The 115,343-nt window shown below is 60.1% G+C and carries 68 protein-coding genes and 1 pseudogene (1 of these 69 running past the window's edge); 54 read left to right on the top strand and 15 right to left on the bottom strand.

Going from position 1 to position 115,343, the window contains the following annotated elements:
* The 15 genes from pheT to ACFPN2_RS28300 all read left to right on the top strand — a co-directional run.
* Positions 1–1,838 carry the 3' portion of a phenylalanine--tRNA ligase subunit beta gene (gene pheT, locus ACFPN2_RS28370; RefSeq protein WP_380602999.1) on the top strand. It extends 544 nt beyond the left edge of the window, so only the last 1,838 of its 2,382 coding nucleotides appear in the window; its start codon lies beyond the left edge, outside the window; the stop codon is at positions 1,836–1,838.
* A 15-nt stretch (positions 1,839–1,853) separates the two neighbouring features.
* Entirely contained in the window at positions 1,854–2,153 is a 300-nt protein-coding gene (gene ihfA, locus ACFPN2_RS28365; protein ID WP_066919939.1) for an integration host factor subunit alpha, read from the top strand.
* Positions 2,134–2,490, top strand: a complete 357-nt coding sequence (locus ACFPN2_RS28360) for a MerR family transcriptional regulator (RefSeq protein ID WP_129777477.1) — start codon at positions 2,134–2,136, stop codon at positions 2,488–2,490. Before ihfA ends, ACFPN2_RS28360 begins: the two co-directional genes overlap by 20 nt.
* Positions 2,491–2,787: 297 nt before the next feature.
* Positions 2,788–3,333: an RNA polymerase sigma factor gene (locus tag ACFPN2_RS28355; protein WP_380602996.1), complete on the top strand. Its 546-nt coding sequence runs from the start codon at positions 2,788–2,790 to the stop codon at positions 3,331–3,333.
* A gap of 436 nt (positions 3,334–3,769) precedes the next feature.
* Entirely contained in the window at positions 3,770–4,258 is a 489-nt protein-coding gene (locus tag ACFPN2_RS28350; RefSeq protein ID WP_380602994.1) for a hypothetical protein, read from the top strand.
* A gap of 857 nt (positions 4,259–5,115) precedes the next feature.
* Complete coding sequence (locus ACFPN2_RS28345; RefSeq protein ID WP_380602993.1) at positions 5,116–8,031, top strand: DUF6531 domain-containing protein; 2,916 nt, start codon at positions 5,116–5,118, stop codon at positions 8,029–8,031.
* Positions 8,015–9,706: an RHS repeat-associated core domain-containing protein gene (locus ACFPN2_RS28340; protein WP_380602991.1), complete on the top strand. Its 1,692-nt coding sequence runs from the start codon at positions 8,015–8,017 to the stop codon at positions 9,704–9,706. Before ACFPN2_RS28345 ends, ACFPN2_RS28340 begins: the two co-directional genes overlap by 17 nt.
* Positions 9,693–10,094: a type II secretion system protein GspG gene (locus tag ACFPN2_RS28335; protein WP_380602989.1), complete on the top strand. Its 402-nt coding sequence runs from the start codon at positions 9,693–9,695 to the stop codon at positions 10,092–10,094. The genes ACFPN2_RS28340 and ACFPN2_RS28335 overlap by 14 nt, the downstream gene beginning before the upstream one ends.
* Before the next feature lie 49 nt (positions 10,095–10,143).
* A complete protein-coding gene (locus tag ACFPN2_RS28330; RefSeq protein WP_380602987.1) occupies positions 10,144–10,644 on the top strand; it encodes a hypothetical protein in 501 nt (166 codons plus the stop codon).
* A gap of 1,271 nt (positions 10,645–11,915) precedes the next feature.
* Positions 11,916–12,203 carry a hypothetical protein gene (locus ACFPN2_RS28325; protein ID WP_380602985.1) on the top strand — a complete coding sequence of 96 codons (288 nt, stop codon included), beginning with the start codon at positions 11,916–11,918 and terminating at the stop codon, positions 12,201–12,203.
* Between the two features lie 372 nt (positions 12,204–12,575).
* Positions 12,576–12,983 (top strand): hypothetical protein, encoded by a 408-nt coding sequence (locus ACFPN2_RS28320; RefSeq protein ID WP_380602983.1) that lies wholly within the window; start codon positions 12,576–12,578, stop codon positions 12,981–12,983.
* 477 nt (positions 12,984–13,460) lie between these two features.
* The gene (locus tag ACFPN2_RS28315) at positions 13,461–14,933 is read left to right on the top strand and encodes a DUF3375 domain-containing protein (RefSeq protein WP_380602981.1); all 1,473 of its coding nucleotides are present in this window, start codon (positions 13,461–13,463) and stop codon (positions 14,931–14,933) included.
* Positions 14,926–15,510, top strand: a complete 585-nt coding sequence (locus ACFPN2_RS28310; RefSeq protein WP_380602980.1) for a DUF4194 domain-containing protein — start codon at positions 14,926–14,928, stop codon at positions 15,508–15,510. Before ACFPN2_RS28315 ends, ACFPN2_RS28310 begins: the two co-directional genes overlap by 8 nt.
* Positions 15,485–18,877, top strand: coding sequence for an ATP-binding protein (locus tag ACFPN2_RS28305; protein WP_380602978.1), 3,393 nt, complete (start codon positions 15,485–15,487; stop codon positions 18,875–18,877). The genes ACFPN2_RS28310 and ACFPN2_RS28305 overlap by 26 nt, the downstream gene beginning before the upstream one ends.
* 16 nt (positions 18,878–18,893) lie before the next feature.
* A complete protein-coding gene (locus tag ACFPN2_RS28300; protein WP_380602976.1) occupies positions 18,894–20,210 on the top strand; it encodes a Wadjet anti-phage system protein JetD domain-containing protein in 1,317 nt (438 codons plus the stop codon).
* A gap of 114 nt (positions 20,211–20,324) precedes the next feature.
* Here the strand turns inward: ACFPN2_RS28300 and ACFPN2_RS28295 are convergent, their stop codons facing one another.
* Together ACFPN2_RS28295 and ACFPN2_RS28290 are read right to left on the bottom strand one after the other, a co-directional pair.
* Positions 20,325–21,545, bottom strand: coding sequence for a hypothetical protein (locus tag ACFPN2_RS28295; protein ID WP_380602974.1), 1,221 nt, complete (start codon positions 21,543–21,545; stop codon positions 20,325–20,327).
* A 94-nt stretch (positions 21,546–21,639) separates the two neighbouring features.
* Positions 21,640–21,963: a Pepco domain-containing protein gene (locus ACFPN2_RS28290; protein ID WP_380602973.1), complete on the bottom strand. Its 324-nt coding sequence runs from the start codon at positions 21,961–21,963 to the stop codon at positions 21,640–21,642.
* Positions 21,964–22,225: 262 nt separating this feature from the next.
* Here ACFPN2_RS28290 and ACFPN2_RS28285 point away from each other — a divergent pair, with 262 nt between their 5' ends.
* The 11 genes from ACFPN2_RS28285 to ACFPN2_RS28235 all read left to right on the top strand — a co-directional run bounded on the left by ACFPN2_RS28285 (position 22,226) and on the right by ACFPN2_RS28235 (position 46,591).
* The gene (locus ACFPN2_RS28285; RefSeq protein WP_380602971.1) at positions 22,226–22,774 is read left to right on the top strand and encodes a DUF4365 domain-containing protein; all 549 of its coding nucleotides are present in this window, start codon (positions 22,226–22,228) and stop codon (positions 22,772–22,774) included.
* Positions 22,771–23,913, top strand: a complete 1,143-nt coding sequence (locus tag ACFPN2_RS28280; protein ID WP_380602969.1) for a hypothetical protein — start codon at positions 22,771–22,773, stop codon at positions 23,911–23,913. The genes ACFPN2_RS28285 and ACFPN2_RS28280 overlap by 4 nt, the downstream gene beginning before the upstream one ends.
* A gap of 926 nt (positions 23,914–24,839) precedes the next feature.
* Entirely contained in the window at positions 24,840–25,541 is a 702-nt protein-coding gene (locus tag ACFPN2_RS28275; RefSeq protein ID WP_380602967.1) for a hypothetical protein, read from the top strand.
* Positions 25,542–29,813, top strand: a complete 4,272-nt coding sequence (locus ACFPN2_RS28270) for a protein kinase domain-containing protein (RefSeq protein WP_380602965.1) — start codon at positions 25,542–25,544, stop codon at positions 29,811–29,813.
* Between the two features lie 2 nt (positions 29,814–29,815).
* Positions 29,816–33,640, top strand: coding sequence for a BREX-2 system adenine-specific DNA-methyltransferase PglX (gene pglX, locus ACFPN2_RS28265; protein WP_380602963.1), 3,825 nt, complete (start codon positions 29,816–29,818; stop codon positions 33,638–33,640).
* Positions 33,641–33,645: 5 nt separating this feature from the next.
* Positions 33,646–35,862, top strand: coding sequence for an AAA family ATPase (locus ACFPN2_RS28260; RefSeq protein WP_380602961.1), 2,217 nt, complete (start codon positions 33,646–33,648; stop codon positions 35,860–35,862).
* The gene (locus tag ACFPN2_RS28255) at positions 35,862–36,704 is read left to right on the top strand and encodes a DUF3226 domain-containing protein (protein WP_380602959.1); all 843 of its coding nucleotides are present in this window, start codon (positions 35,862–35,864) and stop codon (positions 36,702–36,704) included. The genes ACFPN2_RS28260 and ACFPN2_RS28255 overlap by 1 nt, the downstream gene beginning before the upstream one ends.
* Positions 36,701–40,381, top strand: a complete 3,681-nt coding sequence (locus ACFPN2_RS28250) for a BREX-2 system ATPase PglY family protein (protein ID WP_380602957.1) — start codon at positions 36,701–36,703, stop codon at positions 40,379–40,381. The genes ACFPN2_RS28255 and ACFPN2_RS28250 overlap by 4 nt, the downstream gene beginning before the upstream one ends.
* Entirely contained in the window at positions 40,378–43,152 is a 2,775-nt protein-coding gene (gene pglZ / locus ACFPN2_RS28245) for a BREX-2 system phosphatase PglZ (protein ID WP_380602955.1), read from the top strand. Before ACFPN2_RS28250 ends, pglZ begins: the two co-directional genes overlap by 4 nt.
* Positions 43,149–44,462 (top strand): BREX system ATP-binding protein BrxD, encoded by a 1,314-nt coding sequence (gene brxD / locus ACFPN2_RS28240; protein WP_380602953.1) that lies wholly within the window; start codon positions 43,149–43,151, stop codon positions 44,460–44,462. Before pglZ ends, brxD begins: the two co-directional genes overlap by 4 nt.
* Positions 44,462–46,591 (top strand): DEAD/DEAH box helicase, encoded by a 2,130-nt coding sequence (locus ACFPN2_RS28235; RefSeq protein ID WP_380606660.1) that lies wholly within the window; start codon positions 44,462–44,464, stop codon positions 46,589–46,591. Before brxD ends, ACFPN2_RS28235 begins: the two co-directional genes overlap by 1 nt.
* Positions 46,592–46,760: 169 nt before the next feature.
* Here the strand turns inward: ACFPN2_RS28235 and ACFPN2_RS28230 are convergent, their stop codons facing one another.
* The 3 genes from ACFPN2_RS28230 to ACFPN2_RS28220 all read right to left on the bottom strand — a co-directional run bounded on the left by ACFPN2_RS28230 (position 46,761) and on the right by ACFPN2_RS28220 (position 50,760).
* Complete coding sequence (locus ACFPN2_RS28230; RefSeq protein ID WP_380602951.1) at positions 46,761–47,627, bottom strand: hypothetical protein; 867 nt, start codon at positions 47,625–47,627, stop codon at positions 46,761–46,763.
* Between the two features lie 587 nt (positions 47,628–48,214).
* Positions 48,215–49,399: an AAA family ATPase gene (locus ACFPN2_RS28225; protein WP_380602949.1), complete on the bottom strand. Its 1,185-nt coding sequence runs from the start codon at positions 49,397–49,399 to the stop codon at positions 48,215–48,217.
* 2 nt (positions 49,400–49,401) lie between these two features.
* Positions 49,402–50,760, bottom strand: coding sequence for a serine/threonine protein kinase (locus tag ACFPN2_RS28220; RefSeq protein ID WP_380602947.1), 1,359 nt, complete (start codon positions 50,758–50,760; stop codon positions 49,402–49,404).
* Positions 50,761–51,217: 457 nt separating this feature from the next.
* Between ACFPN2_RS28220 and ACFPN2_RS28215 the strand changes: the two genes are divergently transcribed.
* From ACFPN2_RS28215 to ACFPN2_RS28185, 7 genes are all read left to right on the top strand, one after another.
* Positions 51,218–51,427, top strand: coding sequence for a ribbon-helix-helix domain-containing protein (locus ACFPN2_RS28215; protein WP_380602945.1), 210 nt, complete (start codon positions 51,218–51,220; stop codon positions 51,425–51,427).
* Positions 51,428–51,531: 104 nt separating this feature from the next.
* Complete coding sequence (locus ACFPN2_RS28210; protein WP_380606658.1) at positions 51,532–52,749, top strand: DNA cytosine methyltransferase; 1,218 nt, start codon at positions 51,532–51,534, stop codon at positions 52,747–52,749.
* A gap of 84 nt (positions 52,750–52,833) precedes the next feature.
* Positions 52,834–53,232: a very short patch repair endonuclease gene (locus ACFPN2_RS28205; protein ID WP_380602943.1), complete on the top strand. Its 399-nt coding sequence runs from the start codon at positions 52,834–52,836 to the stop codon at positions 53,230–53,232.
* 218 nt (positions 53,233–53,450) lie between these two features.
* Positions 53,451–54,770 (top strand): McrB family protein, encoded by a 1,320-nt coding sequence (locus tag ACFPN2_RS28200; protein ID WP_380602941.1) that lies wholly within the window; start codon positions 53,451–53,453, stop codon positions 54,768–54,770.
* Positions 54,767–55,960, top strand: coding sequence for an McrC family protein (locus ACFPN2_RS28195; RefSeq protein ID WP_380602939.1), 1,194 nt, complete (start codon positions 54,767–54,769; stop codon positions 55,958–55,960). Before ACFPN2_RS28200 ends, ACFPN2_RS28195 begins: the two co-directional genes overlap by 4 nt.
* Before the next feature lie 170 nt (positions 55,961–56,130).
* Positions 56,131–56,583, top strand: a complete 453-nt coding sequence (locus tag ACFPN2_RS28190) for a hypothetical protein (protein WP_380602937.1) — start codon at positions 56,131–56,133, stop codon at positions 56,581–56,583.
* Positions 56,584–57,169: 586 nt separating this feature from the next.
* Entirely contained in the window at positions 57,170–59,335 is a 2,166-nt protein-coding gene (locus tag ACFPN2_RS28185) for a Z1 domain-containing protein (protein ID WP_380602935.1), read from the top strand.
* 4 nt (positions 59,336–59,339) lie between these two features.
* On the opposite strand, the gene ACFPN2_RS28180 is transcribed toward ACFPN2_RS28185, so the two are convergent.
* Together ACFPN2_RS28180 and ACFPN2_RS28175 are read right to left on the bottom strand one after the other, a co-directional pair.
* Entirely contained in the window at positions 59,340–59,522 is a 183-nt protein-coding gene (locus ACFPN2_RS28180) for a hypothetical protein (RefSeq protein ID WP_380602934.1), read from the bottom strand.
* Positions 59,519–59,839, bottom strand: coding sequence for a hypothetical protein (locus ACFPN2_RS28175; RefSeq protein WP_380602932.1), 321 nt, complete (start codon positions 59,837–59,839; stop codon positions 59,519–59,521). The genes ACFPN2_RS28180 and ACFPN2_RS28175 overlap by 4 nt, the downstream gene beginning before the upstream one ends.
* A 959-nt stretch (positions 59,840–60,798) precedes the next feature.
* Between ACFPN2_RS28175 and ACFPN2_RS28170 the strand changes: the two genes are divergently transcribed.
* Positions 60,799–61,554: an RNA polymerase sigma factor gene (locus tag ACFPN2_RS28170; protein WP_380602930.1), complete on the top strand. Its 756-nt coding sequence runs from the start codon at positions 60,799–60,801 to the stop codon at positions 61,552–61,554.
* Positions 61,551–62,084, top strand: coding sequence for a hypothetical protein (locus ACFPN2_RS28165; protein ID WP_380602928.1), 534 nt, complete (start codon positions 61,551–61,553; stop codon positions 62,082–62,084). The genes ACFPN2_RS28170 and ACFPN2_RS28165 overlap by 4 nt, the downstream gene beginning before the upstream one ends.
* A gap of 563 nt (positions 62,085–62,647) precedes the next feature.
* Here ACFPN2_RS28165 and ACFPN2_RS28160 read toward each other — a convergent pair.
* Positions 62,648–63,826, bottom strand: a complete 1,179-nt coding sequence (locus tag ACFPN2_RS28160) for a FecR domain-containing protein (protein WP_380602926.1) — start codon at positions 63,824–63,826, stop codon at positions 62,648–62,650.
* A 203-nt stretch (positions 63,827–64,029) separates the two neighbouring features.
* Here ACFPN2_RS28160 and ACFPN2_RS28155 point away from each other — a divergent pair, with 203 nt between their 5' ends.
* The 5 genes from ACFPN2_RS28155 to ACFPN2_RS28135 all read left to right on the top strand — a co-directional run bounded on the left by ACFPN2_RS28155 (position 64,030) and on the right by ACFPN2_RS28135 (position 73,175).
* Positions 64,030–66,672 (top strand): outer membrane protein assembly factor BamB family protein, encoded by a 2,643-nt coding sequence (locus ACFPN2_RS28155; RefSeq protein WP_380602924.1) that lies wholly within the window; start codon positions 64,030–64,032, stop codon positions 66,670–66,672.
* 198 nt (positions 66,673–66,870) lie between these two features.
* Positions 66,871–67,944 (top strand): aldo/keto reductase, encoded by a 1,074-nt coding sequence (locus ACFPN2_RS28150; protein ID WP_380602922.1) that lies wholly within the window; start codon positions 66,871–66,873, stop codon positions 67,942–67,944.
* Between the two features lie 336 nt (positions 67,945–68,280).
* On the top strand, positions 68,281–69,924 hold the full coding sequence (locus tag ACFPN2_RS28145) for an LVIVD repeat-containing protein (RefSeq protein WP_380602920.1): 1,644 nt from the start codon (positions 68,281–68,283) through the stop codon (positions 69,922–69,924).
* Positions 69,925–71,098: 1,174 nt separating this feature from the next.
* A complete protein-coding gene (locus ACFPN2_RS28140) occupies positions 71,099–71,338 on the top strand; it encodes a hypothetical protein (RefSeq protein ID WP_380602918.1) in 240 nt (79 codons plus the stop codon).
* Positions 71,339–71,846: 508 nt separating this feature from the next.
* Positions 71,847–73,175 (top strand): hypothetical protein, encoded by a 1,329-nt coding sequence (locus ACFPN2_RS28135; protein ID WP_380602916.1) that lies wholly within the window; start codon positions 71,847–71,849, stop codon positions 73,173–73,175.
* A gap of 164 nt (positions 73,176–73,339) precedes the next feature.
* Here ACFPN2_RS28135 and ACFPN2_RS28130 read toward each other — a convergent pair whose 3' ends face one another.
* The 3 genes and pseudogenes from ACFPN2_RS28130 to ACFPN2_RS28120 form a co-directional block, all read right to left on the bottom strand.
* Complete coding sequence (locus tag ACFPN2_RS28130; protein ID WP_380602914.1) at positions 73,340–73,546, bottom strand: transposase; 207 nt, start codon at positions 73,544–73,546, stop codon at positions 73,340–73,342.
* Between the two features lie 2,478 nt (positions 73,547–76,024).
* Positions 76,025–77,115, bottom strand: a pseudogene (locus ACFPN2_RS28125) (IS3 family transposase).
* Between the two features lie 149 nt (positions 77,116–77,264).
* Complete coding sequence (locus ACFPN2_RS28120) at positions 77,265–78,626, bottom strand: NAD(P)/FAD-dependent oxidoreductase (RefSeq protein WP_380602912.1); 1,362 nt, start codon at positions 78,624–78,626, stop codon at positions 77,265–77,267.
* Positions 78,627–79,271: 645 nt separating this feature from the next.
* On the opposite strand from ACFPN2_RS28120, the gene ACFPN2_RS28115 reads away from it, so the two are divergent.
* From ACFPN2_RS28115 to ACFPN2_RS28070, 10 genes are all read left to right on the top strand, one after another.
* Positions 79,272–80,534, top strand: coding sequence for a DUF6786 family protein (locus ACFPN2_RS28115; RefSeq protein WP_380602910.1), 1,263 nt, complete (start codon positions 79,272–79,274; stop codon positions 80,532–80,534).
* Between the two features lie 238 nt (positions 80,535–80,772).
* Entirely contained in the window at positions 80,773–81,966 is a 1,194-nt protein-coding gene (locus tag ACFPN2_RS28110) for a glycosyltransferase (protein ID WP_380602908.1), read from the top strand.
* A 376-nt stretch (positions 81,967–82,342) separates the two neighbouring features.
* Positions 82,343–82,597, top strand: coding sequence for a DMT family transporter (locus ACFPN2_RS28105; protein ID WP_380602907.1), 255 nt, complete (start codon positions 82,343–82,345; stop codon positions 82,595–82,597).
* Between the two features lie 1,190 nt (positions 82,598–83,787).
* On the top strand, positions 83,788–84,909 hold the full coding sequence (locus tag ACFPN2_RS28100; protein ID WP_380602905.1) for an SDR family oxidoreductase: 1,122 nt from the start codon (positions 83,788–83,790) through the stop codon (positions 84,907–84,909).
* Between the two features lie 274 nt (positions 84,910–85,183).
* On the top strand, positions 85,184–87,247 hold the full coding sequence (locus ACFPN2_RS28095) for a hypothetical protein (protein ID WP_380602903.1): 2,064 nt from the start codon (positions 85,184–85,186) through the stop codon (positions 87,245–87,247).
* Between the two features lie 227 nt (positions 87,248–87,474).
* On the top strand, positions 87,475–88,416 hold the full coding sequence (locus tag ACFPN2_RS28090; RefSeq protein WP_380602901.1) for an SDR family oxidoreductase: 942 nt from the start codon (positions 87,475–87,477) through the stop codon (positions 88,414–88,416).
* A gap of 71 nt (positions 88,417–88,487) precedes the next feature.
* Positions 88,488–90,866: a membrane-bound PQQ-dependent dehydrogenase, glucose/quinate/shikimate family gene (locus ACFPN2_RS28085; protein WP_380602900.1), complete on the top strand. Its 2,379-nt coding sequence runs from the start codon at positions 88,488–88,490 to the stop codon at positions 90,864–90,866.
* A 70-nt stretch (positions 90,867–90,936) separates the two neighbouring features.
* Positions 90,937–91,500, top strand: a complete 564-nt coding sequence (locus ACFPN2_RS28080) for a VOC family protein (protein ID WP_380602898.1) — start codon at positions 90,937–90,939, stop codon at positions 91,498–91,500.
* A gap of 833 nt (positions 91,501–92,333) precedes the next feature.
* Complete coding sequence (locus ACFPN2_RS28075; protein ID WP_380602896.1) at positions 92,334–94,859, top strand: outer membrane protein assembly factor BamB family protein; 2,526 nt, start codon at positions 92,334–92,336, stop codon at positions 94,857–94,859.
* A 1,009-nt stretch (positions 94,860–95,868) separates the two neighbouring features.
* Complete coding sequence (locus tag ACFPN2_RS28070; RefSeq protein WP_380602894.1) at positions 95,869–96,975, top strand: hypothetical protein; 1,107 nt, start codon at positions 95,869–95,871, stop codon at positions 96,973–96,975.
* Between the two features lie 351 nt (positions 96,976–97,326).
* Here the strand turns inward: ACFPN2_RS28070 and ACFPN2_RS28065 are convergent, their stop codons facing one another.
* Complete coding sequence (locus ACFPN2_RS28065; RefSeq protein ID WP_380602892.1) at positions 97,327–99,489, bottom strand: outer membrane protein assembly factor BamB family protein; 2,163 nt, start codon at positions 99,487–99,489, stop codon at positions 97,327–97,329.
* A 549-nt stretch (positions 99,490–100,038) separates the two neighbouring features.
* On the opposite strand from ACFPN2_RS28065, the gene ACFPN2_RS28060 reads away from it, so the two are divergent.
* Positions 100,039–101,316 (top strand): Gfo/Idh/MocA family protein, encoded by a 1,278-nt coding sequence (locus tag ACFPN2_RS28060; protein ID WP_380602890.1) that lies wholly within the window; start codon positions 100,039–100,041, stop codon positions 101,314–101,316.
* A gap of 1,434 nt (positions 101,317–102,750) precedes the next feature.
* Positions 102,751–105,114: an outer membrane protein assembly factor BamB family protein gene (locus ACFPN2_RS28055; RefSeq protein WP_380602888.1), complete on the top strand. Its 2,364-nt coding sequence runs from the start codon at positions 102,751–102,753 to the stop codon at positions 105,112–105,114.
* A gap of 130 nt (positions 105,115–105,244) precedes the next feature.
* Here the strand turns inward: ACFPN2_RS28055 and ACFPN2_RS28050 are convergent, their stop codons facing one another.
* A complete protein-coding gene (locus ACFPN2_RS28050; protein ID WP_380602886.1) occupies positions 105,245–106,297 on the bottom strand; it encodes an aldo/keto reductase in 1,053 nt (350 codons plus the stop codon).
* A gap of 549 nt (positions 106,298–106,846) precedes the next feature.
* Entirely contained in the window at positions 106,847–109,159 is a 2,313-nt protein-coding gene (locus ACFPN2_RS28045) for a pyrroloquinoline quinone-dependent dehydrogenase (RefSeq protein ID WP_380602884.1), read from the bottom strand.
* Positions 109,160–109,693: 534 nt separating this feature from the next.
* Here ACFPN2_RS28045 and ACFPN2_RS28040 point away from each other — a divergent pair.
* Positions 109,694–110,647 carry an SDR family oxidoreductase gene (locus ACFPN2_RS28040; RefSeq protein WP_380606656.1) on the top strand — a complete coding sequence of 318 codons (954 nt, stop codon included), beginning with the start codon at positions 109,694–109,696 and terminating at the stop codon, positions 110,645–110,647.
* Between the two features lie 561 nt (positions 110,648–111,208).
* Positions 111,209–112,465 carry a glycosyltransferase family 4 protein gene (locus ACFPN2_RS28035; RefSeq protein WP_380602882.1) on the top strand — a complete coding sequence of 419 codons (1,257 nt, stop codon included), beginning with the start codon at positions 111,209–111,211 and terminating at the stop codon, positions 112,463–112,465.
* Between the two features lie 77 nt (positions 112,466–112,542).
* On the opposite strand, the gene ACFPN2_RS28030 is transcribed toward ACFPN2_RS28035, so the two are convergent.
* Complete coding sequence (locus ACFPN2_RS28030) at positions 112,543–114,795, bottom strand: hypothetical protein (RefSeq protein WP_380602881.1); 2,253 nt, start codon at positions 114,793–114,795, stop codon at positions 112,543–112,545.
* Positions 114,796–115,343: the final 548 nt, after the last annotated feature.

The following is a 115,343-nucleotide window of genomic DNA, read 5'->3' as shown; positions in this document are numbered from 1 at the left end:
GTGGCAAGCCATTGCATGTGCCTGCGATCGAGCCGGTGCCGGCCACGATCACCGATACGTTTCCGGTTCGCATCGAGACCGGCACCACGGCGGATGCGCCGATCGGTTGTTACAAATTTGTCGGTCGTGTCGTTCGCGGCATCGTTGCGAACACGCCATCGCCGTTCTGGATGCAGGAGCGTCTGCGTCGCGCGGGCTTGCGTCCGATCAGTGCCGTCGTCGATATCACCAATTACGTGATGCTCGAGCTCGGTGCGCCGATGCATGCCTACGATCTTGGCAAATTGAGCGGCGGTATTACTGTTCGCTTCGCGAAGGCGAACGAGAAATTGAAGCTCCTCGACGGCCGCGAGATCGTGCTCACGCCCGATGTGCTCGTGATTGCCGATGAGCGCTCCATCCTCGGCATGGCGGGCGTCATGGGCGGTGAGGATTCCGGCATCGCGGAGGGCACCGTCGATGTGCTCTTTGAGTGTGCGTTCTTCGATCCCAATGACGTGGCTGGTCGCGGTCGTCGCTATGGATTGATCACGGATGCGTCCCAGCGCTTCGAGCGCGGTGTCGATCCCGAACTGCAAGAGCGTGCCGTCGAGCGCGCGACGCAGCTGCTGCTCGATGCCGCTGGCGGCAAGGCCGGTCCGCTCGTTGTTACGCGCGCCTCGCGCAACTACCCGGCGCCCGCGCTGATTCGCTTGCGTCATGCTCGCGTCGAGCAGGTGCTCGGCGCCAAGATCGACGCGTCCATCGTGAAGTCCTTGCTCGAACGGCTCGGCATGATCGTGAGCGGCAGTGGTGCGGAGTGGCAGGTCACACCGCCGACTTGGCGCTTCGACGTTCGCATCGAAGAGGACCTGATCGAAGAAGTCGCGCGTCTGCACGGCTTTGAGAACATTCCTGAAAGCCCCGAGATCGGCACGCACGAACCTGCGCCCTGGACCGAAGCGCACGTGCGTAACGAGCGTGCGAGCGATCTGCTCGTCGATCGTGGCTATCAGGAAGCCATCAATTACGCGTTCACCGACCAGGCATATCAGGCCTCGCTGTGTCCGGAAGCACCGGTCGCGTTGAGCAACGCGATCTCCGCGGAGCTCGCGGTGATGCGCGTGTCGTTGTGGCCTGGCCTGCTCCAAGGGCTCGGCAGCAATCAACGCCGCCAACAGCCGCGCGTTCGGCTGTTCGAAGTCGGGCGTCGCTACGCGGCGGATCGCGAGACCGAAGTGATCGCGGGTGTCGCGACCGGCTCCGTGCTCCCCGAGCAGTGGGGCGCGGAGGCGCGCAAGGTCGACTTCTTCGATGTGAAGGCGGATGTCGAAGCACTGATTGCGTTGACTGGGGCCTCGGAGGAATTTCGCTTCGAGGCGGAAGTGCATCCCGCGCTGCATCCCGGGCAATCCGCGCGAATTTACCGCGGCGACCGCGCGGTCGGCTGGTTAGGCTGTGTCCATCCTGAGCACTCGCGCCGGCTGGATTTGACATATCCAGTGTTCGTCTTTGAGCTCGAGACCGCGGCAGGGCTTGCGGCCGTGATCCCCGAGTTCGAGGAGATCTCCCGATACCCCGCCATCCGCCGCGATATTGCGTCGATCGTCGACGAAGGCCTCCCCGTTGAGGCGGTTCGGGCGGTGGTGCAGCAAAGTGCCGGGGCTCTACTCAAGCGCCTGACCGTGCTCTCGGTCTATCAGGGGCAGCAGTTGCAGAAAGGCAAGAAAAGCATAGCCTTAGGCCTGCATTTACAGGATACTTCCCGGACGTTGACGGACAACGAAGCCGACGCCCTCGTGGCGCAGGTCGTCGAACAACTGGGCCGTCAGCTGAACGCCACCCTCCGGGACCAATGAGCGGGACACCACAGCATGGCACTAACCAAAGCGGAGATCGCAGAAGCATTGTTCGACCAGCTCGGTCTCAACAAGCGCGAGGCTCGCGAGCTGGTGGACCTGTTTTTCGAGGAGCTGCGCGCCTCGCTCTCAACCGGCGAGCAGGTGAAACTCTCCGGATTCGGTAACTTCGATTTGCGTGATAAAAACCAGCGCCCCGGACGCAACCCCAAGACCGGCGAGGAGATCCCCATCAGCGCCCGTCGCGTGGTGACGTTCCGCCCCGGCCAGAAACTGAAAGCCCGAGTCGAAGCGTATGCTGGAAGCAGGCAATAACAGCGAACTGCCGGCGATTCCCGGCAAACGCTACTTCACCATTGGCGAGGTGAGCGAGCTGTGCGGCGTGAAGCCGCACGTGCTGCGCTATTGGGAGCAGGAGTTTCCCCAGCTCAAGCCGGTGAAGCGGCGCGGCAATCGGCGCTATTACCAGCGTCAAGATGTGCTCGTCATTCGACAAATCCGCTCTCTTTTATATGAGCAGGGCTTCACGATCGGCGGTGCCCGCAATCGCCTGGGCGGCGATGAGGCGCGTGATGATCTGACGCAGGCCCAGCAGATCGTGCGCCAGATCCGCGTCGAGCTCGAAGAAGTCCTGCGGATTCTGCGACGCTGATTTCTCCTCGCTGCGCCACGGTTTTCGTGGCGCCCGACGCTTGCCTTTCTGGCCCGTCGGCGACATTTCATTCGTGATGCTTCTCTGCAATGTGGTCTTGGCGCCAGCGCGCCAGACTCTTCATTCCTACCTTGGATTGGCTCTTAGACGCAGTCGTATTGCGTCTTCCGTGGGCGGCTCGCCACACGACCGTGTGGGCGTCAAAAGCGGCCTCCTTTCATTTGACTAACGTTCACTCAGAGGGGTATATAACTGAATAAAGTTCATTTAGCGGCGATGCGGTGGGGGTGAGCTGCAATGAAGTTAGGCCTCGTGAGGGTGCGCGAACCGGTCGTTGTCGCCCAGCCATCGAAGTGGTCGTCCAACTGGGAGATCGCACTTCGTCGCTGGCTGTCGCGCCATGCGCCAGCGCAGCCCACTGAACTCGAAGACGTTGCCGAAGAAGTGTTCGTTCGTTTGTCGCGTTATGACGAAGCCACCTTGGTGAAATCGCCGCAGCGATTCGTGCTGCTGGTCGCGGCGAACGTGGTGGATGAAGTGCGTGGGGATTTGCAGAGTGAGGGACCGGATCGGGAGGCGTTGATCGAGTTTGGGGAGGAGGGTGACAAGGAATGTTCGGTCAGTACGAAATTAGTGAAGCAGGTGAGGGCGGCGGTGGAGAAGTTGCCGGAGCGGCAGAAACGGATGCTCTTGATGCATGTGAATGAGGGGATGAGTTATCACGAGATTGCGAGGGCGTATCGGATGACGCCGAGATTGGTGCAGCGGGATTTGGCGCGGGCGTATGCGAATTTGCGGGCGCAGGTGGATTCTTTGGCGCTGGACGCGATTACAAGCCGATGAGGAGGCGCCTGACTTCCATACATTGAGCCACGCATGCTTGCCTCGTAAGCCGAGCATGACGAAGAAGACCACAAAGTGACCCATTGGCGGCCGCTCGGCTATCCTGCTTTCGTTTGCTCCTTTCGTTTGCTCCTTTCCTTTGCTCCTTTGTTCAGGGGAGGCTACGCCCGAGGTCATGCTCGGTGCAGTCGATTCTTCACGGGATTGGTTTCTATTCACATCCGGTCGGAAGATATAACGGACACCGCTACGTGCTTTTTTGCCTGCGGAGGTCTATAGCTTGGGACGGTGACCCTTGCGACGCACCGAGAGTGGTATATAGGTGTCGCTCACGATCGGCCGTTCAATGTGAACGACCCGGTGTCGTGTGGAGCGTTGTTCGGCATTCCCCTCGAGGTAGGATCGGACGATGAGTAGAGTTGTGAGAAGAGCGCCCTTGGATTGGGTGCATCCCAAAGATGCGCGCGGGCGCTATATCCCGCTACTCGACGGTGCTGACTATCTGGGGCATGTGCGCCGCTGGGAGGAGGAGGCCGCGAAGTGGCAAGAAGGACTGGAGCACGATCTGGGATCGGATGAATGGCGTCCCATCCCTGAGGAGCTTCGCGCCCTGACCTATGCGGAATATGTGGGAGAACGGCCGGACCCGCAGAACTACATGCCGCGGTGGTCTGAAACCGAGTGTTTGGGCTATCAGATGTACGAAGAGGTGACTGACGGTACACCCTTGTCGCCGGTGTGCCGTTCGCCAGAGGAGTTGGCTCGCTGGCTCGTCGATCACGGTGCCAACGCGTTCGCAGGAACGACGGCGAACTATGACGAATGGCTCTATGTGGCACGCGGAGGGCGAGCAGGGTCTGCCGCGGTGAGCTCGGGGGAGGTCGTCGCGGACTTTCGGGTGCACGCATCTTCCGGTTCCCCATGACCCAGGCAGGTGCCCTTGAACTCCGTTCCACTGAGTAAACGACTGGCTGCCTTCCAGGCGGCGTCATCGGGCTCGTCGGATACTGCCAATAGACTTATCACGTCGCGAAAGTGCGTTTGCCACTCACCATACGCTCGCTGCATCTCGGGCTGACCGCTCCCTTGCAAGAGCAATGGGTCCACCAATGGAGCGCTGTCGACGTTATCGTGGGGTCGAATGCACCGCGGTGTCGGAGGACCGCGGGGTCTATGGCGAAGTGCTCGGAGAATCGCCGAGGGGCTTTGATCCTTGCCATTGCCATTTGATTGTCTTCAGTACGAAGCCAACTTCATTCTAACGCCGGACAACCCCGCATCGATCCGAATGCTCGTATTCGACGGCTCAAGTCGTCAGAAGTTGCCTGAGCCGGCCGGCCTCGCTCCGAGAGCAATCGGCACGCATCGTTCTCAACCATCGCAGGAATGCGGGCGCGGGAAGGTCCTGGTCGGAAACGATGAGTCACGGGATCATGGCACGTCACTGTGAGCTGTCCGAAACCCTCTCACCGTCGTGCCGGCGCGAGATACGGACCGAGGGGATCGCCGTATCGCCGAGAGCCCTCGCGACGTCACTTTCCGTCGATGAGTGGCTGCGTCTGCCACGAGTCATAAATGTGCAACCATCACCAGTAAATATATCTATCGTTCGAACGAGCGCACGGAGATGAGCACCGGTGCGTGCGCTGATCGTAGACCGGAGATGGCACTCACTGCGGACGAGGGTGTCCGCGTCGACGAGGATCCGGCGACAAGGCTGCGGCGTGCGCCGTTGTCGATGCTCGTAGTGACGATTCAAATGGATTGACGATTGGTTTGATCATGAAGAACAACAGAATTGGCGCGATGGTCCTGGGGATGATCGCGGTCCACGGGATGCTCACGAGCCTTCCATCCGCAGCCACGCCATACGCCGGCGCGCAGAAGAGCGAGTACAAATATTACTACTGGCTCGAAGCCTCTCAGCAAGAATACTGCTACAGCTCGTATGAGGACGCCGCGAGAGGGTGGATGGCTGCGAGGGATCAGACGCCTGAATGTCCGGACCGCTACGACGGCCAGGTGCCCTTGCCTGGCAGTAGCACTCAAATCTGGTCCGGCGGCAACGGCGAAGATGTGAACACCTACGCCGACTATCCCGGCACGACCGGTGGCGTGCGCGAGAAGAAGAAATTTTGTCCACAAGGAATCGAGGGCGAGTGGTATCGCAACACGCGAACCGCCGGGTTCCAGCTTTGGGGGGCGTACTTGAATACGATGACAGGCATGTGCGAGCTGGCGCCGTTCGGTCCGGCCGCGCCAATTCACAATGTCATCTATCGGAACAACTATTGGACGTGCTCGGGGGGATATCGGCTTCAGGTACCTTTGCCCACCGGCCAGGTGCCGTACTGCGTGCGTGAGCCGAACACGGTGCAGACCGAGCGAAACCTGGGGGACCATGAATGCAATCTCATGACGGGAAACCCCATCAACACTGCGACGGGGAACAAATATCAGCGAGAGACGGACTACCTCGGTCAAGGACCGTTTCCACTGGTGTTCGAAAGGCATTACAACAGTCGAGGCAAGGGCAGTGGGATCCTCGGGCCGCGATGGACCAGCACGTTCGACCGACGACTGGTGGTAACGACGGGCGGCGGCGTGCGAATGGTTCGCCTCACCCGGGCCGATGGGGCGGTCCTGAATTTTGAGAACAGCTCGGGTGCTTGGAGAGCGGACGGCGATGTGGCCGTATCCTTGGTTGAAGTGAGCGGCGGCTGGCGAGTCGTCAATGAAGACGATTCGGCGGAGCTGTATGACGCAAGCGGCGCTCTGACTTCGCTCCAGACCCGATCCGGAATGAGCCAAAGTCTCTCCTACGGTACGGACGGTCGTCTGGTCGCGGTGATCGATGCTTTCGGTCGAGGACTGAACTTCGCTTACGATACGCAGGGCCGACTGATCGAGTTGCACGACCCCGCCGGCACGGTGATCGCCTACGGCTACGATGGATCAGGTCGTCTTTCCACCGTGAGCCATCCCGGCACGGGCGTGCGCACGTATGTGTATGACGAGCCGGGACACCTCTTCGGCGCGCAAGCCACGTCGCTTCTGACCGGCATCCTGGATGAGAGTGGGACGAGATTCGCGACATTCGAGTACGACAGCGCCTCGCGCGCGTTCGTCTCGGAGCATGCCAATGGTGCCGATCGGATCGAGCTCTCGTACCTTGCGAACGGATCCACGCTCGAAACCGATGCCGCGGGAACGCAGCGAACGCACGGCTTCACGTTGATCGATGGTGTCTACAAGGCCGCCTCCATCACGGGCGCGCCCTGTGCCACGTGCGGTCCCACCGCGGCGTTCGCTCGCGACACCAACGGTGATGTGCTGAGCAAGACGGATTTCCGCGGGTTTGTGACGAGCTTTTCGCTCAACGCTCGCCATTTGGAAACCAGTCGCACCGAGGCCTCCGGCACCGCGCGGGCACGTTCCATCACGACGATCTGGCATCCAAGTTTCCGCCTACCCGCGCAGATCGACGAGCCCGGCAAGCGCACCACCTTCGTTTATGATGCACACGGAAACCTACTGAGCCGTACTGAGCTCGACACCGCGAGCAACGTCTCGCGTAGCTGGAACTACAGCTACAACAGTCTGGGCCAAGTCCTCACCATGGATGGTCCACGCACCGACGTGCAGGACATCACGACCTTTCTCTACCACGACTGCACGAGTGGATATCGATGCGGCCGGGTGCGCAAGATCACGAACGCTGCCGGTCATGCGACGACGTACTACACCTACGATGCCCACGGTCAGCCGCTCACGTTCAGGGATGCCAACGGCGTGCTGACGACGCTCGCGTATGATCTGCGGCAGCGGCTCATCTCCCGACTGGTGGGTACGGAGCAGACGAGCTTTGAATACTGGCCGACGGGCCTGTTGAAAAAGGTGACGCGGCCCGACGGAAGCTACGTGCAGTATGTGCATGACTCGGCTCACCGGCTCGCCCGGATCAGCGACGCTGAGGGCAATCGCATCGAATACACGCTCGATGAGAAAGGAAACAGGATCGAGGAGGCGGCCTTTGATGCCTCGAACGTGCGAACCCGTCATCGCACGCGAGCGTTCGATGCGTCGAACCGGCTACACCAGCTGATGGGCGCTGCGGGAACCCCGAATGTCACGACCACGTATGGCTATGACGACAACGGCAATCGGACCACGGCGCTCGCGCCGCTCGGGCGCGACGTCGCCTGGGGCTACGATGAACTGAATCGATTGATCTCGGTCACCGATCCCCTCGCAGGCGTCACGGCGTACGCCTATGACGAGTTGGATCAACTGTTGTCGGTCACGGATCCGAAAGGGTTGGTCACCGCCTATTCCAACAACGCACTGGGCGATCTGCTGGAGGAGGTGAGTCCCGACACGGGCATCACCACGAACACCTATGATGAGACGGGCAACCTTGCGACCCGAACGGATGCCCGCGGCGCAGCCGTGGGTCGGGGTGTTTTTAGTTACGACGCGTTGAATCGCGTGACCCAGATCGTGTATCTGGATCACACGGTCACGTATCAGTACGACGGCTGCATGAACGGGATCGGGCGGCTGTGCGCGATGAGCGATACCGGCGGGTTGACTGAATACGACTATGACGTGCACGGGCGCGTCGTGATGAAAGCGCAAACCACCCCCCCATGGCGCCGGTGGCCTCACGCAACGCCGGGAGGTGCACTATATCTATGAGAACGGCCGGCTGATCCGCCGCCAAGTTCGTCCGGGGGGCATCGACGTTTACTACGATCATGATGCCGCCGGGCGGATCTCAGCGATGCGCGTGCGCATCGAGGATCCGCACTATCCCAATGAAGTGACCGTGCTCACCAACGTGCTCTATGGCGCCGACGGGCGGGTACTGGGTTGGACGTGGGGCAATGGCACGCTTGCGGTTCGGGAGTACGATGAAGATGGTCGCGTCGTGCTGATCGATAGCAACGGGCAATCCACGTACACCTACGACGATGCGAGTCGCATCACGGCGATCACCACGGACGGGAGCGTTCCCTACAACATGGCGCCCTCGTGGACCTATGGCTACGACGACCTGGACCGCTTGACCGGGGCGTCACGCGCCTTTCTGGGCGCGAGTCGCACGTACGCGTATGACGCCAATGGGAATCGCACCCAGCAAGGGGGCACGAACGCGGTCGCGTACACGTACGATAATCCGCTGACGAGCAATCAGTTGACCTCGATCACGGGAAGTCACAGTCGCAGCTATGCCTACGATGCGGCTGGCAACCTGACGAGCGATGGGTTGATCGACTTTACCTACGATGGCGCGGGTCGGATGATCGCGAGCAGCATGGGAGCGACGACCTATGGCTACAACGGCCGTGGCCAACGCACGACCAAGCGCATGAATGGGGAGTTGACCGGAGGTCACTACGTGTACGATGAGGAGGGCCACCTGATCGAGAAATGCCTCCGCGACGCCGCCGCAAGCGACGTCTGCGACCGATACACGCATCAGCAGATCCTCTGGTTGGAGGACATTCCGGTCGCGACGGCGCTGTACACGTTGCTGTTTGATCCGGAAGGCTACGTGGAGTGGAGCTTCACGGAGCTCTTCAACGTCCATACCGACCATCTAAACACGCCGCGCCGCCTGACACGCGCGGATCCATGGAGTGGCAACCAGATGACGTGGGCGTGGCGCGCCGAACCCTTCGGCGTCGACTCCGTGTCCTCGTATTTCCCGGGATATTTGCACGGACTCACGTTCGATCTGCGGTTTCCGGGGCAGCTCTTCGATGCGGAGACGGGCCTCAACTACAACAACTATCGTGACTATGATCCGAGCCTCGGACGCTACGTGCAGAGCGATCCGCTCGGGCTGGGTGGGGGCATCAACACCTACGGCTATGTCTCGCAGAATCCCGTGTCGCGATTCGATCCGTGGGGGCTCACCGAAGAGGACGTGAACATCATCAGTGACTATATCGACCTTCATTTCCCAGACATCGATCGTCGTGGTGGCTACTCGTTCGATGATCCGAATCCGGGCGCTCGAGCATCGACCGACAAGTGGACGGGGGTCACGTCGCTGTCGAAGGACTTGCGTTGCAAGATTCTGGATTTCCACCAGTTCAATGACCTGGTGCAAACGATGTTTCATGAATCCATGCACAGTACCGATTCATGGTGGCAGGGAGTGAAGGATGGAGCCTGGGATGCCTTCGGGCTGCTCAGTGCCAATCACAGCAGCATCTACAACCGGGTTCAGTATGAGTTCGTAGCGCGCCACAGATACCCAACGGGGCCCACGTGGGGCACGCCGAGCGATCATGTTCCAGATATCGAACTGCTCTATTGGGACTCACGACACGCTGGCAATCGGGTGCCCTGTGATTGCAAATAAACCTGGATATCACGGTGTTGGATGGGCGCACGGGATCGCCGCCACCTTGCTGCTGAGCTCGGGAGTGGCCTGCGGGCGGTTGAATCATCCGCCCGAAGAGCAGACGCAGAAGGATCTCGAGTTGCTACGAACCGCGCTGCTGATCTATCGGAAGGACCGGGGTCATCTTCCCTCTGATCCGGAGGGGTTGAGTGCGCTGGTCGGGCCTTACCTGGATGATGAATACGCATTGAACGATGCTTGGGAGCATCGAGCGGTGTATCGGCGCATCGAGGCGACGGCGAAGACGGCGGAGGCCTTCATCGTCTATTCCATCGGCAAGAACGGGATCGATGAGGGCGGCCGCGGCGATGATATCGTCGTTCGCAGCGATTCGGTGCCGCGATGACATTGCCTGCCATCAATCTCATCGAATGACCAAAACTACAGGAACTGGTATGAGTGCAGCGACGAGCGGGTGGATCATGGTGGCGGGGCTCTTGGCTGCATCGATGCTGGCAGCCGCGGAGCCGCAGGCTCGCCCGACGATGGAGCCGGTCGCGAAGCTCGCCACGGTCACGGCGCGCGATGGCACGGGGCGCCCGCACGCGTTCGAGGACGCGGGCAACCGCGAGTTCGCGGTGACCTACGACGCGTGGCAGCGCGTGCGTTCGATCGAAGCCACCCAGGGGCCACACATCAATGACATCGTTGGCGTCGACTATACGGCGAGCGGCGCATTGATCAGCGTGAGGTTTCGTACGGGTTACGCTGTGTTCTTCGATCATCGGCCGAACGGCACCCAAGTCGTTCGTGACTCCGAAGGCGGCGCCTTGATGCGCGCCGGCGGCACGAGCCAATCGATCGACGGCTCGATGACGGAATCGTCATTGAAGCTTGCTCGGACGCTCGCACAGTTCGAGACGTTGCTGGCCGCCTTGGGACAGTCGACCCGATAGGATTTCTCCGCGACGCAATCGTCCATCGAAGAAGAAACAAATCCGTGCGGCTCGGACGCAGAGCGCGCGAGCCGCATGCGCTACCGCGCAGATCGGGTGGCGTTCGATTCGACACATCGCCTCATCGAGGGTTCCGGCGCACGTACCTACCGTCGCATCGCCCAGTGAATCGCTGTCCTGTCTGTCTCGATCGATCCCCTCGCCCTCGCCACGAAGCGTTCATGTGAGCCTACGGTACGAGGGCGGATCTGCGTTTCGCGCAGAGAGTGTCGCCGCACATGGTCAGCCGTCTCGCATACGCGCCGCTCATTGCGTCGATCGGCCGCGGACGTGCCCGCACTGCGCGCAGGTGCCTGATCATGAAGTCCTCGAAGCGGCAGGGCAGAGGATTCCGCGACGTTCTCGAGACGCCTCCAGGCGAAGGTGTGATCGAGCCTCGCGTGTGCGGCGAGCATGTTAGCTCTTTTGCGGTCTAGCGTTGCTGGTCGGGCCCGTCTGTCTCGTGCCGGTGGACATCGTTCTCTGGGTGGGCGCCGCGGCGCGCGAGCGAGAGGGTCGAGTGTCGAACGTTTTGCATGGAAACGTTCGCTTGCGAGCGCGGCGCGCCTGCTCCAATGTCACAACTTGGCGGGGGATTGCGCGGACGGGTTCGCGCCGTCGCGCTCGAGACCCGTCTTCGCGAGGGTGTACCGGATCGCGATGGACGAGCACCTCATGATGGGCGTAACGTCGTCGACGCTTCATATATTTCCTTCCGAGGCGGGTTGTTTCGTGTTCTCGCGACAGGAAACATCCATGAGGGTCCGACGACGGCGGTGCGATCAGACTCAGTGAGGTGGGCGTGAACCTCGGAAACGCGAGGTGCTCGCGGGACGAACTGCAAAGATAGTTTCGCCAGCGACACGGCATGACACAGGGCTCGAAGAAGCTCAGGGCAAGGGAGGCGTCGTGCGATTCCAATCAACCATCATGGCGTGCGTCGATCCCAAGGAAGATCTGCGTTACCCCAATACGGAGGCAAGGTGGTCTGTCGGTGATCGGCATGCCGGGCGAACGCACGAAGGTGTCCACGTTCGATCATCCGATCCAAAACGTCGGGTGTGACGGGTTCACCGCGCTGCCCGACCCTCCGCTCGACGAAGCTCGAGGCCACCGTCTTTCGAAAACGACGACGAAGATTCTCTCGTTTTTTTGCTACCATTCTGTTGGACTCGACAGAGGAATGCGTCGGACCGTCCATCCCCGCGCGCCGATCCGTAAGGAATCTCGAGATGACGACCATCAGCGACATCCGTGCGATCTACCCAAACCTCAAAGAGGAGAGTACCGGCGGCAACTGCGCGGCGCTCGTGTATCGCCTCGATGACGGCGGTCACCTCTTACTTACGGTCGGGGAAGGGGACGTACCCCAGGATGGCGATGCCTTCATCGACTGCGGTGTCTATGACGCCGAGAGCAATTTGATCGGAGAAGCGGTCTCTGTGTCCATCGACGAGGTTCAGGCGTGGATTGCCTCCGCGCTGGCCGCGCGCCAGCCGGGCCTCCTGAGCGATCGCTAGAGGAGCGTTCATGGCGGAGGCTGCACATCGATCTGGCTGGACGCGAAAGGATTGGAGTTTTTCATCGGCCCGCGGATGTTCTTCCTCGGAAGAGCGGCGTGTGGGGGCCGCGCTCTTAGCCCAACAGCTGAACCGCAAGGGCGTCGAGGGAGTTCACTTGCATCGAATGGCTCGAGGCGTAGCGGAGAGAGGGCAGGCTCTGAGAGTCAGGCCGGTGCGGATTCATTCGGGCGAGCGCGGGACGGCGCGTCGGGCGGACCCCAGAAGTATGTGCTCACGCGGCGCGACCGATGATCCCACAGCGCGATGAGTTCGCGGTCGAGAGCGAATCTTGGATAGTATTTCGTCTTCGTTGCTCGGAGGAATTTAGCTGTGGAACAGACGTGGGTGCGTGTTTGGTGTCGCCGTGAAGACCAAGCGGCGATTGAAAGCGGGACTGACCTGAGCATCGATGATGAGGGGGATGATGGAGCTTCCTCTTGGGTCATCCTTTCTACGGAGACCAGCCGTCCGTGGGTTGTAAAGGATGACATGGTGGCTTCAGGTAAGCCCTTTTTTTTGGCGCACGGCCGGGGCGCAAACGAGGTTGAGGAATATGACGCTCTGGAAGTGGCAAGTGACGGCAACGTCGTCAGCGAGCGCAAATGTAGCGTCAACGAAGGCTATTTGATTTCCTATGAGAATCGAGTCAACGACCTCAGGGCTCTAGAGAAGCACGTCGCGATGAAGCAGCAGGTGCTTGGATTGATTGGGATGGATCCTCACGACTTGGCGAAATGACGAAAGCTCGCCCGCCGCGTATTCGCCGATGCGGAATACCGGTGGATGCGATTGCCGGATTTGGGAGATCCCGACCGGCAAGATCCTCATCGAAGCTGCACAGATGGTGTGATTCGGTGAGTTTCAGTTGCCGATCCCCTCACGGCTTGCCACTGAGGGCTACCAGATTTCTTCACCTGCCCGGTGATGTCGCGGTCCGGATGCGCATACTCAGCTCGAACGCATGAGCATAAAAACTCGTATGTGATCGGAGCGTAGCTGTGGGAGCGTTAGCCGGTTGAGCAAATGAAGCGGTCTCCGGAACGTTTTCTGAGGTGTCTATCCACCTGAGGCGAGCGGACACCGACGTTGAATGCGCGACTGCGTCGCCCACTGTTGGCGCGGGCACGCTGGCGCCTTGACCTGCCGGCTTTCCTCGACCCGGTGTGCGCCGTTAGCGGGTTGCCTGGAGTTGTTGGCATCAAGATACAATGAGGCATGGATCACGACACGCTCGATCGAATGCGTCAATCCCATCCGGCATGGCGCGTGCTCGTGGCCGACAATGCACCACTGATCCTCGGCTTTTTCATCATCAGCTTCATTCGCCCGAACCGGCGCGCGATTTCGGCACCCGAGATCACCGCGCAGCTCAGCAGCTATTTGGATCACCTGCGAGAGGTGTATCCGGAGCGCTATCCACGCTCCGCGCGTGAGTACCTGGAGGAGTGGGCGGCGCCCAATCGAGCGTATGTGCGCAAGTATTATCCGAAATCCGGGGCCGAGGCCGAATTCGATCTGACGCCGGCGACCGAACGAGCCATCGAATGGTTGCAAACATTGTCGCCTCAGCCATTCATCGGCACCGAATCGCGCCTACTGACGCTGTTTCAACTGCTTCGAGAGCTCGCCGTGGGCGCAGAGCCCGATCCGGCGGCGCGGGTTCGCGACTTGGAAAAGCGGCGCGATGAGATCGAGCAGGAAATCGAACACGTGCGTCAGGGACGAACGGGGCCGCTCGATCCCACGCAAATCAAGGAACGCCATGCGCAGCTCGCGGAGACTGCGCGACGCCTGCTGGCCGACTTCCGCCAGATCGAGGAGAACTTCCGCGTGCTGGATGCGCAAATGCGCGAGCGCATCGCGGTCAGCACCCAGCCCAAGGGTGCGCTGCTCGATGACATCTTCGGTGAGGCCGATCACATCCAGCGCTCGGATCAGGGTAAGAGCTTCACGGCGTTCTGGGAGTTTCTGATGTCGCCGGTGCGACAGGATGAACTCAGGCAGTGGCTACGAGCGGTGCAGGGCCTCTCGACGTTGCAAAAGGAGGCTCGTGAGGACGATTTCGTGCACAACATCCCCTCCTTGCTGCTCGATGCTGGTGAGAAGGTGCACGGGACGGTGGCGCAACTCGTCGATCAGTTGCGACGGTTCGTGGATGACCAGGTGCACTTGGAAAACCGGCGTATCCTGGATCTCATTCATGAGATCGAGACGCATGCCATCGCCCTCAAGGCGGCGCCACCTCTGGCGCCAGACGTCGCGCACATGGAGGGGTTTGCGCCGGAATGGAACCTGTCCCTGTGCCGCTCGCTATTCCGGCCGCCGCGCAACCCGGTATTGGATCTGGAAGCGATCGAGACGGGTGTGGCAGAGCTCGACTTTGGCGCGCTGTTTCGTCAGACCACCGTGGATGAAGGCGTACTGCGATCCCAGATCGCGACGTTGCTCGAGTCGCGATCGCAGGTCACACTCGCTGAGGTCGCGCGGGCCTATCCGCCGCAACAGGGCATCGCCGAGATCGTGACTTATCTCAGGATTGCCGCGCAGGAGGGCGCCGCCGTCGATGAGACGGTCGAGGACACGCTCATCGTGTCCTCTGGGGCCTCTCGAGGCGGCGGGGACGAGCGGCGAGAATTGAAGCAGGTTAGCCTGCGCCGGGTGATCTTCATTCGCGAGCGTCATGGATAGTCATCGAGCGGGCAACGAACTCTCGGATGTCCTGGTCGGCCTCTTGAAAGGGGTCGTCTATGGTGATGTCGACGCGCCATTGTGGCGGGAGGTGCTGAAGCTGCAGGGCGCGGCGCGCGATCACTTGCGCCTGCTCGGTCTGGATCTGGTCATCGACGAAGCTGAAGGGTATGCCTACGTTCGCCAGACCGAGGAGTTGGCCGATGAGGCGGGCGCCCCGCGCAGGCTCATTCCTCGTCGGCCGTTGAGTTACCCCGTGAGTGTGCTGCTGGTGCTGTTGCGCAAACGCTTGGCACAGCACGATGCGCACGGTGGTGAGACCAAACTGGTGCTGACCCGTGAACAGATCATCGAGATGCTGCGCGTGTTTCTTCCCGTCGGGACGAACGAAGCGAAGCTCCAGGATCAGATCGATCGGCACGTGGCGCGCGTCGTCGAGTTGGGTTTTTTGCGTTCGATCGAGGAAGGGGACGCGGTGTTGTTCGAAGTACGCCGGATTCTGCGTGCGTTCGTCAACGCCGATTGGTTGGCGGATCTCGAGTCGACTTACCGTGACTACGCGCAGCGCAGCTCATAGCGGCCCGCCGTCGCGGGCCGGCTTTCGCCTGGCACGGTTCGAGGTGTTGAACTGGGGCACCTTCCATGGCCGGATCTGGCGGATCGAGCCGGGTGGTGAGAATGCGCTGCTGACGGGCGACATTGGCTCCGGCAAATCGACCCTCGTCGATGCCATGACCACGCTGCTCGTTCCGCCACGCAAGATCACCTACAACCGTGCCGCCGGTGCCGAAGCGCGCGAACGTTCGTTGTACTCCTATGTTCGCGGAGAGTATCGCACGGTCTCGAACGAGCACACCGGCAGCGCGCAGGCGCAAGCGCTGCGAGATGAGAACTGCTACAGCGTCATTCTCGCGGTGTTTGCGGACGCGGCTGCCAACCGCGAGGTGACGCTCGCGCTCGTGCTGTGGACGAGACCCGGTGAGCGGACCCCGGAGCGCTTTTATGTCGTCGCCGCCGGCGCACTCAGCATCGCCGATGACTTCACGGAGTTCGGTGCCGACCTCGCGGTCTTGAAGAAACGCTTGCGCGCGGACGAGCGCGTGAAGAGGCCGTTCGAGAGTTTCGAGGAGTACGCAACGCAACTGCGCCGCGAGCTCGGGATCCCTCACGCGCAGGCGCTCGAGCTCTTCTATCAGACCGTTTCGATGAAGTCGGTCGGCAATCTGACCGAGTTCGTGCGACATCACATGTTGGAGCCGGACGATACCGATGATCGCATCCGGGCGCTCATCGGCAATTTCGAGAACCTGAGCCGCGCACACGATGCAGTGGTGCGTGCACGCAGCCAAATCGAGATGCTCGAGCCGTTGGTCGCCGATGGCGACAAACTGCAGGCGGTGGAATCCGAGGTGACGAGCAAGCGACGAGCGCGCGAGGTGCTCGCGGCGTGGTTCGCCGGTCATCGCATCGTGCTCCTCGGTGCATACCTCGAGAATCTCAGCTTCGAGCGCGACAAAACGGAGCAGCGACTCGCAGCATGCAAAGCTCGGGTCGATGCGCTCGCGCGAGATCGTGCCGATCTCCAAGTCGCGATCGCGCGCCAAGGCGGCGATCGACTCACTGAGTTGGAGCGTGAGATCCGGCTGAGGCAAACCGAGCGCGACCGTCAGCGCGCTGACGATGAGTACTACCGCCGAACCTGCGCGCAGCTCGAGCTTCGCCCCGGACACACGCTCGAGACCTTTCTCGGCACGACGCGGGCAGCCGAGCAGCGACGCGGGCAGATCGAGGCGCAACGACAGAGCCTCGATCGAGCGGCGGTCGACAAGGGCGTGGAGTTCGTGACTGCGAGCGAGCGAGACAAACAGCTCACCGAGGAGACACGATCGCTCGAGGGGCGCGCGAACAACCTGCCGATCACCAGCATTCGCATTCGCGACAGCTTGGCTGCAGCCCTGGGCGTCGATGCCGAGGAATTGCCGTTCGTCGGTGAGCATCTTCAGGTTCGCGATACCAGTCGGGACTGGGAGGGCGCCATCGAGCGGCTGCTGCATGGCTTTGCGCTCAGTCTGCTGGTGCCGGAGTCCCTCCATGCCCAAGTGAGTCACTATGTCGATCGCACGCATCTGCAGGGCCGCCTCGTCTATCTGCGCATCCGAGCCTCATCGGTGCGCCCGTCCGCGCGCTCGATCTCGACGCAATCGGTGGTGAGAAAGATCGAGATCAAACCCGACAGTGCCTTCCATGAATTCCTCGCCCGCGAACTCGCCGAGAGTTTCGACTATGCCTGTTGCGAGAGCCTCGAGGAGTTCAATCGCCTGCCTCGTGCGCTCAGGGCGAGCGGCCAGATCAAATCGAACGAACGCCGCCACGAAAAGGATGACCGGCATGGGATCGGCGATCGCACCCGATATGTGCTCGGATGGGACAATCAGGCCAAGCTCGAGCTGCTGCGTGCCGAACGGGCGCAGGTGCGGCGCCGGCTCGTTGCGATCAACGAGGAGCGCTCGCGCATCAAGGCTCAGAGGGAGGAGCAGGATCGCAAGCTGCGCGTGGCGGAGGCCCTGCGCGAACTCACCGATTTCGCTCGCATCGACTGGCGAGGCACCGCATCGCTCATTGCACGTCTGGAAGATGAGAAACGATCGCTCGAAACCTCCGATGACCTGCTGCGCACGCTGCGCGAGCGCCGCGATGCGCTCGATGAAGAGTACAGACGTGCCGACGATGAGCGCGGGGAGGCGGATCGCAAGCTCGGGGGCATTGCCGATCGGATGGACGACGCCCGCGCCGAGCGCGAGGCGGCGCTCGCGGAGCGCGCCACGATTGCGCAGGAGGAGTTTGTCGCGAATGATGCGCTGCTGGCGCAGTGGTGCGCGCAGGTGCTGGGCGAGCAGCCGCTCGAGCTGCGCTTGCTTCCCACCCAGCAGAAAGCCCTGCGCGAGGCGCTGCAGGCACGGATCGATGCCGAGGAGAGGACGGCGAGTCGGCTGCGGGAGAAAATCGTCGAACAGATGCAGCGCTACAAGGCGGCGTATCCCGCAGAAACCACCGAGATGGATGCGAGCACCGCCGCGCTCACCGAGTATCGCCGGCAGCTCGCATCGCTGCGCGAGGACGATCTGCCGCGTTTCCGAGCGCGCTTCAAGGAGCTCCTGAACAAGGAAACGATCAACGGCATGGCCGCGTTTCAGGCGCATCTACAGCGCCGGCGCGATGACATCGAACGGCGCATCCGCACCATCAACGTCTCGCTCACGAGCATCGAGTACGACCGCATCCACGGCACCTACATCGAACTCGTGAGTCTGCCCGCGCCCGACGTGGACGTTCGCAATTTTCAGACCGATCTGCGCGAATGCATCAGTGGCGGCGGCGATCAGGCGGAACTCTACAGCGAGCAGAAGTTTTTGCAGGTCAAGGCGCTAGTGGAGCGCTTGAACGGTCGGGAGGGGCAGGCGGATCTCGATGCGCGCTGGCGGGCGAAGGTTGCGGACGTGCGAAACTGGTTCGAGTTTGGCGCGAAGGAACGTTGGCGCGCCGATGACGCCGAGCGCGAGTTTTATCGCGACTCCTCGGGCAAGTCCGGCGGGCAGAAGGAGAAGCTCGCCTATACGATTCTCGCCGCCGCGCTCGCCTATCAGTTTGGGCTCGCCGACAGCGAGGCGCGGCAGCGGCATTTCCGCTTCGTCGTCATCGATGAGGCGTTCGGGCGGGGCTCCGATGACAGCACGCGCTATGGGCTCGAGTTGTTTGCCGGGCTCGACTTGCAGCTGTTGATCGTGACGCCCTTGCAGAAGATCGCAGTGATCGAAGATTACATCGCTGCGGTCCATTTCGTTCACAACGAAGGCGGCTCGAACTCCCAGGTGCAGACGCTGACGATCGAGCAGTATCGAGAGCGCAAAGAGCAGTTCTCGTCGCAGGCCGCATCGGTGGGCTAGCCATGCGAAGGATCTCGTGATCTCACCGCAAGACATTCGTGAGCGTGCACGACGGTTGTGGAGCAGTGGTGGGCCACTGCGCGCGGCGCTCATCGCTTCGGAGGCGGCCTCCGGTGGGGCAGGGGCGATGGGGCCGCCGCCGGTGAAAACCTCGAGGGAGGCGGCTGTCGCCGAGGACGCCGAGGCATTCGCCCCGGAGGCAGGCTCGTTCTTTCCGTGCCCGATCCCCTTCCGCAAGCCCACGGCGCAGGAGTGGCTGGATCGGTTCGCCTCGTTGCGCGAGGCGGTGGCGAGGCTCCATGCCGAGAGCAAAGCGGTGTGCGGGGCCGGCTATGCGATCCGCTATCGCGAGGTGGCGCATCAGAAACTCGGCCGACTGACGATACCCGAGCGCATCGAGTTCGAATCGATCGAGGATCTGGCCGAATGCGCCAATGAAACCGAGGCGTTGCATCGATTCATCGAGATGGCGCGGCGCGTGCGGACGCAGGCGCCGCGCATGCTGAACTGGATGGCCGAACGACCGCTTGCGGCCCTCGCCTCGGCGGACCTGCTGCCCCAGCTGCTGGGCATCGCCGCGTACTTTCAAACCCATCCGCGCCCCAATCGCTTCGCGCGCGAGCTCGGCATTGCCGGGGTCGATAGCAAATTCATGGAGAACCATCGAGCCGTCGTTTCGATGTGGCTCGATTGTCTACTCCCCGCGCAGGCCATCGATGAGGCCGTTCGTGGGCTTGCGAGTCATGGCTTCGAGCGGCGCTATGGTCTGCGCTTCGAGGAGCCCTCGATTCGGGTTCGATGGCTCGATCCTGCTCGGCGCCTCGCGGGTTTCAGCGATGTCGTGGTCCCGGTGTCTGAGCTCGCCGCGCATGCGCCCGAGTGCGATCGATTCATCGTCACCGAAAACAAAGTCAATTTTCTATCGCTGCCGGCGAGTGCGCACACGCTTGCAATCTTCGGCGGGGGCTATGGCATCGAGCTGCTTCGGGCATTGCCTTGGCTTGCGACTCGGCCGCTGTACTACTGGGGCGACATCGATACGCACGGCTTTGGGATCCTGAGCCGACTGCGGCAGCACGTTGCGCACGCACGTTCGTTTCTAATGGATCGCGAGACGCTCATGAGTCATCGCGAGCTCTGGACCGAAGAGCTGAGTGTGACCCGTGTGGTGGAGGATCTCGCTGGTCTGGATCCCGACGAGCGATCGTTGTATGACGACCTACGGCACAATCGACTCGGGGACCGCGTGCGTTTGGAACAGGAACGCGTGAGCTACCCGCTCGTTGAGCAAACCATCGCAGTGTTGAGTGCTTCGGTGCGCTCGAACGTGTGATGAGGACGGCGGAGCCATCGTGTTTGGGCACGTCTGCGCATTCTGGTGGATCGGCCACAGCCTGCAGCGCCCGTGGCCGCGGTGATCGTCCCAGCATCAATCCTGCCGTCCCCGTTAGCGGTGCTCCAGATGCGAAAATGCTCTGCCGAAGAGCGATCGTGCTGGCTCCGGAAGGCGGCTCACGAAGCCATACAATAGCTTCAACTTGCGAAACGTGCGTTCGAGCTGCAAAGGGTTTGAGGCGTGAGACGCGAGGGGCTCGGAGGCGATGTGCAGGGCCTCGGCATGGGCCATGACGATCTCGACGATCTGCTCACTGAACTTGTGTGAGTAGCCTTGGCCGAACAGTCGAGACGCTTCGGTATAAAACGTCGCGTAATCCGGTCCATCGAAACTGCAGCGCTCGAGCAATGTCTGGAAGTCTGTCGCCAGACGCTCGGCCTCTCGTGAGAAGAACTGCGTGTGTTCACCGGGATCCTGGATGATCGCGACCATCTGCGTCAGTAGTGCATCGAAAGCGCGTGCGATGGAGGAGAGTGCGACCCAATCCTCCTCGGTCTGGCATTTGCCTCGCATGAGGGCGCGAATATGTGCCAAGCGCTCGGCGGCAGGAGGGTGAACGGACGCGCCCAATAGGCCCGGAAATTGCTCCAGCGCGCGATAGATTTGCAGCACGAGTTCGGCGCCCGCATAGGCAAACAGGCGCCGCTCGACAGACATGCGCGGCTGACTCGCCCCCATTCCCAACACGAGGTGGAGCGCGAAAACGTCTGCCGCATGCTCTTCTTCCCGCGCAGATCCACGGACCGTACCGAGTTTGGCTTCGAGCTCGCCATCGCTGCCGTGAAACATCACGTGGCCAATTTCGTGAGCGAGAAGAAACAGACCCGATTCGATGGTCAATAACCCCGCAATCTTGATCTGTTCCGTGCTAATCGGATATTCAGGACCGAACACGCGAGCGGGTTGCGTTTCTCGGAGCCACCAGAAGACTTCCGCGAGCCTGCGGGCGGTGTCTCGAAGATCGGGCACGGAGCGGGCCGGCTTCGCGGAGCCGCTGTGTGTGTGAGTCGCAATGAGCCGCGTCACGCGATAGAGAAGGTCGCGCATACCCGTGTGCAGCACGATCGCAAAACCGCCCTCCTCGACGGGCGTGACATAGGCGTTGGGCGTCGGATGGTGGAGGCCACCGACCGCAAGCAAGTCCTCATCGAACAGTGAAATGATGGGGGCCGGCAGTCGGGGGCGCAGTACACTGAGCAGGTAGTCCCCGTAGTCGGTCTCATTGACGATGCGAGCGATGTCGGCGAGAGACTGTCTCGTCTGCTTGGCCATCTTCCTCGCTGATGGCGGCAGATGCTCAGGCAGCACGCTGATGCCTGGGTGTCGCGCTTGGAGCGCGGCGATGAACTCTCGGGGTGTCACCGACTCACTTTCCGATGGTCAGTCTGGATCGCTTGAGCGTCACTTTGATGCTTGCCTCCATGCCGGCCTCGAGCTTGCCGATGAGCGCCACCGCGCCGCTCGCGCTGATCCCGAAATGAAGCTCGATGCTCTCGATCTCGAAGCCACCGGTTGACGGTGCATCTTGCACGAGTGGGTCGAACGCCGCGATGGCGCGTTTTAGGCTGGAGGTGACGAGCTTCGGATCGACCTCGGTGATCTGAAGGGGCGAGCGACCGATCTGTGGCAGGGCATGCTTGCCTTCGGCTTCGGCGGGGTAGGTCCAGATGGGGAGTTTCGAATCTGACATGGCACTCCAGAAGTGATCTCTAGGGCGAGTCGAACACGGAAGGCGGGCAGACTACGGCGTACCGTGGTCGTGCAGGCATTGGGTATTTTACCCGTCCGCTCGCGAGCGCGGGCGTCGGTACCCAGGTTGGGGGACGGCGCCCAAGCGGCGGGATCGCCAACTCCGGCGAATCCCTGGTGGGCGCCGGCGCCGTCTCGGTCGTCTACCGCGAACTTCGCGCCGTTTCGAGGCAAGCGGTGCGCTTGCCCATTGTGGCGTTCGGGTGACATCACGGACAATTGAGCGGGCAAGGCTGGACATCGGGGGATGGGGAATGGACCCACAAAAACAAAAGGAAGAATTCAGCAACGCCTTCATTCAGGCGGCCGCGGCGGTCGCGGGATTTTCGATGTCGAAGCCCGTGCCGGACGATGACAGCATCGATTGGTGTCTGCATGACCGTGGCGGGCGTGGCACCATTCGTTCGCCTCGTCTGGAGTTGCAGCTCAAGTGCACCGGCTCGCCTGATTTCAGCGAAGAGGCCCTTCGATTTCCCCTCGAAGTGAACAATTACCACGACTTGATTCCGACCAATGTCATGGTGCCGAGAATTTTGGTGGTCGTGGCCGTGCCCAATGTCATCGATGAATGGCTGCTGATGGAGGAGAGGGGACTGCTCCTGCGCAGCTGCGCCTACTGGGTTTCATTGAGAGGTTGGCCGCCTTCGAACAGTGACTACAGTGTGACCGTGCACCTCCCTCGGTCGCAGCGTTTTGATGGTGCGGGCTTGGGTGCGATCATGGATCGCGTTCGAAACTCGGAGCTGCCATGAAAGCCGATGTCCGAGATCGCGCACTGTTGGCTGCGCTGCGTCCCAGTGAGCTTGCGGCCTATCTGCGCTCGCAGGGTTGGCAAGAGGCCGACACCATTCACGCAGACTCCTGGGCGCTATTTACCTGTGAGGATGCTGAGATCGCCTTGCCTCTCACGGATCGGTTCCGAGACTACCCCCAACGCGTCGCGGACGTGCTTCGGACTCTGGAGATCGTGGAGGGACGCGATCAACTGCAGATCCTTGCGGATCTCTCGATGACTTCGACCGATGTGGTGCGTGTTCGAATCTTGGATCCAGAGGCGCAAGACGGCACCTTGCCATTGGACCGTGCCATGGATGTCGTGACTCACACGCATCACTTGATGCTGGCGGCAGCGTGTTCCACGGCGGAGCCCAAGATGTTTTATCCGGCTCGCAAGCCCGCTCGCGCCATCGACTACATGAAGCGCGTTCGAATGGGGCAAACCGAGCGTGGCAGTTTTGTCGTGACGGTGCTCTCGCGCGTACCGCCTGATTTGATCTCGCCCGCGCAGGCGGAAGATTTCGGGTTACCTGAACCTTTCGAGCGGCAGGTTCCCGTGAAGCTTTCGACCGCGATAGACGCGGTCACTCGCGCCGCAGGTCATGCGATCGCAACCGGAAGCTTGGATCAATTTGAGGCGGCGGTGCCCCGTGGTGTGAGCTCAAATCTCTGTACCGCGATGTCGGGCCTCGGGACGGCGGACTATGGACCCCGAGCCGTCACGATCGATATGACCTGGGCGCGCAGTCGGCGCGTGCCACCGCCACCACGAGCTGCGACCTTTGTGATGCCTGATTTCGCGCCCGTGCTGAAGGAAGCGGCATTGCTGCTAAAGACCAAGGCACCCCGAGAGGAATTTGAGATGCGGGGATTCGTATTCCGGCTGCGCGCGGACCCACCGGGAACCCACGTCGGGGAGGTGACGGTGCAGGCGGAGGTCGATGGTGAACCGAGAAACATCTGGCTCGATTTGCAGCACGCAGACTACGCGCTCGCGGCTCGCGCACACACGGAACGTCGGCTGTTTTCAGCCACTGGCGTACTCAAGAAGGAAGGTCGCAGCTATCGGCTGTTCTATCCGAGGAATGTGCGCATCATCGAGGTCATCGATTGACGAACGGCCAGTTCGTCGCGATCCGAGGATGAGATCTCGAGTCGAGACGATCTACTAGGAAGATGGTCGTGACGGGTCGGCGGGGTTCGACATGATGGGAGCACCACGCTCATCGAGCGAGGTGCGTTGACTGAGCTCGGATCGATGCACGGAAGCTGCTAGGGAGCCTTCGCTCGTCGATGGCCAGCCCGTGAGCGGCTCGCCGCAGGGTCGATGCAGGTCTCGGGCGCGGGATTGAATCGACATCGAGGTGTCTGGCCGAGCGACACGTCGGATGCGCATCGGATGCTCCCGGTACGATCGTTGCTGCGCGAGCTGACCCGGGCGGGCGAGCCGAATGGCGACCCCCGCCGAAGCGGCCATAAACCCTGCCCATCCCGGCCAAATCCGGTTAAAATCTATCTACTCACGCTGGGTCATCGGGCGCGGAGCGCTGTGGGTTTGGGCGCAGACGAGTCCGAGGAAGATGCCGGCCGCGAGTTTCCCCGACGCTGGAAGTTCAGGCGCATGAGAGGGGATGATGGATTCGAGCCGCGGCGGCGGGCTCCTCCTGCTCAGCGGTTCGAGATCCGGGAGGGATGAGGATGGCTAGGGGAAAGCATCGATCGACGCCGCGACGTACGAGTCATTGAACGAGAACCTGCAAGACGCCATGACGAAGCCGCCTTCGCGTGCGGTGTGATCGGGCCAGCGCCCGTCGGATCCTATCGCCGCGCGTACCGGAGCTTCGTTTGATGACGGATCGAATCCTCGCGCTGTCTGAAGTCACACAACTACTGAAGATTGCGGAGCAGAATCGTCGATACGATGGATGAACAAAGGGATTCACCCGCCTCGAAGGGGCGACCGTGGTGCGTACACGCCGCGAACTCAGCGGCCCGCATCGACCCGAAGCGCCAGCGCGCAGCGACTGAGGGGCTGCGTCGGTGACGGGCCCGCTGAGCCTCGAACAGCGCTCGGCGTTCTATCGCGCGGCCGTGCTCGGGCTGCATGCGCTGGACGCCCGCGAGAGTACGGCGCGCCGTTTCGGCCCCGATGCGCAGACTCGCTGGACGCAATTTGCCGGTGCGCTCGGCGCGGCTGACCGGCTCGACATCTTGCTGCGTGACGCCGCTGGCACCTGGGGCGCCGCCTTCTCGCCCGCCGTGTGTTTCGACTTCTTCGGCCTCGCCGAGGATGAGCCATTCGGACCGGACTGGGAGGGGATAGATGCTGTCACGGCGAAGCGCCTGCTCACCGAGAAGAATGATGCGAGCCTCGAGCAGGTCGTGAGCGTTCTCGGCGTGAAACCCGAGCGAGTCGCCGTGCCACCACTCACGCCCTCGACCAAGCTCGTCATCGCAGGCGGCGCCGCCATCGTTGCGGTGGCCGAGGCCTTTGCGGCGGACCGTGCCCTGTCGTGGACGGACCAGGTTCTCGTCGTTGCCGCCACGCCTGCCTTCCGTCAGCTCGCGGGGCTCGCGGCCGTGCTGCTGGGCGCGCGCGCTCGAACGGTGCTCGTTCGTCCATCCGGGAGTGCTGCCGACCTGGCGCGACCGGCTGGGTTCGCTCACCTCGATGCGGCGGTGGTCTCGGCCGATGCCGAAGCTGAAGCCGCCGAGGTTGCATGGAAGTTGAGCGGAAAGTAAATGGCTCTTCCCGAGGCACGCATCCATCGCGGTCGACCAACGCCATTTCCCTGGGAGCGGCAGGCGCTCGATTTCATCTATCGGCACTCGTCGATGTCGGATACGGATCCGCATCAGGCGTGGGAGCTGCACGAGCTCTATGACCCGGCCTCCGGTCGTCTCTATGAGATCGATCTGCTCTTTCTGTCGCGGCACGGGCTCTTTCTGGTAGAGATCAAGAGCTTTCCCGGCGAGCTCAGTGGTGACATCGTCGATTGGACGATCACCGAGAATGGACGGCGCCGGACGATCGAGTGCCCGTATCCGGGGGCGAACCTCAAGGCGAAGGTGCTCGCAGAGTTGCTCGAGCGACAGCTCGGGCCCGAGCGTCCCTACGTCCATGCGGCGGTCTTCCTCTCCAACGTCAGTGGGGTGCGACTCGAGGGCGGTCGGCCGCCGTGGCTGCTGCTTCGGGAGGAGGCCGGCTCAAAGCTCGTGAATGGGCTCGATGGGCGCGATGCACGCCGCATCGTGAACCGCCCGATGATGAAACAGCTCCTGCAGGTGGCGCACCGGATCGGTTTGCGCCCGAGTACACAGTCGCGTGTGGTCGGCGGCTATCAGCTCGGGGCACTGCTCGATGAGGGCGAGGGGTATCAAGAGCACCTCGCGAAGAATGCGGTCGTGAAGACCGATCAGGCTCGCGTTCGCAGTTACCTCGTGCCTGCAGCGACCAGCACCGAACGGCGTTCCCAGCTGCATCGCGCTGCCAAGCGCGAAGCGCAAACGCTCGCACAGATCGGTCAGCATCCGAGCATCCTCGCGTACCGTACGTTCGTCGATGACGCGCCGCTCGGTCCCGCCGTGCTCTTCGAGGCGTTCGAGGACGCACTTCCTCTGCATGCTTTCCTTCGTCAGGAACCGAATCTCACGTTCGATGAGCGCTTGGGAGTGCTCCAGCAGATCGTCGAGGCGGTCGCGCACTGTCACCGCGCCCAAGTGTTGCACCGTAACCTCTCGCCCGCCTCGGTGTTGGTGCGACGGGGCAGCGACGGGCGCATTCACGTGCGCCTGCACCGCTTCCAGAGTGCTGCGTGGATCGAGCATTCGAGCGTCGGCACGCGCCATTTTCACCAGCTCTCTCAGGATCTCGATCGGCTGTACCAGGCGCCCGAGGTGCTCACCGATCCGGTGAAGGCCACGTATGAAAGCGATGTGTTTTCCGTAGGCTGCCTCGCCTGGCTCCTACTCACGGATCAACACCCGGCGGCCACCCTTGCCGAGCGCGAGCGGCGCATCCAGGGCCGCTCCGAGGACAAAGACGGCGAGGGCGGTCTGCGACCCTCCATCCTGCGTGCCGACCTCGCGGTGCTCGATGAGGCCATCGCGGCGACCACCGCCCCGAACCTCCACAAGCGGCCCGATGACATTGCCGTGTGGTTTGACACCTATGTGCTGGATGCCCTCACTCGTCCGACCCCGCCGCCCGAGGCGCACCTCGATCCGCGCGATGCGCAGAAGGGCGATACGTTGCCGGGTGGGATGCGCGTCGAGCGGCGTCTGGGCTCTGGCGGCACGGCACTCGTCCTGCACGTGCGTCGCGAGGGTCGCGATTACGCGCTCAAGGTTCCGCATGACGCGCGCTGTGGCGATCGGCTGCTCGATGAGGCGAAGACGCTGCGTGAGTTGCGTCACGAGCACATCGTTGCGTTGCGCGATGTCCTCACGTTCGGTGGCCTGCCGTGTCTGCTGCTCGAATTCGCAGGCGAGCGCAGCCTCGGGGATGTGCTGCGTGAACAGGGCACGCTGCCGCTCGAGCTCGCACGCCGCTACGGCGATGACCTGCTCTCGGCGGTGCAGTATCTCGAAGAGGCGGGCATCACCCATCGCGACATCAAGCCGACCAACGTTGGTTTCACGAGCCTGTCGAAAAAGCAGAGCCATCTGCTGCTGCTCGACTTCTCGCTCTCATCGGCCGACCCGACGGTGACGACGGCGGGCACGGCAGAATGGCGCGATCCGTGGCTCTACTTGCGTGGTGCGTGGGATGCTGCCGCGGACCGCTATGCCGCCGCGGCCGTGCTCTACCACGCGCTCACCGCCGCTCGTCCGACGCAGGGCGAGGCGAGTGCCGAGATTGCGGTGGAGGCCGAGCGCTTCGATGCGGCCGTGCGCGATCGGTTGACCGCCTTCTTCCGCAAGGCGTTTGCGGGTGAGACCAAGCGCCGCTTTCAGAGCGCCGAGGCGATGCGCCAGGAGTGGGGGCGGGCGCTCAGCATCGAGGCGGAGACCGACGATGGTGCCTCGGCGCTGGCGATTGAGCAGGTGCGCCCCGAGACGCCCGTCGATGCGCTGCCGCTCTCAGCGCGCGCCCGCAACGCGCTCGATCGCGCTGGGGTCTCAACCGTCGCCGAATTGCTCTTGCTCCCGCGCAACCAACTCTCGGTCGTGCGCGGCGTCGGCACGCACGTGGCCCGCGAAATCGTTGGGCTCGCCGACGTGCTGCACGCCCGCGTCGAGGTGCAGAGCGAGGCGGCGTTGGTGCCGGGCTTTTCGCGGCCGCGCCTAGTGCTCGAGGAGCCCGAGGCCGGCATCGAGGCAGGCGCAGCGATGCGCCTCGTTGCGGCCGGGATCAACACGACGCTCGATGCCGCGCTCGCGCCTTCCGTGCGAATCGAGAAGCTCCTCGGCAAACCCGGCGCCGAGGCGCTTCGCGAGCGGCTGCTCGCGCTCGCGGCCGCCGAACCCATGCCGGGATCGCTGGGCGACTGGGCGCGCGAGCTCATCGGTCGAGCCAGCCAGAACGAGGCGATCAAGCGTCTGCGCGTTCTGGTCGGTATGGATCCGCTGCCCGATGAGCGGCCCGACACGGGCCTTGCGGCCGCACGCGCCGTGAGCGAGGTTGCCGGTGCGTTCGGTCTCGACCCGGCACAGATTCACTCGAGCCTGCAGTTCTTGCGCAGCAAGCGTTGGGCCGAGAACCCCGCGGCGATTGCGCTCACCGAGGCCGTGGGATTGGCGCTCGATACATTGGCGCCGGCCGCCTCGTTTCTCGAGCTTGCCGAGGCGCTCGCCAAGGCACGCACCGACGGCGCGCCCTCCGATGAGGAGGTGCGCATGGCTGCGGCCCTCGTGCGCGTCGCGCTCGAGCTGCGACTGCGACCGAGCGCGCCGGCCACGTGGCGGCGCATTGGCAGCACGCCCTGGGTGGCGCGCGAGCCCGAGGTGCTCGATGCGATCGCGGCGCTCGCAGAGACCGCTGACACGCTTGCGATGACCGAGCCGCTGCCCTCATCGGAGGTCGTGCGCTCGCGACTCGCCGAGGTGGTCGAAGGCACCCCGCTTGCGACCCTGCCCGCAGACCAACGCCTCACGCTTGCGGCCGCTGCGAGCACGAACGCGGCTGCCTCGGCGCGTCTCGAGCTCTACCCGCGTGGCATGGATGCCAAGCGTGCCTTGGCCTTGTCGCTCGCGGCGCTGTCGGGCGGAGGCATCACGCCCGAGGCGGTCAAGAAGCGCGTCGCGTCCCGCTATCCGGAGGCGGCGCCGCTGCCCGAGCGGCCCGCGCTCGATGCGCTGCTGATCCCGCACGGGCTCATCTTCATGCCCGAGGTTGGCGCAGGCGAGTACGTGCGTCCGGGGCAGCACCTGCATACCTCGATGACGGTGTTCGTGCCCCCACGCAAGCCCACCGCGGTCGGGCTGCCGCAACGGCGCAGTCCCGAAGCACAGCGCGCTGCGGCCTTTCAGGACCAGCTCGATCGAGGGGTGGCGGCCGGGCGTTTCCGCGTCGTGCAGGTCCGCGCCGACTTCGCGAGTCACGCCATCGATGCGCTCGCCCGTGTGCTCAAAACGCAGGCGATCTCGCTCGATCATGCGCTCGTCGCCGCCATTCGTGAGCGAGCCGAGGCGCTCGGCGTCGAGTGGGTGAACGTCGAAAATGCCGATCGGGCAGGGCCTGAGGGCCCCGACTGGCCGCTACTGACCGAGCTCGTGCGCCAGGCGACGGAGCGCCTCGTCGATGAGCTCTTGAAACGTCGCGTGGAGATCTTGGTGCTCGTCTGGCCCGGCGCATTGGCACGCTATGGCCTCGCAAGCGCGCTCCAGCGCATCGTCGATGGCGCCGAACGTGGCGAGGCGCCGGCCATCCTCCTCGTGGTGCCCTCGCACGCCGATGGCACCGCGCCCTCGATCAACGGTCGGCTGCCCGTACCGGTGCCGCTACCGAGCCAGCGACTCGTCATGCCCTATGAGTGGCTGCGCAACGACCACAACGCGGCGGAAACGATTTGACGATGAATGTTTCGAACCTGCCGAAGCTCTTGCAGCCGGCGCTGAAGGCGCTCGAGAAAGATTTGCTCGCGCGTGCCAAGACGGCACGCGTCGAGGCGGGCTTGAAGAAGGCGTGGGAGGAGGAGCAAAAGGCCGGGCAGACGGGCTCGAGCTTCGATCCGTGGCGGCGTGAGCGCGTTACGCAACTTGCCGTCGCTTGGATTTTGTCGATCGTCTTCGTGCGCACGCTCGAGGATCGCGGCTACATCGATCCGCGCGTGGCAGGCGCCTCGGCCGAAGCGCAGCGAGTTGCCGAGGACCGTGAGGCACTCTTTCTTCAGATTGCACCGTTCCTCGGCCCGCGCGAATACCTGCTCGCGGTGTTTCGTGAGTTGGCGAAGCTGCCCGGTGCGCGCGATGTCTTTGATACCAAGCACAATCCGATCTGGGTGCTCGCGCCCTCGAGCGAGGGGGCGCAGGCGCTGCTCGATTTTTTCCGCAAGCGTGATGCGAGCGGCGCGCCTTCGTTGGTGTTTACGGGCGAGGACACGCGATTTCTAGGTGATCTGTATCAGGATCTTTCGGAGGCAGCGCGCAAGCGCTATGCACTCTTGCAGACGCCGGAGTTCGTCGAGGAGTTCATTCTCGACCAGACGCTCGATCCGGCGATCGCAGAGTTTGGGCTTAAGGACGTGACGCTCATCGACCCGACCTGCGGCTCGGGTCACTTCCTGCTCGGTGCGTTCCGACGACTGCTCGGGCGCTGGCAGCAGGCGGCGCCGACCGAACACATCGCCGATCTGGCGCGTCGTGCGCTCGATCAGGTCTATGGCGTTGACATCAACCCGTACGCGGTCGCGATCGCGCGCTTTCGCCTCGTACTTGCGCTGCTCCATGCGGTGGGCATAGACCGATTGGAGAAGGCGCCCGATCTCAAGCCGAACGTTGTGGCGGCTGACAGCCTGCTGCATCGATTCGGAGAGCGGGCGAACGCGCAAATTCGATTCTCCGAGCAGATCTCGATGGATGAGATCGCATGGGGCGATCAACTGTTCCGCCTGGAAAACCGTGGCGCAGTTGAGCGCGTGCTAACGAAGCGATTTCACGCTGTGGTGGGCAATCCGCCGTACATCACCGAAAAAGACAGGGCGAAGAAGCAACGCCTCAAGGAGCGCTACGATAGCATCACGGGCCGATGGGCTCTTAGCGCTCCGTTCACACAACGCTTCTTCGAATTGTCCGTTGCGAGCGGATACATCGGGATGATTAACACGAACGCGTGGACCAAGCGTGATTACGGCAAGGTCCTCATAGAGAAGGTGCTTCCTCGGTTCGATGTGCAGAAGATCATCGATACTTCGGGGTGCTACGTGCCAGGCCACGGCACGCCCACTCTGCTGCTGTTTGGAAGGAACAGAGCCGCCACAATGACCCCGGTTCCTGCAGTGCTAGGCAAGCGGGGGGAGCAAGAGACCCCAAGTGAACCGGCGCGTGCGCCGGTTTGGTCGGAGATCACGGAATATCACGACTCCATTGGATTCGATGGAGCGCACGTCTCGGTCGAGTCATTCACGCGGCTCGAAGCGAAGCGCCATCCCTGGATTCTCGCAGGTGGCGGCGCGAGAATTCTCTATTCGCAGCTTGCTCACGCCGCGCCGATGACTCTCGGTGACATCGCCACGACTGTGGGAGTTGATGCGATTACGCGCGCATCCGATCTTCTTGAAATTACAAAACTCACATACAAACGGCTGGGTGTCGAGCTCGAGTCACTGCTTCCCTATGTAAACGGAGACATCGTTCGTGACTGGGCGTTTCAGGATGTCGATATCCACATCCCTGTTCCGTACTCGAGAGATAGTTGGGAGCTCTGGCAGGACCTGAGCTCATCGCCAGGTCTCGAGAAGTTTCTGTGGCCACATAGAGCGTGGATGGCGGTCCGATTTGTTTCAGGTGGCACGCGCCTAACTGATGTGGGTCGACCTCACTGGGCAATCCCTCAGCTGCCCATCGAGAAGCATCGCCATGCCAGAAGGATCGCTTGGGGCTTCGTTGCAACTCACAACCACTTTGTGCTGGATCGTGACACGCGGCTCTTCAAGCAGTCTGCGCCAATTGTCACCACACAGAATTCTGAATTGGATGATCTCGGACTCCTCGGTTATCTGAATTCGTCGACTGTCGCTTTCTGGTGCCGACTCACGATGTACTCGAAGGGTGGCCCTGGTGGCCAGATGATTAGTCCGAACCCGTGGATGAACTTCTTTGAGTTCGACGGCACAAAACTGCGGCAGCTTCCCGTACCTAGGCTAGAAGACCTGTGCGAGAGGCTGTTAGATCTCGTCATCGCCGCTCAGGACGCGGTGAGCGAGGCAGCCGAGCATGCGCCCGAGAAACTCGTTGCGGCAACACTCGCTGTTGCGCCGAACCTCGCTGCCCTCCGCGAAGCACGCACCAGGGGGATCGCAGAGCGAGCCCGCTTGCGGGGGATTCTCGCGTCGTTGCAGGAGGAGATGGACTGGCGTGTGTATGGTGTTTGCGGTCTGCCTACCGTGCAAGCGCCATCCGTTGAGACGGTGCGCGTCGCTATCGAGCCTAACCATCGGCCATTCGAAGTCCGACTTGCTCGCGATGTGAAACACGACGTTTCGGCCTCGGAGTGGTTTCGAATGAACGCTCGCACGGCGCCCGCGGCGGTTGGGGGGCCACTCGCCGACCTGTATCAGCAACGGCTGCGCCTTCTCGATGATCCCGAGAAAGGCAGGCAGCTTCGCTTGCTCGAGACGCCGGAGACTAAGCGTCGTTGGGCACCACGCGATGAAATCAAAGCGTTCTCTGATGCCGTTCGCGCATGGCTCCTCGACCGAATGGAGGCCAGCTTCACCGAACAGCAGGTACCGGAGTTGAGTACCGCACGGCAGCTCGCCCTTAATCTCGGGCGCGATCCTGCCGTTGCTGCCGCCCACGAGCTACTCACCGAGGAGAGCGGGCGTGATCTTGTGACGCTCGTCTCCGAACTCATCGACAGCGAGGGTGTGCCGTTTCTTGCTGGTTACCGCTACGCTGAGACGGGCATGGAGAAGCGCGCGAGCTGGGAGGAGGCCTGGCGGCTGCAACGCCTCGAAGATGAAGACAAGCTCGAGTCTGAGCTTGATCGCTTGGGCCTCAAGGCGATCCCGGTGCCTGACAAGTATGGACCCAAGGATTACTTACGCCACTACTGGCGTCTGCGCGGTAAGCTCGATGTCACCAAAGAGCGGTTCATCACAATCCCAAGCGGCAATACCGATGAGGATACGACGCCGCTCGTAGGGTGGGCCGGTTGGAATCACCTGCAGGTGGCGCAGGCGCTCGCGGGCCTATACCAGCGTCGCAAGACCGAGGACGGCTGGCAGAAGGACCGCCTCGTGCCGCTGCTCGCCGGCATCGACGAGCGGGTGCCCTGGCTGCTCCAGTGGCACAACAAACCGTCGGTCGAGTTCGGCGGTACGAAGCTCGGTGAGTTCTTTCGTGATTTTGTCGCGGGCGAGGCACACGCGCTCGGTGTGGCCGTGGGTGACCTGCGCAAATGGACGCCCCCCGCAGCGACCAAGCGCACGAGTATCGACCCGTCGGAAGTGCTTGCCGCGCTCTCGGCATGGAAGCCTGAGGTCGAAGACGTCGAAGAAGACGAGGGGGACGACGGCGACCAGGCTGAACTGCCCGAGGGTCCGTCGGAGATCGAGCTGGCAAGTGATGTGGGCGTCAGCAAAGCGCTCATCGGCAAGGCGCTGAAAAAGCTGATCGCCGATGGGCTCGTTGAAAAGGTCTCCGGGCGTCCCGCTCGGTACGTGGCCACTGGAGGATGAGTACCATGACCGACGAAGCATCGCTGTCCTCATCGAACGCCGAGGCAAAGGCCCGTCGCCTGACGTTGGCGCTGTCGAGTCTGTATCTCGATCCGAACAACTACCGTTTCATCGATCACCCCGACTACAGCGAGGTACCGGAGGCGCACGTCACCGACGAAGACGTGCAGCGCCGCACGCGAAAACTCATCCTCGGTCCAAGCGAACAAAACGTGACTGATCTGATCGCGAGCTTGCGACAGAACGGATGGCTTGATGTCGAGCCCATTCACGTACGCAAGCTTGCGGATCGAAAGTACTTGGTCGTCGAGGGAAACCGCCGGGTCGCAACGCTCAAACACCTCCAGCTGCGCTGGCAGGATTCGACGGGTCAGCTCGGCAAGCTCGATTCGACGATCTTCGACAAGGTGCCTTGCATCCTCTACGAGGAGCGCGACACCTTTCACCATCTCGTCGTCATGGGCCTGCATCACATCAGCGGCAAGGCACGTTGGCCCGCCGTGAATCAAGCGCGGCTCATGAAGCGTCTGCGAGATGAGTTCAGGAAAGTTCCCGATGAGATATGCAATTCGCTCGGTGTGAGCAAGCGCGAGTTCAACCTGAGTGTGCGTACGCTCGCACTGGCAGATGCTTATCGCGACAGTGACTACGGCGATCAGTTCACGACCGAGATGTTCAATTTGTTCCGCGAGGTGCTCAAGGCGCCGTCGCTGCGCAGCTGGCTCGAGTGGAGTGATGAGGCCGAGCGGGCGAAGAATGCTGCGAATTTGGAGCGCCTCTTCTCTTGGCTCTCGCGAGAGCCGGAGGATGAGTCGGAGGACGACGATGACGCTCGGCTCGGGATGAACAGGGGCCTCGGCGAGCGGGCCATTTCGACGGGTGGACAGATCCGTGAGCTCGCCAAGGTCATCGAAGACCCGGCGGCCGTGAAGCGTCTGGAAGAAACACGGAGCCTTCAAGCCGCCACGCTCTCGAGCGACCTGCTCGTGAAGAACGAGATCGTTGGCGCGCTCGAGCGCAGCAACGAGGGCATCGATCGTTTGTTCGAGTTGGCGCCGCAGATGTCCGGCAGCGAACTCGATCGCGTCGAACAACTCGCCGCACGCCTCGAGGCCGTGGCGGTGTCCCAAAAGCGGCAGCCTGCGACTGCGACGACCTCGGAGCAGCCCTGGAGGGTTTACAGCGAGCTGCATCAGTCGCACTTTGACTCGATCGGTGTGGGCAAGTACCGCGCGCTCACGGACATCGCTTTCGAGAAGCTCGGGCGGGTGAACTTGATCGTGGGGATCAACAACGCGGGCAAGACGAGCGTGCTCGAAGCGGTGTATCTGCTCGCCAATCAGTCTGATCCGCGCGGTTTGCTCGAGCTGCTGCGCCGGCGAACTCGCATGGACGCAAGCGCCGCGCCCGCCTTCGCCGTGACGCAGTTGCCGGAACAGGTGGCATTGAGCGGCCACTATGACCACCGCACCGATAACGCCGTGTCGTTGAAGATCTCGGTGAAAGATGAGCCTGAGGATGTGGATGAGGATTGGGCGAGCTATCTGCGCACGCTCGTCATCGATGCGAGCTACGCGGGGCGTGCGCAGCGCTCCGTCACCGATTTCTTCTCGGGGCGTGCGCGTCGCACGCGTCTCACGGGCGAGCCGCGCTGGCTGACGCCTTCGGTCTTTCATTCGCCGTTCTCGCTCTCTGATCCTGAGCTACTCGTGCGATGTAACGAGGAGAGCATCAAGCTGAAATTGAAGGAGCGCGTCATCGAGTTCATTCGCAGGCACATCGATGCAGGCGTCCGCGACGTTGCGCTGGCGAATGAGCACGGACGTTTTCTCGTGACGCACAATGAATTCGCGGAGGCTGTGGACCTCTCTTCCTTCGGCGAGGGCATTCAGCGAGTCTTTTTGACGGGGCTGCTGTTTGCGGGGGCGCGCGGAGGCATCGTCCTCATCGATGAGTTCGAGAACGCACTTCACACCGGGCTCTTGCTCGAATTCACGAAATTCGTGCATCAGCTCGCTGTCGAGTTCGAGTGCCAGCTCTTTCTCACGACCCATAGCAAGGAGACCGTGGATGCATTCTTGCTGAACGAGTACGGCATCGATGAAGTCGTGGCCTACCTGTTGAAGCGGCAGGACAGCACGACCAAGCGCGTCGTTCGCTTCGGCGGTCCCGAGCTCGAGCGCGCGGTCGATGTCGGCGACGTCGACCTGCGGAGGCTGTGATGAAAGCAGTCTTCGTGTTCTGCGAGGGCAACCATGACGTGGCGTTCGTCACCCGAAGCCTCGGCCAGGTGGCGAAAACGGACTGGGTCGGTGACCCCATCGGAAAGCTGCCATCGCCGCTTGGCCCTGTCCATGATCCGACGAATCCAAAAAAACCGAAGATCGCCAGCATCATCACCAGGCACTATTCGGATCGCACGCTCGATGATCTGAGGTTGAAAGCGGCGGCGCACGCCCGGTTGCCTGCCTTCGAGGCAATCCTGAAGACTACCGACACGATCTACGTGCTCATTCGATGTCAAGGAGCCGGCGCGGCGCAGGCAGCGATAGAGCTCATTGATAAGATGAACGCGGTGTTGGACCCGGAGTTCGGCACGGACGTGAAGGAGCTCGCTGCGGCATTTCTCTTCGATGCGGACGAGTCGTTGTCTGGGCGCGAGGCGACGTTCGCGACCGAGTATGCCTCACTGCTGCAGGGCGTTTCCGCGCCGACACATGGCACATGGGTCAAGGGCTCGCATCGTGTGGGTCTCTATGTCTTTCATGATCAGAACAACCAACGAGGCACACTCGAAGACCTACTCGCCCCGCTCGTCGAAGCACAGTGGAACACCCGCTGGCTCGATGCTCACACGTATTTGAACGCTCACGCTCAGCCGGCCGATCCCGTGAGGAAAAAGCGAGCCGAGTGGCTCAAGGCGCAGATCAACGTCACGGGCCAGTTTCTCTTTCCGGGTGACCCGATGACCGAGGTCATCAATAGACGCGGCCTTTCCGCCTCGCATTTCGATGGCCAAGAGTCGAAGCAGCTCGTCTCTTTCTTGCAAGGAGCCCCCTGGTGACACGCATCCACGAACTGCTCGAGCTGCCTGAGGCCGTCCGCAAGGGCGACTTCGTGCAGGACCTCACTGGAGGCATCTCCAATCCCGAGCGCACGGTGGGCGACTACGCGATCACCGCCAAGATCCTGCAGACCTTCGAGCAAGCGCTGTCGATCATTGGTAGCGCGTTGCGCGACGGACGCAGCCAAGCCGCGTACCTGCATGGATCGTTCGGCGCCGGCAAGAGTCACTTCATGGCGCTGCTCGATCTGATGCTCGCCGACCACCCGGCACCATGGCGTCGGGGGGAGCTCCATCCGCTGCGCGCGAAGCACGAGTGGATCGGTAAGAAAAAGCTCTTGCAGCTACCGATTCACATGCTCGGTGCCCGGGACATGGAGTCGAAGCTCTTGGGCGCCTATGTCAGCTGGGTTGCCAACAACCATCCCGACGCGCCGACGCCCGCGCTCTATGCCGATCAGGGCCTCTTCGAGAATGCGCGCGATTTGCGGCGTCGGATGGGCGATGTGACGTTCTTCGAGGGACTGAATGGCGGGGTGAAGCAGGCCGCGAGCGGGTGGGGCAAGCTCGCGGCGACGCGTACCTGGGACGCCGCCACATTCGATGCCGCCGCATCCTCGCAGTATGTGGGCGAAGCCGATCGCGACGAGCAGAGTCCTCGCGCCAAGCTGTTCAGCGATCTGGTGCGCACCTACTTCACGTCTTGGACGGCCCAGCAGGGGCGATTCGTCGATTTGGACACCGGCCTGGGCGTGATGAGTCGCCACGCCAAATCGCTCGGCTTCGATGCCATCGTTCTCTACCTCGATGAGCTCGTGCTGTGGCTCGCGGGCAATTCGAGCGATCTGCCCTTCGTCGGCCGCGAGGTGCAGAAGATGGTGAAGCTGAAGGAGGCGCAGGATGCCGACCGCGCGATCCCCATCGTGAGTTTCATCGCACGACAGCGCGACTTGTCACAGTTCTTGGGCGAGCAGGCGCAGGGCGCGGTACGCAACGAACTGACGCGCAACCTCTCGCACCACGACGGTCGCTTCGAGACCGTCACGCTTGCCGATTCGAACCTACCGGCCATCGTCGCCCACCGCGTCGTGCGCCCGAAGAACGATTCGGCGGCGCAGAGGCTCGCCGATGACTTCGCCAAGACGTGGCGCGCCGCGGGCCAAGCACAGAGCGTGCTCATCGGTAGCGAGGGCGATGAGGCGGACTTCAAGAAGGTCTATCCGTTCTCACCGGCGCTCATCGAAGCACTCGTTGCGCTCTCGGATTGTCTGCAGCGCGAGCGCACGGCCATTCGCATTCTGATGGAGCTGCTGGTGAACCACCTGCCGGATCTCGAGACCGGCCGTGTGGTGCCCGTGGGCGATGCATTCGATGCGCTCGCTGAAAGCGAAGATCCGATCGACGATCCGGTGATGAAGGCGCGCTTCGATCGAGCCCGCGATCTGTATCGGGAGAGCTTTCTGCCGATCATCCGGCGTCAGCACCACACGGATAGTCCGAGCGCATGCCAGCGCCTGCGTGAAGCGCACGATCGTCGCCTGGGCTGTAGCGGCTGTCGCCAAACGGCGTGCCGCAACGACAATCGCCTCGCAAAGACGCTCTTGATGGCGGCGCTCGTGCCGGAGGCCAAACCCTTCAAGGGCCTCACGGTGAGGCGTTTGGCGTACTTGAACCACGGCACGATCGCATCGCCCATCCCGGGCGCCGAGATGCTGATGGTGGCCGAGCGGCTTCGCCAATGGGCGAGCCAAGTCGGTGCGCTGCGGCTCGGTGAGCAATCCGATCCAGAGGTGAGCATTCATCTGGCGGGTGTCGACCTGCAGCCGATCCTCGCGCAGGCTGCGGAGGCCGACACGCCCGGTGCGCGCAAGAACGCGATGCGCCGACTCGTGTTTCAAGCCCTGGAGCTCGCCAGCGAAGGCACGCTGGTCGAAACCGAGCTCGGCTTCTACGGCACGCGCCGCAAGGGGCGGGTGCGCTTCGGCAACGTGCGCGAGATGGACGACACGATCTTCCGGTGCCCACGCGAATTCGAATGGCAGCTCATCATCGACTATCCCTTCGATGAGCTCGGTCACGGCCCGGAGGAGGATCTGCGCACGGTCGAGCACCATCGCGATACGCGCCCCCCCGATGCACCGGCGAACCCGACGATCGTGTGGCTGCCCACGTTCTTTTCACACGCGCTCGAGCGCGTGCTCGGGGAGCTCGTCGTTTTGGAGCACATCCTCGATGGCGATGCGCGCAAGTATCTCGGCCACCTGCGCGTAGAGGACCAAACGACGACGCGCGCCGATCTCGTGAGCCTGCGCGCGCAGAAAGAGTCACTTTTGAAACGCACGCTGGTACCGGCCTATGGGCTCGTGCGAGCGAGCGACGGCGCATCGCTCGACGCCTCGCGCACGGTGGAGGAGCACTTCGTTTCACTGCTCGTCGACCTGGACATCCGTCCGCTGCTCGCCGGCACGATGAAGGATGGCTTCAAGCAGGTCATCGACATGATGCTCTCGAAGAAGTACCCCCATCACCCGCACTTCGATGGCCCCGTCTCGGCAACGCGGATGGACAGCCTCAACAGACTCCTCCACAAGCTGCTCGACACGAGCGAGCGGCGCATGAGCATCGAGAAGTCCGAGCGCACGGAGTTGCGTGCGTACGCCGATCCGCTCGGGATCACCGACACTACGGATCTGGCGGTACAGCTGCTCGATCGGCCGTTCCGCGACCTCGAGCAATTGCGCGAGCAGGCCGGCCTCGATACGCCCACGGTGGGCAAGCTGCGAGCGTGGCTCGATCCGCAGCACACCCGAGGCTTGCCGGCCGAAGTTCAGGACGTGCTCATCGCATGCTATGCCACCTGGAGCGGACGCACGTTCCGTCGCGATGGCAGGAGCTATACGTTGACGCGTGCGGGTCAGCTGCCCGATGAGGTGGAGCTGCTGCGCCCGGCGTTGCCCACGCAGGCCGAGTGGGTCGCCGCCCTCGAGCGTGCCGGTGAGCTCTTTGGCATCGCCGGGGGGCGCTCGCTCGGGGCACGCAATCTCTCGGAGTTCGCCGATAAGCTCAAGGCGAAGGCGAACGAGCTTCGCGCGGCCGTCGAGCTGCCCGGTGCGCTTGCGCCCAAGGTGCGCGATTGGACCGATCTCGAGGACGTGCCTCGTCTCGCCACCGCGCGCGCCTCGGCGGCGCTGCTCACTCAGCTTGCGGGCACTGACGGTGCGCAGATCGTGCGGGACCTGGCGAGTTTTACGCCCACCACGTCGCTCGCTGCCATGAGCCGGAACTTCACGACGGCGGCGGCGAACGAGCGGTTGCTCATGGAAGAGGCGCGCTGGATCGTTCTACGACAGGTGCAGGGTTCGGTGGGGGATGCCGAGCGCACCGAGCGAGCCAAGCAGCTGCTTGCAGACCTTGCCGCGCTCCTCACGGCGGATGAAATCAACAAGATGCTCGCCGATGGCTTGAGCGAGCTCACTCGCCGTGCCGATGAGCTGTTGCGCGTGCGTCCACCCCCACCCGGGGGCGAGGATGCGGTGCTCGATGCGGCGAGCGAGCTCGTCGATGCGAGCTCGGCGGCGACGATGTTGCGGGAGCTCGCGGATCGCATCGAAGCGGAGGGCAAGGATGCCTCGCGAATCACGATCCGCGTCACCGCTTGGAAACGGAGGCCTGAGTGACCGAGGCGCCGCAGCTGTCGGAGGCCGACGTTCGCTTGGAGGTGGAGCGCCTGTTCCGACGCGGCCACCGCTCCAAGCTGTTGGCGCTCTTCGGCCGTGGAGTGCCGGGGCGTTTCGATCTCGATGGGGCAACGTGGCACATCGTTCCCACCGCGTGCGAGCTCGAACTGCGTTCGAAGCTCCCCGAACCTGGGCAGGCCGAAACGGGCGGCAGTGTGTATCTCATCGATTGGACACAGGAGGCGTTGCCCCTGGATGTCTCGTGTCGTCTCGCGGGCGGGCGCATCTACCACGTCGCCCGTGATGCCCGCCTCGCGGCCCTGTTGGGGGCGCGGCAGGTGGACCCGGGGCTCGCATCGACGGCGCTCGCGAAGCTGGTTCTATCGGGGAGCGTCGCGGGCCTGCGCAAGATCACCGGCCTGCGGCTCACGCGGGGCGAGCTCGTGACGCGCGTCCTCGAGGCCCGCTTCGAGATTCCCGAGCGCGCGCTCGAGAGCGCGGCCGCCTGGCTCACCTGGGTCCGCCGCTCAGATGCCGGGCCCGCCTTTGCGCGAGCGTGCGAGAGCGATGATTTGCTTCGAGCGGTGCGCCGGGAGCTCATCGCTGAGCTCGATGAGCGGTTGCCGGGTGCGGGCCTCCTCGGCTTTCGAGCGTGGGAGATCGGGGGCGTCGATGGCGCGCTCCAAGCGCTCTTACTGCTCGTTGCCGTCGAGCAGGTCGAAGATCACTACCTGCGCGGACTCGTGAATGGACTCGTGACGAGCATCGCCCCGGGGCTTGCAAACGAGGTTCGGGGCGTGCACGCCAGTGGCGTCGGGCATGCCGTGTTAGAAGCGGTACTTAGTGCCGGGAGCACCGAGGATCGGCGGTTGCTCGAGCAGGCCGAGCGGCGCGCGGTGGAGGGCGGTGCGGCCGCGCTGGCCGCTGCGAGCGACTGGTTGCCGGCAGGTCACGCGATGCGTGAGGAGGCCGTTGCGACCGCTCTGTCGGCATTCGTCGATGCGCCGACGGCGGCGAGACTCGAGGCGCTGCTCGCCGCATTTGATCGGCTGCGCGCGCATCATTTGGACGGCGCTCTGCGGGGCCGAGCGCACCTCGAAACGCGTCAGATGGCCGCGCGCCTGGCCGCGTGGCTGCTCGCGCGAGCGGTGCGAGCGCCGCTCGCCGAATACGGCACGGCATGGCAGCCTGCCATCGATCTCGCCCAGCGTTACGCCGAAGAGGGGGGATTTCTGGATTGGGCCCGCCAGCGCCTGCGTGGCATGCGCGGTGCGGGCGCGACGCTCATGGCTGCGGTTCGGCGTTTGTCACAAGCCATCGATGCGATCGCGCGTGCCGATGACCAGCGCTTCGCCGAGGCCTATGTATCTTGGATCGACGCCGGCAAGCCCTCGGTCGAGGTGATTCCGATCGAGCACGTCACCAAGCGCATCGTCGCTCCCTTCTTGAAAGGCGGCACGGATCGGCGGTTGTTGCTCGTGTTGATGGACGGCATGAGTTATGCGAGCGCGGTGCAAGTGCTGCAGCGTCTGCGCGAGGAGCGACGGTGGAGTCCGATTGCCTGGCGCACTCCAGGCTGGTACGGGCGCTTGGCGATCCCACCGGTACTCGCGGCCGCCCCGACCCTCACCGAGGTCAGTCGTGCGGCGCTCTTCGCAGGCATCGCCGATCCTCGCTTCGGGGATCAAGGGACCGACAAGGACGATGCGCGTTGGGCCTCGAACCCGTACGTGCGTGAACTCATCGGCGAGGAGCCTCTCAACGTGTTCTTCCGTCGCGACATCCAGGCGGGGCACGAACTGATCGATGAGGTGAAGCAGGCGGTCGCTGGGGAGCGCCGCGTCGTGGCCGTCGTCGTGAACGCGATCGATGAGGACTTGAAGGGCAGCCTCCAGGTCGCCGTCGACTACAGCGAGGCGTCAATTCTTCCGCTCGAAGCGTTGCTGTCTGCTGCCGACATCGCCGAGCGCGTGGTGCTGCTGGTGGCCGACCACGGTCACGTCGCGGGAGATGCGATGCGCGTCGTGGGCGGGCGGCTGCCTCCCGGACGAGAGGGCGGGGCGCGTTGGCGTGCGCTCGCCGAGGGCGAGCAGCCGCAAGCGGGTGAAGTACGCTTGCCGAGCACCGCCTGGAAGCCGCGAGGCGCGGGGGGTATCGCTGCGTTGTGGGACACCTCGCTTGCAAACCGCGCGCCTCACTACGGGGAGCACGGCGGTCTGTCGCTGGCCGAGACCGTGGCGCCTGCGTTCCTGATCGCCCCGGAGTGGCTCGAGGACGTCGCAGGCGACGATGCGGATCTCTCCTGTCGCGTCCTACCCGAACCCGACTGGTGGTTACTCAGGATCGCGCGTCCGCCTGCGCCGCTGATCGCGGTGGGCTCACCGAAGCCGCCGACCCAGGCGGCGCTACCCGGCATCGAGTTCGTGTCCGAGACGGCGCCGAGGACGGCACCGAGCGTGCCGAGCGAGCCCGAGTTGGTGACGAAGCTGCGTCAGTCCAAAGTGTTCACGCAACAGGTCGGAAGTGTCGCCAAGGCCGATATCGAGCGCGTCTTGGGCTGGCTCGCGGTACTCATCGCCTCCGGCGGCAGTCTCACCGCCGTCGACTTCGCGCGCCTCTGCGGCGTGCGTCCCCACCAAGTCGGCGGGGTCGTTGCACGCATGGGCGTGCTGAACGCGGATGGATTTGCCATCGTGGAGCACGATGTCGCGGGCCGTCGCGTCGTGCTCCACAAGGCGAGGCTCCTGTCGCAGTTTGGGGTGACCGAATGAGCGAACCGAGCGTCTTGCTCAAGAAGGATGTCATCGAAGCCCTGCGTCGAGGCACGGTGCCGCGCCGAGGACTCGATCTCTTTGCGGTGGGCACCGATCGCTTCGCAATGTCCTTGAAGGAGGAGCTCGATCGCTGCGCGACCGGCGGGGCGGTGTTCAAGGCGTTGCGTGGTGACTTCGGCTGCGGCAAGAGCTTTACCGCGCGCTGGTATCAGCAGCAGGCGCTCGCGCGCGGCTTTGCCGTCGCCGAGGTGCAGATTTCCGAAAACGACACGCCGCTGCATCGGTTGGAAACGGTGTATCGCCGCGCGATGGAGGCGCTACGCACGGCGCAGTGGGATGTCGGGGCGTTCCGCGCGATCATCTCGCAGTGGCTGATGGGCCTCGAGGAGGAGGTCAGCCAGACACTCGCCGACCCGGATGACATGAAGGCCCTCGCGGCGGGCGTGGGCACCCTGCTCGAGGCGCGCCTGAAGGATGTGAGTGCGGTGCAGCCGCAGTACGCGGCGGTGCTGCGCGCCTACCATCTCGCACAGATCGAGGGCGAGCATGCGATCGCCGAGGGACTCATCGCTTGGTTGATGGGTCAACCGAACGTGAGTGCGGAGATCAAGAAACGCGCCGGCATCAAAGGCGAGATCGATCACACCGGTGCGCTCGGCTTCTTGCGCGGATTGCTCGCGGTGCTACAGCAGTGCGGGCGGCCGGGCCTGCTGCTCGTGCTCGATGAGGTCGAAACCATCCAGCGCGTTCGTTCCGATAGCCGTGACAAGAGTTTGGAGGCCATCCGCAAGCTCATCGACGATCTCTACGGCGGACGCTTCGCGGGACTCTATGTGCTCATCACGGGTACGCCTGCGTTCTTCGACGGGCCGAATGGCGTCAAACGGCTGCCGCCGCTTGCGCAGCGTCTGCACGTCGACTTCTCGGCGGATGCGAAGTGGGACAACCCGCGCGATGTTCAGGTGCGCCTTCCTGCCTTCGATCGGGGGCGACTGCTCGAGGTCGGTCGGCGTGTCCGAGATCTGTATCCGACGGAGGCAACCTCGCGCATGCAAGCGCGCGTCACGGATGCCGTCATCGCAGGCCTCGCGAGCGCGGTTGCCGGCAAGCTCGGCGGCAAGGTCGGCATTGCCCCGCGCATCTTCCTGCGCAAGCTCGTTGCGACCATCTTGGATCGTGTCGATCTCTTTGCCGACTTCGATCCGCAGCACGACCTCGAGATTCGCATCGATGCCGATGAGCTCACGGTGGAGGAGCGCGCGGCGGCCGCCGGCAAGACGCCGGATGAGATCGAGATCAATCTGTGATGAGGACCGAGGAGGCCTTTGACCGGCTGAGCCCCGCGGTTCGATATCAGATCGTCAATGGCCTGGGCTGGAGTGGCCTGCGGCCCGTGCAAGCGCTCTCGACGCAGGCGATCCTCGATGGCGCTAACTGCGTGGTATTGGCCCCCACGGCGGGCGGCAAGACCGAGGCTGCGTTTTTGCCGCTGTTATCGAGGATGGATGTCGAGGACTGGCGCGGTGTCTCGGTTCTCTACATCGCCCCCATTCGTGCGCTTCTGAACAATCAAGAGGCGAGGCTCTCGACGCTCACGGGCTTGATTGGACGACGTGCGGGCAAGTGGCACGGCGATGTGAAGGAGGCGGCACGCCGGCGCATGATCGATGAGCCTCCCGATGTACTCGCGATCACGCCGGAGTCGCTCGAAGCGATGCTGCTCTCGACGCGTACTCCCGCGCGGCGCTTGCTCGCAACCGTGCGCGCGGTGGTCATCGATGAGGTCCACGCGTTTGCGGGCGATGATCGTGGCGCGCATCTGGTCGCGCTGCTCGAGCGCATCACGCGCATTGGGCAGGCCGACATCCAACGCATCGGTCTCTCGGCGACGGTCGGTGATCCAGAGGTCATCGTGAGCTGGCTCTCGGGCAGTAGCCTGCGGCCGCAGCGCGTGGTCGACCCGGGCGGGGCGCGCAAGGCGCCCGAACTCGCGCTCGACTTCGTCGGTACGCTCGACAATGCCGCGCTCTTGATCGATCAACTCTATCCCGGCACGCGCCGGCTCGTTTTCGTCGACAGTCGCCGGCGCGTCGAGGAGCTCGGTCATCGTCTGGCGCAGCGAGGGGTGGAGGTGTACCTCTCGCACTCATCCCTTGCGCTCTCGGAGCGTGCGTCCGCTGAAAGGGCGTTCGAGGAGGGCACCAACTGTGTCATCGTCGCAACCAGCGCGCTCGAGCTCGGCATCGATGTGGGCGATCTCGATCACGTGATTCAGATCGACGCACCGAGCAGCGTCTCCTCCTTCCTCCAGCGCATGGGGCGCACCGGCCGGCGTGCAGGCTCGATCGCCAACTGCACCTTCCTTGCGACCGATGAGGACGCGCTCGTGCGCGCCGCCGCGATCATTGAACTGTTCCGCAGCGGCTATGTGGAGCCCGCGCGTCCGGCCACGTGGGTCCCGCACGTGCTCGCGCACCAGGCGATCGCGCTGTCGATGCAGGAGCGAGGCTCGGCGTCTCACGACTGGTGGAGTGCGCTCGAGGGCTGCGCCGCGTTTGGGGAGGTCTCGGTCGAGGAGCGCGAGAGCATCGTGCGCCACATGGTGGCGAGCGACATCTTGGTCGAGGCCGACGCGCGTCTCGCGCTCGGGGCGCGCGGAGAGAAGCTCTATGGCGCCCGAAATTTCTTGGAGCTCTACGCCGTCTTCTCCACACCCCGAGTACTGCGGGTCATGCATGGCCAGATGGAGGTCGGCGTCGTCGATGCCTCCTTCCTCGAAGATACTGAGCGGAAGATTCCAAACTTCATCCTCGCCGGCCGCCCGTGGCACATCGTCGGCGTCGACTGGCGAGCGGGAACGTGCGCGGTCGAGCCCGCTCGAGAGGGCAGTTATCCGCGCTGGTTCGGCCTGCCGGTGAGTCTCGATCGCTCCCTGTGCCAGGCCATGCGCCGCGTACTCTGCAGCAGACAGAACGATGCCTCGTGGTCGACTCGTGCCGTCGCGGCCTTAGATGCGCAGCGGCAGCTGCACGCCTTCCTCGATGAGGATCCGCAGCCCCTCGAAGAGGAGCCAGATGGACGATTTCGCTGGTGGAGCTTCGCAGGCGGTGCGGGCAACCGGGTGCTTGCCGGTTTGCTCGAGCTCGAGATCGGCGAGCGGGTCTCCCCGAGTAACACCTTCATCACATTTTCGAATGGGGCGGCGAAGAGTCGGGCGGTCATTCATCGGGCGATCGATGCGCTTGCCGCCTGCACCCTCACGTGGCGCGACGCGATTCGGCTCGTCGATCCGAGCCAGCGCTCGCGCATCTCGAAGTTCCAGCCCTGTCTGCCGCCTGCGATCGAGCACGGCCTCATCGCCCGCGAGACGATGAGCATCGAGGATGCCAATGAGACGCTCGCGCTATGGAAGCGCACAGCGACGCCGGAAGACTGATGCGTGCGCGGGTGCGAGAAACGAAACCGGTGCTCGGTGCTGCTGAACGCCTCAAGGAAGTCACCGGTGCGGCACGAGGGCCAACTTCATGTCCGCGCTTTGGCTGCCGTTTCAGCCAACCGCAAGCCTCCTCAAACTGCATCGCGCTCGAGTTCACTGCGCTGTGCTGTCAGTCGCGAGACCAAAGTTTTTTTTGGTCTTGAGGATTGGGATCCTTCTTTCGTGACTTGCTGCGACTCGAAAGCAAGATCTCTTCCACGCGTGACTGCAGATAGGGCCATAAGGCATCCGCCAGAGCTGAGGCGTGCTCGTCGAATGACTCTAATCCACCTTGCGTTCTGTTGGCTGCCTGCCGGGCATTCGATTCAGATTTCTTGGTCTCTCGATCGGCGTGCGCGGGCTCTGGTAACGGAAGCGATAAATTGACGCCAGGGAATATGGCGACGGTCACGACGCGGGCCTGCTTGATGCGCAGATGAACCAACGGATCGGCGAGTGTGGGGTCGACCAGCACCTGAGCCTCATCCAACGCGAAGTCACATGTGGGTGGGTCTTCAAAGTGCAGCGGCCGCGACAACTCTCGAGCGACGAGCCGACCCAGCCCGTCAAAAGCGGAGGTCCAAATGACTCGCTCACCAATTCCCCCCAAAACGTAAGCCCACGCTGTAACAGCCGGCCACTGATTCGCAATACCTTCGGTTAGAGAAAGACTAGGCGCTCCGCCTGCCGCAATGGTTGACAAATACCCTGCTAGCATCATGAGCGACGCTCGGCGCAGCGTGTTGTCCGCAGCACCTGGCTCCTTGCTTAGCGCATGGATCAAAGCATCGAACCGCTGTAGCCGCTGTTCGGGCGTCAGCTCCTCCAAGTCGACGAGAACTTCCACTTCGGGCACGTGATTTCGTAGAGCGGCTATGAAAGCACTTTCTTCACGCGCGGCTCTATTGTCACGCTTCTGCTTCAGGCTTTGGAGAGCTTCGACGACCGGTGTCAATTCTGTGTAGCGATAAGGACTGTCACCTTTCGATGCGGCCACGAGAGAAGCCCAAATCGGCTCGAGATCAGTCCTGAGCTTTACGTTTGGAGTGTCGCGTTGACGCAGTAGTCGTTGCGAGAGCTCGAACTTCTGCAGCGCCTCTGGTAGAGCGTCATCTCCCCAGAGTGCGACTGTACGGGCGATCGCAAATGTCCGTGTTGCTTGACACGCGGGCAGCCGTAGCTTCGATAGCGAGCGCTCTGCTCTCAAAAGAGCCTCCGCGACTACCAAACCAGACCATGCTGCTTCCCAGCCGCCTAGGTTGGCATAACAGGTAGTCGGCTCGACCGCTTGAAATTGGGCAGGGCTGAGTAAATGACACCATGAAGTAAGCGGAGATAAGTCACTACGAAGTTGAGCAAACCTGCTAAATAGCCGTCGATGGTCTTCCGGCCGACAGATGAGCACTAGGGGTTGCGCGAAATCATCTTTCCCCTCAGCCTTCCATACGACCTGCATGTCCCCGTATGAAGCGGTGTGCACACTTCGTGCAAACGCATCCCATTTGTGGCCCGGCGCTGGACGACTGCCAGCAGCCAACTCGTTGAATCCGCGCTCATCTACCACGCTGATGAAGTACCTAGGTTTCATTGCCACAGTGTTTTTCCCGAGGACGAGTGACTACGCGCAATCGCCTGCGGCAGTTGGCCATCGTAGGTAATGTCGATGCTCGTTTTCGCGCGGGTAATCATCGTGTAGTAGAGCTCTAGGGTGTGATGATGGCTGTCTCGCTCACAGAACAGCCAGTGCATGGCTCGAAACTCGATTCCCTTGCATCCTTTTAGCGTCAGGATGCTGATCGGGTGGTCTGGATCGAATGCGGGGTCATACTCTCTATCGTCAGCCGTTCCGTCATTCGCCCGAATGATCTTGGACTTGCCGGCAAGCTCTGGATCGCGTTCGAGATACTGCCACACAGCCTCGCGGTCGTCTTTGCGAGACACGATCACGCCCAGCCGATCACCTTGCCTGATGAGATCACCGTAGACGCGAATTTGTGCCTTCAGCTTCTCTGCGCATTGGGCCAACTGAGCATCCCTGTTCATCGGTCCATTCACATCGATTCTGCCCGGTTTTGGGCCTTTGTAATGGGACGTCGACTTCAGGCTGTCCGCCCCCGTAGCGTTTAACAACTTGTCTGCCATTTTGCAGATCTCTGGGGCTAGCCGATAATGGAAGCTGAGTGTCTTTCGGTTTCCGGCCGGTACGATGCGGTGTGCCTCAGCCATACCTGTGGGGCCGTCAAAGATCTGCTGGCGGGCGTCTCCTGCGAGGAATAGAACGTCTGACCACTGACGCAGCAGTTTTAACTCCGGCTCGTACAAGTCCTGAACTTCGTCGACGAAGAGAGCATCGTACTTCGGAAGCCTTCCCTGCGCTTTAAATTTGAGCGCGCCCTGCGCCAACGCCTCCTTCCGACGCTTGAATGCATCCTGTCCCGCCGGCTCCTGGGGTAACTCTTCGTCATGCTGTTCATAAAGGTCTCTAATCCACGACTCTAGGGTGAGCACGCAGCTTCGAGGGAAGATTTCTCGATTCTGATCATCTACGCAGCCAGTCCGAACGAACTCGACGAGCGGGCGCGTGAACGTCAGTACCAGGACACTCGGCATGTCTTGCATGCGTACGAACTGCGCTCGTCGAAGTAGTACATTCGTCTTGCCTGATCCAGGAGGTCCCAATATCAGGAAGTCCTCGTGAAGTGCCAGATCTTCGATCAGGGCGACTTGCTGTCCGTCGAGGTCCTCGCGTCTCGTCCACCACAGCGACATTCTTATTCTCCACTCGGATTTGCTTGGGTGATCATGCGAGCGAGCTCAGGCAGCGCGGCTTCACACAGCTCGCCGAGCTCAACTGCCGCCGCGGCAGATTCTCGCACCTGCGGTAGTTCGATCGTCGCCTGGCGCCGCGTACCGGAAATCACGGCGGCCAATTCTGTTGAGCATGCAAATGATATTCCGGCTGAGTCTTCGATCACTCGCACGCAAACGTCGAACTGGGTTTCCGGCGAGCCAGCGGGATCTGCCTTCCATGCGAAACGGAGAGATTTCGAGAGATCAACGGGGCCTGGAAGGTCGGTGTGTTTCGCTGTAATTCCAAGCTTTTGCAGATGTTCACGCGTCCGGTCTTCGACGGTCGCCACGAGGATCTGAAGCTGCGACCGCAACATTGCTCGCGTCGGCCCTAGAGTCCGTTCCCCGATGGTCAGCGCCGTGCCTAACCCGAGCGTTGCCATTGCTCGTTTGCGGTTGCTTTCTGCGTCCGCTAGGAAGTCGTGAAGCGCAATGGCGGACCTGCGTCGCCAATCCTTGTCGAGCGCGCGCCGCGCGAGAAAAATTAGATCGTCATCTACATCGTGCGCTATTAACTCAGGGTGAACCGTGGCGACCGCCCAGGCGAAGCGGTATCGATTCTCTTTACTTGCGCGATACTCCGCTTCGAAGAGGGGTTCGCGTGCGATCAAGTCATACAGCAGCGCCCCTAGCTGGTACACATCAAGAGCGTGCCAGAGCTCCTCACTCGGCTCTAGCAGTCTGAAAAGGTACTCCGGAGGGGAGTACCGTGCAGTTGCGACCACCGGCAGCTGCCCCTCGTGGTCAGTTCCAATGCCGACTGGGTCGTGAATATCCCGAGTAACCGACACATCCAGCAGGGTTGCCTGCGAAAAATCAGGTGTCACGAATACATTTGCGCTCTTTACATCTCGATGGCAAAGGTCGTGTTGGCGCAGAAAAAGAACGGCACTTGCAACTTGATCCACGATGCCGCGAATTTTATTGCGCGGCACGTCCCGGAGGACTTTCTCGAGCTCCATCCCGGGGGCGCGATTCATGAGGACGAAGAGGCGTGACTCAAACCTGCCGCCATCAAACACCTGCACTAACGTCGGGCACGCGTGGCGCCCTAGGGCGACCTGTCGCTCGACTCTGGCCGCTTCCACGCGGCCCAGATCCCCGGTTGAAAACTTTTCGTCGTAGATTTTGAGCGCGAGTTCTCCATCGGGAGAGGCGACCGTATAAACGGGGGCTGTTCCGCCCCTGCCGACTTCGTCAAGAACTCGCCATGCCTCGCCGCGCGCACGGCACCATCGCTGAGCGATGTCTAGGCTCTCCGCTGAATCCTTTTCTCCCATGCAATGTCCTCTTGCTTAGGGGTGAGTGCGAAACGACTGTTTAGATTTGTCTCTCGTCCACCGCGCTTGGGTGGATGTTTAATATCGTTTGTAAGACATTGCAGTTACTCAAGAATTCCGAGCGTTGATAGCTCTCAACGATCGGGCAAAGCGCTTCGGCAAGGCCTCCTGTGTGCTGCTCGATCAAAGACGCGTGTGAAGCCCTTGCGGCTTGGCTCACCCTTCGTCCGGTGGAGAAAGATACATCAGGATATGTCGATCATCGCATCTCGCGCCGGCAATTCTTCGGGGGCAGCGCCAAGCACGTAGTTGGTCCGACGTGGGTTACCGCCGGCATCCGAGTTTCCACGGATCCGGTTCGGCTCTTGAAGTCTGGTTATGCTGCAGGCGGGTGGGACGGTGGCGCCCTGCACCAGTATGGTGTAATGTGGTGTAAGCCATCTTGGATCGACTTAAGATGATCGAAACTCCCAAAGCCCGCTCGCCTCGTGATGGTGAGCCGAAAACAATGCGGGCATCCATTAGCTTTCCCGCCGAGGTGTACCTCGAACTCGAACGGATCGCCGCGGCGAAGAAGGTGTCGCTTGCGTGGGTCGTGCGCGAAGCGGCGGAAAAATATGTTGCTGACCAATGGCCGTTGTTCGCGCAGGGGTCGGGCCCACAGTGACCGTGAAAAAGAAGCGTACGACGAAGAAGCGCGCGGTGAGTGCTCGTTCGGCCCGAGGTGAACTCTCACAACAGTTGTCGATCGTCATGGCGGCCGAGCCGACGATGACGCCGGCCCTGAAAGGTCAGAAACATCTCGTGGCGGGCCTGTTCGCAGGCATTGGTGGCATCGAGCGGGGCTTGAGCCGAGCGGGTCACCACACGGCGCTGCTGTGTGAAAACGATTCCGCCGCCACCGCGGTGTTGCGAGCACGATTTCCCGAGGTGCCCCTGCATCGCGACGTGCGCGAGCTCAAAGCGTTGCCGGAAGGGGTGTCGTTGCTGGCCGCGGGCTTTCCTTGCCAAGATCTCTCGCAGGCCGGGACCACCACGGGCATCGCGGGGGCGCGCTCGGGGCTCGTGGGCGAAGTCTTCCGATTGGTGGAGCAGCATCGCACGCCCTGGGTGTTGCTCGAGAACGTGCCTTTCATGCTGCAGCTCGCACGGGGCGAGGCCATGCACGTCATCACCTCCGCCTTCGAAGAACTCGGCTATCGCTGGGCCTACCGGGTGGTCGATGCGCGCGCGTTCGGCCTGCCGCAGCGACGGCGTCGCGTCTATTTTCTGGCATCCAATGTGGGTGACCCGCGCACCGTGTTGTTTGCGGACGAGGCCGGTGAGGTCGAAGAGCCCAAGGTGAATGGGCACCCGGTCGCTTGTGGTTTTTATTGGACCGAAGGGATTCGCGGTTTGGGCTGGGCGGTCGATGCGATTCCCACCTTGAAGGGCGGATCGACGATTGGCATTCCATCGCCTCCTGCGATCGTTCTGGAAGACGGTCGCGTCGTGACCCCGCACATTTGCGATGCGGAGCGGCTGCAGGGATTTCCCAAGGATTGGACGAAGCCTGCCGAAACGGTCGCGAAGAAGGGCGCACGATGGAAGCTCGTCGGCAATGCAGTCAGCGTGCCGGCGGCGGCGTGGCTGGGGCGGCGGCTGGCACGGCCAGGGGTGCCTCGTACCTTCGACACGATTCCTCTGTCGGGTCATCGCTATTGGCCGACGGCGGCCTGGAACCTGGGATCCGGGCGCGTCGCCGTGTCGGCATCGGAGTGGCCCGTGCGGCTTCGTTATCATTCGCTGTCGCAGTTTCTGCGCAGTCCCCCGAATCCGTTGTCGGTGAAGGCCACCGCGGGATTTCTATCGCGCACGAAAATTGCGAAGCTCAAGTTTCCGAAGGGATTCTTGGAGACGCTGCAGGTCCATTTGGATCACATGCAAGCCCAGCCGATCGCGCCGAGAAAGACGCAGCGCAGGCGCGTTGCTGCTGCTGCGCCGCCTTAGGTCACGCGTCGGTTGGGCGACCTTCCGCACATGGCCTCACAAGCATTCAAGCGAGTCGAGCGACGTCTGTCGGGGGCGCGGCGATTGCTCACCACGGACACCCACTCCCGGCGCATGGCCCAGGTTCGCCAACGCGGAACCGCCCCGGAACTCGCGGTCCGTCACGCGGCGCGTCTTGCGGGACTTCGCTATACGACCCGAAACCCAGATCTGCCGGGTTCCCCGGACCTTGCGAACCGGACCCGTCACATCGCAATCTTCGTGCATGGATGTTACTGGCATCGACACGCGGGGTGTCCGAAGGCGACGACGCCTCGGACCAACCGACGTTTCTGGCTCGCCAAGTTCGGCCGCAATCGGCAGCGCGACCGCGCGGCGGTGGGCGCCTTGCGCGAACTGGGCTATCGGGTACTCATCGTGTGGCAGTGTGAAACAGGCGATCCGGTTCACCTGGTGAAGCAGATTCGGCGGCTGCTCGGCTGAGTGCGCCGGCGTTCGCCTCGAGAGGCAAGCGACGAGCGGCAGGAATCCAGCTGACGCATGAGGAATGACCTCCATATCGGAAGGTCCACATTGAAAAGGCGACGAAACGGATGACAGAACCCAATGCCGAGGCCTCGGAACCCGAGGCAAATGCAGCCACCCCAGAGCAGAGCGCAGACGATGTGGCTGGGACTGGGGTTGACGGCGGAACGGGAAGTTTGCTCGCCGAAACGGACGATCCGGCGGAGTTCCGGAGGCTCTTCGAGAGATACTTCGAGCACTTCAACTTCAGTAGTACTTCATCGAACAAGTACAAACCGCTCGAACAGAAACTCTCCGCGGTAACCGGCTGGAGACCTGCCGCGATGAAGTACACCTCGGATGCCAAGAACCTCAAGAATCGCATTGGCGAGGTGCGCAATCTGCCTGGAAAACCGGTGCATGCGATCATCTTCGTGCCTGAGAAGCTCGCAGGCGGCGCGCAGAAGGCGGCGAACGAACTCGTCGTTGACGGCGAGTTCCGCGCGATCGGGATCTCGGCGAGTGATGTGAAGCCGGCGGCGATTCAGGCGCTGATCTACGATGTTCGAACCGTGACCCCCGAGCCGATCGCGGCCGCCTTCCCGGCGCTGCAGCTCGTGCCGGTAGAGTCTGCCGTCGCCGGGGAAATCATCGAGCGCGGCGCCGTTTCCCTTGGAAGCTGTGCTGCCGAGACGGGCGTCGATGAGGCCGTGTTGCAGGGCTGGTTGACCCGCTTGCAACGTAAGAAACATCTGGTCTTCCAAGGCCCGCCTGGTACCGGAAAGACGTTCATTGCGAAGCGACTCGCAAAGTTACTCGCGGCCGAATCTGCCGGGCTCGTCGACATCGTTCAGTTCCATCCCTCGTACAGTTACGAGGATTTCGTGCAAGGCATCCGAGCGCAGCTCGTTGCAGGTTCGGTCACCTACGAATTGCAGGACGGGCGGTTCTTGAAGTTCTGCACCGCCGCGCGCAAGCAACCGACGCAGACCTTCGTGCTGATCATCGATGAGATGAATCGGGGCAATCTCTCCCGCATCTTCGGGGAGCTGCTGTATTTGCTCGAATACCGCGATCAATCGATCGAGTTGTCACAAGGCGGCAAGCCGTTCTCGATCCCGAGCAACGTCTTCCTCATTGGCACGATGAACACTGCCGACCGCTCGATCGCGCTGGTCGATCACGCGATCCGGCGCAGATTCAGTTTCGTCTTCTTGGGGCCCGACTATGAGGTGTTGCAGAAACACCTGCTCGCTCACGGGCTGCCGGCGTCCTCGCTCATCGAGGTCTTGCGCAAGCTGAATGCCTCGATTGGCGATAAGAACTATCAGCTCGGCACCTCCTTCTTCCTAGGCGCCGCGCTCGAGCGGCGGGAGTCGCTCCAGCACATCTGGGAAGGGGAGATCGAGCCGTATCTCGAGGAGTATTTCTTCGACCAGCCGGCGCGGATTGATGAATATCGATGGGCGAGGCTCGCCGCCTCCGAGCTTGCGGCCTGGGTGGATCCCACGGCGTGAGCGCGAAAGTGCAGACGCTCGATCTCGAGGAAGATCGGCCGCAGCGCTATTCCGAGCACGAGCTTTCGGAGGCGAGCGCGGTTGCGATCTCGAAGACCCCGCAATGTAAGGTGGAGTTCCCGAATCCGCTGAATGGGCGCAAGTACATCGTTCGTGCCGAGCGCATCGCTGGGCTCGTGCCCATCTCGAACGAGCTACTGCTGCGAATCAAGCCCAAGGTGCCGATCGGCAATGTGTTTGCCATGCTCGCGGCGGTTCGTGGCCTCGAGTTCATCGGCAAACAGCCCGGGGTGGGCTCGCTCGGCACGATCGAGCAGATGTTCGATTTCGTGGCACGTGAGTTCGCCGAGCGCGTGATTGCCCGCGTGCGCAAGGGACTGTATTCGCAGTATGTCGGGCATGCCGAGCGCGCGTACGTCGTGCGCGGGCGGCTCGAGGTGGCCTCGACCCTGCGGCTACGTGCGCGCGGCGACGTGCGTGTTGCGTGTACCTATGAGACGACCACCCCGGACATTCTCGACAATCAGGTGATTCTCTGGGCGCTCGATCGCATCGCCCGCGTGGGACTTCGAACGGCGGCGGCCTTGGAGCGCGTGCGCGCCGCGCGACGGGCGCTGCTCGGCACCGTGAGTCTCACCGAATGCACCGCCGCCGATTGTCGCGCTCGCAGCTACAACCGCCTCAATGAGGATTATCGGATCCTGCATGCGCTCGCGCGTTTCTTCCTGGAAGCCATGGGCCCGCGCCTTGCGGTCGGTGAGTACCAGTTCGTGCCCTTCAAGCTCACCATGTGGTCGCTCTTCCAAGACTATGTCGTGGCCACGATTCGAGCGCAGCTGCCTTCGGACTTCGTTTTGCACCGACAGCGACCGGTGGAGCTCGGCGGTGCCTTCAAGCCCTACAAGATCGATGCGCTCATCGCCGATGCGCACACCGAGCGGCCGCTCGCGGTGATCGATGCGAAGTACACCCGAGACCCGCATTCGGCGAGTGAGGATGTGAATCAAGTGGTGGCCTACGCGACCTACACGGGCGCGAAACTCGCCATCCTCGTCTATCCGACGTCGCGCCCGACGAACGTGACGACACTTGCGACCGGCATCCGCCTGTGCACGATGGGCCTGCCGCTCGAGGGGGACCTCGCGGCGAGCGGCGAGCGCTTCTGTCAGGAACTCTTTGGCCTGCTCTAGCGCCTCGACTCGTGTTCGGTGGACGTGCATGCGTGGCTCGATGAGCGGTCCGTCCTTTAGGAACGCATGCCCCACGTGCCAGAGGAGCTCCATGGGGGCTTCGCTGTGAGCCCGATGAACTGCGTTTCATGCGAGTCATCGTGTCGGTACGAAGCACTGTTGGAAGATGAGTGAGCGTCGAGGTGCCCATGAAAGTTCGCAGGCTCTTGGATCCCTTGGAGCTCGCGTTTTTCGAGCGGATATTGGCCGAGTGTCACCGCGCCGATCGGCAGGTGCTGGAGGATCAACTGCGTCGGATCAACAAAGTCCGGCGCTACGAGCATCCAAGCAAGGCGCAGGCCCAAACGATCCTCTATTGGAAGGGTTGGTTTCGGGTGCGCAGAGACTTTCCGTGCTCGTTTCCCTCGAATCGAACCGAGGAGCGACTCGCCGAGGCGGTGATGGTGGCAGCGGGCGAGCGGGTGAGGATCACGGCGTGGATCCTCACGGGGGCGATCGCCTGGCTCACCTTCGAGCCGCGCCGGATCGCGATAGACGCTCGCACGCCTGCGCCCACCTACGAGCGGTTTCAGCTCTTTGCCGATCGCCCTGCGGGAGTTGATCCGGCGCAGGGCATCGACTGAATGCATGAGTGCGCCGTAGGCTGCAAGCCGAACGGCGGGCGGGCTCGTTCGTGTCACCCTCAAGGCGGGATCGCGCCGTGTGCGTTGACGTGAATCGAGCCCAGGGGGTGACGGCGCGCAATCAGACTCGGCAAGGACGCGTCTTGCGACCCGCTTGCAGGCGCCGATCTGCCAACTCATCGACAGGGTTGAACCTATCTGTGACCTTGCACGCGAGAGATGAGGTGGGCCGGCTCGCTGAGTGACCCGGTCTTCTCCCTGCAAGAGAGGATGCCGCGGTCGCAGATGCAGGACGACGGGCGCGCAATGAGAAGAGCTCGCGCGCAATGTCGTTCGCCACAGACCCAATCAACCTTCGAGGCGACTCACGATTCGATGGTCCCGCCGGCGTGGCGATGCGACGCACATCGGTGCGCGGCGTCGTTGTGAACACGTATCCATGATGCGTGTCGATTGCGCTCGCCAATGACGAGGCATCGTCGGATCGAGCGCATCGAGCTCGAGCGTCTTGCGTGCTCAGCGCAAGTGCGCAGAACGAAGGATAGCCACGCGGATCGGTGCGTGCGCACGAGATGGAGGAAACAGAATGCTTCAAAAATCAGATCTCAGTGCATCGGCTGGCACGTTGAATCTTCACGGCGCGTGCTTTACCGCCATCATGGAGACCCTGCACGCAACCACGTCCGCGGCCGATGCGCAGCGCACCCGCCAGAGCGCGACGCAAGTCGTGCTCAACGCCATCAAGTCCTATCAACGGGTGTTTGGTGGCAACGACGTAGGTGCCCGCGGGACGGGGCGGGTGTCGCGGCGGTTTCGGGGAGCAGGGGCACCGCGCGGCAACACCGGACTCATGAACGGACGGGTACAGAGCGGGAAAACAAACGCCTCGATCGTCACGGTGGCGCTCGCAAGCGGCAACGGGTTTCGCTGCTTCGTGATCTTGACCTCGGATAACACGTGGCTCGGGCGGCAAACGGTCGAACGCTTTCGTTTGCAATTGGGCGCAGGCGACGGACCGATCGTGCGCAGTTGGGAGGACTGGCGCCACGATCCAGAGGATTTTGTACGCTCGGTGCAACCCTATCTCGAAGACACGGGCATCGTGCTGGTGTCGACCAAGAATACGAAGAATCTCGAGAACCTCGCGCGAGTGCTGAAGTGCCTGGGGGCGGATCAGGTGCCTGGGATGGTGCTCGATGATGAGGCCGACAACGCGAGCTTGAACACCAACACGGCCCGGATGGCGAGCGGCAGGACGACGGAGCCAAGTGCGATTTTTGCGCTGATCGGAAAGATCCGCGCACAGATGCCGAATCACGTGTTCGTGCAGATCACGGCGACGCCCCAGAGCTTGCTGCTGCAGGCGATCGACCATCCCTTGCGTCCCGCGTGGGTCGTGATGGTCGAGCCCGGTGAGGGTTACGTCGGCGGTGAGACGTTCTTCGAGGGCGAGTCGAAGTACATCGTGCACGTCGATGGCAGCGAGATCGAAGGGCTGCGTTCGGGCAAAGTGGACCCGAATGACGCCTCTGAGATGCCGGCGGGCCTGCGTCGCGCGGTGTGTTTCTTCGTGACGGCCACGGCCCTTCGTGAGCTCGAACACGGGCGCAAGGAAGTGCTCTCGATGTTGATCCACATCGATCACAAGAAGATCAGTCACAAGGCCGTCGAGAGCGTGTTGAGGCGCTATCTGATGTGGCTCGACAAGGCGCTGCGCTCGAAGCTCGCCGCCCACGATCGCAAGTTCGCGGAGTCGCAGATGCACGAGGCTTACGAGGAGTTGCAGCGAACCAGCGCGAAGTTGCCGCCGCTCTCTGCGATCGTGAGTCGACTGCACAGCAGCTTGCGCAACGCCGAGCCGCAGATCATCGATGCGGACAACCCCAATCAGAAGCCCGAGTATCGCCCGGGCCGAAACTTTCTGATCGGTGGCAATCGCTTGGGGCGCGGCGTCACGATCGAGGGCCTCGCGGTTACTTACTATGCGCGAGATGCGAAGACGAAGATGATGGATACCGTCCATCAGCACGCGCGCATGTTCGGTTACCGCAAGGCGCTGCTGCCGATCACCCGGCTGTACTCGCCCGAGCACATCGTCAGTGCGCTAAAGGACATTCACAGCTCCGATGAGGGAACGCGGCAGTTGCTCGAGCGCGAAGGAACGCTCGATGTGAAGCCGGTGTGGGTGGGGCCGAAGCTGCGACCCACGCGCGCGAACGTGCTCAATCCGGCGGACCTGCGTGCCGTCGTGAGTGGGGTCACGATCTGGCCGCCCAACCTGATTCATGCGCCCGCCAAGGTGAAGCCGCTGCTGCGCAAATTGGAAGCACGCTTGGCGCCCTTCATCGATCCCGATGTGTACTACGAGATTCCGATCGATGAGATGGCGAGGATCCTCGAGCTCATGCCCTCCGAGCGCGTTCCCCATCGCACCTGGGGGGATGAGCGCATCCAGCAATTGCTCGAGGCGATGAAGGCGCTGCCTGTCGCCATCACCTCCGGCATCATCAACGTTCGTCGTGGTCGGCGCGGTGAGGAAGGCTATGACGTATCCCAGGTGGCGCAGGAGCGAAGTGGCTTTGCGCACGGCACGGCGATGACGAAATTGAAAGCGCGCTATCCGGGCCGACCCATCCTGCTACTTCGAAAGCAAGCGGGGCGCACGGAGAAGCATTGGAAGGGGCAGGCCTTCTATGCACCGACGCTCATCGTCCCGCAGACGAGGTATGCGTTCGTGTTCGTGGATGCGTAACGGTTCACACGTGAATCTCGATCGGGCCCCAGGCGCGCGCAAGGGTTGCATCGAGCGGCGCGATCACGAGCTCACCGATCGTTCGATCGTAATGAATCTCCGCGATCTTCTCGATGCCGGCGACCGCCTCTGCGGTGGCGCGTGACAGGGTTTGCAGCACCGATTCCAATCGCTGGTGGTTGATCACCAGGACGTGATTGCCACAGTTGCGCATCGCTTCGAGGCATCGGAGGGGAAGAGTCGGTATCGATACCAGGTCGGCGGCTCGAAGACCGCCGAATAGCGCTCGATGCGCGATGCGAGCGCCTGCGCGGGCAGCCGGTGGTAGATCGCGGTTGCGTGCTCGATGAGCTCGGGCGTGCTCGGTTCCCACAGGATGACGGCGTCACAGGCGACGGCTACGTCTTCGAGGTCGCTCGCTGCGTGGACCTGCTCGGGCGTGAGGCCCTGCTTCAGCCGATACAGAGGCGCCGTCGTGACGAGCACCGCGCAGGTAAACGTCACGCAAACGTCTTCGTCGTACCAATCCAAGAGGTGGTGGGAGAGCCTGCGCCCAACGAGGTGGGGCATCGCGTAGCGAAGCTACGGCTGCGCCGCGGGCGATTGCGCTTTCATCGAAACCTGCCTCATGCAGGGCGATGCCTCGAATGCAGTAGGCAAGCTCGCTCTCCAATGCGTCAAGCGCGCTGCGCTCCACGACGCGCTCGTTGGCGCCGTGATCGATGATCTTCACGAGACCGGGGACGCAAGAGCTCACCGCTCCATCGGGATACGGCAGAAAGATCCATTTGATGCCCGGGGAGGCATATTTGCACTCGACGAGCAGGTCCAGGGTCGCGAGCCAGTGCGTCGTCGTCGAGAAATGCTGGCACGCGTGCAGGTCGGCCGAGAAATCCACGTTCGTTCCAGACTCATTGGCGCGCACATAGCTATATTGGCCCTGAACATCCCAGGTCGAGCGCGCCAGGGTCGCCGCTACGGAATGTTCCAGAGGCAGACTGCTCTCGAGCAGTGAGGTCTTCCATTTCGAATCGCTCATCGTTTCAACCCATTCGGGCACGCACGAAACATCCGACCCCTGGCGCTCGGGTGGGTGAAACGCTCGGGCCGCACGCGAGGCAAACCGCTCGCGAATCGAAAGAGGTCACTGGGTGTCATTGCAAGCAGATTCACAGTATCAACGGCTCGAGCGTGCAGGGCTATCGAGACACGCGCTACGTATCCCTGCGTACGGTCGAGGAACGTAAGGCCAGCTCGCCCCTATGACGACGCGCGTGCCACTGCTCGCTACGAGCATTTGCCTGATGCAGGTACCGCGACGTTTCCCGATCTCTATCGACGGTAGCGGCGTACCTTTTGGCGGTGCATCGCTCGGGGCCCATCCGATGGGGTCAATCGATCTGCTGTCCGTGTCTTATCTAGCACAGGGGCTGATCTTGGCGTCTGAGCTATGAGTGGCGTGAATGATCCGCAAAACGAGTCAGCGATCGTTTTTGATGAGGCGCCGGGACCTAGCGGAGCTGTATCAGAGACACCACAAGAGACTGAAAGACAGCTTGCGAGGCGAGATCTCGCAGGCCGAAGACTGTGAAGAGGTCTTGCACACCTTCATCACGAAGCAGTTGCTCAACATCTCGCGAGATGACGTTGCTGATCGTCTCCGTTACCTGCGGAAGTGGGCCGTCGACTATTCTCGCAGTCAACGGCGCCCCCCTCCGTCCGTGAAGGCAACCCTCGAGGCGGAGGTTGCGGATCCGGCGCAATTGGCCGACACAGAGCTCTTGCGTGAGCGGGTCAGCGCGAGTCTGCAGAAGCTCTCCATCACGATGCAAGGTGTACTGATGTTGCATCTGACGGGTTTGAGTTCGGAGGAGATTGCCGAGCGCCTAGGGATACCGGTCGCACGGGTTGACACGCTCAGGCGTAGAGCCCGTGCCAAGTTAATCGAGTACCTCTCAGAGGATTTAGAATCGCCCGAGCTGGACGAGGACGCCGTACTGCGGCCTGCTCGTGAAACGCTCAGGGACCGCCGCCTCAGGGCTCGGGCGCAAGCAACTCGAGGCGAGGACACGAGATGCGGTGTGCTGAGGCTGGAGATTCGCCCCGGTGCCGCCTCGGCCACTGAGGTTGATGACTTCCTCGACTGTCTCAATGAGATCTACCTCTCATTGGGGGGAGCGGGGCTGCAGTTCGATCGCGCGTCGGAGAAGCGTCGATGACGCAGGAGACGAACGAGACGCCTTCGGTGGTGGTGCGTGTTCAATCACGAGCGCCGCAGGATGCGGGGCAGCCGTCAATTTGGCGTCGTTTTGCCGCATTCACCAAGCAACTGCTGAGCTTTGGGCTATGGGGTGGAACGCGGGCAGCCGCCGCCAAAGTGGCTCAAATGCAGGCGCGGGCACAGAAGGTGTCGGCCGAGGCCGCGAGGACGAGGGCGCGTGCCACGGGGGTGGAGTTACAGAATGTCAGCCGCGCGATCGAGCTGGTGGAAAAAATCATCAGTTCGAAGGGTTCGTCAGAAACGAAGCTTGCGCAATTGCAATTGCTGCGTGAGGCGGATCCAAAACTCGCCCGAGCAATCGATCGACTGCTGGCACGCTATGAGTCGATCATCGCTCAGGGGGGATCGATCTCAGTCGTTGCTGAGGAGCCAGTGTCAACGACGCTCTCACCGCGTCGTTCCCGACGCACCTCGCAGGTCGGTATGAAGGGCACAGAATCTGAGCCACCGCCCAGCGGAATTTCCTGAGTTTTTCTTTTCGAGAAAAGCGCGGAGCGACCGAGTATCCAACAATTCTGCAGGAATCGATGCATCGCACTGGCGCGATGGCATCGTCGGACCCGCGGCGGCGAGGTGGGTGAGACACCAGCCATTCTTCACAGACCCCATAGGAACGGACTGTCTGTCCAAGTCTGCTGTGCCGCCTCTCGAGACGCAGACCGCCCTCGAAGGACCGATGGCCCCCGGTTGCACGTTGTCTCTCGTTTCTCCCAATGACGATCAACCCCTTGGCATCGATACCCGCAGGTACGGCCACCGCAAGGAGATTCGAATGTGCAGCCACGTCTTCCAGTGAGGATCGATCGGTCTCAGGTTTCGTCGTCCTTTGATGAGGAGGCCGAGCGGCGGTCGAGTCGGCGGCGTCGACCCAGCTGAGCAACACGAACGGCAGCAGCGTCGACTTGCCGGAACCGGGACCCCCGAGAATGACCACGCTATCAAAAGCCGGATCGCTCAATATCTCGAGTACCGCTTGAGGCTGCTGTTGGACGTAAGCGCGGCGATATTGCTGGAGCGTCTCATCGTCCACTTCATCGCCTTGGAGTTCGCCGGCGAGGCGCAACTGGTTGGAGCTCTTTGGACAACTCGAAGACGCGCGGCATGAATTCGGCGCACTCGCGGCCAACTTGCTCGATGAACATGCCGGTCAGCGTCAAGGGACGAAGATCGTGGGTCGTCGGATCCAGCTCCTCCAATTTCAAACGCGCGTGATACTTGCGAGCGACGCTTCGATAGGCCTCAAGATCGAGGCGGATGGCAGTGCTCGAGGCGCACGCGTCGAGACCGGAAGGGGGCGCGCCGGAGTGAGCGATCGCAGGAACAGAATGAGATCGGCGTACGTCGCGCCGTAGTCGATGGGCTGCAACCGCGGCGTGGGGGCGGGCGAACTGCTGAAATCGTTTCGAGTGTCGATGGCGGTTCCCCAATGGCGTGAGTGTGTGAAGGAATTGGCAGCTGATCGTGGTCGGGCCATTCACGGCGAGATGAATGGCGAGGCGCGTGGGCGAGTGGCACGCGATCGGATGCCAACGTCGGAAAGATTGGGGGCTCGGGATGCAAACCGGCACCCGCGGCTGCACGGATGGCAAGCGCGGGCGATGCCTGCGAGCTCGCAGCAGTGTGCGCCGACGCATTTTTGTGGCTGCAATCGAGCGCGGCATGGAACTCCACGTGCTACGTCGATGAGGTGCGTACACCGGATGCGCCTCAACTATTGGGGTGAGTGACATCGGGGCAGCCAGCGTCGTCGAGACTGACGGCATGGTGCCGCCGATCGGCACGCGATACGATTCCTCCGCCGCCACCACGCGTCCCCCGGCCTCGCGCTCGGATCTTTGCTTCAAGAGCGTGACCTGAGCTTCATGCGCGGCCACGGTCACGGTGGTGCCGACTGTCACACCGAAGTTCGTGCCATGCACGACGTCAATCAGAAATGTCGACACGACGAAGGGGCGCGCCTGATCGCTGGAGACTTTGAATAGGGCTTCGCCTGCGAGCAGCCGCACGGTGCGAGCGTGCGCGGTGTACTCCACGCGCAGCTCCGATTCCGCGCCGAGCGTGATCACGGTGCCATCTTCTAACTTCGCCGTCCGAAATTCCTCCGACGTGGTTCTATAGATGATGCTATCCGAGTGCCTGTGATCTGAGATCACGAGGAGCCCGGTTGCGACGGCTTTGGCGGAAACCGTTAGTGAAGTCGTGGTGCTCATCGCCATCGCTTCGCAACTTCTCGCCAGGGGCCGTCGCGGTTCTTGAGGTGCTCTATCCAAAAGATAAGCAGAAAAAAATCGATCAGAAGCGCGGATCGGCTTACGCCATTTTGACTGTGTGTTCGCAGTTCTTCGCCGCGACCTAGATGATGCACAAGAGTTCAGGCGGCGTTCGAATGTCAGCATATGAGGGCGTGGAAAGGATGCAGAGTTCCGCAGGAATGTCGTTGCTCCTTGGAACTATCTTAGCTAGCTCGACCCTGTCTTTATCAGGAGCTGCCGAGCTCGGCTCAAACCAAGATGTGCCGACTCCAGAGCAGGTGGAGGCAAAGTGTAAGGATAGACTCTCGCGTGACTTTGGCGATTTCGGCTCGGAGTGGGTCCAAAGCATGGTCCGAAGCGCCACACCGGACCAACTGGTTCAATTGTTTGAAAGATGCGAGCCCGCATACCCTACGAGGAAGGTCGATGGTGCAGCATCGGAACGGGGGCGCGCTCTTTACACCAGCTTAGGTTGCGCGTTCTGCCATGGTAATGATATTCGCGGCGGCAACGGCGGTCCAAGTCTTCTGCGCTCGCAACTGGTGATGCGAGACAGGCAAGGGGAGGCGATTGCAAGGGTCGTACTCAGGGGCGTACCCAACACCGTGATGCCATCGTTCCCGCTAAAAGCGAATGAAATCGCGGATATTGCTGAGTTCCTGCATAGCTTCGACGTTACCAGTGGCGGTGCAGCGGAGGGGGGAACTTCAACCTCGATCGTTACCGGGAGCGCCGCGGCCGGTGCCAACTACTTTGAGCGTCATTGTGCTGACTGCCATTCGACTTCTGCAGATTTGAGTGGCATTGCCGCAAAGTACTCAGACCCTAAGCGATTACAGCAGCGATGGTTGATGCCACAGCGTTCTACACCGGTAATCGCCAGCGTGACTATGGCTGATGGTCAATCTATCGAAGGCCAAGTCGTACGCTCCGACGAGTTTCGTGTTGTGCTGCGCGTGGGCGCGAACAGACAACTAGTATTTCATCGATCTGCAGAAAATTTCCGAATTTCCGTGAGAGACCCGTTAGCAAGACACAAAGAGCTGCTGCCGACTTACAGCGATCGTGACATACATGACGTAACAGCGTACCTGCAGACGCTGACGCAACCATCGCCAACGCCGCCAGCCATCCGCGGTAGCACCCGCAAGGAAGCGGAGTTAGTCAAGGAGCAGGCTCTGCTGGACGATACAAGCCGCAATTCCGGTCTAACACCGGACGCCATTCTGAATCCCGTACCAGGCAGTTGGCCGACTTATTCTGGGGACTATAGTGGCCGTCGATACAGCTCGCTGAAAAAGATCAACCAGTCCAACGTAAACCACCTGACATTGGCGTGGACAACGAGATTGACTGCGGGGCCGGACGACCGAGGACCACATCCTGTAATAATTGCAGGCGATGGTAAGCAGACGTCGTCGAACACAACCGCACTCGCCGATGTTCGAGGCTCGATTCTTCAGGTCGACGGTGTGTTATATGCGTCCTCTCCTGACAACGCCTGGGCGATAGATGCACGCACGGGTGACGTTTTGTGGCACTTCAATTGGAAGACACGCGGCGCAATGCGGCTAGGCAATCGGGGACTAGGAATGTGGGGTCACTTTCTCTATCTAGCCACACCCGATAACTATCTCGTCTCCATTGATTCGCGCACGGGTGAAAAACGCTGGCAAGTAGAAATTGCTAGCTTCGAACAACAGTACTTCTCGTCTTCACCTGCTCCAATCGTAGTTGGAAACCGTGTGCTCGTCGGAACCGCGAATCTTCTGAATGCTCCTGGCTTCCTGAAGTCCTATGACGCGGCGACCGGTGATCTGCAATGGACGCACTACAGCGTCCCGATGGACGCTGAGGATCCCGGTCTCAGAACTTGGAAGGACTTGGATGCCGCGCGACACGGCGGCGGGATGGTCTGGATTCCGGGCTCGTATGATGCGGATACTAACCTTTATATCTACGGCACCGGAAACCCAACGCCGGCTTACATGGCTGACCAGCGTGGCAATGGCGACGCACTGTACACCTGTTCGATTATCGCAGTAGATGTGAGCACTGGAAGGCGAGTTTGGCATTACCAACTCTCGCCGAATGATACTCATGATTGGGATGCCGGCCTGACACCAGTCTTGGCAGATATCTCTATCAAAGGTCGGGTGCGCAAAGTCGTGATGGCAGCGGCGCGAAACGGATACTTCTTTGTGATGGATCGGATCACCGGTGAGAACTTGCTGACGAGTAAGTTTTCATCGTCGGCGAACTGGGCTTACCCTGACTTGAATGCACACGGGCAGCCGATTCGAATTCCGGCGAAGGATCATCACATCTCAGGGGCGTTGGTGTCTCCGGCAAACCAAGGCGCCGCAAACTGGTACCCTGCGAGCTACAGTCCAGACTACGAGCTGCTCTTTGTGTCTGCAGCCGAGTCCTGGGCGATGTATTACTCAACGAGCTCGGATGCTGGTGGCGCAAACTCATTGCAGGGAAAATCCGAGGTTGCAGTGGATGGTGACTACTACCTGAAAGCAATCAGTCCGAAGACTGGCACAACGGCATGGAGCGTCAAGTACTCGTCTGCCGGCTCGTTGTCCAGCGGTATTCTAACGACTGCTGGAAAGCTGCTCTTCGCTGGTGACGCGGATGGCAACCTGGTGGCCCGTGATCCGGGAAGCGGCACACCACTTTGGAACGCCCGTCTACAAAAAGTAACAAACGCTCCGCAAACGTACTTGTTGGACGGAGAGCAATATGTCCTGGTTGCATCCGGTGACACCCTCTATTCATTCAAGCTGAAATCGAAGTAGTGAGGTTGAGGCACCGAGCTAGGTGATTCCAATAGTGGAACAAGCGACACTGATCGATCGGAGGCAATTTCCTTTAGTGAAATCAAGCATGTCAACGAGCATGGTGACCGTCTTTGGTCTGGACGAGCATTGAGATGGTGAACTCGCGGCGCTTTAGGCAGAACTCTCAGAGTCATGAGACTTCGTTCAGGAGGCGCCATGCCAACTCGTCGCACTTTCATCATGCAAACCGCCTCGGCGAGCCTGCTCGCCGCAGCCAACATGCCCGCAGAGGCACGCCCCCCCGGCAGCGGTGGATCTGTCAGCGTCTATCGGCTTCCACATACTGATCTAGAGGTGTCGCGGATTGCCTTTGGCTGTGCCTATCTGCTCGAGTGGAATAAGGATCCGCTCTCCAGTGATGAGGTTCTCGACGCCTCGAGGGTGATCAATGCGGCTTACGATAATGGCATCACCTTTTTTGATCTGGCGGACGTGTACGGCCTGAGTAAAGCGGAGCAGGCGCTCGGAGCGGTCATGAAACAAACGTCGGGGCTCCGGCACAAAATCGTCATTCAGTCGAAGTGCGGGGTTGGGTTGGCCAACGATTGGAAATTCGGTGCTCCGATATCGTTCTTCGATTGTAGCTATGAAAATATCGTGAAATCAGCAGAGGGAACCCTTGATCGACTCGGCACGGACTATCTAGACATCTTGTTGTTGCACTATCCAGACGCTCTGATACAGCCTCAAGAAGTGGCCCGGGCGTTCGACGATCTAAGCCGAGCGGGCAAAGTGCGCTACTTTGGCGTGAGTAATCACGGTGCGGCTCAGATCGAGCTCCTGAAGAAGGATGTCGTGCAACCCTTGGTCGTAAACCAAGTCAATTTGGGGCTCGGGCGTCCCGACCTGATCGAGGAGGCGCCGTATGGTCTGGCCGGCAATGTTCGAATCACTGGAATCATCGAGTATTGTCGGCAGCACGATATCTCCGTACAGGCCTACTCGCCGCTTCGGGGGAATGTCATGAGTCCGCCGGATGATGCCGCAGCAAGCATCAAGAGTGCGGCTCAATACATCGCTCAGTTTGCACGGTCTCGAAATACGACTCGCTGGGTCGTCGCACTGGCTTGGCTACTGCACCACCCCGCCAAGATCATTCCGGTTTTTGGGACCCGGGAGCCGAGGCACGTCATTGAAAACTGTTTGGCGGACGCATTCGAGATGAGTCGGGAGGATTGGTATCGGCTCTTGATGGCAGTGATGGGCGCCCGTATTGCGCGGCTCGAATGATTCGGGCTGCGTCTCGGACGCGGTTTGTCGCGTCTTCTTGATCCGGCTAGGCAACTGAGGTGGAGGGAACGAGGTATGTTCAAAGCGCCCATGTATCTATGGCTGCACGTGTGCTTGGAGATGTCCGTGATTTGAAGTTAGTCGCTGGGGCTTCGGGGGGCTCACGTACCTTCGTCGCCTTTCAGTGGGGATGCAGTGTGCGTGTGGGCGGTCTAGTCATGAGGTTACGTGGATTTAGGGTGTCCGGGGATTTGAGAGTAAAGATCCAAGTCGTTCGGATACACCGTGAGTGGGCCACACGGTGCCGACGTGAGAACATTCGCAGGAACTGAACGCGTGTCGACTCCAGAAAACGATTGCCAGTCCCGTGTGCAGCGCTTCGTGCGCTTAGGATGCTCGTCGAAGTCGGTGAAGGGACGCGGCATGGACCCGCGTTGGTCGGCAAGTTGGAGTGGAGTACTCGCCGTCCTCGGGTTCTCTGCCATCGCGCAATGCTCAGCAGCAAGCGAAGTGTCTGTCGCTGTGCCGAAGGCTACCTGTGGTCCCTCGGATAGAATCGAGAGCGTCCAAGGACAAACGACTCTCGCGGAGCGTTTCGCTCCCGGCCCTTCGAAAGCGTACAACTGCAATCTCGAGCTCGTTGGTCAATTTGATGATCAGGGCGCGAGTTTCGGCTATGCAGACTTCAAAGGTTGTGCTTACTACTCAACTGCTGTCAATCGGATGCTTCGTCATGGAGGCGTCGCGGTTCTCGACGTCTCCGATCCCTCGCGGCCTCACGGTGTGGGACATTTGGACAGCGCGGTGATGCTCGATGCCTTTGAGACCTTGGAAGTGTCCGAAGCTGGACAACTGCTGCTCGCTAGCAATTCGGCGCTGGTAGCAAAGCCGCCATTCACGTTGGAGCTGTATGACCTCTCCGTGGACTGTCGACAGCCGGTGTTGAAGGGTAAGGTGTCGTTGCCGAACATGTACTCGCATACCGGCCAGTTCACGCGCGATGGCCGCACCTATTATGGAGCCAAGTGGCCGCCCGATCCGAAGGTTCCGCCGCATGCCGGTGTGTTTGCAGTCGACGTAGCGGATGCTTCAGCGCCACGATACTTAGGTGCCTGGATCCCCGAGAGCGAGAATTGGATGACACACCACGTAGCGCTCAACAGTTCTGGAACACGCGCCTATGTCGCCATCAAGCGCCTGCAGGATGACCGGGAACGATCTGCTCACGTGAATGGATTGGCCGTCCTGGACGTGAGCGACGTTCAGCGGCGGACGCCCGAGCCTCGATTCGAGTTGATCAGCACGCTATTTTGGGATGACACCCACCTCGCGCAGTTTGTTCTGCCGATTGTCATTGGCGGCAAACCGTACGTCGTCTTCTCAGATCTACAAGGTTCAGTCGGCATGTCACGCCCGGTTGCGGCGGATGTGTGTCGCTCTGGAAAACCGACATATGGCTACCCGCGGATAATCGATCTAACAGATGAGAGGCATCCGCGTACCGTTTCGAAATTGATGCTCGAAGTTCAGGATCCAGCGAACTGCTCCAAGGTGATTCGCGATCCGACAGCAATATTCGGATACGGAAGCTCTGGGTGCGGTGTGGACGACCCCCAGGATGCCAGGCTTCTAGCTTGCAATTATTTTGAGGCCGGGTTGCGACTCTTCGATATTCGGAACCCGGTGCATCCCCAAGAAGTCGCTTATTACAAACCTGCGGCACGACGAAAGGAGAATCGACCGGGATCGTTGCTTCGCCCGGGGTCTCAGATGAGTCCTGCGGGCGCGGTGGACTACACTGCGGACCAATTGGCGGTCATGCCCAGATTTCACAGAAATGGGCAGGAGATCTGGTTCACGAGTTTAGACAATGGGTTTCAGGTTGTTCGTTTCTCAAGTCGCTTTGAGAAATCACATCCGGAGCTGTTCGTTAGGCGTGGCAGGCGTCTCAGTCAGCGCGATACTGGGAGCTCTGATTGAACTCTAAGGGGGCCACTAGGTCTGGTGTTGCCCGCATGTTGGCGGGTGTCCCGATCGCCAGTGCTACTCAGAGGAGGCCTCGCGTGGAGGGTATCGGAGCCACGCGAGCTGTCGTGTCATTAGCGGGAGTGTGGGCTGAGCAAGGCGGATAGGGCATGTGCACTGGTGTCAGTTGACGCACGGTCTACCGCTTGATTGTGACTGGCCAATTAGTGGAGAAATGGACAACGAATCGGATCGATAAAGCTGCGGTCGCCGGTGCAACGCAAGATCGAACGTTTTCGACCGATCGCACGATGAGATCCGTGCGGCAGGCTACGTGAGAGACAACACGTGGGAGAAGGAATTTGTGCGGCAGGTTCGTCCCACAGCTGTGATTGATCTGGTCGTGAGATTTGAGACTGCTGTCGGTCGGCAGGCGAAGGTCGACTTCGCAGAGCTATAACCGCCGTGGCGCAAACGTTGCACGCTGCTCGTCCTGCTGGGTTGATAAACTTGTTCTGGATGAAGTCTTTACTCGCGACAGGCGATCGTGCCATCGGTGCGTACCCGTCAAGCGCATCTTTGATCAGGTGAAGGCAGTAATCATCGACGACGAGTGCCCTCGCCGGGAAGTCTGCTCAGAAGATCGAGTTCCTGCGCTTTGCCGCATGCTGGGCTTGCGTATTCCGCCTGATGCCGGCCCTTGATTCTGCGCGATGCCGGCCGGGGATTCCGCGGCATGTCGGCCCGCCTCATGAGGTGATCTGAAGCTACGGAAAACGCCGGGTTAGCCGCCCGCTATCGTGTGTTCCTTTTTTTGTCACGGGACGGGGATCGATGGCGCAAGAGTAGGTACCCATGCGGAAGATGCGCGAACTGCTTCGACTGAAGTTCGATCTTCGCCTGAGCATCCACAAGATCGCGGCGAGCCTGTCGATTGCTCGATCCACTGTCACGGAATGCGTGCGGCGGAGGCAGGCGCTGCGCAGCCATTGGCGCAGGACCTGGGCTCGCGCTCCTGTCCGTATCGGGCCAAGACGAAGGCCAAGATGGCCCGACCAATTACCCATGCGAGACGCGACGACGTTTAGGGCCGCGAATCTCGCAACGTGTGAGGCTCTAATCCGGCATTGGAAGCTCGAGCCTGTCGTGGCCGACGATACGCCCCTCGATGGCGCAAGAGAAGGCATCCATGCGGAAGATCCTGGAACTGCTTCGCCTGGCGGTCGACCTCGGTCTGAGCATTCACAAGATTGCGGCTAGCCCGTCGATTCCCCGATTCGCTGTCACGGAATGCTCGCCGCGTGCGTACGTTGCAGGCGTTGCCTGGCCATTGGTGCAGGAGTTGGGCGACGAGCAGCTCGAAGCGCGGTTGTACGCAAAGAGGCAAGCGGCGTCAAATGTCGCCATGCGTGGCTTCGCACACATCTAGCGAGAGCGGTTGCGGCCCGGCGCAACTCGGATGGTGTTGTGGCGGCGAATATAAGGCCCAACGTCCCAGATGGCTTGCAGTACAACGCGTTCAGCGGTCACTTCCGCACGGAAGTATGCATCCGTGAGATTGCGCACAGTTGGCGTCTCGATAACTACCAACCACCAATAACATTCCACGCGCTCCATTTAAGTGCTCACGATCCCGCGGACTCTCACGTTCGCAAGGAATAAGTGTTTACGCTCCCGTGGAAACCCGTTCTGGATGGCGCGGAGTAAGAAATCTTAGTGAACTTCGCGCTCCCGGCTCGCGCGGTATCGGAGGCGTCAACTCAGTTGCCAGTAAAGGTGTGGTTGTGCCGAGATCAATGTTGTTGGGGGGGCGTTGGCCTCCGTTGACCGATCAATTAAAAGAGCTGATTGCCTCGTCGGTGCAAGACGGACAACTCTGGATCGGCGTGGGCAAGCGTTACTCATGAGATCACAGTATGGTAACTCGACGAAGCTTGATGAAGATTGCAATGCTTGGTGCTGTGACGGCCACTAACGCGCCGTGCGGCCTGTTGGCGCGTGAGACCAGTCAGAAGGCCCAATTTGATCGTCAGCGGAAAATTCGAAGACCAGGTTCGCGCATCAAATCGGTCATACGCCGCGAGGAGACCATACTTCGGCTAGGTGGTAATGGTGACAACTATCACATGAGTTGGGCCAAGGATGATCGACAGTATACATCGGTCTGCGACGGCGCAGGCTGGAATGACAACTCGATGCCCTTTAACAGCCGTATGTGGATGATCTCAGGCGAGCCAAGTGATGCGAGATTTGAGAATGTAGCAGGCTATCCATATCTCACAGGATTGGCGACGGAACCGTCCTCCCCCCGCTACTACGCATTCGGAACTCTGGCGATTGATGAGCACATATATCAGTTCTTGAGTACCAACAGTGGCCCTCGGGAAGGCATTCCTACGAATGAATGGTTCTCGGGCATCAAGTTGATTTACTCTCCAGATCAAGGACGAACATGGTGTAACAGTGACGGTTCGACGCCCGTTGTCTGGGAACCGTGGGGGCAAAGGTCGCGCGACAACATGACATTTTTCGGAGAGTCGCAGGGTGCGTTCTCCGTGATATCCGTTCTGCAAATGGGAAAGAACTACGAGTCGAATCGCGATGGCTACGTCTATCTTTATGCCCAAAACGGGAATGTTGATGGAACCGCTAATGAGTTAGTGTTGGTTCGTACACCGAAGCTGAAAGTCCTTGATCGGCGTGAATATGAGTTCTTCGAGGGATTGCAAGCCAATGGTGAAGCAAGATGGACGAAGGACATTCTAGCGAGACGCGTTGTTCATACATTCCCTAGGGGATGGGTCGGAAGCCATCCGCATTCGTGGATACCGAGCGTTGTCTACAATGAGACTCTGGGTGTCTTTCTTATGGCGAGCTGGGGCGCGCGCTGGGGGCGAGGGCAGCAGGCGAATGGTGAGTTCTCACCCCATCCGAGCTATCTCGGATTCTGGACGGCGCCGCATCCGTGGGGGCCGTTTGAACAAGTTCATGAGGAGGTGTCCTGGGCGCCCGGTGGCGATCTCAACGCGCGAGCCTACGAGCCGCAGATCGCACCAAAGTGGATCGCGCCAGATGGCAAGTCGTTCTGGCTCGTCTGGACGGACTTTCAATCGACAAACAGCAAAGAGCTCTGGAGCCTTTTTGACGAAGTGTTGACAAGCCCGAATCCAGATCGAAAGCGGGTTGAGGGATGGATGACACGACAGAAGAAAATGCAACCGTACTACGCATTCAATGTACAGCGGGTCGATCTGGTGACCGAATGACAGAGTAGATTCGCTAAAGATAAAACCGTCTTGCTCCTATGCCAAGCTGTCCAGTGACGGTCGGCTGCGTGAACAACCATAATCCCGCGGGGTTGTTCTGCGATCAGCTCACATGCAGAACGGAGGTCGAGGTGAAATGTCAGTCGTACCTGCCGTCGTTGACATTACGAAGGTGGCCAGAGCAACTTGATTGCGGTCGCATTGCGGGCGGAGACCTTGAGCCAGAACTCGGCGCTCTCCGTCTGCTCGATCCAGGTGCGCAGCGTGTCGCGTGTGCCGTCCGGCAGCACCGCCAGCGCCAAATAGACCGCCTCATTGCGAACGATGGCGTCGTCGCGGATCTTTGGGCGCGGCGCATCGAAGAACACCATTGGCTACATCGGCTTGAACGCCGACCTGCCAGCAGGCGATCTCAGCTATCACCTCATCGGCGAGTTTGCTGATGAAATCGGGCGAAAGTTCGGTGCCGTACATCTCCGCGAGATAACATTGGATCTCGCTCACCTGATGCCCTGATGCCACGAGCGTACATGGCGGTGATTTCTTGATCAAAGTCGGTGAAGTGACGCTGTTGCTTGCCTGCGGTCAGCGGCTAGTAGCTGCCCTCACGATTGCACGACACCTCGATAGACCGGGGCATCGTCGGTGAGCACGGTCTTGCCGCTGGTGCCATTGAGTTGGTTGGTATTGGTCTGGCCAGTTGAGTTCGCCGTGCTTGTAGATCCAGGTGCTCATCTCCGCGCTCATCCCCCGCTCAATGATAGCCTCCTTCAAAGGCGGTAGATCTACTCAAGCACGCCCTGGGTGATCGGACGAATGATCCGCTGATCGAGCAATTCCTTGAGGGATCTTCGGCTCAGGAGTGGTCTGCGTCTCGGGCAGGGCGCTGGATATCTTGTTTCTTGGGATATCGATTCCTGTGCGTCATGGCATGATCAGAACACGAAAGTCAGACGGCTGCGGTCAATCCAATAGAATATGAGAAACTCACGTCACTTCCTTGCGAGAAAACGTCATTTCGACGTTGCGTGATGAAGTCTGTAGAATTCGAAGAACTGCAGCAGGTCGAGCACAGCAGTCATTCCAAACAAAACAAGCGAACATTGCTGACGCGTACGTCGCCGCCGGGACTGGTGGTGCTTCCTATGGTCACGTTCGAGCGAGCTAAATACTCTCGAGTGTCGACGTATGCCGTGGATGTCAGGGCCTGTAGCGCTGCAGAGTCCGCGACACCCTCTGATAGTTCGAGCTTGATTACCTGATCAGAGGTATTGCGACGAAACGCAAACTGCATCGTCACAGAGCCGTCTAGGTAGAATCTCTCCAGTGATCGCGTGTTGTCAAAAGTCCCATCTCTTCCCCAAGAGATCCTCGCCCATCCCATCGTGGAGCGCCAGGCGTCAACCTCCACGGCAATATATGAGTTTGCTGAGCAATAATCTCGGATATCAAAGACTAGCGGACCTTTTGTCGTCGCTGTGTCAGTCGCCGTTGGTGGGGTGCGCTGCGAGTTCAGTTGGATGAATGCGACAGCGCGGGGCGGGTTGTGGGGCCCCGGCAATGTCACGTTCCAGATCGGCGGGTAGACGGGCCACACTGGATTAATCGGAATTACGGTGTCTGGTCTCACCTTTTGAAGCTTTGTGTAGGCCGCCCACTGTATGTGAGCGACTGATAGCAACGCTCCGTTCGAAGCGGGGTCTCGGCGATCCACGGGCAGAAAGCTGACCGAACATATGGCAACTATGAGGCATGCCATGGTCGTGTGCGCAACTCTGCTAGGTGCGGTGCAGGCAAGCGCGGCGTAGAAGAAAAGCGAGTACGGCGCGAGAAAAAATCGCGAGCCAACATCAAGTGGGGTCAGTACCGGTAACATCATCCGATATGTGACGGCAGCAGCAGAGATTAGAAGTACAGCTGCCATGATGGCCCAAAGTGGAGAGAGCTGCATGGGCGATCGTCGGCGGAGATCCGCGCAGATGATCCATCTAACAAAATAGGTGACGGCTATCGACCAGAATGCACCGGAAAGTATGCAAACAAATGTTTCATGTGCTCCGAACTGCAAGAGCGTAAGGATGAACTGACGGATTTCAGAAGCGCTGGTGTCCAGCGTCTTAAGATTGATGCGGGACTGAGCCACACAAAGGCCCTGTATGACCCCGCATATGACAAGAATTATGTACGTAGCCTTTCTCGTCGAGAAGTCCCTGTGAACGATGTACTGGAGAAAGAGAATTGGTAGCAGCAGGGTCGAGAATGGTCCAGATAGAGAGGCGAATACGAGAAACGTCAGTTCTGACCGAGAACTAGGTTTTTGCAGAGGGATGCATATATGTATCGCAAGAGCAGTGCCGAGTATGTAGTGAATAGAGCTGAAGTGGAGCAGAAGGTTGCTTTGATTTGGCTGCAGGAGGATTGCAAACAGAAAGAGAACGGCTAAAGTTTTGTCTAGGCCCCCCAAAATGACGCGCCTAGAGAGTACGATAGCTACGGAGCAGATGGCGGTTGCGGTGCCAACAAAAAGCACGTATGGCGTGGCTGCCGACGGCAGGTGGACGGCTAGGAGGCACATTACTCTTTGCGATAGCAAGTGATAGCCAGTGGTCGTCATCCACAACGATTGCATCCCTAAGTTGTGTGCGTGCTTAAGAAAGTTACCATCGTCCGCGATCAAGTTGTCCGCCAAATAGGAGAGATCTCCCATTCGAGAGAGCAAAGCAAAGAACGTGACGGCGAGCAGTAGAGATATGAATGCAAGGTTAGATTGCGAGACGGGAAGGTTAGAGCTCATTGCTAAAGCCTACAAACTTCAACGCCGAATGAAGGAAACTATCAACGGAGCCGGGTTAGCGGGGCACAGCTATCGGGTTTGTTGCTGAAAGTACTTGTCTGAACTGGTGTGGCTTCAGTTGCCAGAGACCCAAGTGTGGACGAATATAGTTGTACTCGCGTCGGAAATTTTGGATCAAGGTCTTCGTGAGGTTCTTCAACTACTGCATGCTCAGATACTCGTCTCTGAACTTTCCGTGAACGATCGGTTTGAGGCATTCTGCCACGGCTTGCATGCATCGATGTTCGCCATATCGATGTTTGCTTGTGTCGCTAGCGCAGAACCGCTCTGAAAGCGAATATCGGACATTGTCGGGTCTCAGGTAACTAGGTGCTCCGTGAGTGCTCACGAGCTTCGAGAGCGGCTCGATGACGCGACGAACGAATGCTTCCGGCAACGTCGATTGCAAGGCACTCGCGTGTGTACTCATCGATGCCTGTGAGGCACTTCAGCTGCGGTCCGTTGGTGTATATATCGTAGACGAAGTCAATAGGCCCAGAACCATTGGCGCCAAGCGCTGGCAGGGGCCGAGGCCGACTGGCTACGTTGTGTTTGCGAGGCCGTTTTCTCGGCACATGCAGACCATCCTGACGTCAGATCCGATGCGTCCGGTCCGCGCTCATCGCATCGCCGCGCCGGCGTAGGGATACCTGAATGCGGCGATAGCCATACCGTGGATGTTCCGCCGAAAGCTGGCGCATAGCTGCAGCGACGGGGGCGTCTCGCTTACCAACTCAAATTTGTAACGAAGGGTTGATCTGGAGAAAGACACCAGCGCACACGCTCGTCGCTGCGTCACACCTTGTTCACACGAACGGACCTGCCTGCGACGCACTTGTGCGCTCGCCATTCTCTTGCAGCGGCATCCTTCATTATGTCGATCTCTAGGTCGCGTTCGGCGAGCAAATTGTGGGACTTGGAATCCTCGTGCTCCACTTGACGTAGTCGCTTCACATCGACTGACTCCAGCTGTCCGAAGCGCCTGCGCCAGGCATAGATCGTCGCGTCGCTAACGCCTTGCTTCTTGGTCGCCTCAGCGATCGGCGATTGGTTGGCCTTGCGTAGCACATCGACCATCTGTTGTTCTGCAAATCGACTCTTCCTCATCACTCCCTTGTCCCGAGGAGTCATCATCTCACGAAGCTTCAGCCGGGCCGAAATTCACCCGGCAGGTCAGTGGAGCGGAGAAGCAGTGGGAGAGGGCGCAGCAGGGTGCAGGGAGGTGACGGTTTAGTGCTTGTACATCGAACGACCGGCTATGTGCTCCTGCCTGGATATGTTGGGGATGTCCTGGTGTTTTCGGTGCGGTTAACTGGCTCGCGCTGAGTGGCCATGATCCTATCTACCAGTTGTCGCGCCGACCGAATCGCATAGTTTGTGCCCCGATCTTCGGGGTAGATCTGTGCCATTGAGCAGACGTGAAATCCGGCGCGGGGGCCATCCTCCAGTGGAATTAGTTGATTGTAATTCTTTTCAACGACTGGTTGAGACCATTGTGCTCGCCACGCATGGCAATCGCAAATCCAAGTGCGATCCATCTCGGGGAACATCACCTTCAGATAGGGAAATGCGTAGTCGAGAAATTCTCGAGCCGAAGCAGAAAACAGCGGGTCGGATGATCGCATGTACTTGGATAGATAGACTATGTGCTTGCCGCCGTAAGTATCGGGGCTCTCGAGATTTGTATGTTCAATGAGCGCAACAAAGGGAAAGCTCGGGTCATTTATGTTGAGCCAGTATGACTTGGTCAGTGAGCGGTCAAGTTGCAGGACTAGGCACACATTTCCTAGATATCGGATTCTTTCGAGCGACTGAATATAGTCCAGGCTGGACCAGCGCCGAATCATCCGCGCGATTAGAGGCAGGGCCGTTGTCGCAATGATCTTGTCGGAGGTTACAGTCCCGGTGGGCGTTATCGCCCTCCATTGTGAGCCATAGGGATCGATCGCCGAAACCGGCGCATTGAGCTCCACTCGTCCGCCTAACTCTCGTATCCTTGTCACCAGAGCCTCGGAAAGAGCCGAAAATCCGCCTCTTATGTACGAGAACCGCTCTTCCCCATGCCCCCCGCGGCTGCTTGATCGTAGTTTGAGCTTGTTCCAGAACCAAACCGCTGAGATTTGCTCGGCATATTCGCCAAACTTGCCTTTCAGCAGGGGTTGCCAGACGACACGGTACACGTTTTCGCCGCCAAGTTGGCGAAGCCAATCTTGCGCGGTCATCCCCTCAAGTTGCGTCCAATCGCGCACGCGACGTGCACGAAAGATGAGAAGCCCTAAGCGCAGCCGATCAAGCGGACTCAGTGCCTTGAATCTTAGTAGATCAAAAGGGCTCGAGAGTTTGAAGAAATTGTTCGCATAGTAGATCGCGGCATTCGTTGGATTGTTGATCAATCTGTCCTTTAGGCCCAGCTCGCTCAATAGCCGAAGAAGTTCATGATCGTTGGTGAAGAGTATGTGATAGAACCGGTCGAGCTTTGTATTCCCCACGTCAAAGCTAGAAGCAAGCCCTCCAACCTCGCCATCGGCCTCGAGCAGCGTTACTCTTGCTCCTTGCTTTGCGAGCTCGTATGCGGCGGTTAAGCCGGTATAGCCTGCGCCAACTACCGTCACGTGCATGCATTGCTCCTTGCGTCGTTCAGATATAACGGACTGGGTGGCAGTGATCGCTCAGGTTAGTGAAGGGGGGCGTAATGTTTCATAGTCCGTTGACAGGTGAAATTAATCGCTCGCTGGACGGAAGTCGCTCGGCCTTGACGGCTTGCGTTCCGCGTTTCAGAGATTCCTATAGGTTTTATAGCAGTGGCCTCATGTGTCCGCGAGGGCTAGGCAGAGTTGCTCCAGCTGTGGTGGTGCGGGACGTGCACGTGTCCACCGATGTGTTGTTCGACCGACGCCCGCAGTCAAAGTCGCGCGGTGGTTTAGAGCCTGACCGCCAGACGGAGGTTGGCCGGTGAAGGAGCGATGCAGCGAAGAGCAGATCTTTGGCTTTCTGTGGAAGTAGATGCGCGAGTGGCCGTTAAAATCAGCCGAAAGCACGGATCTTGAGGCCAGCTATTACCTATGCCGCAACATGGTCGGCGTTATTGGCGTGTCGGACGGGAAGTGGTGAAGGTGCCGGAGGTGCTGCCCTGCGTATGAGTGCTTCTTGATCGCGGCCGCTTTTTCGAGGGGTGAGTCTAGGTCTAAAGTCGGTCTTATCTACTCCGGTACCTAACCGTTCAGGGGCGGTTCGGAACCGAGCATCAGACCCGGAGAATTGTTGTGAAGGCAAACGTCATTGGGGGAATGCTGTTGATAGCCATGTGTGCTGCCTGTAGTGCGGATCAGTTACAGGATCCGAACTCGCACAGTCATTCCGAGACGGTGCTGGCCGCGACTTTTGGCGAAGATCTGGCGTTCTTGGAGCGACATACCCAGACGATCGTGCTGAGTGATGCGACCGGGCAGGGGAAAGTAGTATTGGCTCCCGCGTGGCAGGGGCGTGTAATGACAAGCACTGCTCAAGGAGATGGCGGCCGCAGTCTTGGTTGGATCAATCACAAGCACATTGCGACGGGGACGCTCGTGCCGCACATGAATGTCTTTGGTGGAGAAGAGCGGTTCTGGTTGGGGCCAGAGGGCGGTCAGTTCTCCATATTTCATGGGAAGGATAAAGGATTCGGCTGGGATAACTGGCAGGTGCCAGCACCGCTTGATTCATTGCCTTTCGAGGTCACAAGTCGAGCGAGGGATCGGGTGACATTCCGCTCGACATTTGCCCTCTCGAACTACAGCGGCACGAATTTCCAGGTCGAGGTTCAGCGAGAAGTGCGTTTGTTGAATACTGGAGTCGCCTGGAGGTATTTAGGGTTAGCGCCGTCGAGCCAAGTCTCTGTCGTGGCCTTCGAGTCGCACAACAAGCTGACGAATGTCGGGACAGAGCCGTGGAGGAAGGGTAGCGGATTGCTGTCAATCTGGATTGCGGGGATGCATCCATCATCGCCTTCGGCAGTTTTCATGGCGCCCATCAAGGCGGGGAATAGCGCTGAGCTTGGCAACGAAGTGGCGCCTGACTATTTCGGCCCATTGAAGTCAGACAGGCTGAAGATTACCAGAGACGCCGTGTATTTTCTGGTTGATGCGGGATATCAAAGTAAGATTGGAATTAGCCCTCGCCGTAGTCTGGGAAAGTTTGGAAGCTATGATCCAAAGCATCGTGTGCTGACGATCGTTAACTTCACTCAACACTCGGGACAGACGGACTATGTGAAGTCCGTCTGGCGACAACAGGAGGAGCCTTACGCGGGCGATGCCATCAACAGCTACAATGACGGGCCAACCACGCCCGGCGCAGAAACTTTTGGTCCGTTCTATGAGATGGAGTCCTCGTCGGCCGCCGCTGCGCTCGAGCCAGGGGCTAGCATCGACCACATGCATCGGACGATTCACTTGATTGGGGCGGAGGCGGAGTTGGAGAAGATCGCGCGCGCTGCGCTAGGGGTTTCGTTAAACGTCACTTTCGCGGCTGGGTTGCAGGGTGAGTAACGGAGATTGGGTAGTTGGCGTTAGAGTGGCTAGATATCGAGAAATCACCGAACTGACTAGTTTGAGCGGGAGGCCATAGAGCCCAAAGGCGCGCGGCGTGCACGGGCTGATCGCCGATTACTGAATAAGTCGATTGACCTCATGGTCCGTGTGATGTTGTCTGATACTAGAGCTGGCGGGTGGAAATGATCAGCCAGGTCGGTGCGGTGTCGCCACAATTGCTTGTGGAGAATCAGGCGTGTCACACAGCGGTCCGATACTTGCCATCATCGTGCCGACGTTCAACGAAGTAGACAACGTTGGGCGCTTGGTCAGTGAATTGATCGATGTTCTAAAAGATATCGAATGGGAAGTGATCTTCGTCGACGACAACTCTCCAGACGGCACCGCCACCAAGGTTCGCCGGATCAGTCACAGTGAATCGCGAGTACGGTGCGTGCATCGAATTGGCCGCAGAGGCCTATCTACCGCTTGCATTGAAGGAATGTTGGCGTCCAGTGCGCCCTATTTGGTGGTTATGGATTGTGACCTCCAGCACGATCCGGCTATCTTGAACGAGATGTTTCGCCTCTTGATGGATGATGAAGCGGACGTTGTCATTGGCAGTCGCTACATCGAGGGAGGGGGGTGCGGTGCTTGGTCTAAGCGACGTTACCGGATAAGTCGAGCTGCTACGCTGATCGGTCGCTGGGTACTGTCGGCAGATCTGAAAGACCCGATGAGCAACTTCTTTGGCATGCGTCGGGAAGTCTTCGATGAGGCGGCCGCTGGGCTATCGGGCCTCAGTTTCAAGATCTTGTTGGATATCCTGATGACCGTGCGTCGTCCTCTTCGGCTGCGGGAGTTGCCGTTTGTACTCGGTGAACGGCAGGCGGGCAATAGTAAGTTTGAGGTCGTAGTTGCTTGGGAGTTCATGATGCTCTTAGCGGACAAGACCATTGGAAGCTACATTCCGGTTCGACTGCTGGCGCTGATGACCAGCGGCGCGATCCTAGCAATAAGCCATCTTGCGATGTTTGCGCTAGCGCATAGCGTGTTGGGGATAGGCTTCGTCGCTGCCGGCGCGCTGTCGGCCACCCTCAGTATGACTATCAGTTACGCTATCAGTAATGTCGTGACTTATCGGGACCGACAAAAGCATGGTATCCGATGGTTTGCCGGGCTCGCCTATTTCATGACGATCTGCAGTATCGGCGCAGCAACGAACGTGATTTTCGCGGGCTATTTGTTCAATCGGGGAGTGGACTGGTTCTTGGCCGCTCTCGTTGGCGTGCTTCTGTGGCTGGCTTGGAATCTCACGGCGATGAGCTCCTACGTGTGGGGTCTAGGGAAGCAATTCGCAGCTCAAACAGCGCGGCCCACGTCGGGTATTCTGCGAGGGTCTGAGCCCGATCAGAAGAGCGATCCCTCGGGTGAAATGAATGCGTGGTAACGACGACGGGGCGTTCAGCGGGGCGCGTTAGAGAGGGCAGACTGAATTAACGGGTGTGCGAGCCTCTATCTGATCACGCTGCGTTTGGGACTTGTCTTGAGCTTCGGGGTGAGCAGCACTTGGTGGATTTGCCCCAGAAGTTAGCGCCGAAGCAATACTGACCCACCCCATCGAAGTAAAAGTCACCCATCTGGGCGAGGATGACGGCTTTCTGAGCCGTCTGGCGGGCGGCATTAGCCACAGTTTTCTTGATATGGGGGGCGTCGTGGGAACTTGGGCACTTGCGTTACTCAGCATCGGCCTGTCGGTTACCGCACAGTTTCTTTTGAAAGCAGGGATGTCATCGTTGTCTAGTCATCCAGCATCAGCAGTCGGGATGTCGACACGGTTGCTGCTGGCTTTGGTGTCTCAGCCCTACATCGTGATGGGCCTGGCGTTGTACGTGCTCGGTGCGATCGTCTGGTTGTCGGTGCTCGCGCAGTGGGATGTGAGTAAAGCATATCCGCTGGTGGGACTCGGCTTCGCTGCGACGTTGGCGGTTGGTTATGTTGGCGGCGAGCAGGTAACCTCATTCCGCCTGGTCGGAGTCATGCTCATTTGTTCTGGGGTGGTTCTAGTGAGTCGCAGCTAGTGTGCGGACGCTTCTTTTGGTCGGCTTGTAGTCGAACTGCTGATCAACTGCGCTGTCCTGACCGGTTATGAGGCGGATGAAGATGAATCCGTGAGCGTGGCGACGATTCGCATGGAACTGAAGAGTGCCATTGGCAGCGAGGAGACGGAGGAAGACCGCCCGCTACGCGGGGCGCCGAGGTATTGAAGGAAGGCTCAAAAGAAGATGGACCTGAAGCTCTACGGCTCAGAGGCGGCGGTCGAGTCTCCGTCACTCTCCCAGGTGAGCCCTAACTGGCTCGTGTAGGTACCCACGCCACATCTCACGGGAGGGAACGATCCGGTGATCATAAGGATTCGCATAGGTGATGAGTAACGCGAGTGGAGACAGAACATCTACCGTCCCCGAAGCACGAGTTGCGATTCTTGCGCCACGACGACACCAGCATCGGGCATGGCTCCACTCGCCAGAGAGAGAAAGCTTAAAGCGATATGCCGAAGGTCGTGGTTCACGTCGTGAATCGGCGCGTCCGGAGGTTTGAGGGCAGCTGCGGGCCTCGATTCGCCGGCGATGACCCTCCCAAAGTGCTCGAACGGTTCCGCACGCTCCCGCATTGCCCTCTGGATCTCCGCTAGAAGGGGTCACCGTACAGCTCACGTGGGCACATATTTCCGTCACGTCGGGTGCGGAGCGTCCCCGCCCTCTTCCAGGATTGCGAAAGACGGTCCTTGCTAGGCATCCGGTTTCTGCTGGGTCTGGCGATGCCGTCTGACCGATCTATCGGAAACATCACCATGCATCAGGAACATGATGGCGACCGGGTACATGAGTGCACTGCCAATGGAAATGCGGAAGGTATGATGAACGCGTTCTTCATGTTCAGATTGCGCACGGCAAGACTGCTTGGTCGTCACGTCGGCGACTATTTCGCGGGTTAGTGTTTGGCTGCGGTGCTAGATGGGTAAGCGCAAGGGCGATCGTGCGCCAGTGCACGCCTTTCCTAGGGGATGAATCAACAAGCCAGCGCATCCCTGTGCGTGGCGCTTGATCTCTTCGTACAGCGGAGGCGCTGACTCTTCGGTTGAGTGCGCTAGGTACACGCGGGCCGATGCTGGCGCAGATCCCCTGATCACGAACACTGAAGGCAACTGAGCTCCCTAACTTGCCTCAACCTCGATTGCAAACTAGTTTGGATACTTAAGGAGTCATGCGTGTCGAACGATGAAGGCAAAACCAAGGGCGCGCTGACCCAATATGCAGGCTCGCGTCGGCGATTTCTGCAGCGCGCCGTTTTCTCCGCCGCTGGTGCGTCCGCTGCGGCGGGGTTGCTCAATCTTTCCGAAGCAGAAACGCGTCAGGGACTGGAGGATACAGCGGCGGCTGAGTGCCCAGATGTCAAGGTTCCCATGAAAGACGTTGCTGGGAAGGTGGCATTCATCACCGGCGGATCGAGTGGCATCGGGTTGGGTATCGCGCGGGCATTTCTCGATGCTGGCATGAAGGTTGCGATCGGATACCGGACCACTTCGCACCTGCAGGAGGCCATGAAGTTCCTCGCGGTCGCAGGTGACCGTGTGCATGCGGTCAAGGTCGATGTAACCGATCGTAAACAGATGGAGCAAGCCGCTGCCGAGACTGTCAAGGTATTTGGTAAGGTGCACGTGCTGGCCAACAATGCAGGCGTAGTGACCATGCCGACGCTCGTGGATACCGACTATGAGGATTGGAATTTGGTGATGAACGTCAACGTCGATGGTGCGTTCAACGGTTTACGCGCTTTTTTGCCGCACATTCGAGCCCACGGCGAGGGGGGCCAGATCATTGCAACAGCATCCTTAGGAGGACTTTGGGTGACGATCCCAGTGCATGGGGCCTACTACGTCTCGAAGTTCGCGCTCATTGGCATGATGGAGGCGCTGCGTGTGGAGCTTGCCGGGACCAATATCGGAGTATCCATCTACTGTGCGGGGCCAGTGAAGACTGGTTTGAAAGACGCGAGCGTGGATCCCGGCAAAGCGGACGACATCAGGAAAAGAGACACATTTCGGACCGCCGGATTGGATGGAAGTCAGATCGCTCTCGATAAACTCGAAGCCGGTCGGTTCGTGTTGCGAGGGATGCGTAACAATGACCTCTACATTCTGACGAGCCCCGAGTTCAAGGAAAATATTCGCGAGAGAAATGAAGCACTCTTGGCGGCGCTACCACAGGATGTGCATCCCAACGAGACTCAGGTCGAGTGGGCCAAGCGTATGCGGCGAGATTCGATCTACGGCGTCGAACTCCAGCGCAGTCGGTGTGCTCGCTCGGCGCATGCAAAGTCGGTGAAGTGACCGGCTGCGAACTTCGCACATTCCTGTTGGTCACTGCGGCTGGAGTCACGTGTTGCTGAACATCTTGCGGACGACTTGGGGCGCACCGCTCCTGTTGAGCTTTGCAAGTAGCTCGATTGCTTGGGGGCACGTGGATGAGGGAGTGGGGCGGGGAGGATCTGTAGCGGAAGTGCCCGCGGTGTGTGGTACTGCGGTTGCTCCACGGTTGTGGGTCGACTCCGGTCACCCTTGGCGCCCCCCGTTTGGACTCGAGCGGGTGGGCGCGCCGCTGGTCGTGCAGATCGAACTGACGGGGCACGATCTGCCAGCGCGCGAATACTTCGTCGTTGCTTATCGCGGCGGGCGCGAGGTGGAGCGTCAACTCCTCCATCCGGTTCAACCCAACGCGAATGAGCGGGATCGATCAATTTCTTATGCGGAGGCGATGCTGTCATCGCGTCCCGATGAGATCGGCCTCGGTGCTCGATGCATCGGCAACGGAAGGCTTCAGGAGTTAGTGCGCCAGCCGATCGAGTTGCCAGCGATTGACGCTCAGGCGCGCGTACGCGCGGACCGACGCATCAACCCGGTGGATCTCGGCTCGATCCTCGTGCCTCACGAAGGGCTGCTCCTCGTCGCAGGACAGAAGGCCGTCATAGACTTTGCGGTCATTTCCACGGGACGTGACATCCCGGAAGCACATCTGCGCGCAGGATTTGACGGAGGAAAGTCTGTAGAGACTCGACTCTCACTTAGAAAAGGTGAGCGGCGCGCACGCAGTCTGATGCTCCCGTTGACTTCCACGGCCGATCGCACCGTGCTGCAAGTGAGTCTCACTGAGCGTGGCCGTGTGCTGTGGACGAAGGCTATTCCCACGATGGTGGTGGCGCAAGCGCCTCAATGGCCTTCCTTCGCGGCAGTCGAAACGAAGTTGCGCTATGGCGCGCCGATATCGGTCAAGAACGCGAAGAGCGACACCTATTCCTCAATCGACTATGAGCGAGGCTGGAATGCTGCGCTCAAAGACATCGTCGTCTTCTTGCCCAATGGCGCCCGCTTCGTGTTTTGGCGCGGAGCGAGCTACGCGCCATTTTGGGCGAGCAGTTACAACACCGGTGTGAGCTATCAATGGGCGGAAACGATACCGCCGCCGGGATTTGAAGACGCGGTCGAGCCGCTTCAGGACAAGGAACTGCGTTTTGGGCGGGTGAGCATCCTGGAGTCTACCCCGGCGCGAATCCATGTGCGCTGGACCTACCAGTCGGTGGACGTGCACTACCGAAGCGTGGGGGATGAGGTGACCGAGGATTTCTATTTCTACCCGGATGGATTCGGCACCCGCGTGGTCACCTTGGTGAGCGCGCGACCGCAAGACTACGCGTTTTCGGAGTTCATCCTACTCACGCCGCAAGGGGCATTTCCACTCGAGGTGCTGCCGCATCCCGCGGTGGAACTGCTGTTCTCGAACGGCGAGAAGCGACGAGTCACCTTTCCGGTCGAACCGGGCAGCTATGGTCCGATGGACATTCCGTTCCCGAAAGAGACAACGGGGAAGGCGTATCATCCTGTCGAGCGGATTCTCGCCCAGAGTTTGCGCTATCAAGAAGGAGCAGGCCGCAAGATCTCGCCTGCCGATCTCGATGGGATCAACCGCAGTTTGCTCAAGATCTCTTATCCTGCGACGCCCGTGATGTTTCGCATCATTGATCATCCCGAGGATTCGGCGACTGCGGTCTATTTCAGCCCACACGCCTCTGGAAGCCTGCTCGCCTTCGCGCCTTTTAGAGATCGCGGGCAACTCGTGGCGCCCGCCTACTGGGGAGATCACTGGCCTCTCGGGCGAGGTGCCATGACAGGTGGGGCGATCAGTGATCGGATCTATTCGAGCCCCAGTCATGTCAGTTTGATGGATCTCACGGAGCCTGAGCCCTTGTCCACGGGCACATCGATGATGATCGATGCAACTGGCGTCGCACGGCAGATGACGATCCAGCGGCGCGCTTGGCTGATCGGTAAGACCGATCTACCAGATTCTGAGCTGCTGAAATGGACGAACAGTTTCTCGTCTCCACCGTCAGTGAAGGTCACGGGTGGACGGATCGATTTCCCATCGTATGTCCCCGAGCGCCGAGCGCTGCGACTCATCGTCGAAGCGCCTGTTGTAGAGATCGCACTGAAACCCTCGGGATACCTAGTGAACCCTGTGATCGAGCTCGACGGGGCACGCCAGAAACTGGAGAGCATTGCCGTCGACGGCAAGATTCTGCCGGCCAGCCGCTATGCCTGGGATGGCAAAACGCTTTGGGTGAGCGCCGGAATGGATTCCCATGGCGGTAACGTCGTTTTGAAGTTCCGATGACGGAGCGCGGCGATTGCTCGAAGTATCGAGAAAGCGGCCATGCTGAGCGACAGGAGAGAACGATGAAAGAACTACCTCCATTGGGATTGGCGCGGCGGCGTTTCATCACCCATACCGGTCTCGCTCTTTCCTCCGCCACAGCGATGACGGTGTCGTGCGTTCCAGACGCTACGGCGAACGAAACAAACTCTCGTTCGGTGGCGGGCTGTCCGTCCATCAAGAGGCCAATGGAGAAGATCGAGGGCAAGGTGGCCTTCATCACCGGTGGCTCGAGCGGCATCGGGCTGGGCATCGCGCGTGCCTTTGCTGATGCGGGCATGAAGGTTGGGATCGGCTATCGCTCGGACAAGCACCTCGAGGAGGCGATGAAAGGATTCGGCCAGGCCGCAGTGCGGGTGCATGCCATCCGTGTGGACGTTACCGACCGACCGGCCATGGCGAAGGCGGCGGAGGAGGTCCTCGAGGTATTCGGAAAGCTGCACGTACTCGTCAACAACGCCGGCGTCGTTCAGCACATGCCATTGAGCCAGGCGACCTTCGACGACTGGGATTTCCAGATGAGCGTCAATCTCGATGGCGTGTTCAATGGCATCCACAGCTGCTTGCCGCACATTCGCTCGCACGGAGAGGGAGGGCAGATCATCACGACCTCTTCGATTCTAGGCCTCTTCACGGGGGCGAATTCTGGGATCTATTCGGCCACGAAGTACGCCGTGCTGGGGCTCATGGAGGCGTTACGTGCCGAGCTCGCCGATTCGAACATTGGCGTGTCGGCGTTTTGCCCAGGCATGGTGATCTCAAACATTCAGGAGTCGAGCCGCAATCGGCCGAGCGAGCTCGCCGATACGGGCGTCAAGGCCGATAAAGATGCGCAGGACAAGGAGCGCGCGCTGCGACACGATCCGGAGCGCGCCATGGATCCGCTGGAAGCGGGGAGGTTCGTGTTGCGCGGGATGCGCGACAACGATCTATACATCCTGACGCATCCCGAATATGAGCAGATCCTGAGGGACCGTAGCGACGCCCTCTTGGCTTCTATCCCCAAGGACGTGCAGCCCACGGAGGCGCGCCTCGCCTTGGCACGGTCAGGCGTCGAAAAGTCCATTTATGCGATCGAGCGTGCTCGGAAGCGTTGCGAGCCAGTCACCAGCACGAAGTTCACGAAGTAATGCAACAAGAACTGCGCCCCCTTGCCTCAACTGAGCGTCTCAGGACGACTGTAGAAGAATCCCGCCATCTCATGGCCCTGGGAACCGTTGTCCTGAGACCGTGCGCAATCATCATTCTTCTGATCGCTGTCGCGCTCATGCTCGGTGGTGGATATTTAGTCATTCTCGGAGGCACGATCTATTACCTGTTCGTAGGGATGGCGTTTGCCGTGAGCGGCATTTTGCTCTGGCGCCGTCGCGGCGAAGGCGCGCGAATGTATTTTGTGACCGTTCTTTTGACGCTTACCTGGGCGGTGTGGGAAGTGGGCTTCGATGCCTGGGCGCTGTTGCCTCGGCTGTTGCTGCCAACGGTGCTGAGTCTCGTGCTGTGGCTGCCAGCGACGCGAAGCGCACTCCTATCGCACTCTGCACCGTGGGGCGTGCCGAAGAGCCTGCTTGCCGTGGTGATCGCTCTGATTGTCGGGATCTCGACGCGTGCCGTCGTTCCGCCGCTGACGCCGCCGGATCCCCTCTATCAGGCTGGAACGATCAAACTCGACGATGGAAATGTCATTCCGGCCGTTGCAGCTGTTGGCGATTGGTCTCACTACGGCAACGACGCCGCTGGAACGCGCTTCAGCACTGCAGGTCAGATCACGCCAGAGAATGTCGCGCGCTTGCAAATCGCATGGCGCTATCGAATCGATTCGAGCAGGGGCTTCGAAGCTACACCGCTGATGGTCGGTCGAGCGCTCTATTTGTGCACCAACGAGAACAGCGTGGTGGCGTTGGATGCGGAGACCGGCCGGGAACTCTGGGGCTTCCGACCCGCCACGAGGGCCAAACCACATGGTTGTCGGGGCGTGGCCTACTACCGGGTGCCGGGCGCGAGCGGTCTCTGTGCTGAGCGGATCATCACGGCTTCCATCGCCACCAGTTTGTTTGCGCTCGATGCGCACACGGGTCAACGATGCGCCGATTTCGGCATCGACGGAGAAGTTTCACTGTTGCCGGGCCTGGGAGAAGTGCCTGAGACCTATTACTACGTCACCTCGGCACCGACCATTGCGAATGGCAAGATCGTGGTCGGCGGTTGGGTTTTCGACAATCAACATTGGCCCGAAGAGCCCTCGGGCGTCATTCGCGCCTTTGATGCGAGCACGGGAAAGTCCGCGTGGGCTTGGGATCTCGGGCGTCCTGACCACAACGGCGAGCCTCCGGAGGGCGAGACCTACACGCGCTCGACCCCAAACTCCTGGGCACCCATGAGCGTAGATGAGGAGGCTGGGCTCATCTACGCGCCCCTCGGCAATGCCACCGGGTCTGATTTTTTCGGTGGCTATCGGCGCGCCTTCGATGATCAGTACTCGAGTTCCATCGTGGCTCTCGATACTGCCACCGGCAAACTACGCTGGTCATTCCAGACGGTACACCACGATCTCTGGGACTACGACGTCGCCTCACAACCGACTTTGGTGGATTTCCGAATGGGCGAGCGGACCGTCCGGGCCTTGGTGCAGCCGACCAAGCGGGGAGAGTTGTTCGTGCTCGATCGCGCAACCGGTGAACCGCTGTATCCCGTCGAGGAGCTCCCAGCGCCACAGCGTGGCAAGGTCACGGAAGAGTATCTCTCTCCCACTCAGCCCTTCTCGGTCGGCCTGCCTTCGTTTCGTGGCGCAGACCTCGTTGAACGCGATATGTGGGGGCTCACCCCGGTCGACCAGCTGTGGTGTCGCATCAAGTTTCGTGAAGCCCGCTATGAGGGGACGCTCACGCCTCCGGGTCTCACCCCTTCGATTCAAATGCCCAGTGTCTTGGGTGGCATGGTGTGGGGTGGTGTGGCGGTGGATACGGCACGAGACATCGTGATCGTCAACTCGAACAATCTTCCCAATTACGTACGCCTAGTCATGCGGTCAGAGGCCAATCAACTCGGCCTTCGTCAGCACACGAGCCGAACCGACGGTCATGCCGGGCGGGCCACGTTCGCCACGTTTTGGCGATGGGTTCAGAACGGCACGCCTTATGGCGTCCTTCAACCGCCATTCTGGTCGCCGCTCGAAGTGCCGTGCACTCGGCCACCGTATGGACGCCTGAGTGCAGTGGATCTGAAAACCGGAAAACTCATTTGGACGCAGCCCCTTGGAACGGCACGTGAGCTGGGGCCGATGGGCATGGCCCTTGGGTTGCCGTTTACGATTGGTACCCCGAGTAGTGGCGGCGCCGTCGCCACGCAGAGCGGCGTCGTCTTCATTGGGGCGGCGTTGGATCGTTACCTGCGTGCCTACAACACTGTGACCGGCAGATTGCTATGGGAGGCCAAGCTACCCGCTGGCGGAAACGCGACTCCTATGACTTACATGTCGCCGCAAAGCAGCCGCCAGTTTGTGGTGATCGCGTCTGGCGCGAATGCGGTATTCACCCCAAAGAATGGCAGCTACATCGTCGCGTACGCGCTACCGCGCCAATAGCGCGTTCGCTTTACTTGTAATTGTCGCTCTCCATCTTTAGTCGTCTCATAAATATCTCTGGGAGGCTCTGATGTTCATGTCATCGTCTCGGATCTGCCGAGTCGGAGCAGTGATCCTGGTTGCTCTTGGGCTGCACCTTGCCGTCCCCTCCGACGCGGCGGAGGCGCCAGTCATTCAAATGGGGACAAAAGCTTCCGAAGTGATGGTGATGAAGATCGCTGTCTCGGATCTGCGTCGCTCGCTCGATTTCTACACGCAGGTCGTCGGATTGAAGGAATTTACCTTGCCTGGTATCGCTCGTCCGAACATCGAAGATGGCAGCAAAGTTGGAAATCTCTACTTGAACTACTCTGGATCGCCGGCGGATCCCTTTCTGTCATTGATGCGAATGAAAGATGTGACGCCAACGGCAGAATCGGCGAAGGTGGCTTGGATCTGTTTTAAAGTGGCCGATGCCAGGGCAGTGCTGAATCGCGCCGAGGCAGCGGGTGCGCCGATCATCATGGATGCCACGAAGTTTCTCGGCGTGGTGGCGGGCCTCATTCGAGATCCGGATGGGTACACGGTTGAGTTGACCCAGGCCGAAACGGCCAAAGCTGCGGGCGCGATGGCTCCGGATGGGCAGCCGGAATAGCGCAGGAAATATCCATATGCAGACAGTTTGCTAGATGACGCATCCACTTGCGTCGATTCGCGCCGATGCCATTCGTCGTCACGATGTAATTGTCGGCCGCACAGGAATTCTTCATGTGATCGTGCAATCTCAGTGATTTACACGTCGTGATCTTCGGTGATCGTTTCATGAAGAAGATCTGCGGCACCCGGTTAACCACTCATGGGCGACGCGAGCGCCCACCGGTGCAAGCCAGGATACGACCCGCTGACAGCTTCGGATCTACTGAGACAACAGCTCTGAATCGGGAGCAGTCGTATGGATCGAGGGCCGTGCTCTAGAAGTATCAAAAACTCAGCAGCTGGGCGAGCCGACCGACATGCGAAGTTCGAACGCTTCGATGGAAGGATTTCCAACATTTCGCTGGCTCGCGTCACTGATAAGAGCCTCGTACTCACCGTGCTTCCCAACTCTGCAGCCTCGAGATTCAGTGAGCCGATGAATGTTGCTAGGACCGAGATCGGCACCCTGGTGGTCTAGACACCTTGTACCTCCGTTGCCAGCATACTGTCACGAGCTTCCACTGATCCGAATCCGCCCGGCAGGTTACGAGGCAGAAACTGAACTCTCCAAGAATTGACACCCTCGTTGGTGACAATTCCCGTCGCTGTGCAATGGCGTATTCATGTCCGAGCGAGGCGAGGCGCTGTTGGCGCACTCGGAGTCACTGTCGTATACAGCGATAGGATTTCCGGCCCGTTCCGTACTTGGCCCATGCAACTTGGGTCAAGGGCGGCGTCCTTGGGAGCCATGGGGACATCTATCACGGACGATGGCTAACCATGAGTCGTTGCTTGAACCAATACAGCAGAATCACATCGCCCGTATTCCGAAGAGTTGCGACGAGCCTCTCTGAGCCTGCATCTTTCTCGGGCAGGTACCCACGCCGAACGGTACTTCATCTGTTCAGATCAATCGTTCTTGCCCTATTCACGTCCCTCATCCCGATGATGGTTGATGCAAATCAGCTTCAAAACGAGCCCGACGACTACGCCGGGTTCGCCGAGAGCGAGTGGCCACTGGCCGGAGGTGATTGGAGTAGCACGCGGTATTCTAAGCTAAAGCAGATCAATCGGCAGAACGTAGCGAACGTGAGGGGCGCCTGGGTATCTCAGAAGTTCCAGGGCGGCGCCACGTCTCGTGTTACCCCTGTCGTCAAGAACGGGCTCATGTTCATCACAGCTGGAACGCAGGTCTACGCATTGGACGCAAAGAGCGGCGAATCCGTCTGGGCCTACGACACCCTCAACGGGGATGGCTCAAGCGAACCTCTGAACACAGCGATTGCCGGACCGAATGAGCGTGGAGTCGCAGTGGGTCAGGGTTTGGTGTTCGTTGGCCTACATGGCGGACACGTCATCGCACTCGAGGAAAGAACGGGGAAACTGGTCTGGATCCAACAGACTGGCTCCGAGCCCCCCAAGCCTGGTCAGGTAGCAGCGGTTGCGCCGACCTATATCAACGGAGTCATCCTCACTGGTCTGTCGAACGGCGACGCATATTTGAGAGGTCGGCTGACTGCGCTCGATGCTGATACCGGAAGAATCTTGTGGCAAGTATTTACCATTCCTGGACCTGGAGAACTCGGTCACCAGACCTGGCCCTCCTTTAACGATACGTGGAAGTTTGGCGGAGGCGGAGTCTGGACCAGCGCAGCCGTGGATCCAGAGCTTTCCCTCGTATATACGGCGACCGGAAATGCGGTACCGACGCTCGCCGGAGAACTGCGCCCTGGAGACAATCTCTTTACATGCTCAGTTCTGGCTGTGGACTTGAAGACTGGCAAAGTGAAGTGGCACTACCAACTCATACGTCATGACGTATTCGATGGCGACGCGGGCACTCCGGTGATTCTCTACGACGCCACGACTGAGAATAGATCCACTCGTAGAGCGTTAGCAGTTCTGCGATCGGATGGCTATTTGTTTCAGCTAGATCGCGAGACAGGACGGCCCGTCTCTCCAATCGAAGAACGGGCCGTTCCGCAGCTCAAATCGCAATTGACCGCTCCAACGCAACCCTTTCCTTCGATCGGCGAGAGCATTCTCATGAGCTGTGATGATTGGAGAAGGGAAACGATCCCGGTAGGGTTCGTGCTCAGCTGCATGTGGACTGCTCGGTCTTCTCCGCCACCTTCACAGGATCCGCAGAACGTCCTTGCACCCCTTCCAACTGCCCGCGTAAATCCGATGGCCTACAGTCCCCAAACGGGGTACTTCTACGCGCAAGGCGTCTCGGTGCTAGCGTGGCAACGCCGAGCGCAGGACCCCTACTTTTTTGATGGGGGCACCCCAGTCCCTGGTCTCAAGGCTTACGGAGATCTCGCCGCGATCGACGGGCGCACGGGCAAGATCGCGTGGAAAAGGCGAGTACCCGTTCGTTCGGTGCGCGGGGGACCGCTCGTCACGGCCGGAGGGCTGATGTTTCGTTCGGGCGGGGGGAGTATCGAAGCATATGACGCCAGAAACGGCGATTTGCTGTGGAGCTTCTACACGGGCACGGCGCAGACTCACGGGTCGCCGATAACCTACGAAATCGATGGCGAACAGTACGTGGCGGTGCCGGTCGAGAGTTCGGTACGAGCGTTCAAACTTTCCGGAAAGATACCTCCCGAAACATCTCAACCCACGAAGATCGAAGAGCAGGAGGATTTCGCCGGCCCAGTGGTCGACACCACCGGGATAGAGACCACGTCGCTGAAGCAGACGGATTTGCGGCCGGGCACGAGATACTTCATCGATGAGTTCTCGTTCAATCCATATCGCGCACGCGTGAGGACGGGAAGTAACGTCCAGTTCGTCAACAATGGGAATCTACGGCATGAGTTAGCAGCTGTTGATGGTTCATGGTCCACGGGCCCATTGAGCCCCACGCAGGAGGCGTGGGTACGTTTCAAAAGGCCGGGAACGTACATTTATACCTGTAAGACTCACCCATGGTCCTACGGCCAAATCATCGTAGTATCCACACGAAGCGACCCGGGAGATGCCAACGGCAGCGAGGTGCACAGTCAACGGATCGGATCAGGAAGCCTCACCGAGCAAGCTATGAGAGGTAGAGAAGAGTTTCAGAGGTACTGCAGCGCATGTCACGGCCAAGACGCGAGTGGCGCATCGAGGGCGCCACAGCTCTTTGGCCAGCTCTTCTCTTCTCGATGGAGAGGTGCAGTTGCTGCCGATCTTCTTGAGAGAACCCGGACGACTATGCCGCAGAGCAACCCCGGCGCTCTCGATGCGCAAGTCTATTTGGATATCGTAGCTTACATACTGCATGCTAATGACATGGTCGTCACGGACGGTGAGATCAGGGAAGGTCACTAATGAAAAATGTATTCGGAGCGTGCGACGAGTGCCTCCGGCTCATCCAGAGCGGTAAAGCTTATCATGCGCGGATCGGTAAACGCGCCATCCCGATGCGTGTCCGGTCAGCCTGTGAATTCTCGTGACACACAGGGACGGTGTTGCTGGAGGGGATTCGTTTTCCTCATCACCTCAGCGAAAACGGAGAAGAGCCAGGATGATCGCAGCAGCGACGCTGTCACGTGGGCCATCGTAGGTCATAGAAGGCGGTCGCGACCTGGTTGTTGCACGTCCGCGCAGTAGGCCGCGCGTATGATCTGTGAGCGCGTCGGATCGGCGTGGATTGCGACTCCCGGTCAACCTGTCCTTCGCTGCGTCTACAACACGGTGTCCGGGGCATTCAGCCGAGCTGGCCAGTCTATATTCATGCATCCGCGCTCGTTGCAGCTTCAGCTTCGATCTAGCAACCAGCACGATGACTAAGTGCCATCCCCTCTCAGGTGTCTGTGGATTGTTTGGGCGGGATGCGAACGAGCTGACGCGGGGATTCTCAACATGCGTCGTGCTATTGCTTGGGAGTGTAGGTAAGGAAGAATGGCTATCGGCCCGAGCAAAGCGTAGGCGCCCTACGGCGACGTGTCGAGTCTGGGAGCACTCGCCCTTTGGCGAACGAAGGAGAGATCCGATTGATCGCTAGAGTAGATACAACCGCAGTGGATGAGCCAAATGGCTCGGCCGTGAATGCCTGACGTGTGCGCCAGGATCGTCATAGCGACGTCGGCGCGATACAAGGCGTTGGCGTAGAGCTATAGTGTCGAGTATGCGAAGCGCTTGACTTCGTGGGCATGCAAAGTAGCGATCAAAACGCGCGTAACTCAGCTGACGCGTCGTTGCATCTTGTCCATTTTCATCAGCTCTGCACACGGGAGTTCTCATGTGCTCATTTTTCGACAGCTATGCAGGTAACGCCGTGAAGTCGTCACACCGAGTGACGCGGGCGAGATGGAGGCTCACGGGACTGCTATTGTGGATGGTCGCTGCAGTTGGTTGTGCAAATGCCTCCTCGGGTTCAGATGTTCTTGCACTCGAGAACCTCGTGCCCTGGGAGATCCAGTGGTATGCGGACGGGATCGAGATAGAGCCGGATGCGCGTGCGCGCATGGTCAAGGCGAAGGGCTTGAGGCGTTACGCACTCCAATATCACGTGCAACTAGCCGAAAAGTGCGATGCCGAGATCACCGCATTCCAACGGCATGGCATCGAGATTACCGCCGTGTATTTCTGGCTCAACTTCGATCAACCGGGGGCGGATCCCAAGATCCAGGCTGCGTTTGAATCTTTCAAACGGCATGGAATTCGCCCTCAAATATGGGTGTCGCAGTCCACCGCGTTCCTTCCGAAAAGTGGGGACGGCATGGTGCAGCTTCTTGCCAAGATGGGATTCGATTGGCCTCCGGGTTACACCTTTGAAAGAGCTCTCAAGGCAGCATTGTCCACCGATGATGCGCTCACCCCAGAGCAGAAGGAGCGCTTCTTCGAGGCTTTACATCGAGCCTACTGGGATGAGGAGAACTTGCCGAAAACCTCTGAGGAGCGGGCGCAGCGATTGGAACGAGAGTCGCAACGGATCGCATCGCTCGCGAAACTTGCATCGCAATATGGACTCGATGTGCTGCTGTACAATCACGAGGGATGGTTTGGGGTGATGGACAATCAGCTTGCCATCATCGATCGGCTGGAGCGGGAGGGGATCAACAACGTCGGTATGATCTATACGTTTTGGCATGCCCGAGATCGATTCCATGACGATGTGAGAGAGTTTGAGAAAGTTTGGACGAGAATAAGGCCGCGGGTGGCGGCCGTCGGGCTCAGTGGTGTGCGTGGGGAAATGGAGGGGCTGTATCCCTCTCAGGGTAATGATGAGTTGCGGATGATGCGGGTGGTTCAAGAGAGCGGATGGAAAGGCCCTGTCGCGGTCCTCGGTTTGAACTTCTCAGTTGGCCCCGAAAAAGTGCTCGGCGACATGCTGCGCGGGACGAGTTGGCTGAGATCGGAACTACGCCAGGCTGGTTCGGGCGGAGCGCGGCCGTTCTCACGAGATGTCGACTCGGAATCAACCATGCCACAGTCCAGGTAAGCACTCCAGTTGCCGATTGGTCAAATGACCAGCGGTCTGCCGGATCGGTTGCTCGAATGTCGATATCCGGGCAACGCAGCATGCGTCATGCTATTCATGCTGCCGGCGCGCTTCGCCACCACAGCCGCTGGTAACAACGATGTTGAGGCACGCGGTAACGATATTAGGTGAGACAACACGAGAGAGCGAACGAGGAATGTTGAATACCGCCCGACGAAGAAGGTTCTCGTCGAGCCAGAGCGAATTCGCTCAATGAATCAACAGCTCGTCGAGGAGCATCCTGCCTTTGCGTCTCTTACGGTGACTCGTGTTGGACTTTGACAGAGGCACGCCTGGGCGTCAGGCAAGGATTCAGCGCTCGCGATCCTCAGTCACTGTTATTTCCCCATACACCCAGGGGTGGTTCTTGCAGAGGTAGGCGTATCGTCCAGGTTTGGAGAAGCTAACCCAGGATTCTTGACTGGGAGACAGCGGGCCGCTGCCCCAGGAGCCATCGACCGCCACCACTTCATGTGGCGAGGTGCCGTTATTGACGAACAGCACTTCGATTCCCGCCTTCACGCGCGCGCGGTAAGGATTGAACGAATACTCGTCCACGAAATAGCGCCTGCCAGGGCCGAGGAGAGATTCTTTGAGGGAAGTCGTATCGATCACGGTCGTATCGATGATGGGACCCGCGAACCTTCCGTCATCGCGTTTGATAGCTGGAGCGACGACGGGCTGTATCGTGCCGTCGAGAGTAAAGGTCCAGACGGCTGCACCCATCGGGAGGGAAACATACTGTTTACCATCGATTTCATAGGTCATCGGTGAGCCACTGTCGCCGGTCATTCCGGTCTGAAATCGCCACAGTGTCTCGCCCGTGCTTGCGTCTCTTGCTTCAACCGCTCCATCAGCGGAGTTTCGGAAGATTAACCCGCCTGCCGTTGCAAGTAGGCTGCTTCTGAGAAAGGGTAAGCCATCGTTTTTCGCGACTACACGGTGTTTCCAGGCGAGCTTACCGCTACGGCTGTCAATCGCGGCCAGCGTCGCGTAGTTCTTGAGGTCTGGCACGTTACGATTGAAATCGAAATAGTAGGGGTCCGGTGCCCGTCGGGGCCACGCCAGGAACGAGCTGCTTTGAGCATAGAAGTAACCGGTGATCGGGCTGTACGCCATCGAGCTCACGCGAACAGACGGAAATGGCGCTAACACATTTTGGGGGTCCTTTGGCGAGGCTGGTGGTGTCCACATGCAACCCAGGACGAAGCCCGCCGGGATACCGTGCTGCTTCCATTCATCGCAGCTCATGACCACACTTTCAGCCTCAACTGGAAAGGGTTGCGTGGGGGAGGATCGTTGCGATTCGAGTTGCGGCACCGGCCGCTCCGTGACCGGCAGCAGTGGCCGGCCAGTCCTTCGGTCAAGCTGGAACAAATATCCATCCGCTCGTAGTACGGCTAGCGCCTTGTAAGTCTGCCCGTTGAGATGCGCTTCATACAGCACGACAGGAGTGCCGGCGTCTGCGTCGAAGACATCGTGATGCACCAGTTGGTAGTGCCACTTCACGCGTCCCGTTACTACGTCGACCGCTAACACCGAACAGGTGTATAGGTTGTCGCCGGGCCGCCAGTCGCCGGCAAAAGGAGGAACCGCATTTCCTGTCGCGACGTACACGGTTCCCAAATCTGGGTCTACGGCGGCGTTAGTCCAGATGCCGCCACCACCGAAATTCCAAGCATCGTTGTGTGCCGGCCACGTCTCGTGTCCGGCTTCTCCGGGAGAGGGCACGGTGAACAGCTGCCACAGTTTTTTCCCAGTGGCAGCTTCCATTGCAGTTAGTCGTCCACGCAGGCGCGCATCCCCGTTCGACAACCCAGTAAATACGACGCCATTCGCGTAGGTCGGGGCGGCGAACACTACCTGCTGCTTCTTCGATCGATCCATCCCTGTTTGTTGAGTCCAGACGTGTTGGCCGGTCTCTTCGTTGATGGCGATGACTCGCCCATCTTGGAGCCCCACGAAGACCAGGCCGCTGCCCACCGCGACGCCGCGTCGATTTGGGATGCCCGTTGTAGATAGTAGCGATAGCTCATGCGGTCTTGCCGCCTCTGGCAAGCCTGCAGATGAAACCTCAGGAACCGTACGATAGCTCCAGATCTTCTTGCCGTTCTTTGCGTTCAGCGCATATACAGTGCGTCCGGCGGTCACATACATCGTTGAACCCTTCACGATCGGTGTGACATTGGAGCTGCCTCCTTCATCAAACTTGGTCGAAGTCCACGCGGCACGCAGGTGCGCCACATTCGTTTCATTGATTTCGGAAAGAGGGGAGTAGCGCGCGTTGCTGATATCCCCACCCACCGCAACCCATTCTGCCGAGCGAGAATCGTCTATCGCTCTGAAGTTGCGATCATGCGCCCTCGCAAGTGAGGTGGTCTGAGCCGTGAGCATCACCAGGCAAGCGTACAAGGTGCGGACGAGGGCGGTGCGCATCGAACGACTTTCAGGCTTGGGAACAGGCGCGTTGACCATGGTTCGGGTATCCATTTGTTTGCGGGTTCCGATACTCCATCGGGGCGGCCCTTGTCGCCTCGAACTCGGGGCTTCGCTGCGGAGTGACCGGCGGAGCGTACCCTCACTCCCAAGGCGGGAGCTGTAGACCAGAGGGGTCTGTTCCAATCGATTGCGCGCCAGTACGTATCTGCCTGCAAGGCAGTCAACGCGGTGGCCCAGCTGTGGATGTAGGACGATAGCGCTGACATTTGATTCTTCGATCTTTGGCGAGTCTGGAGCAACGATGCACCGGCTCGTCGGATCCAGTCGTTCCGTCGACACGAGAGTTGCTATCTCTGTTTGCTAGTTCTCTCCGGAATAGTCCCCATCTCTCTAGGTCACGTTGAGCCGTGCCCGCGACACAAACCCTCGCTGATGTGCGAGAGAGGTTCGGCACTCGTTGTGCCAGCACCCGACCCAGTCTAGGTTGCAATGCAGTATTCAGGGCTAAATCGCCAGCGCATCCGCGGGTGAGGTCTGACTGCAATCCGGTCTGACATATGTGTCCAATTCCACGCGCATAGCACCATGACCAATCGACGTCACTTCATCAAACAAGCTGCCGCGGCGGTCGCGGTCGCAGGCTCGGCCACCAGCCGCTCAGAAAAAGAAGGTGGAAAGAGTTCCACCGCCGCAGGTCCGCATTCGGAGACGGAGAAGGCCCAGGATGCAGTGCGCCTCGCGATCGTTGGTACGGGACAGATCTCTCATCGATACCTGAAGCAAGCATCCGTGAGTTCCCGCGTCCGTTTCGTAGCGACGTGTGCTCGAACCATGGAAAGTGCGAAAGCGAGAGCCGTCGAGTACGGCATCGATCGATGGTTCGATGACTACGAAGCCATGCTCGATCAGAGTCGGCCGGACGCCGTCGTCATCGCGACTCCAACCGCCCTGCATGCCCGGCAAGCGATAGCCGCGTTCGAACGCGGAGTACACGTGCTCTGCGAGAAACCGATGGCAACGACGCTCGAGGAGTGCCGCGAGATGGTCGCAGCGGCAGAAAAGAGCGGAAAGATCTTCTTGAACATGCCGTTCGATGCGACGCCTCAAATGACTACGGCGCTCGCGTACCTCAATGAATCGACGATCGGTGTTTTCACCGGTGCAGAGGCGCAGCTGTTGCTGCCAGGAGTCTCGCGCGACAATTGGTACTATGATCGGAAGGTCGCGGGCGGAGGCGCTGGTCTAGATACCCTGGTATACCCCGTGAGCCGCCTAGTGACGCTGCTCGGTCCGGCTCGGCGTGTCAGTGGCTTCTCGAACACGCTGATTCCGCATCGTCTGCTCGGGGACGGAAAGACAATCGATGTCGTTCCACCCCCGCGTAATTCAGAACGATCAATTGAGTCGAGCGTGGATGATAATGCGACGCTTCTGATCGAGTGGTCGACGGGGCAGCAAGCCATTGCTCGCGCCCTGTGGGGGACCTCGTTGGTCAGAAATGACACGACCATTTACGGACGGCATGGAACGCTATGGCTGTCAGATGGCGATATCATCATCCATTCGCCAGAGCGGAAGATTTCGGGTGGCACGCCAATGACACGAGGAGCGTACGAGCGCTGCTACTCCATTCCCTACAAGAAGGATCAGAGAACCGAAGGATTGCTCGAGCACTTCGTTGATTGTATCAAGGGAGTAACGCAGCCCACCTGTGGGGGGCAGCAACAACTGCATCTACACGAGATCTTGTTCCGCGGGTACGACGCCGCACGAAGCGGTCAAGTGCAAACGCTCGAGACGACCTTTACACCGTGGCACAGCGTCGATCCGACGTTCCACGACACTCGCACCCGACCGATCTGAATGCCTCACGATGGTTGCTCGATCATCGCTGCAACTCTTCACGCGCGTCTGGAGGTCGATCGCACGGAGCAAAGACGTGAATCGGGAATAGCGATCTGTCTCAAAATTTCACGCCTCAGTTGGCCGTCCGGATCTGTGCGGGGGCGTTCTGCAGGGAACGTCCCCATACGATCTCCGATCTGTGAGAACGGCCGATTCACCGCAACTGGCAGTGTGAAATGTCTTACACGCCAGGCTTCGCGTGAGGCGTCGCGTTGTGCCTATTGTCATGTTGGGCATGCCTGGCGTAGCCCCGTTGCATACGACGTCGAGAACTCGAAGAAACACCTCTCGGTCGCGCACGATCAAGTGCAGCGTCTGTTCGCGGACCTATACATCTCACGATGTGGGGATCGGGAAGATGAGATGGAGCTGCAACTGACACTGTCGAAGCGAATGAAGTTCAGTCGCTCCTCCGAACAGCCCGATGTGAGGACAGCGTAGCTCGAACTGAGTGTGGAAGAGTTCGACGCGAGCGCCGCTGAGGCACCCATCGCTGACGAGTCGACCGCACCCGCCAATAGCGCCGTCAGTCCCACGCGCCAGGCGTTCCAGTGACCTGCCGTGCGAGTGTCATCGATACGAACCGCACACTGGAAGTTGCAACTGCCCACGATGCGGCGTCTTCGTGCAGGCAAATGCGGAGAACGCGAGCCAAATAAAACCGTCGATGAACTGCCGGCGGTGAAAGGGCTGAGGCTTTCTACAGCTTGATCGCCACCGCCGAGCTCGATGGCTTCGCCCCGAAGGCTACCTGTGCGAGGTCTTCGCTCGCATCGCCTGGAGCAACTCCTGTTTCGACCGGACATCCGATCCCGCGAATAGACGAGCGCTTGTCCTCGAACATCGCCTGCGGCACGGCCAACACGATCAAGTCGGCTGCATGGAGAGAAATATCGAGGCGTTTTCAGCAGACACTGGCGGTCGTTCATGAATTGGCCCAATCGCCGTCTCGTTTCCGCCGACCTTTTCGCGAACTCGCACGCTGTCAAAGAACGACGCGTGCATGGCGCGAATCCGCAGGCCTGCGGATTCATCGCCAGCTGACAATCGAAATCTTCCACCTCGACAGAGACGCAATTTTCAGGACTGCGGACCGCTGTCGCTTGTGAAATGGCCTGCAGACGGGCGAGGCGAGGTTGCTCGATTGAGTGCCCCATTGTCCCAAGAGCTCAAAGAATCTATTGAGCTACTGATCGGCGGTTCATTCGCACAGTTGAGCAGGTCCGCATGAGTTCTTCTCGGCATCTTAGCCGTTCGGGTGGCATTAAAGGCCTCCGTATAGCAGCCGCGCTCGTGTTTGCAGGCGTGGCCTACGTGGTCCCGATTCGGTCGGCTGTAGGGAGCGAAGCACCTACCAGCGCTTACAGCACCCCAGCGCGCCATCATTGGCCCATGGTGGGCGGAGATTGGAGTAACAGCCGTTACTCGGCGCTCGCTCAAATTGACCCCGAAAATGTTCATCGATTGGGGGGCGCCTGGGTATCGGCGAAGTTCATCGATGGGGCCACCTCTCGGACTCCACTCGTCGTCAAGGATGGGATGATATTCGTTACTGCAGGACGGCATGTATATGCAATCGATGCAGAAACGGGTCGAGTCATCTGGACATACAACACCGTTCCCGACGCGCAGGCCGCGCAGTTCGCGCCAAGCAAAGAGAACGACAGAGCGGCAGCGAATTCGACGATGGGTGTCCCGAATGGAAAGGGAGTGGGCGTCGGGGGAGGGATGGTATTCGTCGGTCTGAAAGATGGCCACGTGATCGCTCTCAATGAAATCAGTGGGAGCCTCGAGTGGGCGAGCCAAACGGGTGTCGAGCATCCCAAGAGCGGGCAATGGGCTGCTGTTGCGCCAACCTATGCAAATGGAGTCGTATTCAGCGGGCTCTCCGATGGAGATCACAACCTGCGAGGTCGCATGGTGGCGCTGAGCGCAAAAACTGGAAAAGTGCTCTGGAGCATATTTTCGATTCCGGGGCCGGGCGAGCGCGGTCACGAGACCTGGCCATCCTCCAACGACGCATGGAAAGTGGGTGGCGGAGGCGTTTGGACCAACCCCCCGATCGACCCGGATCTAGGGCTGATTTATTTCACTGCCGGGAACGCGGTGCCGGCCTATGGGGGAGATTGGCGACCCGGTGCCAATCTGTACACCTGTTCGGTGATCGCGATCGACATCAAGACAGGCAAGTTGAGGTGGCACTTTCAGCTCGTCCATCACGACGTCTTCGAGGCGGACCTAGGCGTCCCCATCATTCTTTACGACGCGCGCGTGTCGGGGCGTTCACGAAAGGCGCTTGCCGTGATGCGAGCGGACGGTCATCTCTTTCAGTTGGATCGTGCTACAGGCCAGCCGATCCTTCAGATCGAAGAGCGGGCAGTTCCACAGTCTGACTCGCAGCAGACTTCGCCGACGCAACCGTTCCCTGTGGGCGGAGAAAGCATTCTGATGGGCTGCGATGACTGGAGGAAGCAGCCGATTCCGAAAGGATTCATTCTAGGATGCATGTTTACGCCGCCCTCGACGCCACCTCCGTCGCCCGACCCGCAGAATGTTTTGGCGCCATTTCCATCGGCCAAAGGAGGATTGATGGCGTTCAGCCCTCGGACGGGCTATTTCTACACGCAGGCTGCGTCGTGGCTGCATTGGCCCAGGCGATCGCAGGATCCATATTTCTTGAACTGGGTCGGAGTTCTGCCGGGTTTTCGTAGCTTTGCGGATCTAGCTGCTATCGATAGCCGAACCGGCAAGATCGCGTGGCGTCGGCGTACCGAGAACGTTGCACCTGGGAGTGGGCCACTAGTAACCTCGAGCAATCTGCTCTTTCATAGTGGCGGGGATGGCCATCTCAACGCATACGATGCAAAGAATGGCGACGTGCTCTGGAGCTTTGGGTTGGGGGCGGCGGCAGGCCCCGTGGCGACCTATGAGATACGGGGCGAGCAGTTTCTGGCGGTAGCGGCGGGATCGTCGCTGTGGGCAATTAAGATCGGCGGTTCGATCCCGCCAGCCGCTTCCCTGGCCGGTATGACGGGCGGGGTAAATTTTCCGGGGGCCATGGTAGATACCGATGAGGTCGAGACGACATCTCTTCATCGATCCCTGATCGAGCCCGGGGCGCGCTACTTCATCGATGAATTTACCTTCAGCCCCAGTCGCGCAAGGGCGAAGTCGGGTGCAACCCTGCTGTTCGTCAACAACGGCAATATGCGCCACGAAGTAGTCTCGGTGGATGGCTCATGGGGCACGGGCGCACTGGCTCCCACGCAGGAGGCTTGGGTGAAATTCGACGAGCCGGGCAGCTACACCTACATTTGCAAGGATCATCCCTGGAGCTACGGTCAAATCGTCATCACGCCGGCGCAAAGTAGTGGTGAGGGCGTCTCGACGGCGCCCCCTTTGCGTTCGGACGGTGGGTTGCAGAGAGCAAGCCAATCGACTCGTGGCAGGCAGGAATATCAACAGAGTTGCAGCGCTTGCCACGGCGAGGATCTTGGCGGGAGGGCTTCGGCGCCGTCGCTGGTGGGTCAGGGCTTCATGTCACGGTGGGGCGCGTCAACGGCCCGCGAGCTTTACGAGAATATTCGCACAACCATGCCGCAGTCGAGTCCAGGAAGCCTGAAGAGACAGGCCTATCTAGACATCGTGGCCTTCCTCTTGGACATGAATGAAGTCGGTGAAGCCGGAAAGGAGCTTCAGGACGATCCAAACGTGCTCGATTCAACGAGAATTCAGCAGCGTCACGACACACGTTGACGCACGACGCGCGCTTTCAACTACCGATGGGCTCTGCTAATGGCGCCTTGCGCATTTCTGTAAAATCCCTGCTGAAGGCATGCGCACGCAACGCATGCCGTTCATCGGTGGCGGGTGGATGCCTCCGCCACTAGGTTGGCCCTCGCGATTTTATACCGACTGTCGCATCGAGTAGGCTATACCATTCGCTGCGAGTCAGTTGAACTTTCATCGCAGCCGCATTCTCCGCGACATGTTGCAGTTTGCTGCTGCTCACGATAGGAACGATGCTTGCGGGATGGTGCAAGAGCCATGCAAGTGAAAGTGCCGATGGGGAGACATTCTTCTCAGCCGCAATTTCTTTGAGCACCCGATGCGCATCTTGAATGGGCTTGGATGAGTTGGAATTGGGATTGATCAATTCTCCCCTGAGGGGAGACCACGCCTGCAGTCGAATTCCGTTCATGCGACAATAGTCAATGGTGGGTGCAGCACCGACGTAGTTGTATGCATGGCGGGTGGCATTACCAACAGCCGCAACCCCGCCTGCAATCAGGTAGGAGTTCTCGAGCGAGAGGTAGATCTGATTGGTGACAATCGGGACGTCCAGCTGCTTGCTCAAGAGATCTATCTGCGAGGGAACGTAGTTGCTGACGCCAAAGTATCGCACCTTGCCTTCCTTCCGTAGCGCTGAGAAAGCGCTGCCGATCTCTTCAGGCTGAGCCAATAGATCAGGCCAATGAAGCAGCAGCAGATCGAGGTGGCCTACTCCGAGACGTTTCAGGCTGCCCTCTGCTGCGTTGATGATGTTGGCTCGGCTGGAGTCAACGTATAGTTTTCCACTCTCTCGACGGACGATGCCGCATTTAGATTGAATTACGAGTTTATCTCGCAAGCCCTTCGACTTTTGTAGCACGCGTCCGAACGGCTCCTCCCCATAGAAGTCCGCATGATCGAAGAAATTGATTCCATTGTCGTAGACTGCCTTGAGCACGTTCAGTCCGTCGTAATCCGGATGGATGGCGCCCGCCCCAAAGGCGAGTCGCGAAACTCTCAGGTCCGTCCGAGGGATCGCGATCAGTCCGTCACCGGAGCTAGGCTCCGCCGCTGGCGTTATAGCGGCAGCGTTTGAGCTGGTGTGTGCGCAGGTTGCCAATGCAGTGCCAACGACAGCATGCTTGAGGAACTCTCTACGATTCTTCATCGCTCCCATCTCCAGCTCACTGGTCTGTGCGGACGTTCAACTCACTCAAAGTGCCTGTCGTCCTGTGGTGGCGAGGCAATGCTAGTAGCCGGGCTGACGGAACGTAACAAGTTATCCGGTGGCGAAAAACGGCAGGCAGACCTGAAGAGCTCAAGCGAGCCTGGAAAGGAAGAGAATTTCGCGATTATCGTGCTCGGATCCTGAAAGCGAGTGAGCTGCAGCGATGAGCATTTCCATTTCTGCTGTTGGAAGTGACAGCCGTTGGTGACTTGAGTTGAGCGGTCCCCCGTTAGGGGCACTCTGTCTCTTACATTCTTACATCGAAAGGGAGGCGGATGGATTCTCAGCCGGAGAGAACGTTCACGGCGTCGTTTCCGCCGTGGGGCAAGGTGCATCGCGCAACTCGTGAAGACCTAGCCTGGGAATCTCAGTCGCATTTTCTGTGCGTCTCACACCTTTAAGAAGGACCGTTCTCAGCTCGGGCTGAGTGATGGCGGGCGGGGAGGTCGCGATCATTCGCTGGATTGCGCATACATTTGGATGGTTGAGTCAGTCCGGGAGGGAGAACGCCACGAGTTTTGAGCCCGACTGAGCTGTAGCCGGTCGGCCGCCACCGGCCGCAATGACGACGTACTGCTTACCTTTTGCCCGATATGTCGCTGGCGTTGCATTTCCCGCTGCCGGCAACGTGGACTCCCAGAGCAAGCTTCCGTTGCGCTTGTCGAAGGCGCGGAACTTCTTGTCGAATGAGGTCGCCGCAATGAATAAAATCCCCCCACCTGTCACGATCGATCCGCCATAGTTTTCGCTCCCGGTGTTCCGTACGCCTACCGACACGAGTTCTGGATGTTCGCCGAGCGGAATCTTCCAAGCGTAGCGTCCCGTGTTTAGATCGATCGCGTTGAGTGTGCCCCAGGGAGGCGCAATGGCGGGGTATCCGTCCGGATCCACAAATCTCGGCATGCCATCCAGCACAAAAGCGTCCTTGCGCTCGTTGCTCGGCTCTATGCTCTTTGTGTTTTGGATTAGTGAATCGGCTCCGGTCTGAACGTAGGCAACGAGCAGCCACAGCTTGGCTTGGTCGGTCGAGAGAAAACGGAACGCTGGCATTCGCCCTCCACCCCCACCGATCTTTTGCACGATGTCGTAGAAACTCAACCGACTCGCTACGGATGTTAGAGAGGGAATCTCAGGCGGCTTGCCAGCGCGATCCTCTCCGTGACAGCTTGCGCAGTGATCTTGGTAAATCGAACGCCCACTCGTCGTTTCCCCGAGCGCCACTCGTTTGAGTTTCAGAATCCAAGGCATCTCACTCGAGTTGACGTAGAGTAAGTTGGAGGTCGGATCGTAGGACGCGCCTCCCCATTCGCCGCCACCATCCATCCCCGGCAGCATGACCGTGCCTTGTTCGCTGGGGGGGTCCCACAACCCGCGGCTTCGCAGCTTCGAAAATTGCTCGGTGACAGCTGCTGCGGCGGCTGGTGTGCGCCTCGTGAGCAAGTCTTCGGTGAGATGTTGACGGGCGAACGGCTCCGGGAGCACTGGTCGGATCTGAGTCTTTGCCGTAGCTTCCCCGGGTACGTCGGAGGCTACGGCCGACTCTTCGGTCAACGGAAAGAGGGACTTGCCGGTGAGTCGATCGAGCAGGTAAACGAAGCCGTGCTTGCTGATCTGAGCCACCGCGTCGACTGGCTTTCCGTTTCGAACAACCGTTACCAGATTAGGCGGCGCCGCCAAATCCCGGTCCCAAAGATCGTGGCGAATGGTTTGGAAGTGCCACACGCGCTGGCCGGTACTCGCATCGAGAGCAACGACTGAATTAGCGAATAGGTTGTCACCCGGTCGGTCGCCGCCGTAGTAGTCTTGTGGATACGCAAGTGAGACGAAGGCGAGACCGCGGGCAACGTCGACCGCCATGCCTGGCCAGTTGTTGACGCCCACTGCGGTCTTCCACGCATCTTTGGGCCAAGTCTCATGGCCGAACTCGCCAGGGCGCGGGATTGTATTGAACGTCCAGCGTAACTCACCGGAGCGCGCGCTGAACGCACGAATGCTGCTGGCCGAGCCTCCGATGATGTAAAGGTCACGATAAATAGCGCCTGGGGACGATGACGTCGAGCCGAGAGCAACGACCCCTTTTGATCCAAAGCTCTCAGCGGGTCCACCCGTTTCAGCATCGATGGCGTATAAGTTGCGACCGAAAATATAGAAGATGCGCGACCGAGAACCATCGCTCCAATAAGATACCCCGCGCCTGAAGCCCAAGGGGGCTACCTGCGCCGGGGGAGAGAAGGACCAGCGCTCTGCCCCCGTGGCACCGTCCAGGCAAATTACCCTTCCTTTCGGTGACACAAAGAACAGCCGACCATCGATGATCAGCGGGTTTGACTCCATCGTGGAGTTAGAGGTCAGCTCATCGCGGGTATCGTAAGTCCAGGCGACTCGGAGACGGCTTACGTTACTCGTATTGATGTCACTGAGTCTAGAGAAGTGGGTTTGGGCGGGGTTCCCGTGGTAATAGGGCCAATCGTCATTGGCTGCATACTCGTCCCGGGTTTGAGTCGTCGTATCGGCGAAGGCCTGAAGCGCTATGGCGGCGATGAGGCAGATAGAAGACAGATATCGTCGTTTCATCGAAGTTTGAGCGCGCAAATGCATCCGAAATGAATATGGGATGTGACGCTGTTCGCCCACTACGCACCAGTGATGCACGCTGGCTTTCGATGCAATCAGAAGCGGTGGTAGCGAGTGGCTTCGGTCACCTAAGCAGAGAGACCGGTTAAGAATCAGGTCTGAACCATCGATACCTTGGTCATTGACGAAGCCAAGTCTCTTGATCTGGAAGGCGGATGCGCTGCGCATTGGGGTACCCACGTTGAAAGGTGGGCTGCGCAGGGTGGCAAGCTAAATCGATGCACAAAGGCAGCCCCGAGTCGCTCGCGATCAAGCACCGAGCGGAAAGGGTCGAGGCCTATCATCTTGGTCGCTGAGTCAATCGTCCTAGTAACGTCCGCATCCTCGATAGTTTTGAAATAGGTTCCGGCACTTTGATAGTTCGAGACGAGCATGTCGTGTGTTTGCGGATAGGCCGCTATCTCAAACCCGATTGAGGGCTCTTCATGGAATGGGAGAGCACTAAGCATTGGGAGGTTGCGTCACGGATCCAACCGGTCTGACACGGATGGGTGCCGAATGCGCCCATCCCCGAAACTGGCTACCAATCCCCGCGTCGGGGTAGGGTCGTGTGACGATATGAATAGAGACTCCACTCTCCTAGCCGGATTCAATCGCCGCTGGTTCTTGGGTGGAGCTGCGAGCGCCATTGCCGGAACGGCTGGAATCTCCGCCTTGTCGTCCAGCGCTGGCGCGAAGAGCGCGAGCCCGTCGTGTTCAGAGGTGGCAGTCCCCCTACGGGATGTCGCGGGTAAAGTCGCATTTGTGACGGGGAGCTCGAGCGGCATCGGGCTGGGTATTGCTCGAGCGTTATTTGAGGCCGGCATGAAAGTTGTCCTGTCATACAGGACCAAGGAGCATCTCGAAGAGGCAATGAAACATTTTGGTACGGATCGGGAGCGCGTGCATGCGGTCGAACTGGACGTGACGAACCCAGCGTCGGTCGAGGCAGCCGTATCGGATGCCATCAGGGTTTTCGGTAAGGTCCACCTCCTCGTCAACAATGCCGGTGTCTACGCGATGGGGCCACTGAGTGAGGCAACCCGAAGTGATTTGGATTGGATGATGAGCGTAAACCTCGGCGGCGTATTCAACTGCGTAGAAGCATTCCTGCCTCATCTGCGCGCACACGGGGAAGGCGCGCAGATTGTGACTACCGCATCCATGTGGGGTCTATATGCGGTAGATAGCGCAGCGATCTACTGCGCATCCAAAGCTGCTGCGATCATGATGATGGAGGTACTTCGAGGTGAGCTCGCGCCAATGAACATCGGCGTGTCCGTTTTTTGCCCGGGAGCGGTATTCTCTCGGGGTTGGAACTCGAGTCGCAACCGACCTGCGGAGTCGAGTGATCTCAAGCGAGGTGCAGCTAAGAGCAAGTTGGTTGAGGGCGAAGCGGCAATGCGAAAACTTCGCGATAGTGGAGCATTGATGGATCCACTAGAGGCCGGCCGTATCGTCCTCGAAGGAGTCAGAAACAACTATTGGTACATCCTCTCGCATCCGGAATATGAAGAGGTAATTCGTGAGCGTGGCGAAGCTCTCCTCGCATCGTTACCGACAGGGGCTTCCGCGCCGGAGGCCAGAGTCACGATCGAGAAATCTACATTGCGCAACTTGGGATACTCGATCGAACGTGATCGCCGACGCTGTTTGGCAGGAGCGGACAGGGAGTGAGTGCGATCTCCGTGCGACAGACGTTGTGTAAAGAGTGTCGTCGGTGGTGGGCCCGAGTTGGGAGTTTCCTACTCAGCAGGTGCTGAGGCGTGGCTCGATGCTCGTAGACGAGCCTGCCGAAGCATGTGGAAACTGATGGCGGATGGCATCGCCGTCTGTGCACATCGGCAGCGGTTGACACACGCTCTGTTCACTCAATGACTGTGCCATGCTAGAGCGACATGGAGGGGGCTCCGGAAGACATACGCATGCCAACGACTGGTAGAAATGTCGTCATAACTTGAGATCGATAGTTCTCTGCGTCGGGGAAATTATCGGGATCCTGCGGCATTGGCTCGCCCTGCGTTGGACGAGTGTGCGGCGACGTCTCACGAGGTCTTCGAGCATCTGACGCTCCGCTTCCCGTCGTGCGCTATTCCCCGCCCAAAAGAAACCCCAGAACCCACGGTTTTGAATCAATTAGGATTTTGCTCGCGTTTGGACCCCTCGAGCGGAGGCTGCACTATCATGGTCAGTCGGTAGGCTGTGCCATTGGAGAAGAAATCGCCAAGGAGGCGACGGATGCTGCGTCGGAAGGTACTTGTCTTTGTGGTTGCCGATCTTGTGAATCAACATGGAGGAAATCTGTGGCTCCAAAGTCTGTTCCACGTTCTGTCTATGATGGATGAACTCGAGATCACTGTAGTTACCAGTGGGCGGAAACAGGCAAGTGAGGGCAATGAGTGTGTCGTCAGAGGATTTGGCTTCAATCACATCTTTGTTCCGCTCGGCGTGCCGCTGCCAGAAGCAACGCCAAGTCTTATCAGCAGGGTCTTGGGAGCCTGTTGCGATAAGTACTATTTCAACTTGGAGCGGTGGGCCCGTAGGCAGGCGTCGGTTGATTCCACCCTTTCGGGCATCGCGCAAACCTATCGGCCGGATCTGATACTAGTCAGCGACATTTGGTCGGCGATGTGTTGCCCCTCTCTTTTCGAGGAATGCGCTCCCTGTTGTCTGATCACGCTAAACGATGAGGTTAGGTTCCACCGTGCATCGAGGATGATCGCAGGCCCAGTCGAGTCCGGATTCAGTAGCTCATTGGAACGAGCTATACATAGAAACTGGAACTGGATCGCCAACTTCAGGCATGAAAGGTACACAGATGCTCTGTGGAAGAAGTGCGCTGGTGTGGTTGCCTTGACCACGAGTGACCTTCCACCGAACTTGCCGCGCCACACTGTCAAAGCTGTCCTGCCTCCGCTTCTGAAAGAGAGGGAGGTTCGGTGGAGATACTCGGCTGCTCGATCGCTGTTGTTCGTGGGAAATATATGGCACTTCCCAAATAGACTTGCGCTCAAATGGCTATGCACGAGCCTGTCTCCAGCGCTTCTAAGCATCGATAATAGCATCGTCATCAACATCATTGGCTGTGATAGAGAACAGTGGCCAGGAAGTGACGATCTCCAGAACGTGAGGTTCTTAGGACGTGGGTCGTATCGAGATGTCATACATCATATGACCACTGACGATATGTTCGTTGCTCCAATCGAGAATGCCTACGGTGCGAAACTGAAACTAGTGGAATGTGCATCGATGGGCATGCCGTTTGTTGCCACGGATTCGGCGATGAGCGGGCTCCCATTCATCAAATGTGTGCCGAGATTCGAACTCGATAGTCCGACCGAGACCGCAAAGACGATTGCAGAGATGCTGGACACGCCGGCTGTCCTGTTGAACATGAGCCGAGAAATCATCACCGAGATGAGCGAGGCTCGGATTGAGCAGGCGAAGAGCTGGAAGCGCTTCCTCGGTGATGCAATGGCCGCGAGAATCGTGTGAGGGAGTTACAGTTCTATCGGACGATGGCGTATGGCACTAGACGTACTGCCGCGCTCTCCGATTCGAAAAGTATTGGTTCATTCTTTGAAATGAAGATGGATTCTTGCTCCCGCGCTGTGGATGGTGGCTCTGGTCCAAAGCGTGCTGCCATCCCAAGCGTATTCATCGGGTTTTAGCAAACGATCGTCTACCCGGATCTCAATCAGTTCTCCTGGCGAATTTTCCAGTTCGAACACGGGATTCGTAGCGATCTCGACGGGCTTTAGGCGGATGTCTACGGAGGCGGAGTCAACGAGGAGTCTGATCGCTCGTCGCTCTGGGCTGTAGGATGGGAATCCAAGCCTGGCTCCACTTAGAGTAAGGGATGGCGGTGCGGAGAAGCTTTTGGCCCAGCCTATCAGGTCCCTGTCGGGGGCGTCCGTATTCCCGACTAGCGCTACCCAACGTTGGAGAGTCATGAGCTTTGATTCACCCAGCGCATCGAGAGCACGATACTCGCTGCGTGCCACCGGGTCGGGCATCGCCAGCCAACTGGCGACACTATTGTGCGAGGGGCCAGAGTAGATGCCATCGTTGATTGTCCATTGCGTCCAATGACCGCGACTGAGGGGCCAGTGATTGCCCCAGTAGGTCGGAGCGACCATCTGTCCTTCATCAAAAAAAGGCCAATATGCGCCGGGCGTGCTCAGATCGCCGGGACTATAGTAAATTGCCGAGGTGAGATCGTTCTTATGCGAAAAGAGACGATACACGATTCCCTGTCGTTTGGCGTTGGCAACTAGCTCTCGTTGCCGCCCTGGCGGAGGACTATCGGCCGCTCCGGTCGGAAGAGTAATTTGCTGCTTTTCGCCGCTTAAGAACAGAGCGTCCATGATGTGGTTGGGAAGAACGTCCAATGGGAATGCCCCTTGCGGGCTCAAGACTATGAATTCCGTCAGTTGATAAGGTGTGCCAGGCGTAGAGCTCAGAGTGATTACGCGGGTGCCGAATCCGTCGGGGTAGAAGTAGAAGTCTTCGGCAGCCTGATCTCCCCAAACGCGATAATCCACATCGGTCAACTGGTACGTCCAGCGGACGTGTACGCGACTTGCTGTCGATTCGATGATCCGCACACGTCCGTAGCGGAGTTCTCGATCAAACAAAGGCTCAGGAAGGTCGGTCGAGCCATCGGGATGATGCACCCGAATCGACATATTCTCCGCCCACTGATAGCTGACGCCGGTATTGTTCGGCCCCGCCCAGAAGGGGACGTAGCTCGACCCGCGCCAGAATACAAAGCGAGATCCATTGGGAAGAAATACTACGACATCATTTAGGCCTGCCTTCCACGCCGTCTGGTAGTCGATGGATGGCAGGCGGGCGCCGGTGTGCGGGTCATGCATCGATATCGGTGCTTCGTAGCGCAGCTTTGTTTCCACGGCTCCAAAAACGGGCCAGTTTTGCGATCGGGCCACGTTCGTAGTCCGTATCGTCTTCCTCCATAACTCGCGCGATCCATCGCTGATCGATACAAAGAGCGTCGTACTGGCAGTCGAGGTGCGGCTTGGCAGTTCAACTTGCTTCCGAGTTAGGACGTTTGAAGTAAGTGGCAGAGGCGCGCTTGTGCGGCTCCCATTTTCGAACCATGCGTGCAGCATCGCGTTCGGAATATCGCGACCCCGAGCGATGGCTGCGGTCGTTATGATGGCTTCCTGTTCGGGGCCAAGTAATAGCCAATCGTTCGGTACCAGGACTGCGCCCAGATCTATGGGGTTCCTGGGCTGTTTTGAGCGAGCTACAGTGTCCGCCTCAAAGACGGGCCAGTCGACGTGAATCCGCGCCAGTTCTACGGCTTGTCCGTGGGATACACAAGCGGTGAACAGCGCGACTTCATCGGGGATGTTGGCGAGACTGGCGCTGGCATAGAGCTTTGCTGTTTCCGAAGACGCGCTGGGCGATGAGGAGTAGTGATTGGGAGCAGGATGTAGTGATTGCTTGTCGTGTGCGCGGCCGTTTCGGAATGCTACGAAGTAGTACTCGCTGCCCTGCGCGGTATCTCCCTCAATTGTCACCTGCACGATAGGCAGCCGGCCAACTCTGTCAATCCCAAAGGGAGGGAGCCAGGGATGTCCTTGATTGATCTCTAACCGAGCCTGCACACCCTGAGCGCAATCGCTTGCCGTGGCAGTTGCAGGGCGCAGGGCGGTTGCCATCTGCGACAGCGAGGGGTGAGGCGTGGCGGGGGGCGTGTTGGGCGCTCGCGGAAAGTCGGCCCCAAATAGTGTCGTCGTGATGATCCCGAGTAGAACAGTTAGGGATTGAGCCAGTAGGCCGATGCCCGCCAGCTTCATGCGGTGCCTGCATACAAGTGGCACATGGCAAACACTCCTTTTCACGCAGGGTGTGATAATGAGTAGACCGGTTGACCCGCACGCGTTGACCCAAGGACCGATTCGCGGGCACGGTGCGAGACTCATGTTGCGAGGAGCGCTCCTTGCTACGGTCTGCATATGGCGAACGACCGCCAGTTGGTCTCTAGCCAGCATGACCACGATGTGACCCGCCTTCGAACATTGGGCTGGCAGAGTGACGATGCGATTGCTATTTGCGGCGGAGTGGCGGCGACGCTGTCGGGGTTGGTGAACGAATGCTTTCGGGGGATGTCGGACTTCGACATCGGCGATCACAGGCAGCCAACGCGACTGGCCTTGTCGTGCGCCTATTCACTGGACGCAACAGAACGCGAATTGAGTTCTTGAGTTATGGCGTCGCGGGGCATATCGCGTCGTCGATTCAGTTCTGTTGATGGCTGTTAAAAACCGCCTGTTTCTGGCGATAGCGCGCACTTCTCTGCGCTGATCGTTCCCACCTGATCTCAACGAAGCGGAAGAAGCACGGC

Origin of the sequence: Steroidobacter flavus, from assembly GCF_042651805.1 — a bacterium.
GTDB lineage: Bacteria > Pseudomonadota > Gammaproteobacteria > Steroidobacterales > Steroidobacteraceae > Steroidobacter > Steroidobacter flavus.
The sequence above is the reverse complement of the archived record's forward strand: the minus strand, read 5'-3'. Positions and strand labels throughout refer to the sequence as shown.

Coding starts and splice junctions, on each gene's coding strand:
- ACFPN2_RS28330 (WP_380602987.1), top strand. CDS start 10,144: ATGAGTGCAGCGACGAGCGGGTGGATCATGGTGGCGGGGCTCTTGGCT.
- ACFPN2_RS28130 (WP_380602914.1), bottom strand. CDS start 73,546: ATGGTGTTCTTCGATGCGCCGCGCCCAAAGATCCGCGACGACGCCATC.
- ACFPN2_RS28060 (WP_380602890.1), top strand. CDS start 100,039: ATGACCAATCGACGTCACTTCATCAAACAAGCTGCCGCGGCGGTCGCG.
- ACFPN2_RS28315 (WP_380602981.1), top strand. CDS start 13,461: ATGGATCACGACACGCTCGATCGAATGCGTCAATCCCATCCGGCATGG.
- ihfA (WP_066919939.1), top strand. CDS start 1,854: ATGGCACTAACCAAAGCGGAGATCGCAGAAGCATTGTTCGACCAGCTC.
- ACFPN2_RS28105 (WP_380602907.1), top strand. CDS start 82,343: ATGTCGACACGGTTGCTGCTGGCTTTGGTGTCTCAGCCCTACATCGTG.
- ACFPN2_RS28085 (WP_380602900.1), top strand. CDS start 88,488: ATGGCCCTGGGAACCGTTGTCCTGAGACCGTGCGCAATCATCATTCTT.
- ACFPN2_RS28185 (WP_380602935.1), top strand. CDS start 57,170: ATGCTTCAAAAATCAGATCTCAGTGCATCGGCTGGCACGTTGAATCTT.
- pglX (WP_380602963.1), top strand. CDS start 29,816: ATGAATGTTTCGAACCTGCCGAAGCTCTTGCAGCCGGCGCTGAAGGCG.
- ACFPN2_RS28255 (WP_380602959.1), top strand. CDS start 35,862: ATGAAAGCAGTCTTCGTGTTCTGCGAGGGCAACCATGACGTGGCGTTC.
- ACFPN2_RS28270 (WP_380602965.1), top strand. CDS start 25,542: ATGGCTCTTCCCGAGGCACGCATCCATCGCGGTCGACCAACGCCATTT.
- ACFPN2_RS28140 (WP_380602918.1), top strand. CDS start 71,099: ATGCGGAAGATCCTGGAACTGCTTCGCCTGGCGGTCGACCTCGGTCTG.
- ACFPN2_RS28055 (WP_380602888.1), top strand. CDS start 102,751: ATGGTGGGCGGAGATTGGAGTAACAGCCGTTACTCGGCGCTCGCTCAA.
- ACFPN2_RS28295 (WP_380602974.1), bottom strand. CDS start 21,545: ATGGCCAAGCAGACGAGACAGTCTCTCGCCGACATCGCTCGCATCGTC.
- ACFPN2_RS28035 (WP_380602882.1), top strand. CDS start 111,209: ATGCTGCGTCGGAAGGTACTTGTCTTTGTGGTTGCCGATCTTGTGAAT.
- ACFPN2_RS28165 (WP_380602928.1), top strand. CDS start 61,551: ATGACGCAGGAGACGAACGAGACGCCTTCGGTGGTGGTGCGTGTTCAA.
- ACFPN2_RS28050 (WP_380602886.1), bottom strand. CDS start 106,297: ATGAAGAATCGTAGAGAGTTCCTCAAGCATGCTGTCGTTGGCACTGCA.
- brxD (WP_380602953.1), top strand. CDS start 43,149: ATGAGCGAACCGAGCGTCTTGCTCAAGAAGGATGTCATCGAAGCCCTG.
- ACFPN2_RS28080 (WP_380602898.1), top strand. CDS start 90,937: ATGTTCATGTCATCGTCTCGGATCTGCCGAGTCGGAGCAGTGATCCTG.
- ACFPN2_RS28325 (WP_380602985.1), top strand. CDS start 11,916: ATGACGACCATCAGCGACATCCGTGCGATCTACCCAAACCTCAAAGAG.
- ACFPN2_RS28120 (WP_380602912.1), bottom strand. CDS start 78,626: ATGCACGTGACGGTAGTTGGCGCAGGCTATACCGGCTTAACCGCCGCA.
- ACFPN2_RS28045 (WP_380602884.1), bottom strand. CDS start 109,159: ATGCGCAGCGCATCCGCCTTCCAGATCAAGAGACTTGGCTTCGTCAAT.
- ACFPN2_RS28355 (WP_380602996.1), top strand. CDS start 2,788: ATGAAGTTAGGCCTCGTGAGGGTGCGCGAACCGGTCGTTGTCGCCCAG.
- ACFPN2_RS28290 (WP_380602973.1), bottom strand. CDS start 21,963: ATGTCAGATTCGAAACTCCCCATCTGGACCTACCCCGCCGAAGCCGAA.
- ACFPN2_RS28160 (WP_380602926.1), bottom strand. CDS start 63,826: ATGAGCACCACGACTTCACTAACGGTTTCCGCCAAAGCCGTCGCAACC.
- ACFPN2_RS28135 (WP_380602916.1), top strand. CDS start 71,847: ATGAAGATTGCAATGCTTGGTGCTGTGACGGCCACTAACGCGCCGTGC.
- ACFPN2_RS28310 (WP_380602980.1), top strand. CDS start 14,926: ATGGATAGTCATCGAGCGGGCAACGAACTCTCGGATGTCCTGGTCGGC.
- ACFPN2_RS28170 (WP_380602930.1), top strand. CDS start 60,799: ATGATCCGCAAAACGAGTCAGCGATCGTTTTTGATGAGGCGCCGGGAC.
- ACFPN2_RS28215 (WP_380602945.1), top strand. CDS start 51,218: ATGATCGAAACTCCCAAAGCCCGCTCGCCTCGTGATGGTGAGCCGAAA.
- ACFPN2_RS28220 (WP_380602947.1), bottom strand. CDS start 50,760: ATGGGAGAAAAGGATTCAGCGGAGAGCCTAGACATCGCTCAGCGATGG.
- ACFPN2_RS28150 (WP_380602922.1), top strand. CDS start 66,871: ATGCCAACTCGTCGCACTTTCATCATGCAAACCGCCTCGGCGAGCCTG.
- ACFPN2_RS28225 (WP_380602949.1), bottom strand. CDS start 49,399: ATGTCGCTGTGGTGGACGAGACGCGAGGACCTCGACGGACAGCAAGTC.
- ACFPN2_RS28155 (WP_380602924.1), top strand. CDS start 64,030: ATGCAGAGTTCCGCAGGAATGTCGTTGCTCCTTGGAACTATCTTAGCT.
- ACFPN2_RS28070 (WP_380602894.1), top strand. CDS start 95,869: ATGGTCGCTGCAGTTGGTTGTGCAAATGCCTCCTCGGGTTCAGATGTT.
- ACFPN2_RS28260 (WP_380602961.1), top strand. CDS start 33,646: ATGACCGACGAAGCATCGCTGTCCTCATCGAACGCCGAGGCAAAGGCC.
- ACFPN2_RS28065 (WP_380602892.1), bottom strand. CDS start 99,489: ATGGTCAACGCGCCTGTTCCCAAGCCTGAAAGTCGTTCGATGCGCACC.
- ACFPN2_RS28360 (WP_129777477.1), top strand. CDS start 2,134: ATGCTGGAAGCAGGCAATAACAGCGAACTGCCGGCGATTCCCGGCAAA.
- ACFPN2_RS28210 (WP_380606658.1), top strand. CDS start 51,532: ATGACGCCGGCCCTGAAAGGTCAGAAACATCTCGTGGCGGGCCTGTTC.
- ACFPN2_RS28030 (WP_380602881.1), bottom strand. CDS start 114,795: ATGAAGCTGGCGGGCATCGGCCTACTGGCTCAATCCCTAACTGTTCTA.
- ACFPN2_RS28280 (WP_380602969.1), top strand. CDS start 22,771: ATGAAAGCCGATGTCCGAGATCGCGCACTGTTGGCTGCGCTGCGTCCC.
- ACFPN2_RS28235 (WP_380606660.1), top strand. CDS start 44,462: ATGAGGACCGAGGAGGCCTTTGACCGGCTGAGCCCCGCGGTTCGATAT.
- ACFPN2_RS28345 (WP_380602993.1), top strand. CDS start 5,116: ATGAAGAACAACAGAATTGGCGCGATGGTCCTGGGGATGATCGCGGTC.
- ACFPN2_RS28090 (WP_380602901.1), top strand. CDS start 87,475: ATGGAGAAGATCGAGGGCAAGGTGGCCTTCATCACCGGTGGCTCGAGC.